We start from the raw sequence: 109,661 nt of genomic DNA, 5'->3' as shown, positions 1-109,661 counted from the left end.
TCCTGGTAACCCGTCATCCCGGTGGAGAACACGGCCTCGCCGAAGGTCTCCCCCACGGCCCCGTAGGCACGGCCGCGGAAGACACGGCCGTCCTCCAGGACGAGTACGGCGGGAACCCTGGCAGCTCCCCTGGTGGAGGTCGTCATCGCGCGCCTTCCGTGTCGTTGATCATCTGGTTCAGGGTGTCGACCCACTCGGTGTGCTCGGCCGCGTGCTCGGAGCGGAAGCCGGAGTCGATCAGTTTGTCGCCGAGCGCCCAGGTCACCACCAGCAGGCCGCCCTCGGTGAGGACCTTGCCGGCGATGCCCTTGTCCAGCCGGGCCCCGCGCAGTGCGGCGGTGGGGACGAAGAAGTCGGTCGCTCCGGGGCGTTCGACCTCCAGACCCGCGTCCGTCAGGGTGAGCTCGGCCCGGCTGCGGGTGCCCAGGCCGTGGGCCACGATGCGGTCCAGCCACTGCCCCGCGGTGGTGGAGCCGTGGTAGCGGCCGCTCATGCTCAGTTTCGCCGGGCCGGTCTCCTCCGGCGCGCTGGGCGGTGCGGGAAGGTCGCTCTGGAGCGTGCCGCGCCACTTCCAGCCCTCGCGCATCAGCCAGTAGACGAGCGCGATGAAGAGCAGGAGTCCGACGAGCCAGCCGATGCGGGCCGGCCAGTCGGTGACCTCGGCCGACCTCTTGGCCTCGGCCAGCAGGATTACAGGTGTCACGTGAGCTTCCCGTCGACGAGCGTGGCCTTGCCCCGCAGCCACGTGTGCGTCACACGGCCCGGCAGCTCGCGACCCTCGTACGGGGTGTTGCGGCTGCGCGAGGCGAAGCCCGCGGGGTCCACCTGGCCACGGTATTCCGTGTCGACGAGGGTGAGGTTGGCGGGCTCACCAGCCGAGACGGGACGGCCGTGCCCGGTGGCCTGTCCGATCTGCGCGGGCTTGAAGGACATGCGGTCGGCTACGCCGGCCCAGTCCAGCAGGCCCGTGTCGACCATGGTCTCCTGGACCACTGACAACGCGGTCTCCAGGCCCACCATGCCCATGGCGGCCGCGGCCCACTCGCAGTCCTTGTCCTCGTGCGGGTGCGGGGCGTGGTCGGTGGCGACGATGTCGATCGTGCCGTCGGCCAGGGCCGCGCGCAGGGCATGCACATCGCGCTCGGTGCGCAGCGGCGGGTTGACCTTGTAGACGGGGTTGTACGTCCGCACCAGCTCGTCGGTGAGGAGCAGGTGGTGCGGGGTGACCTCGGCGGTGACGTCGATCCCGCGGGACTTGGCCCAGCGGACGATCTCGACGCTGCCGGCGGTCGACAGGTGGCAGATGTGGACGCGGGAGCCGACGTGCTCGGCGAGCAGCACGTCCCGGGCGATGATCGACTCCTCGGCGACGGCCGGCCAGCCGCCCAGGCCCAGCTCGGCCGAGACGACACCCTCGTTCATCTGGGCGCCCTCGGTGAGGCGCGGCTCCTGGGCGTGCTGGGCGACGACACCGCCGAACGCCTTCACGTACTCCAGCGCGCGGCGCATGATCACCGCGTCGTCCACGCACTTGCCGTCGTCGGAGAAGACGGTGACCCCGGCGGCCGACTCGTGCATGGCGCCCAGCTCGGCGAGCTTCCTGCCCTCCAGGCCGACGGTGACGGCGCCGATGGGCTGCACGTCGCAGTAGCCGTGCTCCTGGCCGAGCCGGTAGACCTGCTCGACGACACCGGCGGTGTCGGCGACCGGGAAGGTGTTGGCCATGGCGAAGACGGCCGTGTAGCCGCCGGTGGCCGCCGCGCGGGTGCCGGTGAGGACCGTCTCGGAGTCCTCGCGGCCGGGCTCGCGCAGATGGGTGTGCAGGTCGACCAGGCCCGGCAGCAGCACCTTGCCGGCGGCCTCGACGACCTCGGCACCCTCGGCGGACAGGCCGGTTCCCACCTCGGCGATGGTCTCGCCGTCGATCAGCACGTCCTGCGCCTCGCCGCCGAGCACCTTCGCACCACGGATCAGGATCTTGCTCATGGGTCTTACTTCTCCTCGGAGCCGGTGGGGCGGGTGTGGGTGACGGCGGGCTCGTTGCCGCCGAGCAGCAGGTACAGGACGGCCATCCGGATGGAGACACCGTTGGCGACCTGCTCCACGGCGGTGCAGCGGTCGGAGTCGGCGACCTCGGCGGTGATCTCCATGCCGCGGACCATCGGGCCGGGGTGCATCACGATGGCGTGCTCGGGCAGCCTGGCCATGCGGTCGCCGTCGAGGCCGTAGCGGCGGGAGTACTCGCGCTCGGTCGGGAAGAAGGCGGCGTTCATCCGCTCGCGCTGGACGCGGAGCATCATCACCGCGTCGCACTTGGGGAGGGTGCCGTCGAGGTCGTACGCCACCTCGCACGGCCACGTCTCGACGCCGACCGGCACCAGGGTGGGCGGGGCGACCAGGGTGACCTCGGCGCCCAGGGTGTGCAGCAGGTCCACGTTGGAGCGGGCGACCCGGCTGTGCAGGACGTCGCCGACGATGGTGATCCGCCTGCCGGCCAGGTCCTGGCCGAGCCCGGCGTCCCGGCCGATCAGGCGGCGGCGCATGGTGAAGGCGTCCAGCAGGGCCTGGGTGGGGTGCTGGTGGGTGCCGTCGCCGGCGTTGATGACGGCCGCGTCGATCCAGCCGGAGTTGGCGAGGCGGTAGGGGGCTCCTGAGGCACCGTGCCGGATGACGACGGCGTCGACGCCCATGGCCTCCAGGGTCTGCGCGGTGTCCTTCAGGGACTCGCCCTTGGAGACGCTGGAGCCCTTGGCGGAGAAGTTGATGACGTCGGCGGACAGGCGCTTCTCGGCGGCCTCGAAGGAGATCCGCGTACGGGTGGAGTCCTCGAAGAAGAGGTTGACGATCGTGCGGCCGCGCAGGGTCGGCAGCTTCTTGATCGGCCGGTCGGCGACCCGGGCCATCTCCTCGGCGGTGTCGAGGATCAGGACGGCGTCGTCGCGGGTGAGGTCGGCGGCCGAGATGAGATGACGCTGCATCTGTCAGGCTCCGTTAGCAGTTCATTCAGGAGATTTGGGGCAAATCGGCGCATGTGCGGGCATGTGTGAGCAGCCCGGCGCCCGAGTTGCTACTGGCCGGCCTTCACACCGAGCAGCACGGTGTCGCGACCGTCCTCCTCGGCGAGCTGGACCTTGACCGTCTCCCGCAGCGACGTGGGGAGGTTCTTGCCGACGTAGTCGGCGCGGATCGGGAGTTCGCGGTGGCCGCGGTCGACCAGGACCGCGAGCTGGACCGCGCGGGGGCGCCCGATGTCGTTCAGGGCGTCGAGGGCGGCGCGGATGGTGCGGCCGGAGAAGAGCACGTCGTCGACGAGGACGACCAGCTTGCCGTCGATGCCGTCACCGGGGATCTCGGTGCGGGCCAGCGCTCGCGGCGGATGCATGCGCAGGTCGTCGCGGTACATGGTGATGTCGAGCGAGCCGACCGGCACCTTGCGGTCGGTGATCTGCTCCAGCTTGACGGCGAGCCGCTGGGCGAGGAAGACGCCCCGGGTGGGGATGCCGAGGAGCACCACGTCGTCGGCACCCTTGGCGCGCTCGACGATCTCGTGGGCGATACGGGTCAAGACCCGCGCGATGTCCGGGCCTTCGAGAACGGGCCTTGCGTCGGACGCTTGCGCGTGAGCAGAAGAGTCGTGCTTGTCCATACGAAACGGACCCCCTTCTCCGCCTCACGGGACGGATCTTAAAGGACGTCGGATTTGCGCCATCCACGGTATCAGGTCATGGAGAGGGCTCCGATCACCCCCTTGGCCTAATCGGCTGCCACTACCACGGAAGAGTCGGGGTGGACCATTCGGCTTGACGCGCAAGAGTCACGCTGCGTAACCTCACAGTGAGTTACCAGCCGCGCGGCGGGAACACCCTCCGGCCGCGTCGACACAGTGTCCGGGGAGCTATATGTCCAGCGAATACGCCAAACAGCTCGGGGCCAAACTCCGGGCCATCCGCACCCAGCAGGGCCTTTCCCTCCACGGTGTCGAGGAGAAGTCCCAGGGGCGCTGGAAGGCCGTGGTGGTCGGTTCCTATGAGCGTGGCGACCGTGCGGTGACCGTCCAGCGGCTCGCCGAGCTGGCCGATTTCTATGGCGTTCCCGTGCAGGAGCTCCTGCCGGGCACCACGCCGGGCGGCGCGGCCGAGCCGCCGCCGAAGCTGGTCCTCGACCTGGAGCGGCTGGCCACCGTCCCGGCCGAGAAGGCGGGCCCGCTGCAGCGCTACGCGGCGACGATCCAGTCCCAGCGCGGCGACTACAACGGCAAGGTGCTCTCCATCCGCCAGGACGACCTGCGCACCCTCGCCGTCATCTACGACCAGTCGCCCTCGGTCCTGACCGAGCAGCTGATCAGCTGGGGCGTCCTGGACGCCGACGCGCGCCGCGCGGTGGCCACGCACGAAGACGCGTGACCGCCTCCAGCGCCTGAGCAGAAACGTGCCGCCGGGGTGGCCGGACCTTCATGGTCCCGGCCACCCCGGCGGCGTTTTCGCGACCGTTCCGGCGCCGTCCGGGCCCTGGGCGGCGTGACATGCCGAAGGGGCGCGGGGAACTGCGCGGCCGGCCACGGATGACCCGCGGCCGTCGTGTCGCAGTTGCCCGGCGCCCCTCTTGCGGCTGTTCCCGGCTAGTCCCGGCGGAGCGAAGGCTTGAGCTCCTTCAGCCGGCCCAGCAGACCGTTCACGAACGAGGGCGACTCGTCCGTGGAGAACTCCTTGGCCAGCTGCACCATCTCGTCCAGGACGACGGCGTCCGGGGTCTCGTCGACCCAGATCAGCTCGTACGCGCCCAGCCGCAGGATGTTGCGGTCCACGACCGGCATGCGGTCGAGCGTCCAGCCGACCGCGTACTGGGCGATCAGCTCGTCGATCCGCTTCGCGTATTGCGCGTAGCCCTCGACCAGCTGCATCGTGTACTCGCTGACCGGCGGCTGCCGGGTGTCGGACCGGGAGAGCCGGATCCAGTCAGCGAGGACCGTCAGGACGTCGGCGCCGCGCTGGTCGCCCTCGAAGAGGATCTGGAAGGCGCGCTTGCGGGCCGTGTTGCGGGCAGCCACGGTTAGCTGTTCACCCGGCCGAGGTAGTCGCTCGTACGGGTGTCGACCTTGATCTTCTCACCGGTGGTGATGAAGAGCGGGACCTGGATCTGGTGGCCGGTCTCCAGGGTGGCGGGCTTGGTGCCACCGGTGGAGCGGTCGCCCTGGACGCCCGGCTCCGTCTCGGAGATGACCAGCTCGACGGCGGCGGGCAGCTCGACGAAGAGCACCTCGCCCTCGTGCTGGGCCACGACGGCGGTGAAGCCCTCGATCAGGAAGTTGGCGGCGTCACCGACGGCCTTCGGGTCGATGTGCAGCTGGTCGTACGTCTCCATGTCCATGAAGACGAAGTACTCGCCGTCCTTGTACGAGTACTGCATGTCGCGCTTGTCGACGGTGGCCGTCTCGACCTTGACGCCGGCGTTGAAGGTCTTGTCGACCACCTTGCCGGACAGCACGTTCTTCAGCTTGGTGCGCACGAAGGCCGGGCCCTTGCCGGGCTTGACGTGCTGGAACTCGACGACGGACCAGAGCTGGCCGCCTTCGAGCTTGAGCACCATGCCGTTCTTGAGGTCGTTCGTGGAAGCCACGGTTGCGGAATCTCCTGGACTGACGTACGACCCCGGGGTCACGCGCTACAGCGCGAGCAGCTCCTTGGTCGTGATGGTGAGTAGCTCGGGTCCGCCGTCCGCCTCGGGGCGTACGACGAGCGTGTCATCGATCCGGACACCGCCCCGGCCCGGGAGGTGGACCCCCGGTTCGACGGTGACCGGCACGCAAGCGTCCAGTTTACCCATGGCCGCGGGCGCCAACTGCGGGTCCTCGTCGATTTCGAGTCCGACGCCGTGTCCGGTCAGCGGTGGCAGCGCCTCCGCATAGCCGGCCGAGTCCAGGACCTGGCGTGCCGCGCGGTCCACGTCACGGTAACCGGCGCCGGGTGCCAGCGACTCGCGTCCGGCGCGCTGAGCGGCGAAGACGACGTCGTACAGCTCGATCTGCCAGTCGGCGGGCGAGGTGCCGATCACGAAGGTACGGCCGATCTCGCAGCGGTAGCCGCGGTAGGTCGCACCCAGGCACACGGTGAGGAAGTCACCCTCCTCCACGCGCCGGTCGGTGGGTCGGTGGCCGCGGCGGCCGGAATTCGGCCCGGTGGCGACCGAGGTGGGGAAGGCGGGGCCGTCGGCGCCGTGGTCGACCAGGCGGCGCTCCAGCTCCAGCGCGAGGTGCCGTTCGGTGCGGCCGACGAGGATGGACTCCAGCAGCTCGCCGAGGGCCTGGTCGGCGATCTCGGCGCCGATGCGGAGGCAGGAGATCTCCTCCTCGTCCTTGACCACCCTGAGCTGCTCGACGGCTCCGCCGAGGTCGGTGAGGCGGAGAGCCGGCGCGACCGAGGCCAGGGCTCTGTGCCGGGCCACGGTGAGGTGGTGTTCCTCCACCGCCAGCGAATCGGCGCTCTGGGCCCCGGCGAGGTCGGCCGCCGCCACGGCGGCGTCGCCGCCGGTGGGCAGGACGTGCAGGCGCAGGTTCTCGTCCGGCCGGCCGTCGTAGGGACGGTCGTCCGGGGGGCCGGCGCACACGAGGAGGTCCTCGCGTCTGCCGAGCAGCAGGGCGGAGCCCTGCGGGGCTGCGGCGGCGAGGTAGCGCACGTTGGCCGGGCGGGTGACGAGCGCTGCCGCGGTGCCGGCCGCGGTCACATGGTCTCTCAGCCGGGATCGGCGGGTCGCGTACACCTCTGACATGAGATGAGCGTAGGAGGTTTGCGTCGGTTGTGCCGATTTGTGGGGGCCGAGTGGGGCTGCGGGGCAGGTGGGGAGTGGTGCGGGCGTTCGCCGGGTGCGGGTCCGTCGTGGCTTGTCGCGCTCACGCGGCGGAGCCGCATACCGACACGGCCCCGCGCCCCTACCGACACTGCCCCGCGCCCCCTCTCAGGGGACCGCTCGCTCCCCGATCACCAGCTCGGTGGGCTTGCTATGGCCCTCGCCAGCACCTCGTCCAGGACCCTCGCCGTGCCCGGGATGTCGAGCTGGGAGTTGTCGATGATCGGGAGACCCGAGCCGTACCAGCCGGCCATGCGGCCGTGGATGCGGGCGACCTCCTCGTCGGTGAGGCGGCGGTTGCCGGTGCGCTCGGCGTTGCGCTCCAGGACGATGTCCAGGCCCGGCAGGAGGACGACCGGGAGCAGCCCGGGACCTACGTGCCGCTTCCAGCCGCCCAGGCCGACGACCGGGCGGTCCGGGAAGACGGCGTCGTCGAGGATGCAGGAGATGCCGTTGGCGAGGAAGTTGCGGGCGGCGAAACCACAGGTGCGGCGGGCCAGGCGGTACTGCGCCTCGGAGTTGTCGTTCCAGCCCGCCTGGGGGTCGGCGAAGCCCGAGCGGACCCATTCGCGCACGTCGTCCAGGCTGATGTGAGCGGTCGGCACGCGGCGGTGGTCGGCCCAGTACTTGGCGACGCTGGTCTTGCCGGCGCCGGCCGGGCCGATCAGCAGGACGGCCATCGTGGTGCCCGTGGAGTCGGGGACCGCGGCGGGGGCCGGGGGCGCCGTGGGCACACCGACGGGGCCGCCGGGCGGCAACGGGACATGACCGGTGGTGTCGGGGACCGGCGGTACGGCGGCCTGCGGGGCCGGGGGGTGTGCGGCCGGCGGCTGGGGGGCCGGAGGCTGCGGGGGCGTCGGCGGGACCGCGCCGGCCGGGGCCGGCAAGCCCGGAGGCGGTGGCACGGGGCCGGATCCCTGGGAGGCCGCCGGGTGGGGGCCCGGCTGGTGTGCGGCCGGCGACCAGCCGGCGTGCGGCCCGTGCCCCGGCTGGTGGGGCGGCGGCAGCGGAGATCCCACTGCGTGCTGCATCCGTTGCCACTCCGTCTCGTACAGGCTGTTGGCGCTGGCAGCGGGCTTGCACCCCGCTCCCTACCGAACGGTACCGTCCCCCGCCGTCGTTTGGTGAACGGCCGGGGGCGGCCCGAAGTGCCCGCTCCGCCAGGGGAATCGGACGGAAGGAACAGCGGGGGAGGTACCGGGCCGCTCCCCCGCCGGCGGCCTACTGGCCGACTTCTCCGTAGGCCGCGAGCAGGACGGCGGGGTCCGGGCCCTCCAGGACGGTCGGCTTGGCCAGGCCGTCCAGAACGATGAAGCGCAGCAGGTCACCGCGGGACTTCTTGTCGACCTTCATCGTCTCCAGCAGCCTGGGCCACTGGTCGTAGCGGTAGTGCAGCGGCAGGCCCACCGCTTCGAGGACCGTACGGTGCCGGTCCGCCGTCGCGTCGTCCAGCCGGCCCGCCAGGCGGCCCAGTTCGGCGGCGAAGTGCATGCCGACCGCGACCGCGGCGCCGTGCCGCCACTGGTAGCGCTCGTTCTTCTCGATGGCGTGGCCCAGCGTGTGGCCGTAGTTGAGGATCTCCCGCAGACCCGATTCCTTCAGGTCGCTCGACACGACCTCGGCCTTCACCCTGATCGAACGCTCGATCAGCTCGGCCGTGTGCGGGCCGGCCGGGGTCCGGGCGGCCTCCGGGTCGGACTCGATCAGGTCCAGGATCACCGGGTCGGCGATGAAACCGGCCTTGATGACCTCCGCGAGCCCGGAGACGTAGTCGTTGACCGGCAGGGAGTCCAGCGCGGCCAGGTCGCACAGCACACCGGCCGGCGGGTGGAAGGCACCGACCAGGTTCTTGCCCTCGGCGGTGTTGATGCCGGTCTTGCCGCCGACCGCCGCGTCCACCATGGCGAGGACGGTCGTCGGGACGGCGATCCAGCGGACACCACGCAGCCAGGTCGCCGCCACGAACCCGGCCAGGTCCGTCGTCGCGCCGCCGCCCACACCCACGATCACGTCGGTGCGGGTGAAGTTCGACTGGCCCAGCGCCTTCCAGCAGTACGCGGCGACCTCGGCGGTCTTGGCCTCCTCCGCGTTCGGCACCTGGATGGCGATCGCCTCGTAGCCCTGACCGGCGAGGTCCGCGCGGAGCGCGTCACCGGTCTCGGCCAGCGCCTCCGGGTGGATCACCGCGACCCGCTTGGCCTTCGGTCCGACCAACCCGGCCAGCTCCCCGAGGAGCTGACGGCCGACCAGCACCTCGTAGGGGTCCGTGCCCGCGGTGCCGGCGACCTGGATCCGGGTGACTGACTCGCTCATGCTTCCTTCAACTCCAGTGCGTCGAGCGCCGCTTGGGTGACCTCTTCGGGGGTGCGGCCGTCCGTCGGTACGACGGCGGTGGCGACCTCCTCGTACAGATGCCGCCGGGCCTCCATCAGCTCCCGCCACTGCTTGCGCGGGTTGACCGCGAGCAGCGGCCGGGCCACGTTCAGGCCCGTCCGTCTGACGGCCTCCTCCACGTCCATCGAGAGGTAGACCACGCGGTGCCCGGCGAGCAGCGCGCGCGTGTCGGGGTCCAGGACGGCGCCGCCGCCGAGCGCGAGGACGCCCTCGTGCCCGGCGAGCGCGGCGTGCACCGCCCGCTTCTCGATCGCCCGGAAGACGGGCTCGCCCTCGTCCACGAAGATCTCGGCGATGGTGCGGCCCTCGGCGGCCACGATGTCCTCGTCGGTGTCCCGGTAACCGAGGCCGAGGCGCTCGGCCAGCAGCCGGCCGACGGTGGACTTGCCGACACCCATCGGCCCGACGAGTACGACCGCAGGCACGGCGCTCACCGGATCTGCAGGTTGTCGAGGTAGGACCGCACGTTGCGGCGGGTCTCGGGGACGGAGTCGCCGCCGAACTTCTCGGCGACCGCGTCCGCGAGCACGAGCGCGACCATGGCCTCGGCGACGATGCCCGCGGCGGGCACCGCGGAGACGTCGGAGCGCTGGTGGTGCGCCTGGGTGGCCTCGCCGGTGGTGACGTCCACCGTCTGCAGGGCGCGCGGCACGGTCGCGATCGGCTTCATCGCGGCCCGCACCCGCAGCAGCTCTCCGGTGCTCAGACCGCCCTCGGTGCCGCCGGCGCGGCCGGAGACGCGCCGGATGCCCTCGGGCGTGTTGACGATCTCGTCGTGGGCCTTGGAGCCGGGCACCCGGGCCAGCTCGAAGCCGTCACCGATCTCGACGCCCTTGATCGCCTGGATGCCCATCAGGGCGCCGGCGAGACGGGCGTCCAGCTTGCGGTCCCAGTGGACGTGCGAGCCGAGCCCGACCGGGACGCCGTACGCCAGCACCTCGACCACACCGCCGAGGGTGTCACCGTCCTTGTGGGCCTGGTCGATCTCCGCGACCATCGCCTTCGAGGCGTCCGCGTCCAGGCAGCGCAGCGGGTCGGCGTCCAGCTTCTCGACGTCGGCCGGGGTGGGGTACACGCCCTGCGGCGCCTTCACGGAGCACAGCTCGACGACGTGCGAGACGATCTCGATGCCGGCCGTCTCCTTCAGGTACGACCGGGCCACCGCGCCGAGCGCCACCCGGGCGGCGGTCTCGCGGGCCGAGGCGCGCTCCAGGATCGGACGGGCCTCGTCGAAGCCGTACTTCTGCATGCCGGCCAGGTCGGCGTGGCCGGGGCGCGGCCGGGTCAGCGGGGCGTTGCGGGCCAGGCCGTCCAGGATCTCGCGGTCGACCGGGTCGGCCGCCATGACCTGCTCCCACTTGGGCCACTCGGTGTTGCCCACCATGATCGCGACCGGGGAGCCCAGGGTCAGGCCGTGCCGGACGCCGCCCAGGAAGGTCACCTCGTCCCGCTCGAACTTCATCCGCGCACCGCGGCCATAGCCGAGCCGCCGCCGCGCCAGGTGGTCCGCCACCATCTCCGTGGTGATCGGCACGCCGGCGGGAAGGCCCTCCAGCGTCGCGACAAGTGCCGGACCGTGGGACTCCCCCGCGGTCAGCCAACGCAGCCTGCTCAACGGTGCTCCTCAGTGTTCGCGCCCGGTACTGCCCTGGGTACGCGCGTGCTCGCGTACGGCGACGGCGCGACCGGGTGCGCGACCCCGGTCCGCCACCTCCGATCCTCCCACGTCCGGGGGCGGGAACCGGCCGCCGGTCCAGCAGGCGGACGCGTGCGCGGGCGTCAGCGGGCCGCGAGCGCCTGCTCGCCAGCGTGCCGCATGGCCTCCAGCGGGCCCGGGACGCGCCCGGTCATCTGCTCGAACTGGAGTACTGCCTGGTGGACCAGCAGGTCGAGGCCGCTGACGACGGCGCCGCCGAACATGGACCAGCGGGCCGCCAGCTCGGTGGGCCAGGGGTCGTAGAGCACGTCGAAGAGGGTGGTGGGGCGCTCGGGTACGGCGGCGGCGAGGGCGTCGGTGGTGCCGGCGGGCGTGGTGGCGACGACCAGCGGGGCGCGCAGCGCCTGCGCGGCGTCCGCCCAGTCCGCCGTGCGCACCTCGACGTCGAGCCGTTCGCCCCACCGGCGCATCTCGGCGGCGCGGGCTTCGCTGCGGACGTAGGCGACGACCTCGCCGGTGCAGATCCGGGCCAGGGCGGCGAGCGCGGAGGAGGCGGTGGCACCGGCGCCGAGGATCGCGGCGGAGTCGACCTGCTCGATGCCGTGCTCGCGCAGGGCGGCCACCATGCCCGGGATGTCGGTGTTGTCGCCGAGCCTGCGGCCGTCCTCGGTGAAGACGACCGTGTTGACGGCGTCGACCGAGGCGGCGGTGTCACTGATCTCGTCGAGCAGCGGGATGACCGCCCGCTTCAGCGGCATGGTCAGCGACAGCCCGGCCCACTCGGGCCCGAGCCGGTCCAGGAAGCCGGGCAGCGCGGCCTCGTCGACGTCGAAGCTGTCGTACGACCAGCCGGTGAGCCCGGCCGCCTCGTACGCGGCCCGGTGCAGCACCGGGGAGAGGGAGTGGGCGATCGGCGAACCGAGCACGGCCGCCTGGCGGGTGTGAACTACCTTCGATGCCATGGAAACCTGCCCTTGAGTTCCAGCTTACATATCCACCCTTCGGCCTCTCCCGACCTGCCGATCAGGGAGCACCAGGAAAACACTCATCAGGTGAGTGGTGCGCTCCACAGGAGCTCGTCCAGCTTGCGGATGATCAGCAGGTGACGGGCTGGCAAGCCCACTGGGATGGCCGGAACATCGCCGCAACGGTGCCCACGGTCGTCAATGTCCGCAGGACAGCCACACTTACCGCTTGGACACGGCACCTGACCCGAATCGCATAACCGAACGGCCAGAATAACCCGCCAAAGAGGCTAACTGGCCGTCACGGAATTCAAAGACTAAGACTTGTCAGGCCTGCTGACGCAGCTACCCGCCAATACCTTTCCCTTGTTACCGATGCACGCTTCCACTCGGATAGCTCCGCGAGGCACAAGGGAGTCCTCCATTTCGCTGGTGTGAGCTCCCTTAGTATTCCAGAGAGTGAACCAGAGCTTACCTTGGTAATAAACCCTGCCAACCGCGGCGTGACCATCCGCCTTTTCGTCCCACACCGTCACGTACTGGCTGGACGAATCGAAGCCGACGCTAGCACCCCCTTCCGATGAGTAGATGACGCCGCTAGCACTTGCCGGGCCTGCCGTGAAACCAACGACAGCGGCACCCATAGCTGCTATGAACCCGAGACGGGTCAATTTCATACTATTTCCCCCTACGCCTGTGAGTCACATTGACCATGATCAACTCGTCATACTAGAGACGCTCTCACACAGCTGTCAAATGGCACCTGGTGAGCAGTCACAACTTCTGCGAGGGACTACGACTGCACGGTCACGTCAGCTCTTTGCCCGGGCGGCGTTCCATTCCTTGACCAGCTTCTCGTGTTCAGCAAGTGTCTTCGTGAACTTGCTGGTCTTGCCATCCATGGAGATGAAGTAGTACCAACCGTCGTGGGTCGGGTCGAGCGCGCCCTGGAGTGCTTCCTCGCCAGGGTTTCCGATTGGGCCAGGTGGCAGCCCCTTGGAGAAGTAGGTGTTGTAGGGGTTGTTGTACCTGCGCAGTTCGGCAATACCCAGATCAATCTTGCTCTGGTTCTTCACGTAGTTGTACGTGGAGTCGAACTCCAGCCGCCCGTAGGTCTGCGGGTTGTCAGGCTCAAGGCGGTTGTAGACGACCTCCGCCATCTTGCGGAAATCGTCGTGGCTCGTACCCTCGGCCTGCACAAGGCTCGCCACGGTGAGCAACTGCCATGGGCCGTCGAGGCCGAGCACCTTGGCCTTGTTCTCCAAGCCAAGCTCTTTGTACTTAGCGGTGGCCTGAGACACCATCTCCTTGAGCACGGCCTCGGGTTTCTGACCCTTGGTGACCGCGTAACTGGAGGGGTAGAGAAAGCCTTCCAGCGGATCCTTCAAGTTCGGGCGATTCAGCGCCCAGGCTGGCAACCCGAGGGACTTGTAAACCTTCTTCGCAACACTCGCCGTGGTACCCGCCGCCACCTTGAGGCGCTTGTCGATGAGGCTGTAGACCGCCGTGTTCCGAAGCCCCTCAGCGATGATCAGGTTACTGCGACTCTTCGGGCTGAGCATAAGTTCCACCGCGCTCGCGGCTGACATGTGCTTCTCGAGCGTGTAGACACCGTCCTGAAGGGATTTACCCTCAGGATTCGCTTGCATTGCGGACACAAACGCAGCCGCACTCTCGACGACCCCCGCCTCCTGCAGCTTCTGACCGATGTCCCAGCCACCTGCACCCTTGGGGATCTCGACCGTAACCTGCTCGCCGGTGCCGTTGCCCGCGTAGTCCGGAGCCGGGGCGAAACGATTTTGGTAGAACCTGTAGCCGAAGTAACCGACCCCGCCGAGGCCGCCGCCGAAGACCAGGCAGACCACCAGACAGGCACAGCCAGTGCGCCGCTTCTGGCCTTTTTTGACAGGTTTCTTCCCTTTGCCGCGCCGTTCGCGGCGGCTCTGGAGCTCGTGCTCCTCGCCGTCGTCGTCATCACCGCCGCCGCCGGTGAAGAAGGGGTGCTCCTCCTCGGCGGGCGCGGCCTCCGGCTCCACGCCGGGTTCCGGCTCGGGCTGCCTGCGGCCGGGCGGCTGCGGCGGCGGGTAGGCGTCCTCGGTTCCGTAGAAGTCGGGCTGCTCACCACCGTAGGCGACGGGCTGCTGTCCGTACGGGTCGCCGGGGTCGGCGGCGTACGGTACCTGGCCGAGGGTGCCGGTCGCGTCCCAGCCGCCCTGCTGCGGGTAGGACTGCTGGCCCGTGAACTGCTGATGCCCCTGTTCGCCGTAGAACTGGTACTGCTCGTTGCCGTACCCGGACTCCTGTCCCTGACGCCAGTCGCCGTAGTGCGGCTCCTGCGGATGGTGCTGCGGCTGGCCGCCGTAGGCAGACTGCTGACCCGCGTGGGTCTGCTGCCCTTCCCATCCGCCGTCCCCGTACAACGGGTCCTGCGGATGCCACGGTTCGGAGCCTGGGCCCCGGCCATACTCAGTCATCGATCCCCTAGAGCCGCGAGGCCGACCGGTCACGCGACCGGTGGGCCCCGCTTCCGTTCCGCCTCTTGTTGTGCGTCGGCTGTTCGAACACCGGCGCATCGCGCGGAACGTTACCGTATCGCGATCAGATGACCACTTCGACGCCCTCGCCGGGTGCTTTACCTGACACCCGTTCGGATTCCAGGGCCTGCTGCAGGATGATGACGGCGGCGGCCTGGTCGATGACCGAGCGGCCCTTCTTCGACTTCACACCCGAGGCGCGGAGCCCCTGACTGGCCGTCACGGTCGTCATCCGCTCGTCCACCAGGCGCACCGGCACCGGCTTGATGCCCTTGGCCAGCTCCTGGGCGAAGGCGCGGACCTTGACCGCGGCCGGGCCCTCGCCCCCCTTGAGGGAGCGAGGGAGTCCGACGACGACCTCGATCGGTTCGTACTCCTCCACCAGTTGCCGCAAGCGGCGGTGGGCTGCCGGGATGTCCCGGCCGGGGACGGTTTCCACCGGGGTGGCGAGGATCCCGTCGGGGTCGCACGACGCGACCCCGATCCGGGCGTCCCCGACGTCGATCGCTAGCCGCCGCCCTCTGCGCATTTCCGACCGTTTCCTTACTGGACCGTTACTTGGCGGTCTCGGTGACGAGCCGCTCGACGGCCTCGACGGCCTCGCCGACGGCGGCCGGGTTCTGGCCGCCGCCCTGAGCGACGTCCGGCTTGCCGCCACCGCCGCCGCCGAGGGTCTTGGCGGCGGCGCGGACCAGGTCACCGGCCTTGAGGCCGCGCTCGCGGGCCGCCTCGTTGGTGGCGATGACCGTGAGCGGCTTGCCGTTGTTGACCGTGAACAGGGCGACCACGGCGGCCCGGCCGCCCTGGATGCGGCCGCGCACGTCGAGGACCAGCTTGCGCAGGTCGTCCGGGGTGGTGCCGTCCGGGACCTGACCGGTGACCAAGGCCACACCGCGCACGTCCTTGGCCGACTCGGCGAGGCCTCCGGCGGCCTGCAGCACCTTCTCGGCGCGGAACTTCTCGATCTCCTTCTCGGCGTCCTTCAGCTTGCCGAGCATGGCGGAGACCTTCTCCGGCAGCTCCTCCGGGCGGCCCTTGATCAGTTCCTGGAGCTGGGCCACGACCGTGTGCTCGCGGGCGAGGAAGTGGTAGGCGTCCACGCCGACGAGGGCCTCGATACGGCGGACACCCGAGCCGATGGAGGACTCACCGAGCAGCTTCACCAGGCCCAGCTGGGCGGTGTTGTGCACGTGCGTGCCGCCGCACAGCTCCTTGGAGAAGTCGCCGATGGTCACCACGCGGACCCGCTCGCCGTACTTCTCGCCGAACTCGGCGATGGCTCCCTGCTTCTTGGCCTCGTCGATGCCCATGACCTCGGCGTGCACGTCGAGGTCGCGGGCGAGGACCTCGTTGATCTTCTGTTCGACGTCGGTCATCACGGCCGTCGGGACGGCGGACGGGGAACCGAAGTCGAAACGGAAGCGACCGGGCTGGTTCTCGGAACCGGCCTGGGCGGCCGTCGGGCCGAGGGCGTCGCGCAGGGCCTGGTGGGTCAGGTGCGTGGCCGAGTGGGCGCGGGCGATGGCGTGGCGGCGACGGGAGTCGATCGACGCGTGGGCCTTGGCACCGACGGTCACCTCGCCGACCTGGACCACGCCCTTGTGGACGTAGACGCCCGGGACCGGCTTCTGGCAGTCGCGGACCTCGATGACGGCACCGGTGTCGACCTTGATCCGGCCGGTGTCACCGATCTGGCCGCCGCCCTCGGCGTAGAACGGGGTGCGGTCGAGGACGATCTCGACCTCGTCGCCCTCGGTGGCGGCCGGCGAGGAGGCGCCGTCGACGAGGATGCCGACGATCGTCGACTCGCCCTCGGTGTCGGAGTAGCCGATGAAGTCCGTCTCGCCGACCTTGTCGGCGATCTCACGGTAGGCACCGGCGCCGGCGTGGCCGGTCTTCTTGGCCTGGGCGTCGGCCTTGGCCCGCTCCCGCTGCTCCTTCATCAGGCGGCGGAAGCCGTCCTCGTCCACGGAGAGGCCCTGCTCGGCGGCCATCTCCAGGGTGAGGTCGATCGGGAAGCCCCAGGTGTCGTGGAGCAGGAAGGCCTTGTCGCCGGACAGGACCGTGCCGCCGGACTGCTTGGTCTCGGTGACGGCGGTGTCGAGGATGTTGGTGCCGGCCTTCAGCGTCTTGAGGAAGGCGTTCTCCTCGGCGAGGGCGACCTTCTCGATGCGCTCGCGGTCGGTGATCAGCTCGGGGTACTGCTGGCCCATCATGCCGATCACGGTGTCGATCAGGTCCTTGACGACCGGACCGGTGGCGCCGAGCAGGCGCATGTTGCGGATGGCGCGGCGCATGATGCGGCGCAGGACGTAGCCGCGGCCCTCGTTGCCGGGGGTGACGCCGTCGCCGATGAGCATCACGGACGTGCGCATGTGGTCGGTGACCACGCGGAGGGACACGTCCGAGTCGTGGGCGTCGCCGTAGCGGACGCCGGTCAGCTCGGTGGCCTTGTTGATGACGGCCATGGAGGTGTCGATCTCGTACATGTTCTGCACGCCCTGCAGAATCATGGCGAGACGCTCCAGGCCGAGGCCCGTGTCGATGTTCTTGCTGGGCAGTTCGCCGAGGATCTCGAAGTTGTCCTTGCCGATGCCCTCGCCCCGCTCGTACTGCATGAAGACGAGGTTCCAGATCTCCACGTACCGCTCGTCGTTGACGGCGGGGCCGCCCTCGACGCCGAACTCGGGGCCGCGGTCGTAGTTGATCTCGGAGCAGGGGCCGCACGGGCCGGGGACGCCCATGGACCAGTAGTTGTCCTTCATGCCGAGGCGCTGGATGCGCTCCTTCGGCACACCGACGACCTCGTGCCAGATGCGCTCGGCCTCGTCGTCGTCCTTGTAGACGGTGATCCACAGGCGCTCCGGCTCCAGGCCGTAACCACCCTTGTCCTGGGGCGTGGTGAGCAGCTCCCAGGCGTACTTGATGGCGCCTTCCTTGAAGTAGTCGCCGAAGGAGAAGTTGCCGCACATCTGGAAGAACGTGCCGTGCCGCGTGGTCTTGCCGACCTCTTCGATGTCGGGCGTGCGCACGCACTTCTGCACGCTGGTGGCGCGCTGGAACGGCGGCTTGACCTCACCCAGGAAGTAGGGCTTGAAGGGCACCATGCCGGCGGGGACGAGGAGCAGAGTCGGGTCGTCCGCGATGAGCGACGCCGAAGGGACGACGGTGTGCCCGCGCTCCTCGTAGAAGCTCAGCCAGCGGCGGCGAATCTCGGCCGACTCCATCAGTGGTCCTCATTCCGGTTGTACGAATGCTTCGCTTGCGAAGAAAACAACGTTTCGATGTGCTTCGGTGTGCCGCTGTCGCTGCGGTCGGCCTCGATGGCGGCATAGCGCCGGGGAGCGGGGAGTTCGGGGTTCTCGTGGATCCCCAGAGCGTCCTCCAGCTCGGCCTCCCGCTGGGCCATGTTGTCGCGGACGTCGAGCGCGAAGCCCACCGCGCGGTCCTTGAGCCGCTGACCGGTCTGAAGGGCCTTGTTCGCCGCGGTCGCGGCGAGGCTCTCCGGGGTCAGCTGCCTCAGCTTGCGGTTGACCTTGGTGGTGGCCCACACGCCGGCGGCGACACCGGTGCTGAACCAGAACGTACGGCGGAACATCGCTCGGTCTCAGTCCTTACTTCCGCTTGCGGCGTGCGGCGGGGACCGTGCGGCCCACGATCACGGTACGCCGGGGCGCCTTCACGGGCACGTCCTCCTTGCGGCCGCCCAGCGCCCGGCGGACGCCGTAGCCGAAGGCCGCGACCTTGACCAGCGGGCCGCCGAAGGTGGAGGCGACGGTGGTCGACAGCGCGGAGGCGTTCGACGTGACCTCCTGGACGTCGGAGGCGATCGCGTCGACGCGGTCGATCTGGGTCTGCGCGGAACGCACCGCCTGGGAGGCGTCGGCGAGCAGCGGGACGGCCTGGTCGGTCACGTCCGCCACGAGCTTGGTCGTCGCCTTGAGCGTCTGGGCCAGCCTCGCGAGGGCCACCGCGAGGAAGGAGACCAGGATCGCCCAGAAGACGGCCACCAGGATCCCGGCCACCTCTCCACCGGACACTGTGCGCACCCGCTCCCTGAAACGTGCCTCACCATCGAAAAGTCGTGTCCGAGCCTATCGCGCCGGGGCCGTGGCTCCGTACCGGATTACCGGGCCGGGGAGACGGAGTTGCGGAAGCGATTGTACGCAATGAACACACTTCAGTACGCTCCGTGTCCTATGCGAGGTCCTCAGCGCCCAGATCCCTTCGCCGACGGCGATCCGCCCCTGGAACTGACCACGTTCGTCGGGCGCTCGGCCGAACTCGCCGAGCTGACCTGCGCCCTCGGCCGGGCCCGGCTGGTGACCGTCACCGGGATCGGCGGGATCGGCAAGTCCCGGCTGGCCGCGCGGGTCGCCGCCGGCTGGGAGCCGGGGTCCGGGCGGGTGGAACTGGCGCCGGTGCGCGATCCGCAGTTCGTGGAGTACGCGGTCGCGGAGGCGCTGGGGCTGACCGACCACACCGTCCGCTCCCCCCGCGAGACGCTGCTGCAGCATCTCGCCGGCCGTCCGGTCCTGTTGGTGCTGGACGGCTTCGAGCATCTGGTGGAGGCCTGTGCCGAGCTGACGGCCGAACTGCTGCGGAGGCTGCCGCGGCTGCGGGTGCTGGCCGTGGGCCGGCGGCCGCTGGGGCTGGCCGGCGAGCGGCTGTTCCCGCTGGCGCCGCTCGGCGAGGACGAGGCGGTGGAGCTGTTCACCGACCGGGCCCGGGAGCAGGGGCTGGAGGTCTCCAGTGGCCCCGAGGTGCGCGAGCTGTGCCGGCGCCTGGAGGGGATTCCGCTGGCGCTGGAGCTGGCGGCCGGACGGCTGCGGGCGCTGTCCCCCGCACAGCTGCTGCAGCGGCTGGACGACCGGTTCCGGCTGCTGACCGCGGGCGGCCGGGACGGTGCCGTGCGCGCGGTCCCGGGCGGTCCCCCGGCCCGGCACCAGACGCTGCGCACGGCGATCGGCTGGAGCCATGAGCTGTGCACGCCGGCCGAGCGGCTGCTGTGGGCGCGGCTGTCGGTGTTCGCCCAGACCTTCGACCTGGAGGCGGCCGAGTACGTGTGCAGCGGGGCCGGGCTGCCCGCCGAGGACGTCCTCGACGTGCTGTCGGAGTTACTGGCCCAGTCGGTCGTCACCCGCGAGGAGACGCCGGCCGGCCCCCGCTACCGGATGCTGGACACCGTGCGGGCCTACGGCGCCGACTGGCTGGAGGGGACCGGGGAGGCGGGGCGGCTGCGCCGGCGGCACCGGGACTGGTACCTGGGCCTGGCGACCTGGTGCGAGCTGGACTGGTTCTCGCCCCGGCAGGGCGAGGTCGCCGCGCGGGTCGAGGCGGAGCTGCCCAACCTGCGGGCGGCCCTGGAGTGCTGTCTGACGGAGCCGGAGGAGGCTCATCTCGGGCAGTACCTCGCCGGGTCCCTGTGGTTCTGCTGGGTCGGCTGCGGGCGGCTCGCGGAGGGCCGCCGCTGGCTGGCGCGCTGTGTGGAGCTGGAGTCGGGGTACGAGCAGTCGCGGCTGAAGGCGCTGTGGGTGCTGGGCTATGTGGCGGTCCTTCAGGGCGACGCCGTGCCGGCCCTGCAGGCGCTGCAGGAGTGCCGGGAGCAGGCCGAGCGGGCCGCGGATCCGGTGGCGCTGGCGTACGCGGAGCACCGCACCGGCTGTCTGGCCCTGGTCACCGATGACATGGCCCGTGCAGAAACGCTGCTGCGGTCGGCGCTGCACCGCTATCAGGAGATCGGCGAGCTCAACAGCAACGTGCTGATGGGCCAGGTCGAACTGGCGATGGCGCGGGCCTTCCAGGGGGACCTGCCGGATGCGGTGCGGCTGTGCGAGGACGTGCGTCGGGTGTGCGAGGACCACGGGGAGCGCTGGGCACGCTCGTACGCGCTGTACGTGCTGGCGTACGCGGCCTGGCAGGACGGAGCCCAGGGCAGGGCGCGGGAGCTGCTCACGGACTGCCTGCGCAACGCCCACGCCTTCCACGATCTGCTCGGCTCGGTGCTGTGCCTGGAGCTGCTGGCACTGGTGACCGCGACCGAGGGCGAGCCGGCCGAGGCGGCGCTGCTCCAGGGCGCCGCGGGCCGGATCTGGCCGTCGGTGGGACTGCCGCTGTTCGGCTCGGCGTACTACAACGCCCCGCACGAGCGCTGCGAGGCGATGGCCCGGCAGGCCCTGGGGGACGCGCGGTACGAGGAGTGCGTGCGGGAGGGGGCCGGGCTGGACCGTGCGGCGGCCGTGGCCCGCGCGCTGCAGCAGGGCGGGGTACGACCGCTCGGCGCACTGCCCGCTCCACGCGGGCCGGCGCCACGGGGCGGCCCCGGCGACGGCGGAGAAGGCGGTGATCCGACCTCCGGGTCCGCGCGAGACGGTGCCCCGGGGCGGCCGGGGAGCCGGCCCGCGCGCGGATGACGCGCGGCGCGGCACGGCCGTGAGCAGGCCGAGGGAACCGCGGGACCGCGCAAGTGCCGGCCACGGCGGTCGGGGACGCGTCCCGAGAAGGGCGCGGGACCGTACCGCGAAAACGCCGGCCGCGACGGTCGAGGACGCGCCCCAAAGGGGGCACGGGACCGAACCGCGAAAACGCCGGCCGCAGCGGTCGAGGACGCGTCCCAAAAGAGGCGCCGGACCGAACCGCGAAAACGCCGGCCGCGACGGTCGAGGACGCGCCCCAAAGGGGGCACGGGACCGAACCGCGAAAACGCCGGCCGCAGCGGTCGGGGACGCGTCCCAAAAGAGGCGCCGGACCGAACCGCGAAAACGCCGGCCGCGACGGTCGAGGACGCGTCCCGAGAAGGGCGCAGGGCCGTACCGCCGGGCGGCTCCGCCGTGGGGCCCGACCCGGCCCACCGGCCGGGAAACGCGAAACCCGCCGCCTCGCCCGCCCGGCAGCGCCAGGCGGGGAGACGGCGGGCCGAAGGCCTACGCCGTGACCGGGGTCAGCGGGCGTAGTACTCGACGACGAGCTGCTCGTCGCAGATCACCGGGATCTCCTTGCGGTTCGGCTCGCGGTCCAGGCGGAACGCCAGGGCCTTGAGGTTCACCTGGAGGTAGCGCGGGGTCTCGCCCTCGGGGGCGAAGCCACCCTCACGGGCGATCGTGAAGAGCGTCTTCTCCTTGGAGCGGTCGCGGACCTGCACGACGTCGTCCGGGCGGACACGGAAGGACGGCTTGTCGACCTTCTGGCCGTTGACCTGGATGTGGCCGTGGACGACCATCTGACGGGCCTGGTAGATGGTGCGGGCGATGCCCGAACGCAGGACCAGGGCGTCGAGACGGCGCTCGAGCTCCACGATCAGGGCCTCACCGGTCTTGCCCTGGACCTTGGACGCGCGCTCGTAGGCGCGGACCAGCTGGCGCTCGGAGATGTCGTACTGCGCGCGCAGACGCTGCTTCTCCAGCAGACGGACCTTGTAGTCCGAGTTCTGCTTGCGGCCGCGGCCGTGCTCACCCGGCGGGTAGGGGCGGGCCTCGAAGTACTTGACGGCCTTCGGGGTCAGCGCGATGCCGAGGGCACGCGACTTCTTGACCTTGGGGCGGGACTGGTTCGCCACTGTCTCAATCTCTTTCGTAGTGTTCGGCTCGTCAGGGTTAGGGAGGTCGCATCCGCAGCCGGGAAAACCCGCCGGGCCCCGAGGGGACCTGCCGGGCAGCCGCTTCCCTGGTCTGGGCACATACGTGCAGCACGCGAGTGGCCCACCGACCGGTCCCGGAGCTCCGGGTGGTGGTGGGCTGCCCGCGACACCGTTCGACGGTGCGCGACGCTCCTGGAGTCCATCCGCGGAGGATGGCGCTCCGGCTGGCTGTCCCGCTCTGACGGCACGGGACTCAGCACTCCGGGGGATTCTACAGGGCGCTCAGGACCGCCTGCGACCGAGGTGCTTCCTGGTCCACTCCACCGCGTCCGCGTAGCGTGCCTCGGCACCGTGCCGGCCCGGGGTGTAGTACTCGCGGTCCTTGAGGGCGTCCGGGGCGTACTGCTGCTGGGCGATGCCCTCGGGCAGGTCGTGCGGGTAGACGTATCCCTGGGCGTGGCCGAGCTTGGCGGCGCCCTTGTAGTGCCCGTCGCGCAGGTGCGGCGGGACCGGTCCGGCCAGGCCCTTGCGTACGTCCTCCATGGCGGCGCCGATCGCGGTGGTGGCCGAGTTGGACTTGGGGGCGAGCGCGAGGGCGATGGTGGCGTGGCTGAGGGTGAGGGCGGCCTCGGGGAAGCCGATCATCGCGACGGCCTGGGCCGCGGCGACCGCGATGGGCAGGGCGTTGGGATCGGCCAGGCCGATGTCCTCGCTGGCGGAGATCATCAGGCGGCGGGCGATGAACCGGGGGTCCTCACCCGCCTCGATCATGCGGGCCAGGTAGTGCAGGGCCGCGTCGACGTCGGAGCCCCGGATGGACTTGATGAGGGCGCTGGCGACGTCGTAGTGCTGGTCGCCGTCGCGGTCGTACTTCACCGCGGCACGGTCGACGGTCTGCTCCAGCGTTTCGAGACCGATCGCGCTCTCGCCCTTGTCCAGGGCCGCTCCGGCGGCGGCCTCCAGGGCGGTCAGGGCCCGCCGGGCGTCTCCGCCGGCGATGCGCAGCAGGTGCTCCTCGGTGTCCTCGGGGAGGGTGACGGCGTCCTTCAGGCCGCGTTCGTCGGTCAGGGCCCGCTTGAGGAGACCCCGGATGTCGTCGTCGGTGAGGGGTTCGAGGGTGAGCAGCAGGGAGCGGGAGAGCAGCGGGGAGATCACCGAGAAGTACGGGTTCTCCGTCGTCGCCGCGATCAGGGTCACCCAGCGGTTCTCGACCGCCGGGAGCAGGGAGTCCTGCTGGGCCTTGCTGAAGCGGTGGATCTCGTCCAGGAAGAGGACGGTCTCCTTGCCGAAGCCGCCGGTGGCGCGCCGGGCGCCGTCGATGACCGCGCGGACCTCCTTGACGCCGGCGGTGATCGCGGACAGCTCCACGAACCGCTTGTCGGTCGCCTTGGAGACCACGTACGCGAGGGTGGTCTTGCCGGTACCGGGCGGGCCCCACAGGATCACGGAGGAGGGTCCGGCGGGCCCGCCGGAGCCCTCGCCGACCAGCCGGCGCAGCGGGGAGCCGGACTTCAGCAGGTGCTGCTGGCCCACGACCTCGTCGAGGGTACGCGGGCGCATCCGCACCGCCAGGGGGCTCGCTGCCGGGTCCTTCTCCTGGCGTTCTTCCGCTGCGGCGGTGAACAGGTCGGGTTCCACGCTGAAACCCTAGAACACGGCACTGACAACGCCGCGGCTCCGGGTCAGGCCCACAGCTGGCTGCCCCAGCGGGTCAGGACCAGCATGGCGATGATTCCGCAGTGGGTGAGCGGGACGACCCAGGCGAACTCGGCGAGGAACCGCTTCAGCCAGCCCGGCGCGGGCAGGAAGCCGTTGCGGACGTTGAACGAGGTCACGTACCAGAACATGGTGATCGTGGCGACCCAGGCCAGCGAGCACCACAGGCACAGGGCGTTGATCCGGTACAGGGACTGGAACTGCAGCCAGGTGACGAAAGCGACACCGAAGAGCGTGCCGAAGTTGAAGGTCAGCCAGTACCAGCGCGGGAAGCGGGCGCGGGCCAGCAGGCTCATGCCGACGCAGATCACGATGCCGTAGCAGACCAGGCCCAGCCAGGGGTTCGGGAAACCGAAGGCCGCCGCCTGCTTGCTCTCCATGACGCTGCCGCAGGACACGATCGGGTTGACGCTGCACCCGGGCGTGAACGTCTTCCCGGCGATCTTCGCCTCAAGGATCTTGTTCTTGTCCAGCGTGATGACCCAGGCGGCCAGCAGTCCGGCCGCGCCGGTGATCACCAGCAGCAGGGCGAAGGCCCGGCCGCTGCCCACCACGCGCGGGCCGTCGGCGGCACGCTCGGGACCGGACTCCGTGGAGACGTCGTTGACTGTCGTCTTGCTCATCACGCCGATTCCGTCATGTGAGAGTTGGACCATCTTCGGGCACGGCTCATTGTGCCGCACCCGTGTCTCTGTCCACCGTTCGAAGGACATAAGGAGGTACGCACGGTGGTCACGGATCGTTCGGTTCCAGCCGATGCTCGGGGGCATGACAGCACACGCGAACGAACTCGCGGTCGACGTCCGGGGGCTGCGCAAGCGGTACGGGGGCGTCAGCGCGGTGGACGGTCTCGATCTCGGCATCCGGCGCGGTGAGGTGTTCGGCCTGCTCGGACCCAACGGCGCGGGCAAGAGCACGACGGTCGAGATCCTTCAGGGCAACCGGTCACGGGACGGGGGCGAGGTGTCGGTCCTCGGGGCGGACCCGGCGACGGGCACGCGTGCGTGGCGGTCCCGTGTGGGAATCGTCTGGCAGGACGAATCGGCGCCCGTGGAGTTGACGGTGGGCGAGACGGTACGGCACTTCGCCCGCTACTACCCGCAGCCGCGCGACCCGCGGGAGGTCATCCGGCTGGTCGGCCTCGAAGCGAAGGCGGACAGCCGGGTCAAGGCCCTCTCCGGCGGCCAGCGGCGCCGCCTCGACGTGGCGCTCGGTGTGATCGGCGATCCGGAACTGCTGCTCCTCGACGAGCCGACCACCGGCTTCGACCCGGCCGCCCGGCGCCAGTTCTGGGACCTGATCCGGCTGCTCGCCGACGACGGCACGACGATCCTGCTCACCACGCACTACCTGGAAGAGGCCGAGGCCCTCGCGGACCGGCTCGCGGTCGTCGCCCGGGGCCGGGTCGTCGCCGAGGGCACACCCGCCGAACTGCGCCGCCGGTACGGCGGTGAGGCCACCGTCACCTGGACGGAACCCGACGGCTCCCCGCGCGCGGAGCACACCGCCGCACCGACCCGGACCGTCGCCGCGCTCATGCACCGCTTCGACGGCGAGATACCCGCACTGACCGTGACCCGCCCCACCCTGGAGGACGTCTACCTCCGGCTGACCGGACAGGAGGCCGTGCGATGACCACGACCGCCGTACGTGCCACCGCCCGCGAGTCCGCCGGGATCATGCCCGGTGCCTGGCGGATCGGCCTGCTGCGCGGCGCGCTGGAGATCAAGCAGTTCTTCCGGCTGCGCGAGCAGGTGGTGTTCACCTTCTCCTTCCCGGTGGTCTTCCTGTTCCTGTTCGCGTCGATCTTCCGCGACCGCGTCGGGCACACCGGGGTCACCGCCTCCCAGCTGTACGTACCCGCGATGATGGCCTCCGGGATCATGTCGACGAGCTTTCAGTCGCTCGGCATCTCCATCGCGGTCGAGCGGGACGAGAAGGTGCTGCGGCGGCTGCGCGGCACGCCGATGCCGCCCGCCGCCTACTTCCTGGGCAAGATCTGGCTGGTTCTGTTCACGGCCGTCCTGGAGACCGCGATCCTGCTGGCCGTCGGCACCGCGTTCTACGGCGTCCACCTGCCGTCGGACGCCGGACGCTGGCTGGACTTCGGCTGGATCTTCGTGCTCGGGCTGACCGGTTGCGCGCTGCTCGGCATCGCCATCAGCTCGGTGCCCAGGTCGGCCAAGAGCGCCAGCTCGGTCGTGGTCCTGCCCTTCCTGGTGATCCAGTTCATCTCCGGGGTCTACATCTCCGTCGACACCATCCCCGGCTGGATGCTCGACATCGGCGCCCTGTTCCCGCTGAAGTGGCTGTGCCAGGGCCTCAGGGGTGTGTTCCTGCCCGACTCGGCCAAGGTGCTGGAGCAGGCGGGGAGCTGGGAGTTCGGGCGGATCGCGCTGGTGCTGGCCGCCTGGTGCGTCGGAGGATCGGCGCTGTGCTTGCTGACCTTCCGGTGGAAGAACCGGCGCGACGGGTGAGGGGTGACAGGGCCCGCGGGGTCCACGCCTGGGACCGTTCGATGCTGCTCTGGGACGTGTACTTCGCGGTGGCCTGGGTGGCCACGCAGATCATGCTGCTGGGCGCCGAACATCCGGGGTGGCCGGTCCGGGCGGTCGCGGCCGGCCTCATCGTGCCGCTGGTTCCCTGGTACGTGGGGGTGGGGCGTCGGCTGCTCGGGGAGGATCCGCCGGACGAGCGCCGCGCCCGCGCCTACCTGGCCGGGGCGGCGGCCCTGTTCCTGCCGTCCGCCGTGCTGGCCGGCGAGACACGGATCCTGGCCTTCGCGCTGATCCCCCAGTGCTTCATGACCCTGCGCATGCGCGGTGCGTTGACCGCCGTGACGGTGATCAACGTGGTCCCGGTCGCAGGCTGGGCGGTGCTGTGGCGGCCGGGCGCCGAGGACCTGCTCGTCAACACGCTGTCCGCCCTGGTGACCCTGGTGTTCTCGGCGGTCGTCGGGGGCTGGATCATCCGGATCATCGAGCAGAGCCTGGAGCGGGCCGAACTGATCGCCGAACTGGACGCGAGCCGGCACGAGATCTCCCGGCTGTCGGCCGTGCACGGCGCCCTGACCGAACGCGAACGCTTCGCCCGGGAGATCCACGACACCCTCGCCCAGGGCTTCACCAGCCTGCTGATGCTGGTCCAGGCCGTGGACGCGGAACTCGACTCCGACCCGGCGCAGGCCCGCCGCCACCTCGCCCTCATGGACGAGACGGCCCGCCGGAACCTCGCGGAGGCCCGTGCCCTGGTGGCCGGCGGCGCACCCGCCGATCTGGCGGGCGCCAGCCTCCCGGACGCGCTGCACCGGCTGACCGCCCGCCAGGACGCGGCGCTGGAAGTCACCGGCCCGGTGCGGGCGTTGCCCGCGGGCGTGGAGGTGGTGGTCCTGCGCGCCTGCCAGGAGGCCCTGACCAACGCCCGCAGACACGCCGGGAGTTCGTCCCGGGCCGAGGTCCGCCTCGACTACGCCGACGACACGCTGGCCCTCTCCGTCCGGGACGACGGCTGCGGCTTCGACCCGGCCACCGCGCCGAGCGGATACGGTCTGGCAGGGCTGCGCGCCCGTGCCGCCGAGGTGGGCGGCACGGCGGCCGTCCGCAGCGCGCCCGGCGACGGCACGACGGTGACCGTGCGCCTGCCCGTCCCCGCCCTGAGGAGTGAGACCCCGTGATCCGGATCGTCCTGGCCGACGACCACCCCGTCGTGCGGGAGGGACTGCGCGCGATGCTGAGCGCCGAGCCGGACCTGGACGTGGTCGGCGACGCGTCCAGCGGGCCGCAGGCGGAGGCGCTGGCGGCCGGACTGCGGCCGGACATCGTGCTGATGGACCTGCGGATGCCGGGTGGCTCGGGCGTGGACTCGATCGCGCGGATGACCGCGGCCGGGCTGCCGTGCCGGGTGATCGTCCTGACGACGTACGAGACCGACCGGGACATCCTGCGGGCCGTGGAGGCGGGTGCCGCGGGCTATCTGCTGAAGGACCTGCCCCGGCGTGAACTGGCCGACGCGGTACGGGCGGCGGCGCGCGGCGAGACCGTGCTGGCCCCGTCGGTGGCGGCCCGCCTGGTGGACCAGCTGCGGAGCAGACCGGAACGCCCCCGGCTGTCCGCCCGCGAGACGGCCGTGCTCCGCCTGGTGGCCGAGGGCTGCACCAACGCGGAGATCGGACGCAGGCTCTACATCGGCGAGTCGACCGTGAAGACCCACCTGCTGCGGATCTTCGGGAAACTGGGAGTGGACGACCGTACCGCGGCGGTGACCAGCGCGATGCGGTACGGCCTGCTGGAACAGTGAGAGGGCGCCGGGGATCGTCCCCGGCGCCCTCTCGTCGGCCGCGACTAGCCGAGCCGGGACTCCAGCTCCGCCACGATCTCGTGCACGCCGATCGCCGTCTGCTCTCCGGACTCCATGTCCTTGAGCTGGACGACGCCGTCGGCGAGGTCGCGTTCGCCGGCCACGATCGCGTAGCGGGCCCCGCTGCGGTTGGCGTTCTTCATGGCGCCCTTCAGGCCCTTGCCGCCGTACGAGAAGTCCGCCGTGATGCCGACCTTGCGCAGTTCGGTGACCTTCGCGAAGAGCACGCGGCGGGCCTCCTCGCCGAGCGGGACGGCGTAGACCGACGTGGTGGACGGGAGGTCCAGCTGCACGCCCTCCGCCTCCAGGGCGAGGACCGTGCGGTCGACGCCGAGGGCCCAGCCCACCGAGGGCAGCGCGGGGCCGCCGATCATCTCGGACAGGCCGTCGTAGCGGCCGCCGCCGCCCACCGCGGACTGGGAGCCCAGGCCGTCGTGGACGAACTCGAAGGTGGTGCGGGTGTAGTAGTCCAGGCCGCGCACCAGCTTCGGGTCGTCCTCGAAGGACACGCCCGCCGCCGTGATCAGCTCGCGGACCTCCTCGTGGTACGCCTTGCACGCGTCGCACAGGTAGTCGCGCAGCAGCGGGACGCCGGTGAGCTGCTTCTGGACCGACTCGCGCTTGTCGTCGAGGACCCGGAGCGGGTTGATGTCGACGCGCTGCCGCGTGTCCTCGTCCAGGTCGAGGCCGCGCAGGAAGTCCTGCAGCGCGGCCCGGTACACCGGACGGCACTCCTTGTCGCCCAGGCTGTTCAGCAGGATGCGGAAGTCCCTGAGGCCCAGCGAGCGGTACGCCTGGTCGGCGAGGATGATCAGCTCGGCGTCCAGGGCCGGGTCCTCCGTGCCGATCGCCTCGGCGCCCACCTGGGAGAAGTGCCTGTACCGGCCCTTCTGCGGGCGCTCGTAGCGGTACTGCGAGCCCGAGTACCAGACCTTCACCGGGAGGTTGCCCGTCTTGTGCAGGTTGGCCTCCAGCACCGCACGCAGCACGGGCGCGGTCGTCTCGGGACGCAGGGCCAGCCTGTCGCCGCCCTTCGTCTCGAAGACGTACATCTCCTTCGTCACGATGTCGGTGGACTCACCGACGCCGCGCGCGAACAGCTCCACGTTCTCGAAACCGGGCGTCTCGATGTAGCCGTAGCCGGAGCTCCTGAGGGGCGCGGCGATCGCCTCGCGGACGGCCAGGAACCTGGCGCTGTCCGGCGGCAGCAGGTCGTACGTGCCCTTGGGTGCCTTGAAAGTGCTCACGGAAATCTCTCGTCACATTCCTCGTCGTGGAGCCGGGGAGGCTTCCTGGCCGACGGCCACCTGCCGCAGATACGGGTTGGTGGCGCGCTCCTGGCCGATGGTCGTCTGGGGGCCGTGTCCGGACAGCACCACGGTGGAGTCGTCGAGCGGCAGGCACACGCGGGCCAGCGACTCGAACATGTCCTCCATGGATCCGCCCGGCAGGTCGGTGCGTCCGATGGAGCCGGCGAACAGCAGATCCCCGGAGAAGAACACCGACGGGACGTCGGCGGTCTCGGGCATCCGGAAGGTCACCGACCCCTTGGTATGGCCCGGCGCGTGTGCGACGGAGAACTTCAGGCCCGCCAGGTCGAGGGTGGTGCCGTTCGTCAGCTCGCGGACGTCGTCCGGTTCCCCCACGGTCAGCTCGCCCATGAGCGGCATTCCGATGGACCGGCCGAGCGCCTTCTCGGGATCGCTCATCATGTACCGGTCCTCGGGGTGGATCCAGGCCGGTACGTCATGTGCGCCGCAGACGGGGACGACCGAGGCCACGTGGTCGATGTGCCCGTGGGTGAGGACGACGGCGACGGGCTTGAGCCGATGCTTCTTCAGTGCTTCCTCGACGCCTTCGGCGGCCTGGTGGCCGGGGTCGATGATCACGCACTCCTCACCGGCGGCGGGGGCGACGAGATAACAGTTCGTCCCCCAGGCCCCGGCGGGGAACCCGGCAATGAGCACGATCGTCCTTCGTTGTGTCGGTACGGGTGGCTGCTGACTGTGGTCCTGAGCCTACCGGCGCTGCCGTTTCCTCAGCGAACCCATATACGGTACGGGGCTACACGCAGTGGTCGGCTCACGACGACGCACGCGTACCGGTCGACACACGACACGCATGAGGAGAGAACCCGGTGGTCAGCCAGGAGCAGCGGCGGCGTCAGCTCGCCCGGGAGAAGTTCTTGCGGCAGCAGCAGCGGCGCACCAGCGCGCGACGCAAGGCCCGCGTGCGCAACTCCGTGATCGCGTCGGTACTGGGCGTGATCGTGATCGGCAGCGTCGCGTTGTACACGACCGGCGTGCTGAAGGGTGGCGACGACGACAAGAGCAACGCCGCCGACCACGTCACGCCCAGTGCCTCGCCGACCAGCAAGGCCCCGGACCCGTGCGCGAAGCCCGCGGCCGGCTCGGCGAAGAAGCTGAGCTGGAAGAAGGAACCGGCGACCACGATCGACACGTCGGCGAAGTACACGATGAAGCTCGCGACGACGTGCGGTGACATCGACGTCGCGCTGAAGACGGCGGCGGCCCCGCACACGGTGAACTCGTTCAACTTCCTTGCGGGCAAGGGCTACTTCGACCACACCAAGTGCCACCGCCTGACCACCACCGACATCTACGTGCTCCAGTGCGGCGACCCGCAGGGCACCGGGATGGGCGGGCCGGGCTACACGCTCCCGGACGAGAACCTGAAGGACAAGAGCCTGAAGGGCAACACGTACCCGGCGGGCACGGTGGCGATGGCCAACACCGGTCAGAAGCACACCGGCGGCAGCCAGTTCTTCCTGGTCTACAAGGACAGCCCGTTGCCGCCGCAGTACAGCCCGTTCGGGACGGTCTCGGACGCGGGCATGAAGGTGCTGCAGAAGATCGCCGCCGCCGGCGCCCAGGCGGCCGACCCGTCGACGGGCAACACCGCCCCGAACGCGACCGTGGTGATCAACAAGGCGACGGTGACGAAGTCCTGACGGCGAAGACGGTCAACTGTGGAATTTCGGTCGCGCTGGATGCGGACAGGCAACCCGCTGGTCGCCTATGTTGGCCGTGACGAAACTGTGGACGATGCCGGGGGTGCCGAGGCCCCCCGCAGGCATCATGTGGAGGAGGCGCTGTGAGCAGCGACCCGTGGGGCCGCGTCGACGAGACGGGGACCGTGTACGTGCGTACGGCCGACGGCGAGCAGGTCGTCGGATCCTGGGCGGCCGGCTCCCCTGAGGAGGCGCTTGCCTACTTCGAGCGCAAGTACGAGGGCCTGGTTGTCGAGATCGGCCTCCTCGAGAAGCGAGTGCAGACCACCGACCTGTCGGCGAAGGACGCCCAGACCGCCATCGACCATCTGCGCGAGCAGGTGGAGGCACACCACGCGGTGGGCGACCTCGACGCCCTGCGGGGGCGGCTGGACAAGCTCGTGGAGACGGTCGAGGCGCGCCGTGAGGAGCGTAAGGCGCAGCGGGCCCGGCAGTCCGACGAGGCCCGCAAGGCCAAGGAGGACCTGGTCACCGAGGCGGAGCAGCTGGCGCAGTCCGACCAGTGGCGGGCCGCCGGCGAACGGCTGCGGGCGCTGGTGGACACCTGGAAGGGGCTGCCGCGGCTGGACCGCAAGTCCGACGACGACCTGTGGCACCGCTTCTCGCACGCCCGGTCGGCGTTCTCCAAGCGGCGCAAGGCGCACTTCGCGCAGCTGGACGCGCAGCGCGAGGAGGCCCGCCGCACCAAGGAGCGGCTGGTCGCGGAGGCCGAGGGGCTGTCGGATTCGACGGACTGGGGTCCCACGGCGGCCCGCTACCGTGAGCTGATGGCCCAGTGGAAGGCCGCGGGCCGGGCCCAGCGCGAGCACGAGGACGACCTGTGGAACCGCTTCCGCGGCGCTCAGGACGTGTTCTTCGCCGCCCGCAGCTCGGTGTTCGCCGAGCGGGACGCGGAGCAGTCGGAGAACCTCAAGCTGAAGGAGGAGCTCGCCGAGGAGGCCGAGAAGCTGCTGCCGATCGGTGACCTGAAGTCGGCGCGGGCCGCCTTCCGCTCGATCAACGAGCGCTGGGAGGCCATCGGGCACGTCCCGCGGGACGCGCGTCCGAAGGTCGAGGGCCGGATGCACGCGGTCGAGCGGGCGATCCAGGAGGCCGAGGAGGCCGAGTGGCGCCGGACGAACCCGGAGGCACGCGCGCGTGCCGAGGGGCTGACCGGTCAGCTGCAGGCCGCCGTGGACAAGCTCGGGGCGCAGATCGAGCAGGCCCGCGCCCAGGGCAACAACGCCAAGGCCGACAAGCTGCAGCGCGAGCTGGAGGGCCGCCAGGCGCTCCTGGACCAGGCCCTGAAGGGCCTGCAGGAGTTCGGCGGCTGAATCCCCTCCCCCGCATGCGAAAGGGCCCCGTACGCGCGTACGGGGCCCTTTCGCATGCGGGCTCTACGACCGGCTGCGTCCCGAGGTCACGCGGTAGACGTCGTACACGCCTTCCACGCCCCGTACGGCCTTCAGGACGTGGCCGAGGTGCTTGGGGTCGCCCATCTCGAAGGTGAACCGGGAGGTGGCCACCCGGTCTCGGGAGGTCTGGACGGCCGCGGACAGGATGTTGACGTGCTGGTCGGACAGGACGCGGGTGACGTCGGACAGCAGACGGGAGCGGTCCAGCGCCTCGACCTGGATGGCGACCAGGAACACCGAGGACTGGGTGGGCGCCCACTCGACGTCGAGGATGCGCTCCGGCTCGCGGGACAGCGAGTCGACGTTCACGCAGTCGCTGCGGTGAACCGATACGCCGCTGCCGCGCGTGACGAAGCCGATGATCGGGTCGCCCGGTACGGGTGTACAGCAGCGGGCCAGCTTGACCCATACGTCGTCCACACCCTTGACGACGACGCCCGGGTCGGCGCTGGAGCGGCGCTTGCGGCCCCGGCCGCGCGTCGGCGGTACCGACTCGTCGATCTCCTCGGTGGCGGCCTCCTCCCCGCCGAGGGCCTGGACCAGCTTCTGCACGATGTTCTGCGCGGAGACATGGCCTTCGCCGATCGCCGCGTACAGCGCGGAGATGTCCGAGTAGCGCATCTCGTGCGCGAGCGTGACGAGGGAGTCGCCGGTGAGGATCCGCTGGATCGGCAGGTTCTGCTTGCGCATCGCCCGGACGATCGCGTCCTTGCCCTGCTCGATCGCCTCGTCCCGGCGCTCCTTGGAGAACCAGGCCCGGATCTTGTTGCGGGCGCGCGGCGACTTGACGAAGCCGAGCCAGTCGCGCGACGGCCCGGCGCCGGGCGCCTTGGAGGTGAAGACCTCTACCAGGTCCCCGTTGTCCAGGGTGGATTCGAGCGGTACGAGCCTGCCGTTGACCCGCGCTCCTATGGTGCGGTGGCCGACCTCGGTGTGGACGGCGTACGCGAAGTCCACCGGGGTGGCGCCGGCCGGCAGCGCGATGACGTCGCCCTTGGGCGTGAAGACGAAGACCTCGTTGCGGGACAGGTCGAAGCGCAGGGACTCCAGGAACTCGCCGGGGTCCTCGGTCTCCTTCTGCCAGTCGAGCAACTGCCGCAGCCACGCCATGTCGTTGAGGTGGTCGTCCTTGCCCTTGCCGGCCTTCGGTACGTCGGTGCGCACCTTGGAGGCGCCGGCGACGGCCTCCTGCTTGTACTTCCAGTGCGCGGCGATGCCGTACTCGGCGCGGCGGTGCATGTCGAAGGTGCGGATCTGCAGTTCGACCGGCTTGCCGTTGGGGCCGATGACCGTCGTGTGCAGCGACTGGTACATGTTGAACTTGGGCATCGCGATGTAGTCCTTGAACCGGCCGGGGACCGGGTTCCATCGCGCGTGCACGGTGCCGAGGGCGGCGTAGCAGTCGCGGACCGTGTCGACGAGGACACGGATGCCCACCAGGTCGTAGATCTCCGCGAAGTCGCGACCGCGGACGATCATCTTCTGGTAGACGCTGTAGTAGTGCTTCGGGCGGCCGGTGACGGTCGCCTTGATACGGGCGGCGCGCAGGTCGGCCTGGACCTCGTCGGTCACTATGGCCAGGTACTCGTCACGCTTCGGCGCCCTTTCGGCCACCAGCCGTACGATCTCGTCGTACATCTTGGGGTAGAGGATCGCGAACGCGAGGTCCTCCAGCTCCCACTTGATGGTGTTCATGCCCAGGCGGTGGGCGAGCGGCGCGTAGATCTCCAGGGTCTCGCGCGCCTTCTTCTCCTGCTTCTCGCGCTTGAGGTAGCGCATCGTGCGCATGTTGTGCAGGCGGTCGGCGAGCTTGATGACCAGGACGCGCGGGTCCTTGGCCATGGCGACGACCATCTTGCGCACGGTCTCGGCCTGCGCGGCCTCGCCGAACTTGACCTTGTCCAGCTTGGTGACGCCGTCGACGAGCAGGGCGACGGTGTCACCGAAGTCGCGGCGCAGCTGGTCGAGGCCGTACTCGGTGTCCTCGACGGTGTCGTGCAGCAGTCCCGCCATCAGGGTGGCCGGGTCCATACCCAGCTCGGCGAGAATGGTGGTGACGGCGAGGGGGTGTGTGATGTACGGGTCGCCGCTCTTGCGCTTCTGGCCGCGGTGCCAGCGCTCGGCGACCTGGTAGGCCCGCTCGATCTGGCGGAGCGTGGCGTTCTCGGTCTTGGGGTCGTTGCTGCGCACTATCCGCAGCAGGGGCTCCAGGACCGGGTTGTACGGGTTGGCGCGCTGGACGCCGAGGCGGGCCAGGCGGGCGCGGACGCGGTTGGAGGAGCCGGTGCGGGTGGGCGGGGTGGCCGGCTGGCGCACCACGGGCGGCTGCGCCGGGCGCTCGGGTGGAGCGGGCTTGGGACGGGTGGCCTCGGCAGCCTTCTCGACGGGCGCGGCCTGGGCGTGCTCGATCGGCCCGCGGGTGTCGTTCTTCGCGTCGGACGCGTGCGGCGCGGGCTTCGCCGCGGCTGCCGAGGCGGACTCGGGCTTGGCGGCGGTCAGGTGCTGGGCCTCGTCTGGCAAGAGGGCTCCTCGTACGCGATCCGGGTCCCCCGGTCAGGCTCCGGAGACCCCATGGTAGCGATCCTGCGGCTGGTCATCGCCTTCAGGCGGAAGTGAGGACCGTCTACCCGTGCAACAGCTGAGGCTTCCGCCGGATTCCGGGGGGATGGATTCAAGGTGTTCGGCGGGCGTGCGGGGAGTGTCCGGCGGGTGCGGGCGGGAAACACGAAGCGGCCTGCGGCAGAGCCGAGGCCGCTTGTGCGTCAAGCCGCTCAGACCTTGAGCAGCGCCTCCAGCGGGGCCCCGCCCAGCGCCGGCTCCAGCCGGGTCCGGCCGCCGAGGAAGCCCAGCTCCATCAGCACCGCCAGGCCGGAGACCTCGGCGCCGGCACGCTGGATGAGGTGGATCGCGGCCTCGGCCGTACCACCCGTGGCCAGCACGTCGTCCACGATCAGGACGCGGTCACCGGGGGCCAGGTCCTCCGCGTGCACCTCGATCTCCGCCGAGCCGTACTCCAGGTCGTACGCCTGGCGCAGCGTCGCCCCGGGCAGCTTGCCCGCCTTGCGGACCGGGATGAAGCCGAGGCCCGCGCGGACGGCGACCGGTGCACCGAGGATGAAGCCCCGGGCCTCCAGGCCGACGACCTTGGTCGCGCCGGTGTGCGCCGCGATCCCGGCCAGCGTGTCGGTGAGGGCGGTGAACGCGGCCGGGTCCGCGAGCAGCGGGGTGATGTCCTTGAACATCACGCCCGGCTCGGGGTAGTCGGCGACGTCACGGATCCGGCTGAGCAACAGCCCCGTGAGGTCTTCGATCTCGGTCATCGGCGCTTCCCGGAGGGTCGGCCGCGGCCCCGGCCACGGGACGCGGGCTGGTTGCGGGGGCCCACGACGGCGGGGGCGGTGTCGTCGGAGTCGCCGTCCTCCGCGCGGTCCGCGGCGAGGTTCTCCTCGACGGCGGCCTGGGCGCGCTTGGCCAGGACCCGCTTGGTGAGGGCCTTCATGGCCGGCTCGCGCTCCTTGAGGTCGGCGACGAGCGGCGTGGCGATGAAGATCGACGAGTAGGCACCGGCCGCGAGGCCGACGAACAGCGACAGCGAGATGTCGTTCAGCGTGCCGGCACCGAGGAAGCCGCCGCCGATGAACAGCAGGCCCGCCACCGGCAGCAGGGCGACCACGGTGGTGTTGATGGAGCGGACCAGCGTGCCGTTGATCGACTGGTTGGCGATGTCGCTGTAGGTGAAGCGGGTCTGCTTGGTGATGTCCTTCGTCTGCTCCTTGAGGCTGTCGAAGACGACGACCGTGTCGTAGAGCGAGTAACCGAGGATCGTCAGCAGACCGATGACCGTACCGGGCGTGACCTCGAAGCCGACCAGGGCGTAGATGCCGGTCGTGATGGTGATGTCGTGGATCAGCGCGACCAGGGCCGCGACGGCCATGCGCCACTCGAAGGCGATGGCGAGGTAGATCACGACGAGGACCATGAAGATGCCCAGGCCCTCCCAGGCCTTGTTGGCGATCTGCTCACCCCAGCTCGGCCCGACCAGGTCGGCGGCGAGCTTCTCGGGGTTGAGGTTCAGGTCCTTGGCCAGCTCCTGCTTGATCCTGTCGGACTCGCCGGTGTCGATGCCGGCGATCTGGATCCGCAGGCTGCCGTTGCCGAGCTTCTGCACGATCGCCTCATGGCCGGAGGCGTCCTTGGCGTAGGTCTCCGCCTGGGCCACCGAGGTGCTCATCTTGGTCGGCGTGGTGAAGACCGCGCCGCCCTTGAACTCGATGCCCATGTTCAGCCCGCGCACCGCCAGGCCGAGGATGGCCGTGATGGTGATCAGGATGGAGACGCCGTACCAGATCTTGCGCTTGCCGACGAAGTCGTACGAGATCTCGCCGCGGTGCAGTCGAGCGCCGAGGTTGCCGAGTTTCGACATCGCTCAGGCCTCCTTCGGGTCGACAGAGCCGGCGGCAGGACCGGCGGGACGGCGGGTGCGGCGCAGTGGCGGCTTGGCACCCAGGCTCTTCGGGTCGAGGCCGGACCACTTGTGGCCGTTCGCGAAGAACTTACGGCGGGCGAGGAGCGTCATCAGCGGCTTGGTGAAGAAGAAGACGACGACGACGTCGAGCACGGTGGTCAGGCCGAGCGTGAACGCGAAGCCCTGGACCTTGCCGACGGTCACGATGAACAGGACGGCGGCGGCGAGGAACGACACGAAGTCGGAGACCAGGATGGTGCGCCGGGCGCGCGGCCAGGCCCGCTCGACGGCGGGTCGCAGCGAGCGGCCCTCGCGGATCTCGTCCCGGATGCGTTCGAAGTACACGATGAACGAGTCCGCGGTGATACCGATGGCGACGATGGCGCCGCAGACGGCCGGCAGGTTCAGCGCGAAGTGGATGGCCGGGCCGAGCAGCGACATGATCACGTACGTGAGGATCGCGGAGACCAGCAGCGAGGCCATCGCGACGACCGACAGACCGCGGTAGTAGACCACCAGGTAGATCACGACCAGGGCGAGGCCGATCGCGCCGGCGAGCAGACCGGCGTGCAGCTGCTCACCGCCGAGCGCGGCGGTGACGGTGGTGACGGACTGCTCCTGGAAGGAGAGCGGCAGGGCGCCGTACGACAGCATGTTGGCGAGGCTCTGGGCCTCCTGCTGCGTGAAGCTGCCGGAGATCTCCGCCTGGCCGCCGGTGATCGCGTTCTGCACGAACGGGCTGGAGACGACCTCGCCGTCGAGGACGATGCCGAACTCGTTCTGCGGGGACTGGTTCTTCGCCAGCTGCCCGGTGATGTCCGCGAACTTCTTGGAACCGCTGGAGGTGAAGGTCATCTGAACCTGCCAGCCGGCGGCGCCCTGGGTGTCGAAGACGGCCTGCGCCTTCTTCACCTCGGTGCCGTCGACGGCGGCCGGGCCGAGCACGTACTTGTACCAGACCTTCTTGATCTGACCGCAGGCGATCGCGGGGTCGCCGGGCTTGGCGGCGCCGCCCACCTTGGCCCGCTGGGCGGGGTCCGTGCAGTCCAGGGCGGCGTACTGGGCCTGGAGCTTGGCGGCGGCGGCGTTGCCGGCGGCGGACCCGGACGGCGTGGCCGACGGCTTGGAGGTACCGCTGGGGGTCGCGCTCGGCGAGGGAGTGGAGCCGGCCTTCAGCGCGTCGGTGACGGCGCGGCCCTGGGAGGTCGCCGAGGCCGTCGGGGACGGGGACCCCGAGGAGGACGAGGACGCCCTCTCCTTGGAGGAGGAAGAGGCGGAGGGGCTCGTGCTCGGGTTCGGCGAGGAGCTGCCGCTGGAGGAGGCGCTCGGCGACGGGCTCTTCGAGGCGGGGACGCTGGGCCCGCTGGCCAGGACCGGGCGGAAGTACAGCTTGGCGGTGGTGCCGACCTGCTGCTGGGCTTCCTTGGAGTTGGTGCCCTTGGGGATGTTGACGATGATGTTGTCGTTCCCCTGGGTCTGCACCTCCGACTCGGAGACGCCGAGGCCGTTGACCCGGCGGTTCATGATGTCGACCGCGGTGTCCATGTTGGCCTTGTTGATCGCGGACCCCTGGTCGGCCTTCGCCTTGAGCGTGATGCTCGTACCACCGGCGAGGTCGATGCCGAGACGCGGAGTGGTGTTCTTGGAAAGGAACATGCCTCCGGTGAGCGCCACGATGGCGATCAGGATGAGGGCCAGCGAGCGCCCTGGCTTGCTCTGGGCACTCGCGCTCCGGCCCCTCTTAGGTGCTGCCACCTTCTCGTACTCCCTCTCGGGCCGCCCCGTGCCCGGTCGGGCGCGGTCGGCCATGACATGGTGTCGGGCTGTTCCGTGCGGGAAACAGACGCCCGGTGGTGCGCGGGGCGTGATTATGCCGCGTAGCGCACCACCGGGACGTGACTACTTCGCGTCGGAGTCGCCGTCGGTCTTCTTCGGCTCGTCCTCCGCCTTGGCCTCGGCGGCCTCGGCCGCGTCGGTGTCGTCCTCGGCAGCGTCCTTCTTACCGAGGTCGACGGCCTTGTCGTCGGAGGCGGCGGCAGCGGGCGAGTCGGACTCGTCGGTCTCGGTGAGGGAGGACGCGTCGTCCGGGACGATGTCGGCGTCGGACTTCAGGTCGTGCTCGATGCCGTGCACGATGCGGTTGTACTCGTCGTCGGTGAGGACGGCGCCGATCGCGTTCTTGGCGAAGAGGAGATCGACACCGGGACCGGCGTCGAGGAGGACGGTGTCCTCGTTGACCTCCTTGACCGTCGCGTACATCCCCCCGATCGTGCGGACACCGGAGCCGGGCTGCATCTCGTTCCGCATGTTGGCGGCCTGCTGCTGCTTCTTCTTGGCCGAACGTGTCATCAGGAACATGGCCGCGATGAGCACGATGAAGGGGAGAAGGGTAAAGGCATTCACGGGACGGAATTTCCTTCGCGCGACCGCGACGGAGAGCGGCCTGTTGACGGGGGTGTGGTCGGCGCCGCCCGCAAGGGCGGCATCGGCGGAGTCTAAGCGAGTCCGCGTGCATGGAACAACGCTCAGCATGGCACCTGGGTTCCTGCTGGTGCCAATGCCTTCGCCGTCCCGCTTCCATCATGGCGCGGTCAGGTCCCGAACAGGTCCTGTTGTCCGTTCCCCCCGGTCGCCGGGCGGGGCGGGGTCAGACCGAGGTGCGCCCAGGCGGCCGGCGTGGCGACCCGGCCGCGGGGCGTGCGGGCCAGCAGTCCCTCCCGGACGAGGAAGGGTTCGGCGACCTCCTCGACTGTCTCCCGCTCCTCCCCCACCGCGACCGCAAGCGTGGACAGGCCGACCGGGCCGCCGCCGAAGAGCTTCAGCAGCGCCTGGAGGACGGCGCGGTCGAGGCGGTCGAGGCCGCGCGCGTCGACCTCGTAGACGGCGAGGGCCGCCGCGGCGATCTCGCGGGTGATCAGGCCGTCGGCCTTGACCTGGGCGTAGTCGCGGACGCGGCGCAGCAGGCGGTTGGCGATGCGGGGCGTGCCACGGGAGCGGCCGGCGATCTCCGCGGCACCGTCGGGCTCGATCTCGACGTCCAGCAGGTTCGCCGAGCGGTGCACGACCCGCTCCAGTTCGTGCGGCTCGTAGAACTCCATGTGCGCGGTGAAGCCGAAGCGGTCGCGCAGCGGGGGCGGCAGCAGGCCCGCGCGCGTGGTCGCGCCGACCAGGGTGAACGGCGGCAGCTCCAGCGGGATCGCGGTGGCACCGGGGCCCTTGCCGACGATGACGTCGACGCGGAAGTCCTCCATCGCCATGTACAGCATCTCCTCGGCGGGCCGGGACATGCGGTGGATCTCGTCGAGGAAGAGGACCTCGCCCTCCTGCAGGGAGGAGAGGATCGCTGCGAGGTCGCCGGCGTGCTGGATGGCGGGGCCGGAGGTGATGCGGATGGGCGCGCCCATCTCGGCCGCGATGATCATCGACAGCGTCGTCTTGCCCAGGCCGGGGGCGCCGGAGAGCAGCACGTGGTCGGCGGTGGCGCCTCGCGCGCGTGCGGCCCGCAGGACGAGGTCGAGCTGTTCGCGGACCTTCTCCTGGCCGATGAACTCACCGAGGTCCTTCGGGCGCAGGGCGGCCTCGACGGCCTGGTCCTCCCGGTCGGCGGACGCACCGACGAGCCGCTCGGGGGCGGGGGTGTCGGTCGTGTCGTCCCAGTTCATGGAAGTGTGCCTCGATCGTCGTGGGGTCAGCGGGCGCGGTTCAGGGTCTGCAGGGCGGCCTTCAGCAGCACGCCGACCTGGGGCGTGCCGCCGGCCGCCTCCGCCTGGGGTGCCACCGCGGCGACGGCCTCGTCGGCCTCGCGGGTGGCGTAGCCGAGGCCGATCAGGGCCGCGTGCAGCTGGTCGCGCCAGCCCTGGGTGACCGGGGCGCCGATCGCGGGGGCGCCGACGGGTTCGCCGAGCCGGTCCTTCAGTTCGAGGAGCAGCTTCTGGGCGCCCTTCTTGCCGATGCCGGGCACGGCGGTGAGGGCCTTCTCGTCACCGGTGGCGACGGCGCGGCGAAGCGCGTCCGGGGTGTGCACGGCGAGCATGGCCTGGGCCAGGCGCGGGCCGACGCCGCTCGCGGTCTGGAGCAGCTCGAAGACCTGGCGCTCGTCGTCGTCGGCGAAGCCGTACAGGGTCAGGGAGTCCTCGCGGACGACCAGGGAGGTGTGGAGCTTGGCGGGCTGGCCCATGCGGAGCGTGGACAGCGTGTTCGGCGTGCACTGGACGGCCATGCCGACGCCGCCGACCTCGACGACCGCGGCGTCGGGGGCGAGCGCGGCGACCGTGCCGCTGACGAAGGCGATCATGCCGTACGGCCTTTCGTTGCGTTGACGGTGTGGCGGGCGACCGCCTGCTGGAGCCGGTTCTGGGCGGGGGCGCGCCAGATGTGGCAGATGGCGAGCGCGAGGGCGTCGGCGGCGTCGGCCGGCTTGGGGGGCGCCGACAGCCGGAGCAGCCGGGTCACCATGGCGCCGACCTGCGCCTTCTCGGCGCGGCCGCTGCCGGTGACGGCGGCCTTGACCTCGCTGGGCGTGTGCAGGGCGACGGGGATGCCGCGCCGGGCGGCGCACAGCATGGCGACGGCGCTGGCCTGGGCGGTGCCCATCACCGTCCGCACGTTGTGCTGGCTGAAGACGCGCTCGACGGCGACGAACTCGGGCCGGTGCTCGTCCAGCCACTGCTCAAGGCCCTGCTCGACGGCGAGGAGGCGGTGACTGAGGTCGGCGTCCACGGGGGTGCGGACGACACCGACGCCGAGCATGGTGAGCGGCCGGCCCGCGACCCCTTCGACGACGCCCACACCGCACCGGGTCAGCCCGGGATCCACCCCCAGTACGCGCACCGCGCCCCCTCCCTCCGCCGGCTCGACCAGCCGACTCGCTCAGCTGTTTGTGCAGGCTATCGGTTGCCACTGACAACGCCGCGCACCGGCGCCCGGCACGGCGACGGGCCGACGGGTTGTCCCGTCGGCCCGTGAGATCTGCGCAGCGGCGGCGTCAGGCGTCGACCTTCTCCATGATCTCGTCGCTCACGTCGAAGTTGGCGAAGACGTTCTGGACGTCGTCGCTGTCCTCAAGCGCGTCGATCAGCTTGAAGATCTTCTTGGCGCCCTCCTCGTCCAGTTCGACCTGGACGGACGGCACGAAGCTGGAATCGGCGGAGTCGTAGTCGATGCCGGCCGCCTGGAGGGCGGTGCGGACCGCGACCAGGTCGGTGGCCTCGCTGATGACCTCGAAGGTCTCGCCGAGGTCGTTGACCTCCTCGGCGCCCGCGTCCAGGACGGCACCGAGGACGTCGTCCTCGGTCAGCTCGCCCTTGGGGACGATGACGACGCCCTTGCGGCTGAACATGTACGACACGGAGCCCGGGTCGGCCATGTTGCCGCCGTTGCGGGTCATGGCGACGCGGACGTCCGAGGCGGCGCGGTTGCGGTTGTCGGTGAGGCACTCGATGAGCACCGCGACACCGTTCGGGCCGTAACCCTCGTACATGATCGTCTCGTAGTCGGCGCCACCGGCCTCGAGACCACCGCCGCGCTTGATGGCCGAGTCGATGTTCTTGTTCGGGACCGACTGCTTCTTGGCCTTCTGGACAGCGTCGTAGAGCGTCGGGTTGCCTTCGAGGTCGACACCGCCCATGCGCGCGGCGACCTCGATGTTCTTGATCAGCTTCGCGAAGAGCTTGCCGCGCTTGGCGTCGATCACGGCCTTCTTGTGCTTCGTCGTAGCCCATTTAGAGTGGCCGGACATCTGCCTGTCTCCTTCGCGTAACCCATCTCTGCAACGAACTCCAGAGATCCTACAAGGACTCCGGTGTCCGGTTGGCGCGCACCATGTCCACGAACAGGGAGTGCACGCGGTGGTCCCCGGTCAGTTCCGGGTGGAACGACGTGGCGAGCACGTTGCCCTGGCGGACGGCGACGATGTGGCCGTCGTGCTCGGCGAGCACCTCGGCCCCGGCGCCCACGGACTCCACCCAGGGGGCGCGGATGAAGACGCCCTCCACAGGATCTCCCGGGATGCCCCGCACGTCGACCGCGGCCTCGAAGGACTCGTTCTGCCGGCCGAAGGCGTTGCGCCGCACGATCATGTCGATGCCACCGATGGTCTCCTGGCCCGAGCGCGGGTCGAGGATCTTGTCGGCGAGCATGATCATGCCGGCGCAGGTGCCGTAGACCGGCATGCCCGCACGCACGCGCGCGCGGAGGGGCTCCATCACCCCGAACAGGATGGCCAGCTTGGAGATGGTGGTGGACTCGCCGCCGGGCAGCACGAGGCCGTCGACCTCGGCGAGTTCCTCGGGGCGCCGCACCGGCCTGGCCACGGCGTCGGCCGCGGCCAGGGCGATGAGGTGCTCCCGTACGTCGCCCTGGAGAGCCAGGACGCCTATGACAGGAGTGTTCATGGGGTTCCGTACCTGAGGTCCGTGAGGTCCGTACCGGTGGGCTTACCAGCCACGGTTGGCGTAGCGCTCGGTCTCGGGGAGGGTGTCGCAGTTGATGCCGACCATGGCCTCGCCGAGGTTGCGGGACGCGTCCGCGATGATCTTCGGGTCGTCGTAGAAGGTGGTGGCCTTCACGATGGCGGCGGCGCGCTTGGCCGGGTCGCCGGACTTGAAGATGCCGGAGCCGACGAACACGCCCTCGGCGCCGAGCTGGCGCATCAGGGCCGCGTCGGCCGGGGTGGCCACGCCGCCGGCGGAGAACAGCACCACGGGGAGCTTGCCGAGCTCGGCGACCTCCTTGACCAGCTCGTACGGGGCGCGCAGCTCCTTGGCGGCGGCGTACAGCTCGTGGTTGTCGAAGCCGCGCAGCTTGGCGATCTCGTTCTTGATCTGGCGCAGGTGACGGACGGCCTCGACGACGTTGCCGGTGCCGGCCTCGCCCTTGGAGCGGATCATCGCGGCACCCTCGGCGATGCGGCGCAGGGCCTCGCCCAGGTTGGTGGCGCCACAGACGAACGGGGTGGTGAAGGCCCACTTGTCGGAGTGGTTGACCTCGTCGGCCGGGGTGAGGACCTCGGACTCGTCGATGTAGTCGACGCCGAGGGACTGCAGCACCTGGGCCTCGACGAAGTGGCCGATGCGGGACTTGGCCATCACCGGGATGGAGACGGCGTCGATGATGCCCTCGATCATGTCCGGGTCGGACATGCGGGCCACGCCGCCGTCCTTGCGGATGTCGGCCGGGACCCGCTCCAGCGCCATGACGGCGACGGCGCCCGCGTCCTCGGCGATCTTCGCCTGCTCCGGCGTGACGACGTCCATGATCACGCCGCCCTTGAGCTGCTCGGCCATGCCGCGCTTCACGCGGGCGGTGCCGGTCTCGGGAGCCTGGTTCTCGGTGGTGGACACGGGTGACCTCACTGGTGGGAAAGAGGATTTGTGCACCGACGAGGAAACGCGAGTGGACCAGGCCACAGCAAGGGCCAATGGCAAGCCGGTGGATCCTTTTCGCCCGGCGCGGGTTCTCCCGGCGTTCAGGAAGCCCGCTCCACCAGGGCCGCGGGGGGCTCGTCGTCCATCTCGAAGGCCAGCGGGAACGGGGCATGGCCGGCCAGCCGGAACCAGCGCACCTTGCGGTGCTCACGGAGCCTGCGCGCTGCTCCCACGGCATCGTTGTGGAAGCGGCGTGCCATCGGGACCCGGCGGACGGCCTCGGCCAGCTCACGGGCCGCCTCCTCGCCGCCCGGGGCCTCCCGTACGGCCTCCACCTGGGCCGGGTCCTCGAAGACCGCGCGCAGCGCCTGGGTCAGCTCGCTCTCGGCGACCTCCCGCTGCTCCTCCTCGGCCTGCCGTGCCGCGTGGGCGGCCTCGTACAGCACGATCGAGGCGGCCGGGTCCAGCACCCCCGAGGTGGCGAGCTCCTGTGCGACGGAGGCCCGGCGCAGCAGCTGTGCGTCGAGCGCGGCCCGCGCGGCGTCCATCCGCACATGCAGCCGGTCCAGCCGCCCGGCCGTCCAGCTCAGGTACACGCCGATCGCGACGAGTACGACGAGGATCCAGATGAGGGTTGCGGTCACGGCGGAAGGCTATCGGCTGCCGGGACGCGTCCCGGCGGCGGTCACGGGCCGTCCCGGACCGCCCGCGGCCTCAGTCTCGGGCCAGCCCGAACCGCGCCCGCAGGCCCGTCGTCCGCTCGTCCGCCGCGACCGCCGCCGCGCCGGCCGTCACCGTCTCGTAGACGGACAGGATGTCCGCGCCGACCGTCGACCAGTCGAACCGCCGCACGTGCGTGCTTCCGCGCTCGCGCAGCTCGGCCCGCCGCGCCGGGTCCTCCAGCAGGCGTACGGCCGCCTCGGCGAGCGCGTCGGCGTCCTCGTTGGCGAAGACCGCGCCGGCCTCGCCCTGGTCCAGGACCTGCACGAAGGCGTCCAGGTCGGAGGCGAGCACCGGCGCGCCCGCCGACATCGCCTCGACCAGGATGATGCCGAAGCTCTCGCCGCCGGTGTTGGGCGCGACGTAGAGGTCGACGCTGCGCAGGAGGCGGGCCTTGTCCTCGTCGCTGATCATGCCGAGGAACTCGACGCGCGAGCGGAGCTCCCGGGGCAGCTCCTCGACGGCGGCCTCCTCGTCCCCGCGCCCCGCGACCAGCAGGCGGGTCTGCGGGCGGGCGGCGAGGATCTTCGGCAGGGCCTGCATCAGAACCGGCAGGCCCTTGCGGGGCTCGTCGATCCGGCCGATGAACCCGAGGGTGTCCCCCTGCCACTCGGGCCTGGGCTCGGCCTTGGCGAAGAAGTCGACGTCGACGCCGTTGGGGATGACCACGGCGTCCCCGCCGAGGTGCTCGACCAGGGTGCGGCGGGCGTACTCGCTGACCGCGATCCGCGCGCTGATCTTCTCCAGGGCGGCCTGCAGGATCGCGTACGCGGCGATCATCGCCCGGGAGCGCGGGTTGGAGGTGTGGAAGGTGGCCACGATGGGCCCGGAGGCGGCCCAGCAGGTGAGCAGGCCCAGCGAGGGCGAGGTCGGCTCGTGGATGTGGACCACGTCGAAGGCGCCCTCGTGCAGCCAGCGCCGCACCCGTGCCGCCGACAGGAAGCCGAAGTTCAGGCGGGCGACCGAGCCGTTGTAGGGCACCGGGACCGCCCGGCCGGCCGAGACGACGTACGCCGGCAGCGGGGTGTCGTCGTCGGCCGGGGCGAGCACGGAGACGTCGTGGCCGAGGCGGAGGAAGTACTCGGCGAGGTCGCGGATGTGGAACTGGACGCCCCCGGGCACGTCCCAGGAGTACGGGCAGACGATCCCGATTCTCACGAGGGTCCCTTCGCGGGGTCGAGGTCGGCGAGCCACAGCCGTTGGAGCATGTGCCAGTCCTCCGGATGGTCGGCGATGCCGCCGGCGAAGGCGTCGGCCAGCGCCTGTGTCATGACAGACGTCTTCTCGGCCCGGGTACCTGACCCGGGGACCTCGATCGGGGAATGGACCTGGCCCTGCATGATCGGCGAGTCGTCGTACCACAGCGTGACCGGGAGCAGCAGCGCGCCGGTCTGCTGGGCGAGCAGCGCCGGGCCCGCGGGCATCCGGGTGGTCTCGCCGAAGAAGTCGACCTCGACGCCGGAGGCGGACAGATCCCGGTCGGCGACGAGGCAGACCAGGCCGCCGTCGCGCAGCCGACGGGCGAGGGTGCCGAAGGCGGAGCCGCCGCTGTGCGGCAGGACCTCCATGCCGAGTCCCTCGCGGTAGGCGACGAAGCGGTCGTACAGCGTCTCGGGCTTCAGCCGCTCGGCGACGGTCGTGAACGGCGTTTCCAGCTTGGTGGTGACCCAGGCGCCGGCCAGGTCGTAGTTGGCCATGTGCGGCAGGGCCAGGATCACGCCGTTGCCGGCGGCCAGCCCGTCGGTCAGGAAATGTATGTCCTTCGGGTCGAAGCCCGCACGCACGCGCTCCCGGCTCCAGGCCGGGAGCCGGAAGGACTCCATCCAGTAGCGCAGGTACGAGCGCATGCCCGCGCGGGACAGCTCGCGCAGGCGCTCCGGGCCCGCGCCGGGCACCACGCGCGCGTAGTTCGACTCCAGGCGCTGTACGCCCTTGCCGCGCTGCTTCCAGGCGAGGTCGGCGATGCTCCGCCCGAGGCGGACCGCGACCGGTTCCGGGAGCTTCTTGACCGTGCTCCAGCCGGCGCCGTACAGCGCGTCGCTGAGGCGTTCGGCGGCGCTCACTGCGCGGCCTCGCTGGGGCTCTGCCGGGTCGCCGCCTCGGCCTCGGCCGACTCGCGGCGGACGGTGACGACGCGCTGGATGAGCGTGACGAGGCTGCCGACGGCGACGATCCACAGGGCGATCGGCAGCAGCCACTGGATGCCCGGGACGCCGAACTTGTGCAGGCCCGCGAAACCGGCCGCGACCAGCGAGATCACCAGCCGCTCGGCGCGTTCGACGAGGCCGTTGACGGCGACCGGCAGCCCGATGGACTCGCCGCGCGCCTTGGTGTACGACACCACCTGGCCGCTGGCCAGGCAGAAGATCGAGACCGCGCACAGGACGTTGTCGTTCCCGTGGCCCGCGTACCAGAGGGCGAAGCCGCCGAAGATGGCGCCGTCGGCGACCCGGTCGAGGGTGGAGTCCAGGAAGGCGCCCCAGCGGCTGGAGCGGCCCAGCTGACGGGCCATGTTGCCGTCGACCAGGTCGGAGAAGACGAACAGGGTGATCACGACCGTGCCCCAGAAGAACTCACCCCGGGGGTAGAAGACCAGCGCTCCCGCGACCACACCGGCCGTGCCGATGAGCGTGACCGTGTCGGGGCTCACGCCCCGGCGGATGAGAAACGCGGCGAACGGCGTGAGGACACGCGTGAAGAATGCACGCGCGTACTTGTTCAGCATGGCCTTCCCGACGGTCGGTGTCGCCGCGGCCCTGGTGGCCTCCGGCTGGCCCATCGTAGCCACGCGCACGCGTGCGTGACGGGCGGGCACCCGCACCCCGTGGAGCGAACCGGTGCTCGCCGCCGCGCGCGGGCGCGCGTGACGTGATCGGCGTCCGCCGCCGTCGTTCGTATGGACGCAGCGTGACGGGAGTGGAAAGCTCGAATAACCGCGGGCGACGCCGGAGCCGCCAGAGCACGCGGGTCCCGCGTGTCCGCGCCCACAGTGACCTCACCGTGCACGGGAGGCAGGATCATGGGCGACAAAGCACAGACTCACCACCCCGGGGCCGCCGGCAGGGCTCTGGAGGCCGACCAGCCCGCGTCCGTACGGAACGTGGTACTGGTCGGCCACTCCGGTTCGGGCAAGACGACGCTGGTGGAGGCCCTCGCGCTGAGTGCGGGGGCGCTGAACCGGGCGGGCCGCGTCGAGGACGGCGCCACCGTCTCGGACTACGACGACATCGAGCACCGGCAGCAGCGCTCCGTACAGCTCTCCCTGGTGCCGGTCGAATGGGACGGCATCAAGATCAACCTCCTCGACACCCCCGGATACGCGGACTTCGTCGGGGAGCTCAGGGCCGGTCTGCGCGCCGCGGACGCGGCCCTGTTCGTCGTCTCGGCCGCGGACGGCGTGGACGGCTCGACCCGGATCGTCTGGGAGGAGTGCGCGGCCGTCGGCATGCCGCGCGCGATCGTGATCACCCACCTGGAGGCCGCGCGCGCGGACTTCGAGGAGATGACGCGGATCTGCGCGGAGGCCTTCGGCGGCGACGACCCCGACGCCGTACTCCCGCTGTACCTGCCGCTGCGCGGCCCCGAGGGTCCCGACGGACACGCGCCCGTGACCGGGCTGACCGGGCTGCTGTCGCGGAAGCTGTTCGACTACTCGACCGGGGAGCGCAAGGAGTCCGAGCCCGGCGAGGACCAGCTGCCGGACATCGAGGAGGCCCGCAACCGGCTCATCGAGGGGATCATCGCCGAGAGCGAGGACGAGACCCTGATGGACCGCTATCTCGGCGGCGAGCAGGTCGACGTCAGGACGCTGATCCAGGACCTGGAGCGGGCCGTCGCACGGGGCGCGTTCTTCCCCGTACTGGCCGCCGCCCCGGCCACCGAGGGGGCCAAACAGGGGCTCGGCACGGTGGAGCTGCTGGAGCTGGTCACCGGCGGGTTCCCGACCCCGTTCGAGCACCCGCTGCCCGACGTCACGACCGTCGACGGCAAGCCGCGCGAGCTGAAGCCGTGCGACACCGGCGGCCCGCTGGTCGCCGAGGTCGTCAAGACCGCGTCCGACCCCTACGTGGGCCGCGTCTCCCTGGTCCGCGTGTTCTCCGGCACCCTGCGCCCCGACCAGACGGTGCACGTCTCGGGGCACGGCCTGGCCGACCGTGGGCACGAGGACCACGACGTCGACGAGAAGGTCGGCGCCCTGTCCATGCCGTTCGGCAAGCAGCAGCGCCCGGTGACGCACGCGGTCGCCGGCGACCTGGTGTGCGTGGCCAAGCTCGGGCGGGCCGAGACCGGGGACACGCTCTCCGCGAAGGACGACCCGCTGCTGATGGAGCCCTGGCGGATGCCCGACCCGCTGCTCCCGCTCGCCATCCAGGCGCACAGCAAGGCCGACGAGGACAAGCTCTCGCAGGGCCTGTCCCGGCTGGTGGCCGAGGACCCGACGATGCGGCTGGAGCAGAACCAGGACACCCACCAGGTGGTCCTGTGGTGTCTGGGCGAGGCGCACGCGGACGTCGCCCTGGAACGGCTGCGCAGCCGCTACGGCGTCCAGGTCGACGTCGTCCCGCACCGGGTCTCGCTGCGGGAGACGTTCGCGAACAGGGCCGCCGGGCGCGGCCGGCATGTGAAGCAGTCCGGCGGGCACGGGCAGTACGCCATCTGTGAGATCGAGGTGGAGCCGCTGCCGGGCGGCTCCGGCATCGAGTTCGTGGACAAGGTGGTCGGCGGCGCCGTACCGCGCCAGTTCATCCCGTCCGTGGAGAAGGGCGTGCGGGCCCAGGCCGCCAAGGGGGTCGCCGCCGGCTATCCGCTCGTGGACGTACGGGTCACGCTGGTCGACGGCAAGGCGCACTCGGTGGACTCCTCCGACGCCGCCTTCCAGACGGCGGGCGCGCTGGCGCTGCGCGAGGCCGCGGCGGACGCGCGGATCCATCTGCTGGAGCCGGTCGCCGAGGTGTCCGTGCTCGTCGGCGACGACTACGTGGGCGCCGTGATGAGCGACCTGTCCAGCCGGCGCGGCCGGGTGCTCGGCACCGAACAGGTGGGCTCGGGCCGGACCGTGATCCGGGCCGAGGTGCCCGAGTTCGAGATCGGCCGGTACGCCGTCGACCTGCGTTCGCTGTCGCACGGCACGGCCCGCTTCGACCGCTCCTACGCCCGGCACGAGCCGATGCCGGCGCAGATCGCCGAGCGGGTCCGTGAACAGGCCGGTGACAACGCCTAGCTGACGGGGGGTCATCGGGCGCACAACCCGGCGCACGGGCGGGCGGCTTCGGCCGTCCGCCCGCGGGCTGTCGGTGGCGGCGGATACGCTGATCACCACGAGGGCCTGTTCAACAGGTGTGCGGACCGGAGAAGTCGGGAAGGCCGCAGAAGCAAGGCCGGCGGCGATGGGGGCGGGAATGTCGTTGGGAACGGAGTGGGACGGGCCCCAGGTGCCCGTCTCGGGCGACGAGGGGCAGGCGGCGACCTCCGCGCTGGCTTCCGCGGCGTACCGGGACAGCCCGATCGAGGAGATCAAGAAGGCCGACAACGAATGGCATCAGTCGGCCGTCACGGCCGGCAAGATCGCGCTGCTGAGGCCCAATCTGGGGGAGGCGTTCTCGCGGGCCGTGGTCGCCCGCATGCTCGCTCCCGGCCGCAAGCCGCTCATCCAGTCCTTCGGCTCCGAGCCGCAGTTCGTGGTCGAGCACTGCCTCGCGGCGAACAACATCCGCCGGGAGCGCGACAACCGGCTGACCGCGGTGACGGTCCTGTGCGGCGTGCTCTTCCTGCCCGGGCTGATCACCTGGCTGCTCGTCTTCCAGCTGCGCACGCTCGTCGCCAAGCGTGACGACAGGCGGGCCGGGACGCTCGCCACCGTGCTGCTCCTCGGTGTCGGCGTGCTCGCCGCGCTGTTCCTGCTCAAGATGCCGTTCAGTGGCTTCTGGGCGTGGTACGCCCGGGCGTGCGTCGTGCTGCCCGTGCTCGGCTGGCTCTGGGCCAAGCAGATCTGCGAGCGCACGGCCAGGGATCTACGGGCCCGCTGGGGCGGCCTGCTCTCGGGCACCAGCGTCGGCGCCAAGGTCCCCGAGGCCGTGCCGCGCGGCCCCAACCAGACGGCGGCCGAGGAGCTGCGCCAGTCGCTGGCCCGGCTCACCGCCGAACAGCAGTCGAACTCGGTCTTCTACGCCGGCCCCAAGGGCATACTCGGCATGGGCACCCGCTGGGGTTCCTGGCAGCTCGCCGAGGACCTGGTCCCCGCCGACCCGACCCGGGAGATCCACCCGTTCCGCAGCTGGGACGTGATACGCGCGATCCACGACCAGCTCGCCCTGCTGGAGCGCGGCCCGCTGAACACCGGCGGCTTCCCCAAGCCGTCGATACGGCACTGGATCGTCACGCCGATCGGCGAGAAGGCCGGAGAGGTGGCCCGGCCCGAGGGCACCGACGTCGAGGCCTTCCAGGTCAAGCCGCACGCCATACAGGAGATCTGCAACAAGCAGCAGTTCGGCAGCGGCGACCGGCACTACCTGGGCGTGCAGTGGACGCTGTGGGACGGTCAGCTGGTCCTCACCATGCTGATCACGGTGACGGTGCTGCACGAGACACTGCGCATCGAGGTCACCGGGCATGCGCTGGGGCCGGTGAACCCGCTGTTCACCGCCAAGCCGGAGCCGCCGAGCAAGGAGGTCGCCAAGTCCCTCAAGCCCTGGGAGACCCGCAAGGTCATGCTGCCGCTGGTGACCACGGACGAGGTGGTGCGGCTCGCCGCGCGCGCCCCGCTGACCTGGTATCCGCCGCTGCTCAACTGGCTCGGCGGCTCGCTGGGTCTGCCCGAGCCGTTCGGTCTGCGGCACGCCTGGGCCGACCAGCCGTGGCGCCACCGCTTCATGGCCGACGACGCGCTGCGCGCGGCCACCCCGGTGCTGCGGGTGGTGCACTCGGCGGCGATCAGGGTGCTGAGGGAGAACGGCGTGGACACGGACAAGTTCGGTATGCGTTCGGGCATCCTCAGCGGGTTGGTGCAGGACCCGACGCCCCGGAAGGCCGACCTGTACGACGCGTGAGCGGTGCCCTCGGCAGAGGGCACCTGTCGCCTACGCCGACCACGCCTCCGCCAGCATCTTCCTGGTGTCGGCCAGCAGCTGGGGCAGCACCTTGGTGTGACCGACGACCGGCATGAAGTTCGTGTCGCCGCCCCAGCGCGGGACGATGTGCTGGTGGAGGTGGGCGGCGATGCCGGCGCCGGCGACCGTGCCCTGGTTCATGCCGATGTTGAAGCCGTGCGCGCCGGACGCGTTGCGCAGGGCGGCCATCGCCTGCTTGGTCAACTCGGCCAGCTCGGCGGTCTCCGGCCCGGTCAGCTCGGTGTAGTCGGCTACGTGCCGGTACGGCACGGTCATCAGATGACCGCCGTTGTACGGGTAGAGGTTGAGGACGGCGTACACGTGCTCGCCGCGCCGGACGATCAGTCCGTCCTCGTCGGACTTGGCCGGGATCGAGCAGAAGGGACAGCCGTCGTCGGCCCCCGGACCGCTCGGCTTGTTCTCGCCCTGGATGTACGCCATCCGGTGGGGCGTCCACAGGCGCTGGAACGCGTCCTGCGTCCCCACTCCGATCTGCTGCTCCGGCTCACTCGTCATGCTGTGCAGCATATGGCGTCGCCGCTGACGACGGGAAAGGCCCCCGGAAAGACGATCCCGGGGGCCTTGTGGAGCGGGTGGGTCAGACCTGGACCCGGTCCTCCACGACCTTCGCGATCTTCGCGATGGCCTCGTCGAACGGGATGCCGTTCTCCTGGGATCCGTCGCGGTAGCGGAAGGAGACCGAGCCGTTCGACATGTCCTCGTCGCCCGCGATGACCATGAAGGGCACCTTCTGCTTCTGGGCGTTGCGGATCTTCTTCTGCATACGGTCGGAGGAGGAGTCGACCTCGACGCGCAGGCCCTTCTTCCGGGCCGCCGCCGCGAACTTCTCCAGGTACTCCACGTGCCCGTCGCCGATCGGGATGCCGAGCGCCTGGACCGGGGCCAGCCAGGCCGGGAACGCGCCCGCGTAGTGCTCCAGCAGGACGGCGAAGAAACGCTCGATGGAGCCGAAGAGGGCGCGGTGGATCATCACCGGGCGCTGCTTGGAGCCGTCGGGGCCGGTGTACTCCAGGTTGAACCGCTCGGGCAGGTTGAAGTCGAGCTGGATGGTCGACATCTGCCAGGTGCGGCCGATCGCGTCCTTGGTCTGGACGGAGATCTTCGGGCCGTAGAAGGCGGCGCCGCCCGGGTCGGGCACGAGGGGCAGGCCCTGCTTCTCGGCGACCTGGCGCAGCGTCTCGGTCGCCTCCTCCCAGACCTCGTCGGAGCCGACGAACTTCTCCGGGTCCTTGGTGGACAGCTCCAGGTAGAAGTCGGTCAGGCCGTAGTCGCGCAGCAGCCCGAGGACGAAGGTGAGCGTCTTGTCCAGTTCCTCGGACATCTGCTCACGGGTGCAGTAGATGTGCGCGTCGTCCTGCGTGAAGCCCCGGGCGCGGGTCAGGCCGTGCACGACGCCCGACTTCTCGTACCGGTACACGGTCCCGAACTCGAAGAGACGCAGGGGCAGTTCGCGGTAGGAGCGGCCGCGCGCGTCGAAGATCAGGTTGTGCATCGGGCAGTTCATGGGCTTGAGGTAGTAGTCCACGCCCTCGTCGAGCTGCATGGGCGGGTACATGCCCTCGGCGTACCAGTCCAGGTGCCCGGACGTCTCGAAGAGCTTCCCCTTCGTGGCGTGCGGGGTGTAGACGAACTCGTAGCCCTCTTCCTCGTGCCGGCGGCGCGAGTAGTCCTCCATCACGCGGCGGACGATGCCGCCCTTGGGGTGGAAGACGGCGAGGCCGGAGCCGATCTGCTCCGGGATGGAGAAGAGGTCCAGCTCGGTACCGAGCTTGCGGTGGTCGCGCTTCTCGGCCTCGGCGAGGAAGTCCAGGTACCCCTTCAGCTCGTCCTTGGACGGCCAGGCGGTGCCGTAGATGCGCTGCAGCATCGGGTTCTTCTCGCTGCCGCGCCAGTAGGCGGCCGCGTTGCGCATCAGCTTGAACGCCGGGATGAGCCGGGTCGAGGGCAGGTGGGGACCGCGGCAGAGGTCCTTCCAGCACAGCTCGCCGGTCTTGGCGTCCAGGTTGTCGTAGATCGTCAGCTCGCCGGCGCCGACCTCGACGTCCGCGCCGTCGTCGTGCGACGCCGAGCCCTTGAGGCCGATCAGCTCCAGCTTGTACGGCTCGGAAGCCAGCTCCTCACGGGCCGCCTCGTCGGTGACGACGCGCCGGGAGAAGCGCTGACCGCGCTTCTGGATCTCCTGCATCTTCTTCTCGACGGCCTTGAGATCCTCGGGCGTGAACGGCTTCTCGACGTCGAAGTCGTAGTAGAAGCCGTCCTTGACGGGCGGGCCGATGCCCAGCTTGGCCTCGGGGAACAGCTCCTGCACGGCCTGCGCCATGACGTGCGCGGTGGAATGGCGCAGGATGTTCAGGCCGTCCTCGGACGAGATCTCGACGCCCTCGACCTCGTCACCGTCGGCAAGTTCGTACGCGAGGTCCTTCAGCTCGCCGGCCACACGCGCGGCGATGATCGAGCGCTCGCCCGCGAAGAGGTCGGCGGCCGTAGTGCCCGTCGTCACCACGCGTTCTTCCCGCTCGGAATCGCGTTGGATGATCACACGGACGTCTGACACCGGTCTCTCCTGACTGAAGGTGGGGTGCGGCGCCATACCAGGAGCGCGCGCACAGGCGATCGTACCGACCCGACGGCACCGACCGCGAAACGGTCACCCTCAGTCCCCCTCCCCTTACTCCTTCAGTCCCCCTCCCCGTAGGACTCCCCGCACGCCTCCTCGAAGAAGTCGAGGTTCTCCTGCAGGGCTTTCATCAGCCGGTCCCGCTCGGCCTCGTCCACCTGCACGGGGACGACCCCGGAGGCGCCGGTGAGCCGGCGGAAACCGCCGCGGCGCTCCAGCCGGCCGTGCACGCGCACCGGGAGTCCGACGAGGTGGGCGTGGCCGGCGATGCGGTAGTCCTCCTCGTCCAGGGTGACGCGGACGTGCGGCACCTCGGCGCCCGCGAGGACGCGCAGCCGTACGGTGCCCTCGCCGCCGGGCCCGGAGCGGCGCATGCGGACGACGGCGCCGGTGACACGGACCGGGACGGAGGGTTCCTCACACACATAGCGGGCGGCGGCCTCGCGCAGGGCGGGCAGGTCGCCGGGCGAGAACTCGACGGGTTCGGCCGAGGCCGCGCAGCCCTCGGGGACGCCGGCGCCGGGCGCCCAGGCGACGGCGATGCGGGCGCCCTCGGTGCCCCGGACGAGTGTGGCCAGCGCCTCGGTCAGCTCACGGCTGGCCCCGGCCTCGACCGCGCCGTCGAAGGCGTCCATGCCTCCGGTGGCCCGCTGGTAGTCGATGGCCTCGCGGACCGCGTACAGGGCCTGGTGGAGGCGGACGGCGAGGGGGCGGCCGGTGGGCACGGGCACGAACGCGGTGAGGTGGCGGCCCTCGGTGGCGGGGCCGACGAGGACGTCCTCCAGGAGTGCGGTGGCGGCGCGGCGGTGGCGGGCGCCGTAGTAGCCGGCACGCGCGCGTGTGGCGAGCGCGGCGGCGAGCAGCATCTGCCGGGCGGCGGCGCGCAGTTGCTCGTCCGCCGTCCAGGGGGCGGCGCCGACGGGTCCGCTCGGCGTGTCCCGCCACCAGCGGATCTCGTCGCTGGGCACGGCGAGCGAGATCAGCACCTCGCGGGCGGCGGGGGTGTCGCTGCGGGCGAGGGCGTCGAGGGCCTCGCCGAGCAGGTCGTCGCTGTCGGGGAAGGCCCGGCTCTCCGGCACCAGCAGGCTGGTCCCGCCGCCGCCCGGGCCGGGCGGGGTCCAGCGGCCGTACCGGCCCGCCGCTCCCCCGCGCCGCTGCCAGCCGTGCCGGTGCAGCAGGGCGCCGAGCACGGCGGGGTCGACCTGTGCGGGGTCGGGGGGCCGGTGCCAGGCGAGGTCGTCGGGATGCGGCCGGACCTGGCGCGGCAGCTCCTCGTACGGACGGCTCCTCATGGCCTGCCTCCCGTCCCGACGCGCGTCATGATCTCGCAGAGCGCCCGGTCGTCGAAGATGCGCGAGGTCGGGATCCGCACGGTGGTCCGGTGCCGGCCGGTGATGGCGTGACCGGCGAGGTTGACCCAGTAACAGCAGTGCCTGAGGTCGAGCCGGTCGTGGCTGGCGCGCAGCCAGTCGTCCTGCGAGCGCGGGACGAGCATGACGACCAGGATCTTGTGCACCGAGACGGGTGTGCGGGCGAGCTTGCGCAGGTGGTCGTTGTCGAGGGTGAAGGAGAAGTAGCGCCCCGGGGGGTTCGGTGCGACCTGGTACGTGGCCTTCAGCTGGACCTTGATGGTGACCTCGTCGTCGACGGTGTGTCCGGGCGCGCTGTGGCTGACGTGCCAGTCGATGCCGTTGTCCGGGAAGGGCTGGGACAGCGAGCAGCCGGCCGCGGCGGCGACCGCGTGCAGATAGCCGACCTGCAGTGTCTCCATGCAGGCGGTGGTGGCGAGCGTGCCGCGAAGGGGGCCCGTGCGCTCGGGCAGCAGCCCGCCCCGCTCAGGCTGCGCAATGGCCATGACCAACAGCCTTCCAAGCCAAGTGTTTCCCCGCTGTGGGCCGCTGAACAGCAAAGACCCGTACTCCTGTTGTCTCCTTGCGGCGTACGGCGCAAACGGCCCGGGTATCACCAAACGGGCAGAAGACGGATCGTCACCTGTCCTGGGTGAACGAGGAGTTGGGTTGGGATGACGTACTGGTACGAGGGGCCGCTGGCCGCCTTCGACACGGAGACGACGGGCGTGGACGTCGAGACCGACCGGATCGTGTCGGCCGCCGTCGTCGTCCAGGACGCGCCGGGGACCCGGCCCCGGATTTCCCGCTGGCTGGTGAATCCGGGAGTGCCGGTGCCCGAGCAGGCGACGGCGGTACACGGGCTGACGGAGGAGCACCTGCAGCGCAACGGCCGCTGGCCGGCCCCGGTGATGTACGAGATAGCCGAGCAGCTGGCGGAGCACGCGGCGATGGGCCGCCCGCTGGTGGTGATGAACGCGCCGTTCGATCTGACGCTGCTGGACCGGGAGTTGCGCCGGCACCGCGCGTCCTCGCTGGACCGCTGGTTCGAGGCGACCCCGCTGCGGGTGCTGGACCCGCGGGTGCTGGACAAGCACCTGGACCGCTACCGCAAGGGCCGTCGCACGCTGACCGACCTGTGCGCGCACTACGGCGTGACGCTGCAGGACGCGCACGACGCGGCGGCGGACGCGCTGGCCGCCCTGGACGTCGTACGGGCCCTGGGCCGCCGTTTCGCGACCCGGCTGGAGCGTCTCTCCCCCGCCGAACTGCACACGCTCCAGGCCAACTGGCACGCGGCCCAGGCGCGTGGCCTTCAGGCGTGGTTCGCGCGCAGCGGCTCGGACGAGATCGTCAGCACGGACTGGCCGCTGCGGCCGGAGCTGCCGGCGGCGGCATGAGACCGCTCAACACGCAGAAGGCCGGTCCGCTGCTGCGGACCGGCCTTTCCCGGTGGGCGATACTGGGTTCGAACCAGTGACCTCTTCGGTGTGAACGAAGCGCTCTCCCACTGAGCTAATCGCCCGGGAACGCACTGAACAATACAGGTCCCGGCGCCCTTCGTTCAAACCGCTCGCAGATGGCGCAGGAGTCCGCGCCGCCCGGCCCGCATCATCAGGCGGTGGTTGAGGCGGAAGAGCGGGCGTCCAGGCACGGCCAGCCGCCTGAGCAGGGGCTTGGTCACCTCCACGACCTGGTCGTACCGGGCGAGGGTCCCCGGCCCGGCCGCCGTGACGGTCCAGCGGGCCCAGCCCTCGATGTCTCCGGACACGGTGACCTCCAGCACGCCGGCGTCGGGGGCGCGGCGGGTCTGCCGTGCGGTGAAGGTCATGTCGTAGGGCAGCAGGGAGCGGATGGTGATCACACCCGTGTCGGCGTCCAGCCGGGTCACCGCGCGGACCTGCGGCCACCAGAGCGGATAGTCCTCGGGCCGCTCCAGCACCGCGTACACGGCGGCCGGCGGGGCGGGCAGCGGCCACAGGCTGCGGAAGCGGTAGTGGGTCCAGTCCATGGCGGGAGTCTGCCCGTACCCGTGCGGTGCATGGATCTGAGTACGCGTACTCATGTGCCGCGCCGTGGCGTGGGCAAGACTCGGGGGCGAGCGCCGCCGCCCGTGCGACGGCGCTCCCCTTCACCCGCACCGGGCCCCGGCCAGGGCACCCGGTCGCCGGCCTTCTGGAACCCCTTTTTGTCGATGACGAGCGCCATGGGGTTGGCACCGACCAGAATTCCGAGCCGCTTTCCGTCGACCTCGCCGACCGTCGTCACGCCGTCCCGGAAGTGATCCAGGGTCAGATTGCCTGTCTGCACATGGGACTTGAGGTCGAGGGGAATTCCTCGCTTGTCGTACTTCCGGAGAAAGGTGACGGCATTTTGGAAAACGTCCGGGGGATTACCGCCGGGGGCCTGGGCCTGGAACTTCTGTCAGAAGTCTGGTTGATCTTCTTGGCCCGCTCCTCGGCGCCCCGCCACGGGTAACGGATCGTCACACCCGGCCGTCGCGGCGAGCCCGAGCGCGGCCGCGGAGGCCCCGGCCGCCTTCAGGATCGTGCGCCTCTCGAAATTCCCGCTGGTTCCATGATCGCGCCCTGCCCGCAACATCGCTTCCACCGTCGTGAATCGCTGCGAGTAAGCGCTTGCTGGAACCGCCTGCCGAGCTGAGCCCTTCCGCCCGGTCGGCCTCTGTACACAGGGCCCCTGGAGGCGCGCCAGCCACGACGCCGGGTGTCGAGGGCGAACGGCAGGGCCGGCGTCGTGAGCGGTCGGTCCTGCCGAGGTCGTGAGCGGTCGGTCCTGCCGACGCCGCAGGGCCGAGCGACCTCTCCCCGGCACCACGAGCCATCGCGCCTGTCAGCACCCTCCAGACGACCGACGCCCCGACGCCGTGAGCCATCGATCGCGTCGGTACCCGCGACCTGAGCGGGCTTGCCGGCACCTTGGCCCGTCGGCCGTGTCGGCACCACTCAAGCAAGCCGCTCCACTCCGGCCCGAGCAGCGCCCTCCGGCCGAGCGGCGTCCGGCGCCGGGAGGGTCCGCCAGGCGGCGCCAGGCGATTCGCCCGCGTCGCGTCAGGAAGCCGGGTGCCGGGTGCCGTGGGACGGAGCGCCAGGAGGGCGCTCCCTGCAGGGCGCTCCGCATCGGTATGACCCGCAGGCTCGGACGCCGGGCGGCCCTTGCCTGCGCCCGCGCTGGGCCCCCGCCCAGGCGACCACAGCCCCCGGCCCGCACCGCCACCATCCCCCGCCTCGCAGCCGTCGGTCACAGCGCCGCCTTCCCCCGCGGCCCGCACCGCCGCCTCCGCCCGGGCGCCACACTCCCGCCAGCACCGGCGTCCGCCCAGGCGCAGCCCATCCGGCGCCACCTGGGCGCACGTCTCCACCCTCCCCCACGCCCCGGCCATGCGCCCGCGCGGGCACCCGCGCCCCGCCTGCCCCGCGGGCACGAAAACGCCGACGGCCCACCTGCTGTCGTGCAGGTGGGCCGTCGGTCCGGGTGGGCGATACTGGGTTCGAACCAGTGACCTCTTCGGTGTGAACGAAGCGCTCTCCCACTGAGCTAATCGCCCGGGCGCAGGAAGAACATTACCCCATGTCAGGGGGTGCCTCCGACCAGGGCCCGGGGCGGCGGAGCCGGAGTCACTGATCCTTGATCTTCCAGGGCACAGCCAGGCCGAACTTCCACAGGTAGACCGCCGCCAGCGCGCCCACGATCACCAGCCCGACCGCCGTCAACGTGATGTTGCGGCGCCGCACCCTGGGGTCGAGGGCTCGCTGGGCGGCCTCGGTGACCTTGCGTTTGGTCCAGCGGAGCACGAGCTGCGCCCAGACGAACTCGGTCGCCCAGATCGCCATGCCTCCGAAGATCACCACCCAGCCGGGTCCCGGCAGCGGCAGCATGACGATGCCCGCGGCCACGACCGCGAGGCCGACCACGAAGACGCCGACCTGCCAGCTCAGATGCAGCAGCCGGCGGGCCTTGATGAATTCCGGCGCCCGGGAGCCGAGCCCGCCACCGTCCTCGCGTCCCGCCTCCTGCCCGGCCCCCCGCCGGTCCGCGTTCGCGCTGTCCGCTGCCACGGCGACCTCGCCCGGCTCGTCACTCCCCGTATTCATACAGACAAACCCTACCGGAGTGAATCCAGTCACCGGAATGGACGTAGGTCTCGTACGAGTTCTCGGCCGGAAGAGTTACGTAAAGACACGCAAAACCCTCAGAGGGGTTTACAACGGCATCGTAGGTGGCATGTCGATTTCGCCGACGTGCGAATCCCCGAGCGCACACTGAGCGAAAGGCCCTGGCGCTTATGAACACCACGGTCAGCTGCGAGCTGCACCTGCGCCTCGTTGTGTCGAGCGAGTCCTCCCTGCCTGTCCCCGCAGGCCTGCGGTACGACACGGCCGACCCCTACGCCGTGCACGCCACCTTCCACACCGGAGCCGAGGAGACCGTCGAGTGGGTGTTCGCCCGCGACCTCCTCGCTGAGGGGCTCCACCGGCCCACCGGCACCGGCGACGTCCGTGTCTGGCCGTCGCGCAGCCATGGTCAGGGCGTCGTGTGTATCGCCCTCAGCTCCCCGGAGGGGGAAGCCTTGCTGGAGGCCCCGGCGCGGGCCCTGGAGTCCTTCCTGAAGCGAACCGACGCCGCCGTGCCGCCCGGCACGGAACACCGGCACTTCGATCTGGATCAGGAGCTCTCGCACATCCTGGCGGAGAGCTAGGTCGCGCCCCACGAAAGCAGCCCGGCGCCGTCCACTCGGGGAGACGGCTCGGGCCAAGACAACCGCATACGGCACAGGCCGGCGCCGTCACCGTGAGCGAGTCGCGGGACGGCGTCGGCCTGTGCCCGCCTGCCGCGCCGCGGGAACCGTGGGGGGCACGGCGGCGTTCTACCGGCAAGCGAGCCGGGCGGTGGACGGTGCGGCGAACGGGGTTGTCGCTACCATCGGCCAGCATCGGCGGGCGTCCGCCCGACCCCCAGGCCAGGGAGCGAAACGTGCTGATCACCCACGACACCCGGTGCGCCCTCGACACCGTGGTCGATCTGGTGAACACCGCGCCGGAGGACGACGCGGCGGCGGACGGACTGCCCGATGTCCCGGCTCTCGCGGATTTCGTACGAAACCACGAGATCAGCGATGTCGGTGTGCTGTCGGAGTTCGACCTCTCGGCGGTGCGCAGGGTCCGGGGGCGCTTCGCGGCGATCTTCGCCGCTCCTGACGCGCGCGCGGCCGCAGGGCTGATCAACGAACTGGTCGCCGCCGCGGGCACCACCCCGCGCCTGACCGACCACGACGGTTACGACTGGCATGTGCACTACTTCGCACCCGGCGCCTCCGTGGCCGACCACCTCGCCGCCGACTGCGGGATGGCACTCGCCTTCTTCGTGGTGGCCGGCGAGCAGGAGCGGCTGCGGCGCTGCGAGGCACCGGACTGCCGGCGCGCCTTCGTCGACCTCTCCCGCAACCGCTCACGCCGCTACTGCGACAGCCGCACCTGCGGGAACCGGCTGCATGTGGCCGCCTACCGGGCCAGGCGCAAGGAAGCGACCGGCTGAGGCACCGCAGGCGCGCCCACCGCTCGAAGAGCCCGGTCCGGGCGTCCGTCCCGGGGGCGACGTCGGTCCCGGCGGGTGGCGCCGGGACGGACGTGTACGGCTCACAGCAACAGCAGGTCGTGCAGCGCAGCCATGAGGAGCAGACACCCGATCACCGCAAGGAAGATCATCAGCGGTGGCTGGGATAGGGCGAAGAGGCACCCGCGCGGCTCGTCCTTCGGCGGCGCGGCCTCGCTCTCTGTATCCAGCATCTCGTGGCCGATAATGGCGCAGGAGGAACCTCCTGCGCGATCAACCCACCAGCGATATGCGGGAGTTGCCGCATTCCGCGCCATCTCGTCCGACTTGATTCGGCTTGTGAACGGTTGCGCACGTGCACGCGACGGTCTGTGTCGTTTCAGCCCGAGGGCGCCCGCGGCGCCGTGGCACCCCCGCGGCGGCGTACCGCGCTCATATGCCGTGTTTCTTGAGGATGGCCTCGATGTCGCCGAAGTCGTCGCCGGAGCCGGTGGCGCGCGGCGCGGTGGCGGACCCGGTCGCGGGCCGGGTGCCCGTGCCCAGCGAGGGCGCGGAGGCCGCGGGTGCCACGGCCTCGGCCTGGTCGCCACGGGCCGCTCGGCGCTCGGCGCGGGTGCCGCCGCGCCGGCGTTCGACCGCCCGGGTGCCCGCGAACAGGAGCCAGGCACCACCCAGGACGCCGAACCCGGCCCACGCCGTGGGGCTGAAGGCGGTGTCGGCCAGCCAGCCGACGACCCCCGTCATCACCAGGCCGACCGGCACCAGGGAGTAGGCCGCGATGCGTGTCGCCGCGAGGAAGCGCTTGCGGTAGGCCGTGACCACCGCGATGCCCAGGCCCGCCGCGGACACGGCGGAGCAGACGGTCTCGGCAATCATCCGGTCCTCCTGGCGGCTCGGTCGGGGTGGAAAGCGTGCGGTGCGCGGACCCGGCAGGGCGCACCGCCTCCTCCCCCATCCTGCACCGCCTCGTCCTCGCGATGCCACGCTCCCGCGCGAGATCAGGGACATCTCCGGGTCGCCTCCTCCTGGGGTGCCGGGGAGGTGCCGTGCCTCCCGCGCCCTGGGGTGCCGGTGAGGTGCCGTGCCTCCCGCGCCCTGGGGTGCCGGTGAGGTGCCGTGCCTCCCGCGCACCCCGTGCCCGGCAGCCGTACCGTCCCGATTGGGTCACCCGCGTCCGGCCTGGAAGACTGGTCGGCATGAGCGACTCCTCCCCCGCACGCACCGGCGCCCTGGTCCTCGACGTCTGGTGCGAACTGCAGTGCCCGGACTGCCGTACCGCCCTGGACGACGTCCGCGCCCTGCGCGCCCGCTACGGCGACCGGCTGGAGCTGCGGCTGCGGCACTTCCCCCTGGAGAAGCACAAGCACGCCTTCGCCGCCGCACAGGCCGCCGAGGAGGCGCTGGCGCAGGACAAGGGCTGGCCGTACGTGGAGGCCGTACTGGAGCGGGTCGAGGAGCTGGACCGCCGGGGAGAACCCTTCCTGGTCGAGCTGGCCCGTGAACTCGGTCTGGACGCCGAGGAGTTCGACACCGCGCTGATCGACGGCCGGCACATCCTGATCGTGGACGCCGACCAGGCCGAGGGCAAGGCGATCGGCGTGACCGGCACGCCGACGTACGTCATCGGCGGCGAACGCCTCGACGGCGGCAAGAGCCAGGAAGGGCTGCGCGAGCGCATCGAGGAGATCGCCGACCGGCTGCTGGGCGAGCAGGACGCCTGAGCGCCTGGTCCCGGCCCCTAGAGCAGGGGCTTGGCCAGGGAATGTGCCGTGGTCTCATAGCCGAGCGACTCGTACAGCCGCTCGGCCGGGGTGTTGCCGGCGAAGACGTTGAGGCCGAGGACCGGCCGGCCGGCCTCGATCGCCTGGCGCTCGGCGAGCAGCATGAGCGTACGGCCGTGCCCCCTGCCGCGGTGGGCCGCGGCGGTCTCGACGTCGAACACGAACGCCTTGCCGTCCTCCAGGGACAGCCACAGCGTGCCCACCGGGTCCCCTCGGTGCTCCAGGACGCTGAAGAGCATGCCGTCGGTCGCGAGCCCGTGCGGCAGCAGTCGTTCATGGTCGTGTCGGGCCTTGGCGCGGGCCACGGCCTCGGGGAGACCGCGCTCCATCCACGTGCGCGCGTACCGCTCGCTCTCGTGCTCCTGCCAGGCGTCGAAGTCGGCCCGGCTCATGGGCCGCCCGGTGCTGCCCGGCGGCAGCTCGGGCGGGGTGGTGCCGAGGCGTTTCTCCATGCCACGGTTGCGCGGGGTGTAGCCCAGGGCACCGAAGAGGCGCAGGGCGACGTCCGCCGGCGCGGGGACGCGTGTCTCGATCTGGGTGCAGCCCCAGCCGCGCGCCACCTCCTCGGCGGCGAGTGCGGCGACCGTACCCCGGCCGCGGCGCCGGTCGGGCTCGGCGATCCACAGCTCGATCACGCAGGCCACCGAGTCCCCCAGGGACGGCGAGGTGCCGAGGTGGATCTCGCCCACGGGGCGGCTGTTCACGCACACCTGGTAGCGGCGCGAACAGGTGCCGTCGGCGTGGCGCTGGAGCGGCTCGACCGGCCGCAGGGTCGTGGTCATCACAGGTGTTCTACCCGCAGCCGACGGCCCAGTCAGCCCGTTTTCCCGGACGTCGGTCCCGGCTCAGGGGTCCAGGTCCTGCCCGGACCGCTCGTCGAAGATCTGCATCGCCTTCGCTGTCACCGGGCCCGGGGTACCGGGCAGCTCGCGGTCGTCGACCCGGTGCACGGCCTGGACGTCCCGCAGGGTCGAGGTGAGGAAGACCTCGTCCGCGCGCTCCAGCACGTCCAGCGGGAGGTCGGTCTCCTTGGCGCCCGTCCACTCGACGGCCAGCGCGCGGGTGATCCCGGCGAGGCAGCCGGAGGCGACCGGGGGGGTGTGGATCTCGCCGTCCAGGACGACGAAGACGTTCGACCCGGTGCCCTCGCAGAGCTGTCCGACGGTGTTGCCGAACAGCGCTTCCGAGGCACCGCGTTCGTGGGCGTGGGCGAGGGCCACGACGTTCTCGGCGTACGACGTGGTCTTCAGGCCGGTCAGCGCACCGCGCTCGTTGCGGGTCCACGGGACCGTGACCACGGCGGTGGTGTCCGGCCGGCGGGCGGTCTCGCCGAGGGCGACCATCAGGGTCGGGCCGTGGTCGCCGCGGTCGGAGCCGAGCGGGCCGTGGCCGCCGGTGTAGGTGATCCGCAGCCGGCCGAGCGGCATCGGATTCGCCTCCAGGACGGCCGCGCAGGCCTCCCGGACCTCGTCGTGGTCGGGCTCGGGCAGGCCGAGGCCCCGGGCCGAGCGGGTCAGCCGGTCCAGGTGCCGGGTGAGCGCGAAGGGCCGGCCGTGGGCCGCCTTCACGGTCTCGAAGACGCCGTCGCCGACGGTCAGCCCATGGTCGAAGGCGGAGACGCGGGCCGACTCGAGGTCCCGCAGTGCGCCGTCCAGCCAGATCCTCATGAGTACACCCCTCCACTCGCCTCGTACGCTCCCGACGCTACCGCGAGCAGTCGGGACGCCTTCAGCTCGGTCTCCCGCCACTCCCCCTCCGGGTCGGAGCCCCAGGTGATGCCGGCGCCGGTGCCGAAGCGCAGCACCGCCGCGGCGCCGTCGGGCCGGTCGATCCAGAAGGTGCGGATGCCCACGGCCAGCTCGCCCACGCCCCGGTCGGCGTCGACCCAGCCGATGCCGCCGCAGTACGGCCCGCGCGGCGCGGTCTCCAGGGCCTCGATGATCCGCAGGGCGCTCGACTTCGGCGCGCCGGTCACCGAGCCGGGCGGGAAGGCGGCGGTGAGCAGGTCGGACCAGCCGGCCGTGTCCCGCAGCTCGCCGCGGACGGTGGACACCAGGTGGACCAGGCCCGGGTGCTTCTCCACGGCGCACAGGTCCGGGACGGTCACGCTCCCGGTCCTGCAGACACGCCCGAGGTCGTTGCGGACCAGGTCCACGATCATCACGTTCTCGGCGTAGTCCTTCTCCAGGAGGTCCGCCTCCGTGCGGCCGGTGCCCTTGATGGGGCCCGACTCCACGACACGGCCGTCCCGGCGCAGGAACAGCTCGGGCGAGGCGGTGGCGATCTCCACCCCGTGCTCCGGCAGCCGGATCGTCCCGGCGTACGGCGCGGGGTTGCCGCGGGCCAGCAGGGCGGTCAGGGCGTCCACGTCGGCGTCCGGGGCGACCGGCGCGCTGAGCACCCGGCAGAGGTTGGCCTGGTAGACCTCGCCGGCCGCGATGTGGGCGCGTATCCGGCGGACGGCCGCCGTGTACGCGGCCCGGTCCAGGGAGGAGGCCCAGTCCCCCACCGCCGGCCCCCGCCAGCCGCCCGGCACCGGGGCGGGCACCGGTTCCTCGCGTACGTCCGCGAAGCGGGCGCAGGTCAGCCTGCCCTCGAAGTCCGCGCAGACGGCCCAGAAGCCCGCGGAGTCCAGGGCGGCGGGATCACTGGTGACGTCGAGGAGGCCGGTGGCGACGCGGTCGCCGAAGCGGGCCAGGGCAGGCAGCCGGGAAGGGTGGTGGAGCACGGGGTCGAGTCTAGGACGGGTGTCCGAGAGGTGGCCCCGGGATGACCCCGAGGGGGCCCTGACCACGTCGTCCATGAGAGGCACCGCAGCACGCTGCGCAAACGCGTTTTTGTACTGGCCCGGGAATCCGCTAGAGTTCAACACGTCGCCGGGACGCGGAAGCGGACCGAAACGACAAGCGGACGTAGCTCAGTTGGTAGAGCGCAACCTTGCCAAGGTTGAGGTCGCGAGTTCGAGCCTCGTCGTCCGCTCGAAGGAAGAAGGGGTCATCCCGATCCCCTACACTCCTGGTGGAGTGGCCGAGAGGCGAGGCAACGGCCTGCAAAGCCGTCTACACGGGTTCAAATCCCGTCTCCACCTCCAAGGACGATTAGCTCAGCGGGAGAGCGCTTCCCTGACACGGAAGAGGTCACTGGTTCAATCCCAGTATCGTCCACTGGATCTTCTCGTAAGATCCACGGGTCTTCTCGAAGATCCTCATCCCGCGCGATTAGCTCAGCGGGAGAGCGCTTCCCTGACACGGAAGAGGTCACTGGTTCAATCCCAGTATCGCGCACTGTCTGTGGCCCCTGGGTCACAGCCCGCGGACGATTAGCTCAGCGGGAGAGCGCTTCCCTGACACGGAAGAGGTCACTGGTTCAATCCCAGTATCGTCCACACAGCAAAGAGCCCCCGGCCGCCTCGTGCGACCGGGGGCTTCTTCGTGGGCTCAGCTGGAGAAGAGCATGTGGGCCCAGCTCTTGTGACCGTGGTGGCCATGGTGACCGTGATGCCCGTGGCCGCCGTGGTGACCGCCGTGCGGGGCACCCCAGGCGGGCGCGGGCGGGGCGGGGTAGGCCTGCGGGGCGACCGGCGGGGCCGGCGGGACGGGCTTGGACCACTGGGCCTCCAGCTGGGTCAGCGCCTCCAGCTCGCCGTAGTCCAGGAAGACGCCCCGGCAGCCGCTGCACTGCTCGATCTGGACGCCGCTGCGGTTGTACGTGTTCATCGGGGCGTGGCACTTCGGACAGTGCATGCTCGGCTCAACTCCTCGCCGGTCGGTTCTGCTTCGTGTTTCCCCAGGACAGACTCCGTCCGGCCCAGGTCGGTTGCAGCCTAATCCCTGTCCGCGGACGCCAACTGGGGTGAAATCGGGGCCATTCGGGCACATGCCTCGACGATTGCCCGTTCCACGTCGTCCAGTGGGCGGCCGGCCGCGCGCGCCTTGACCAGGGCGAGGGCGGCCGTCTGCACGGTCAGCGCGCGGGCCGGTACGTCCAGGGCGGGCCAGGGGTCGCCGGACGCGGGTACGGCGGGACCGCCGGAGCGCTGGTACGCACCGAGGAAGCGGGTCCACGCGTCGGGCGGGAGCAGCCCGCAGGCATACCAGGCGGCCGGGCGGGCGAGGTCCCAGGCGGGGGTGCCGGTTCCCAGGTCGTCGACGTCGATCAGCCGCCAGGGGCCGCCCGGGGCCGGGTACCGGACCAGCTGGCCGAGGTGCAGGTCGCCGTGGCAGAGGGCGGGGGTGCCGGGCATGGGGGCCTCGGCGCGGGCCCACGCGGGAAGGGCGGCCCAGGCGGCGAGGACGGGATCGGCCGCGGGGTGGGGCTCGGGGCGCAGGGCCGCCCGGAGCCGGGCGACCGCGCGGGCCGCCTTGGCGGGGCCGCGCATCGGGGGCAGGCCGTCGGGCGGGGTGGTCAGGTGCAGGCGGGCGAGGAGGGTGGCGGTGGCCTCCCAGGGGGCCGCGTCCGGGTCGTCGGGGTCCACGGGGGCGCCGTACGGCCAGAAGGTCACCAGCCGGTCCTGCAGGGGGGCGGGGGCCGGGGTGAGCGGGGGCAGGAGGACGTCCGGGAGGCGGGCGGCCACGGCCAGGCGGAGGGTCAGCTCGGCGGCGTCGGTACCGGGGGCGTGGGCCTTGGCGACGGTGTCGGCGTGCCGGACGACGGTGGCGTCCGGGCGGTCGGCGAGGGGGGTGGCGGGTTCGTCGCAGCCACAGGGGGCCGCGCCGGGGGCCGGGTGGGCGGCGGCTCTGGCCTGTGCGGTGAGAGCGGGGAGGAGGGTCAAGGAGGGCCTCGGTGGTCGGGGTGTGGGGGTGAGCGTACGTCGGGGCGGGGGGCGGGGGCTGCCCCTTGCCGGGTGCGCGGCGCTGGTGCTGGTGGTGCTCGTGCCCGGCAGGGTTGCCCTGGCGCCCGGCGCTCATCCCGACGGGCCGGGTTCGCTTGCCCGCGCCGACGGGGTGGCGCTACGCCCACCCGCGCCGCCCCAGCGGCACGACTGCCCGCAGCCGCGGAGGGGAGAGGGCCCCTGCCGGATGCAGGCCACGGCACGGTGGGAGTGCTTTACGCACCTCGGCCGTCGCCGGCGGCGGGGCTGTGGCCCCGCAGGGGACGCGGGGCGGTGCGCGACCGGCCCATGGCGGAGCCGCGGACGGGCGGCGACGGCACACTGACCGGTGATCGCTGCGGAGCACACGGCATGCCGTGAACGGCGCAATGCCGGCGCAGCTCCCCAGCTGCGCCGGCATTTGTGCCGTCCGCCGCACCCCCGTCCCCACGGGGTTTCATGGATGGATGTCCCCGCCCGGACCGCTCTTCCGGGCCTGGGGCGCCGCTCAGCGCCCCAGCATCGCACCCACGGACGACGCCTGTGTGGCCACCGTCTCCCAGCCGTCGAAGACGAGCAGGAGCAGGGCCGCCAGGGGAAGGGCCATGAGTGTCGCCACCAGCGGGTGGCGACGGCCCGTGCGGCGCGGTGCGAACGCCGGGCGTCGCGGTGCCGTGTGGGCCATGGTCCCTCTCCTGACCGTGTCGGTTGTGGTCGGCAGCGGCGGGCGTCTGACCTCGGGGGACGAGTGCTGCACCCGCCGCTTGACCTCAAATCTAGGCGCGGAGCGGGCGCCGGGCGTCATGCCCTCGTACCGATTGCCGGGCCTCCCGGAGGATGAGCCATGACCTGGGAAGTACTCCCCTGGGTGGAGACGGGGGTCCGCGTCTCGGGGTCTTCCCGGAGGGGTCGTCCGCTGTGTCCGGTCATTTCCGAAGCGTCCATCAGGGCCGGAACGAGTGACTTCGATCACTTCGGCCGGGGAGCGGGGATGCGGTGTGTCCGGGGGGCGCCGCGTCCCGCGGCCGGGCCTCGCGCCGGTCCGGAGTGTCCGTCGGGTGGGGGCGCGGACCGGCACCACCTGCCGCCGGGTGCCCCCAACACCCCTGTACCGGTGATCGGTTGAGGGCGCGGACAGGCCAAAGCCCCCGCGTGTGACGACTTCCTGACCGCGTATCACCTGGTGCCGGCGGCCCGCACAATCCGTCGGTCCCGGAGGGCGCGGCCTCTGCGCGCAGGCGGCCGGGGAAACGTAAGCTGTGCCACGTCACAGGGACCGGGCAGCGGGGATGAACATGGCGATGATGCGCCTGAGGCGCGAGGACCCGCGCGTCGTCGGCTCGTTCAGGCTTCACCGACGGCTCGGCGCGGGCGGGATGGGCGTGGTCTATCTCGGCTCCGACAAGAAGGGGCAGCGGGTCGCCCTGAAGGTGATCCGGCCCGATCTCGCGGAGGACCAGGAGTTCCGGTCGCGGTTCGCCCGCGAGGTCTCGGCGGCCCGGCGGATCAGGGGTGGCTGCACGGCCCGGCTGGTCGCCGCGGACCTGGAGGCGGAGCGGCCCTGGTTCGCCACGCAGTACGTCCCAGGCCCCTCCCTGCACGACAAGGTCGCCGACGAGGGCCCCCTCGTCGCGGCCGACGCGGCGTCGATCGGCGCGGCGCTGTCGGAGGGGCTGGTCGCCGTGCACGAGGCCGGTGTCGTCCACCGGGACCTCAAGCCCTCCAACATCCTGCTGTCCCCCAAGGGGCCGCGGATCATCGACTTCGGCATCGCCTGGGCCACCGGCGCCTCCACGCTCACCCACGTCGGCACGGCGGTCGGCTCCCCCGGCTTCCTCGCGCCCGAACAGGTGCGCGGCGCGGCCGTCACCCCCGCGACGGACGTCTTCTCGCTGGGCGCGACCCTCGCCTACGCCTCCACCGGCGACTCGCCCTTCGGACAGGGCAGTTCCGAGGTGATGCTGTACCGGGTGGTGCACGAGGAGCCGCAGCTGCACGGCGTACCGGACGCGCTCGCCCCGCTGGTCAGGGCCTGTCTGGCGAAGGACCCCGACGAACGGCCCAGCACGCTGCAGCTGTCGCTGCGGCTCAAGGAGATCGCCGCGCGTGAGGCACAGGGTATGGCCGAGGCGCGGCCGCCCGCGCCGCGCGCCGCGGAGGCGGACCGGCCCACCGGGCGGCTCGCCGACACCTACGCCGAGCACCAGCGCACCCAGCGGCGCACGCCCCCGGGCACGCCCGTGCCGCGCGGCGGCGCCCCCTCCCGGAGCGGTGTGCCGACGCGCGGCGGAGCGGCCCCCCGGAGCGGCAGCGGCGCGCGCGGCACCGGCACCGGCACCGGCACGGGTGTCCCGGTGCGGCCGGGCTCCGCGCGCCCGACCCCGCCGCCACGGGGCGGCGGCCGGCGCTCGGGCAGCGGGAACCGTCCGGCCGCGCGCAACGGGTCCGGGCGGCCGGCGCGGCGTACGCCGGGCGGCGGACGGCGACCGGCCAATCCCCGGCTGCTGCGCCAGCGGCTCTTCGTGTTCGTGGTGGTGACCCTGCTCGTGGCGCTCGGCATCGCGGTGGCGCAGGGCTGCCAGGGTCCGGCACGCGGGCTCGGTGACATCGGCGACCAGCGGCCGCACAACGCGCAGCCGAAGTACCGGCCGTCGGACGCCGGCCGGCCGGTGTCCGACCAGCAGGAGTCGACGCTGAGCCGCGACTTCGGCCACTGACGAGGCCGTCGGCAGGGCTCACGCCTCGGAAGGCAGCCGGTGGCAGCGGAGGGCGGGGCCGGCCGGAGGTCAGGGGCGGGGGCGTCCGGTGGCCACCGCGTAGAAGGCGACCGCCGCGGCCGCGCCCACGTTGAGCGAGTCCACGCCGTGGGCCATCGGGATGCGGACCCATTCGTCGGCGGCGACCAGGGCCTGGGTGGACAGTCCGTCCCCCTCGGCGCCGAGCATCAGCGCCACCCGGTCCATCCGGTGCGGGGCGGCCTCGTCGAGGGAGCGGGCCTTGTCGTCCGGGGTGAGCGCGAGCAGCGTGAAGCCGGCTTCACGGACCGAGTCCAGGCCCTTGGGCCAGCTCTCCAGACGGGCGTACGGCACCGAGAACACCGCGCCCATGGAGACCTTGACGCTACGGCGGTACAGCGGGTCGGCGCAGTCGGGCGAGAGCAGGACCGCGTCCATGCCGAGCGCGGCTGCCGAGCGGAAGATCGCGCCGATGTTGGTGTGGTCGTTGACCGACTCCATGACCACGACCCGGCGGGCCGAGCGGAGCAGCTCGGCGGCCGTCGGCAGCGGCTTGCGCTGCATGGAGGCGAGTGCGCCGCGGTGTACGTGGTAGCCGGTGACCTGCTCGGCGAGGTCGGGACTCACCGCGTAGACCGGGGCCGGGAGTTCGTCGATGACATCGCGCATGACGTCGATCCACTTGGCCGAGAGCAGCATGGAGCGCATCTCGTAGCCCGCTTCCTTGGCCCTGCGGATGACCTTCTCGCCCTCGGCGATGAACAGGCCCTCGGCGGGTTCGCGCTTGCGGCGCAGCTCCACGTCGGTCAGGCCCGTGTAGTCACGCAGGCGGGGGTCGTCGGGATCCTCGATGGTGATGAGATCGGCCACAGGGTGATACTGCCTTGTCCTGGGTGTGGTGCCAACGGCTGGGTACGGGTGCGTTACCCCGGGTTACGCGTGATCAAGCGGCAGGCTCGGGGCCGACCTTCACGACCTCGCCGATGACGATGACCGCCGGCGGCTTGACTTCCGCGGCCCGCACGGTCTCCGCGACGGTGGCGAGGGTTGCGTCCACCCGGCGCTGCGCGGCGGTCGTCCCCTCCTGGACCAGTGCGACGGGGGTCCCGGGCGACTTGCCGTGCGCGACGAGCGTCTCGGCGATCTTCCCGATCTTGTCCACGCCCATCAGGATCACGAGGGTGCCGGTGAGCTTGGCCAGCGACGGCCAGTCGACCAGGGAGCGCTCGTCGTCGGGGGCGACATGGCCGCTGACGACGGTGAACTCGTGGGCGACCCCGCGGTGGGTGACCGGGATACCGGCCGCGCCCGGGACCGAGATCGAGCTGGAGATGCCGGGCACCACCGTGCAGGGGATGCCCGCCTCGGCGAGCGCCTGCAGCTCCTCCATGCCGCGGCCGAAGACGTACGGGTCGCCACCCTTGAGCCGGACCACCGACTTGCCCTGCTTGGCGTGCTCGATGAGCGCGTTGTTGATGGCTTCCTGGGCCATGTACCGGCCGTAGGGGATCTTCGCCGCGTCGATCACCTCGACGTGCGGCGGAAGTTCGGCGAGCAGGTCGCGCGGGCCGAGCCGGTCGGCGATGACGACGTCCGCCTCGGCGAGCAGCCGACGGCCGCGGACGGTGATCAGGTCCGGGTCGCCGGGGCCGCCGCCGACCAGGGCGACGCCGGGGGTGCGGGTGCGGTGGTGGGGTGCCACCAGCGTGCCGTCGCGCAGGCCCTCGACGACCGCGTCGCGGATGGCGGCGGTGTGGCGGGGGTCGCGGCCGCGCGCGTCCGTGGTGAGCACGGCGACGGTGACGCCCTCGCTGTGGCCGGTGGCGGGGGTCCAGGCGGTCGCCTGGTCGGCGTCGTCGGAGCGGACGCACCAGACGCGGTGGCGCTCGGCTTCGGCGGAGGCCTGCGCGTTGGCTTCGGGGTCACTGGTGGCGATCAGGGCGTACCAGGCCTCGGCGAGGTCGCCTTCGGCGTACGGCCGCCTCTCCCAGGCGATCTCGCCCGCGTCCGCCATGGCCTCGACGGAGGGGGTGACCTCGGGGGACACGAGGACGATGTCCGCGCCTGCCGCGATGAGTGCGGGGAGGCGGCGCTGGGCGACCTGGCCACCGCCGAGGACGACCACACGGCGGCCGGGGAGGCGGAGGCCTACGGGGTAGGCGGGGGGTTCGGCCATGAGGGACGGCTCCTCTGGGGGCGGCGGTGCGATAGCCCTGACGTGCGGATTTTATGCGGAGTTGGGTTATGGCGGATCAGGTGTCCGGTGGCTGGGCATCGTCGCCGGGTACGACCCCGTGGGTGGTTGTGCCCACCCGTTCCGCCCCGGCAGAACGCGTGCCCACAACCACCCGGGCGTCGCAGGGGTGCCCGGTACTTCCGTACCGGAGCGGCCGCCTACTTCTCCGTGACTCCGGCCGAGTCGAACGTCGCCACCTCGTGCATCGCCCTCGCCGTGCTCTGGACCAGCGGCAGCGCCAGCAGCGCGCCCGTCCCCTCGCCGAGGCGGAGGTCGAGGTCGACCAGGGGGCGCAGGCCCAGCTTGTTGAGGGCGGCCACGTGGCCGGGTTCGGCGCTGCGGTGGCCGGCGATGCAGGCCGCGAGGACCTCGGGGGCGATGGCGCGGGCCACGAGGGCCGCGGCGCCGGCGCTGACGCCGTCCAGGATCACCGGCGTACGCAGCGACGCGCCGCCGAGGAGCAGGCCGACCATGGCCGCGTGCTCGAAGCCGCCGATCGCGGCGAGGACGCCGATGGGGTCGGCCGGGTCGGGCTGGTGGAGGTCCAGGGCGCGGCGGACGACCTCGGTCTTGCGGGCCAGCGTCTCGTCGTTGATGCCGGTGCCACGGCCGGTGACCTCCGCCGGGTCGGCGCCGGTGAAGACGGAGATCAGCGCGGCGGACGCGGTGGTGTTGGCGATGCCCATCTCTCCGGTGAGCAGCGCCTTGTTACCGGCGGCCACCAGGTCGCGGGCGGTCTCGATGCCGACCTCGATGGCCGCCTTGGCCTCCTCGCGGGTCATCGCGGGGCCGGTGGTCATGTCGGACGTACCACCGCGGATCTTGCGGGGCAGCAGGCCCGGGGTGGCCGGGAGGTCGGCGGCGACACCGACGTCCACGACGCACACCTCGGCGCCGACCTGGCCGGCGAAGGCGTTGCAGACCGCTCCCCCGCCCAGGAAGTTGGCCACCATCTGGGCGGTGACCTCCTGCGGCCAGGGGGTGACGCCCTGGGCGTGCACGCCGTGGTCGCCGGCGAAGATCGCGACGGCCGCGGGCTCCGGGATCGGCGGCGGGCACTGCCGGGACAGCCCGGACAGCTGCGCAGAGATGATCTCCAGCATGCCCAGCGCGCCGGCCGGTTTGGTCATGCGCTTCTGGCGCTCCCAGGCCTCACCGAGGGCCTTGGCGTCGAGCGGGCGGATCTGTGCGACGGTCTCGGCAAGCAGGTCGTGGGGTTCCTCTCCGGGCAGGGCGCGGCGGCCGTACGTCTCCTCGTGCACCACCCAGGACAGGGGGCGTCGCTTGGACCAGCCGGCCTGCATCAGCTCCGGCTCGTCCGGGAACTCGTCGACGTACCCGACACACAGGTAGGCGACGACCTCCAGATGCTCGGGCAGGCCGAGCGCGCGGACCATCTCCCGCTCGTCGAAGAAGCTGACCCAGCCGACGCCGAGGCCTTCGGCACGGGCGGCGAGCCAGAGGTTCTCCACCGCGAGCGCCGAGGAGTAGGGCGCCATCTGCGGCTGGGTGTGACGGCCGAGGGTGTGCCGGCCGCCGCGGGTGGGGTCCGCGGTGACGACGATGTTGACCGGGGTCTCGAGGATGGCCTCGATCTTCAGTTCCTTGAACTGCTTGGCCCGGCCCTTGGGCAGCGACTTGGCGTAGGCCTCGCGCTGCCGCATCGCCAGTTCGTGCATCGTCCGCCGGGTGTCGGCGGAGCGGATGACGACGAAGTCCCAGGGCTGCGAGTGGCCCACGGAGGGCGCCGTGTGGGCGGCCTCCAGGACACGCAGCAGCACCTCGTGCGGGATGGGGTCGCTGCGGAAGCCGTTGCGGATGTCGCGGCGCTCGCGCATGACCTTCAGTACGGCCTCGCGCTCGGCGTCGGCGTAGCCGGGCGCGGCGGGGCCGGTGGGACGTGCTTCGGCCACGCTCTCCTCTTCCTGGTCGTCGGGCGTGGTCCGCAGGTCGTCCGCGTGCTGGACGACATCGGGCGCCTGCTCGGCGTCCGGCACCGCCGGTGCGGGCTCGCCTTCGCGTGGCGCCGGAACCGTGACCACCGGCTCCGGCGCGCCCTCCGCGGGCACGACGAGGGGCTGCGGCGGGGTCGGCGCGAGGTGCGGGGTGGTGGGCACCTGGCCCTCGACCGGCACGAACTGCCCGAGCGGCTGCTCCGGGTGCGTCGCGGGCGGGGCGTCGGCCGGGAGCGGCCCGGCCTGCTCGGCCTGGTCGGAGGAGGCCGGTTGCCCGGGGGTCTCCGGGTGCGCGGCGGGGCCGGCCGGCGTGGCGGCGGGCTGCGTCTGCGGGCCGGCGGGGGCGCCGGGGCCGGTTGCGGGGGCCGCGGCCGCGATCTGGTGAACGGCTTCCGGTGCGGCCGGCTCGGGCTGGGCCGGCGGTGCCACGGCGTCCTCGGCCCGCGGGGTGCCCGGCAGGGCCTCGGCGGGGGGCGTCACGGGTTCGGCCAGCTGGGGTCCCTGGGCCGGGTAGGGCAGCGGTTCCGGTGCGGCAGCGCCGTCAACGGCGGCCGGGACCGGTACGGCGCCCTGGGCCGGGGAGACGACGGGGGCCTCGGTCACCGTCGCCTCCGGCGCGGGAGCCGGGGTGCCGGGCTCGGGCACGGCCGCATGGTCGGGGGCCGGTACGGCTCCGCCGGCGGGCGCGGGCTGAGCGGCGGCGGGCGGTGCCTCCACCACGCCGGGCTGCTGCGGCGCCGCGGCGACGGGGGTGTTCGGGTCGGCCTGTGCGGGGGCGACGACCTCGCCCGGGGCCGCAACGGCCTCCGGGGCGGGCTGCGCCGCGTCCGGCGCCTCCGGGGCGGGTACGGCGTTCACGCCCTCGACGGCACCGTCGGCGACCGTGCCGGCCGGCCCGGCGACCGGCACATCCTGCACCTGCGGCACGCTCTCGCCCGCGCCAGGCTGAGCGGGCTCGGACCGAGCGGGCTCGGCGGGCTGGTGGACCCCGGCCGCCTGGAGGCCCTCGGACGGCTGAGGAACCCCGCCCGGCTGCGCACTGTCAGCCGGCTGGGGAACCCCGTCCGGCTGCGCCGCTTCGGACGGCTGGGCGAACCCGGGCTGCTCAGCGACCCCGGACGGCGGTCCGGCCTCGCTCCGCTGAGCCCCTTCGGACGGCTGAGCGGCCCCAGCCTGCTGTACGACCTCGCCCGGCTGTACGACCTCGCCCGGCTGTACGGCTTCGCCCGGCTGGGCGACCTCGGACGGCGGGGCGACCTCGCCCTGCTGTACGGCCTCACCTGGCTGGGCAACCCCGGACGGCTGAGCAACCTCAGAGGGCTGAGCAACCCCGGACGGCGGGGCGACCTCGCCCGGCTGAGCAATCCCAGGCTGAGCGACGTCGCCCGGCTGAGCGACCCCGGACGGCTGTACGGCCTCACCCGGCCGAGTGGCCTCTGACGGCTGGGCGACCCCCGACGGCTGAGCGACCTCAGGCTGCTGGGCGACCCCGGACTGCGGTACGGCCGCGGGCATCTCCGTGGCGGTGCCCGCCGGGACGTCCCCCGGCGTCTGCCCCGGTACCGCCTGGGCCTCGGTCTCCTGGCCGGACACGGCGACCTGCTCGCCCGGATGCGTCGGCGTCTGCCGTGCGGGGACGGCGTGAGCAGCCGCCGCGTCCGCCTCCTCGGCGGGGGCCGGACCGGATGCCGGCGCCCCGGCCGCGGGCCCACCGGCACCGGCGACACCGCCGGGGGCCTCCACACCGCTGTCCACGGCGGCCGTGGCGACGGCGGACTGCGCTTCGGGTGCGCCCTGGCCGTCCTCAGGGGAGACCTGGTGGACGCCCGCCGGCTCCTGCTGCTGTTCCTGAACGGCCTCGGGCGAGGTGTACACGCCGTCGTGGCCGTGCGCGGGCTGCACGCCGTCGTGGCCGTGCACCACCTGCGCGGTGCCCGGTGCCGGTGCGACCGCCTGGTTCGCGAGGCGGGCGACGGCGGCCTGGGCGGCGCCGGACGGATCGGCCTGGGCGGCGTCGGTGGCGACGGCGGCCGGATCAACCGTTTCGGCTGCCGCTGCCGGCATGCCGGCCTGGGCCGCCGCGGGCGCCGCACCCCAGGGGTCCGCGCTCTGCGGGGCCATGTCGTGCAGCGGCTGGGCGTCGAGGTACTCGGGGCCGGCCGCGGGCGGACCCGGCTGCCGTACCGGCGCTCCGGCCGGACCGCGGTCGGCGAGGGAGCGCACGGGGCTGGCGGAGGCGTCGGGGATCGGCGGGCCGAGGTGCAGCGGACGGCGCGACGGCTGCGGCGCGGCCGACGGGTCCTGCGGGGCCGAGAGGATGGGCGACGTCGGCACGGAGACCGGGGCCGGGTTCGGCAGGCGGACGCCGCTGAGGTCGACCGAGCCGCTGTCCCGGCCGGCCGTCTCGTGCGGGCCCGGCTCGTGGACGGCCTCCAGGACCGGTTCCGGAGCGGGTGGCGGTACCTCGTTGCCCCACGCGCCCTGGGCGCCCGGCAGCAGGAGGTCCTCGTCCTCGGCGGGTGCCTCGGAGAGGTAGGTGTACGCACCGTGCGCGGCGACGCCCGGCTGTTCCACCATGCCTGCGCTCTCCGGCTGTCCCTCGGCCGGGACCTGGCCGGTGTCGGTCATGCGTACCCCTCGCCCATCGGTTAGTGCTTCTACGACCAGCTCACCCGGAACGGCGCACCGACCGCCCGTAGTGAAGAACGAGCGTCCGTGCCCAGCGGCACGAACGACCCGCCGGAAAAGGCGACAAAGCCATTCAGTGGCATTGTCCCGGCCGTTCCGCCGTCGCGACAGCATGATCCGCGACAGTCCGCTGTGGACTGCGCCACGTTGCGCGTCCTCCGGTTCCGCAGTACCACACCCACCCCAAACCGGGCGTGCTTTCCGGACATTGGCGAACGAAGTTCCGGACCGCCCGGTGTGGCACAACGATCGGCCAGCCTACCGCGCGCGGTACGACAACCCGATCACGGGGCGCGATCGGGAAGAATGCCGCTGAGCAGGAACGCAACGCTCCGCTCGGTCTCCGTCCAGGCGCGGGTGTCGAGTTCGACGGACTGCAGCAGGGCGCATTCGACGCGGTATCCGTGCTCGGTCAGGTCGCGGCCGACGAGTTCGGCCTCGTCGCGGGTCGCCGCGTGGGTGACGATGCGCTGCGGGCGCCGGTCGGCGGCCGCGGAGACGATGGCCGCTCCCCCGCCGCCGACCCGGACGACGTCCGGCTCGGGCAGGTTCTCCAGGACGTGCGGGGCGATGCCCTGGACCACCTGGAGCTGTACGCCGAACCGGCGCGCGGCCGCCTCGGTCCGGGCGCAGGCGCGCGGGTCCCGGTCGACGGCGATGACGGCCGCCCCGGCGCGCGCGGCCTCGGTGGCGAAGGCGCCGGAGCCGCAGCCGATGTCCCACACGAGGTCGCCGACGCGGGGACCGAGGCGGGCGAGTTGGGCGGCGCGCAGCAGTTCCGTCTCGCCCTCGCCGAGGCGGCCGGCGGTTCCGTCGCCGTAGGTCTCGTCGGGCTGCACCCAGCCGCGCGGTCCGGCGCCCGGGTCGCGCCCGGCGATCCAGCCGCCGCCCTCCCCCGCGCCGGCCGGGCCGCCGATGACGATGACGACGTTGGGGTCGCGCCAGGTGTGGTCGGCGGCGTTGTCGGAGGTGACGACGCTGACCTGCTCGCGCTCGGTGCCCAGTTCCTCACAGATGACGAAGGTCCGGTGGACGCCTTCCAGCAGCAGCCCGAGTTCGGCGGGTCCGGCGCCCGGTGCGGTGAGGACGGCCACCTTGGCGTGGGCACGGCAGACGTTCACGGCCCGGCGCAGGGTGCGCGGGTGGGCGACGACGACCTGGGCGTCGTCCCAGGGCATGCCGGCGCGGGCGAAGGCGGCGGCCACGGAGGAGACGGCGGGGACGACCTCGACCTCCAGGCCGAACTCCGGTGCGCGCAGGGTGCGTACGACGCCGAAGAAGCCGGGGTCACCGTCGGCGAGCACGACCGCGGTGCCGCGGTGGGCGGCGATCCGGCGGGCGGCGAGCGCGACACTGCCCAGGCGGACGCGTTCGGCGGCGGGCGGGACCTCGGGCAGCGCCAGGTGGTGGGCGGCGCCCGCCACCAGCGTGGCGGCGCCGAGGGCGGCGCGTGCCGCGGCCGTCAGCGGCGAGCCGTCCCAGCCGATCACCGTGACCCGGTCGGCCATCGTCGTCTCTCTCCAGGTCTTCGCAGGTCGTCAGGGGGGATGGGGGCCCGTGGGGGCTCCGTGAGGGTACCTGGTGAGACGCGAGGGTCAGTTCCAGTCCGCGTACGACGTGAAACCGGCCGCGTCGTCCGACTGCTCGCCGGCCCCGGCCAGGTCCTCCGGCAGCAGGCTCCAGACGATGACATCGGTGCGGACGTCCGCCCACGTGCCGTCGCCGGACCTGCTGCGCGCTATCCAGGCGTTGCGCAGGACGCCCTCGCTGATGCAGCCGATCTTCTGGGCGACCTGCTGGGAGGCGGTGTTGTCGGCGGTGGTGCGCAGCTCCAGGCGCTCGAACTTCTGGTCGCGGAACAGCCATTGCGCGGTGGCCAGGGCGGCCTCGGAGGCATAGCCCTCACCGCGGGCCCACGGGGCGATGACGTAGGCGATCTCCGCCGAGCGCACCCGCCAGTCGGTGTTGCGCAGATGGACGGTGCCGACCAGCCGCTGGGTGAGGAACTCGTCCACGGCGAACACGATGCCGCGGCCGTCGGCGCGTTCGGCCGCGGCGAGGGTGGTGATCCAGTCCCGGGCGTCGGCCTCGGTGTAGGGCTGGGGGACGGAGGTCCAGGCGGTGACCAGTTCGTCGTTCATCATCTCGGCGAAGGCCTCGATGTCGGACTCCTCGAAGGGGCGCAGGACCAACCGCTCCGTGCTGATGGAGACGTTGGGAAAGGTGCCAGTCATGCGCCGCTCCGTAACTTCGGAAAAACCTTCAGGGCCTGCTGAACTGCCCAGCATGCAGCATGAAACCACTGAACCGCACGACGGGGCCCACCCCGGGTGAGGGAGTGGACCCCGTGCGTCACGAAACGCCGTAAACGTGCCGTCGGCCGCGGTTCAGCCGGTTCAGAAGGACGGGATGACCGAGCCCTGGTACTTGTCCTCGATGAACTTCTTCACCTCGGGCGAGACGAGCAGCTTGGCGAGCTTCTTGACGCGCGGGTCCTTCTCGTCGCCCTTCTTCACGGCGAGGAAGTTGCCGTACGGGTTGTTCTTCGCCGACTCCAGGACGAGCGCGTCCTTGGCGGGCTTGAGGCCCGCGGAGATGGCGTAGTTGCCGTTCACGACGGCGGCGTCCACGTCGTCCAGGGAGCGCGGGGTCTGGGCCGCCTCGACCTCCTTGAACTTGAGGTTCTTGGGGTTCTTGGCGATGTCCTGCGCGGTGGCCTCGTTGCCGGCGCCGGCCTTGAGGGTGATGAGCCCGTTGGCGGCGAGCAGCTTCAGGGCGCGGGCCTCGTTGACGGCGTCGTTCGGAACGGCGACGGTCGCACCGCTCTTCAGGGCGTCGGCCTTCTTGACCTTGTGGGAGTACAGGCCGAGCGGCTCCAGGTGCACCGTGACGACGGGCACGACGTGGGTGCCGTGCTTGCTGTTGAAGTCGTCCAGGTACGGCTGGTTCTGGAAGTAGTTGGCGTCCACCGAACCGTCCTCGGTCGCCGTGTTCGGCGTGATGTAGTCGGTGAACTCCTTGACCTCAAGGTCGAGGCCCGCCTTCTTCGCCAGGTGCTCCTTGACGAAGTTCAGGATCTCGGCGTGCGGGGTCGGGCTCGCGGCGACGACCAGCGGGCCGCTGTAGTCGTGGGAGCCGGAGGAGCTGCCGGAGCCGCAGGCGGTCAGCCCGAAGGTGAGGGCTCCGGCGGCGAGGACGGCGGTGGTGAGCTTGGCGGTGTTACGCACGAAAAGTGCCTTTCCTGAGGGGTGGTGCGACCCCGTGTGGTGACGGGGAGTCTGTGAGGTGCCGCTCGGACGGAGCGGTGCGGCCTACGCGGCCTTGCTGACGTCGGCCGCCGCCGGCTCCTTCGCCTTCAGCAGGCGGAGCCTGGGCGCCGGGCCGGAGCGGCCGCCGCGGCTGTGCAGGGTGCGGGCCGCGAAGTCACCGGCGAACTGGATCAGGGAGATCACGACGGCGAGGACGGCGACGGTGATCCACATCAGCTGGGTCTCGAAGCGCTGGTAGCCGTAGCGGACGGCGAGGTCGCCGAGGCCGCCGCCGCCGACCGTGCCGGCCATGGCGGAGTAGCCGATGAGGGCGATGACCGTGGTGGTGGTGCTGGCGATCAGCGAGGGCAGGGCCTCGGGGACCAGGACCTTGCGGACGATCGTCCAGGAGTTGCCGCCCATGGACTGCACGGCTTCGACGAGACCGTTGTCCACTTCGCGGACGGCCGTCTCGACCAGGCGGGCGAAGAACGGGATGCCGCCGATGGCGAGCGGCACGATCGCGGCGGTCGTACCGATCGTCGTCCCGGTGACCCAGCGCGTGAAGTTCATCAGCGCGACCATCAGGATGATGAACGGCATGGACCGGCCGATGTTCACGATCTGGCCGATCACCTTGTTGGCGAGGACGTTCTGCAGCAGGCCGCCCCTGTCCGTGAGGACGAGCAGGACGCCGAGCGGGAGGCCGACGGCGACGGCGATGAGGGTGGACCACAGCACCATCTGGAACGTCTCGGAACACGCCTGCGACAGCAGCGGCTGCATCTCGGACCAGGTCACTTGGCCCCCTCCTTCACCAGCACGGGCGCCTGGCCCTCGGGTCCGACGACGTCGATCTGCAGGCCCTGCTCGCGCAGGAAGCCGATCGGCACCACGTTGTCCTCGTAGCGGCCGGGCAGTTCGATGCGCATCCGGCCGATCTGCAGGCCGCCGACGGTGTCGATGGCGGCGCCGAGGATCGAGATGTCGACGTTGTAGGTACGCGACAGCTGGGAGATGACCGGCTGGGTGGCGGCCTCGCCGTGGAAGGTGACGTCGAGGACGGTCCGGTCGGCGCCGGTGGCCTCGCCGCCCACGGGGAACAGCGCGGCGGCCAGCTCCGAGCCCGGGGTGGCGAGCAGCTCGCTGACCGTGCCGGACTCCACGATCCGGCCCTTCTCCATGAGGGCGGCGGAGTCGCAGATCGACTTCACGACGTCCATCTCGTGGGTGATGAGCAGGACGGTCAGGCCCAGCTGCCGGTTCAGGTCGCGCAGCAGCTGGAGGATGGAGCGGGTGGTCTCCGGGTCGAGGGCGCTGGTGGCCTCGTCGGAGAGCAGCACCTTGGGGTCGCCGGCGAGCGCGCGGGCGATGCCGACGCGCTGCTTCTGGCCGCCGGAGAGCTGTGCCGGGTGGGCCTTGGCCTTGTCGGCGAGGCCCACCAGGTCGAGCAGTTCGAGCGCCTTGCGCGAGCGTTCCCTGCCGGACGTGCCGAGGATCTCCAGCGGCAGTTCGACGTTGTCCTGCACGGTCCGCGAGGCGAGCAGGTTGAAGTGCTGGAAGACCATGCCGATCCGGCTGCGCGCCCGGCGCAGCTCCTTGCCGGCGCGCGGGCCGCGTCCGGCGAGGGCGGTGAGGTCCTGCCCGGCGACGGTCACGGTGCCGGAGGTGGGGCGCTCCAGCAGGTTGACGCAGCGGATGAGGGAGGACTTGCCGGCGCCGGACTGGCCGATGACGCCGTAGACCTCGCCTTCGCGGACGTGGAGATCGACGCCCTGGAGGGCGGTGACCTCACGGCCGCGGGAGCGGTAGACCTTGGTGAGGCCCGAGGTGGTGATCACAGGATTTCCGTCACTGTCGAGTGCGCGGGCGTGGGTGTGCCCGGGCACGGGTGCATGCGGTTCAGGCATGAGGAGTGGATGTGTGTCTCGTACGGCTGTGGCGCACGGACAGGCCACGGCTCTCGCTTCGGGGCGCGAGGCTCAGCTGATGCGGGGGCCCTCTAGAAGGCGCACATTCGACACATCAGGCGACACATACAACGAGCACCGGGCGTCATGGTCGCCTCGGTCGCAAGGATGCGGCAGCTCGTCGTGGTCATGCGATCAGTAAACCAGACGTACGGTCCTGACCGGCCGCCGCTGTCCGGATGGTGGACAGTGGCGGACAGCCGGTGCCCCGGGTTCAGCGGCGGACCGAGATCTCCACGCCCCCGTCGGTGACCAGTGCCGACAGGGCCGACAGGTCCTTCACCACCAGGTCGGCGTCCAGCTCCTCGGCGCGGTGGGTTGTGGCCAATGCCACGGTGGTCATTCCGGCGGCGCGGCCGGCCTGGAGTCCGGCGGGGGCGTCCTCGAAGACGACGCAGTGGGCCGGGTCGACGCCGAGCTGCCGGGCGGCGAGCAGGTAGGGCTCGGGGTCGGGCTTGCCGCGGGTGATGTCGTCGGCGGCGATCAGCGTCTTGGGCAGGATGCCGACGGCGTCCAGGCGGGCCTCGGCGAGCCGGCGGGTGGCGGAGGTGACGACGGCCCAGCGGTCGGCGGGCAGGGAGTCGAGGAAGTCCCGGGTGCCCGGCAGCAGCCGTACACCTCCGTCGGGCACGTCGTCGACCTCCAGCTGCTCGACCCGGGCGACCGCCTCCGGGACCAGGCGGGCGGGCAGCAGGTCGGCGACTATCTCGGCGGCGGGCCGCCCGTGCAGCGCCACGCGCCCGAACTCCTCGGCGGTGATCCCGTACTCCCCGGCCCAGCGGCCCCAGCAGCGCTCGACGGAGTCGAGGGAGGACACGAGGGTGCCGTCGTTGTCGAACAGGAGGGCGTGCGCATGGATCGTCATGGTCTAGACCCTACGGTGTACGACAGGGTGTACCGCGGGGGCGGCGGCCGGGGTCCGTTTCGGCCGTAATAAGGTCACCGCATGCTCAATGCCCTGACGCTGGTGACCGGCGTCGCCGCGCTGCTTCTCGCCGCCTGGTGCGGCTGGGCCGCCTCTCGCGACCAGCCGACCAAGGACTGGCACTTCATCGGCATGGCCGTGGTGTCGCTGCTGGCCGTGGCGCAGCTGGTGATCGGGATCGTGCAGCTGGCGCGGGGCGAGAAGCCGGAGCAGGGCACGACGATCTTCGTGGCGTATCTGCTGGGCGCGTTCGCGTGCGTTCCGGCGGCGGGGTTCATGTCACTGGCCGAGCGGACCCGCTGGGGCTCGGTGACGGTGGCGGCCGGCGGTGTGGTGCTGGCCGTACTGGAGGTGCGGCTCTATGACATCTGGGGAGGCTGAGGTGACGGCGGTGGAGGAGAAGCCGGCCCGTTTGATCAGCGGGCCGGGCATCCTGCTCGTCTGGTTCTACGGCGTGATGGTCGTCGGCGCGCTGTCGCGGTCGGCGTTCCAGATCGCGACGGAGTTCGACCGGGCGCCGCTGGCCTATGCGTTGTCGGCGGTGGCCGGTCTCGTGTACGCCTTCATCACCTACTCGCTCGTCCGCGGCGGGGAGACGGCCCGCAGGGCGGCGCTGGTGTGCTGCGCCGCCGAGCTGACCGGTGTGCTCCTCGTCGGCACGTGGACCCTGGTCGACCACTCGGCGTTCCCGGACACGACCGTGTGGTCGTACTACGGGGCGGGGTACGTCTTCATTCCGGTGCTGCTGCCGCTCTCCGCGATGTACTGGCTGCGGAAGGCACGGGGCACCGTCACGCCGTAGCCGCGTAGGTGCCCGCCTGCTTCTCCAGGATGATCATCTCTACGCCGTCCGTGCCCCGGGAGCGGCCCACGGTCTCGTAGCCGGACCGGCGGTACAGGCGCAGGTTGCCCTCGCTGCGGTGGCCCGTGAAGAGGCGGAACCTGGTGGCGCCCCGCTCCTCCGCCAGCGCGGCCTCGGCCGCGCGCAGCAGACGTGCGCCTATGCCGTGGCCCTGCAGGCGGGGGTGGACGCAGAGCTTTCCGATGGCGGCGGTGCCGTCGTCGGTGATCTTGCCGCGCACCGAGCCGACCACCTCGTCACCGAGCCGGGCGACGAAGACGCAGTCGGAGGTGACCTCCTGGCGGACGGAGTCCAGGCTCTGGACCAGCGGGTCGATGCGGTAGTTGCCGTACAGCGCCGCCTCGCTCTGGAAGCACAGGTACTGGAGCCTGAAGATCTGCTCCGCGTCCTGTCCGGTCGCCACCGAGATGGTCACGCTCATGCCCATGTGCGCATGCCTCCCGCTCACCTGATCACCTGTCGTCCCCCACTCCTATCCCCGCACTTCGCGGGAAGCAACCTCCGGCGTGAGCAATCGGCGCAGACAACCGAGACATCTGGAGCGTTCCGGTCCAAGACTTCCCTGTGAGATACCCAACTCCCCCGCGATCTCCCGGTATGTCGGGTCCTCCGGGGAGAGCAGGGCCTCGATGAGCCGGGGGCAGCGGCCGGGCAGGCGGTGCACCGCCTCACGCAGCGCGCGGTACCGGGCGGCCGTGAGGGCGTACTGCTCGGGGTCGGTGCGGGTGTCGTCGGCCGGCTCGGTGCCGTACGGACGCTCCCGGCGGCTGGTGCGGCGGCTGCGGCGGGCCTCGGCACGGACGGCCTTGCGCAGCCAGCCCTGCGGATCCGGTGGCGGCCCCTCGGTCTCCAGGCGTTCCAGCAGGCGGAGCCAGACGGCCTGCTCCAGGTCGCCGGGCTCACTCCCGGCGGCATATGCCTCGGCCGAGGCCTCGGCGCTGAGGAGCGGGTGCAGGGCGGCCACCAAGTCGTACGTCATATGCGGAACGACGCGCCGCCCCGGGAGCAGGTTTCCGGGGCGGCGCGCAGACACCCCGAACGGGGTGCGGGTGGGTCCGGTCGTTGACGAGGTCAGCCCGCCAGGAAGTCGGCGCGGGCGAGCAGGCCGGTGTCGGCGTTGTCGGTGAAGACGCCGTCGATGCCGGTCGCGAAGTACGTCCTGAAGGCGCCGAAGGAGTCGCCGTAGGCGTCGGCCGCGCCGCCCTTGCGGTACTCGGCCGGGAGGAACGGGTTCTCGTTGCGCATGGTGTAGGGATGCAGGACCAGGCCCACCCGGTGCGCGTCGGAGACCAGGGTCGTCGGCTTGGCCAGCGTGCCGTCCGCGTTCTTGGGGATGACGAGGTCCAGGGTCGGACCGATGCCCTGCGCGTAGCCGGCGATCTCCCGCAGGCCCTTGGGCGTGATCAGGTCGGCCACCGTGCGCGGGTCGCCCGCTTCGACGAAGTCGTAGGGACGGCTGTCGGCGGTGGAGAGCAGCACGACGAGCGGGTTGTCCACCAGCTGGTTCAGCTTCTGGATGCTGGTGGGCTCGAAGGACTGCAGGATGACGGGCGAGTTCCGGCCGTCCTTGCCGTACTTGCGCAGCAGCTTGGTGACCCGCTCCTCCAAGCCCAGGCCGAGCTTGCGGAAGTAGGTGGGGTGCTTGGTCTCGGGGTAGATCCAGACCTGCTTGCCGCGCTTGCGGGTCTGCTCGTCCTGCCACTTGAGGACCTCTTCGAACGTGGGGATCTCCCAGCGTCCGTCGTAGAGGGTGTTGTGCGGACGGTTGGCCGGGATGCGCTCGACGGCGCGCAGGGTCTTCAGCTCGGCGAGCGTGAAGTCCTCGGTGAACCAGCCGGTGGTGGAGACGCCGTCGACGACCTTGGTGGTCTTGCGGCCGGCGAATTCCGGGTGCGCGGCGACGTCCGTGGTGCCGCCTATCTCCGGCTCGTGCCGGCAGACCAGATGACCGTCCTTGGTGGGCACCAGGTCGCCCGCCTCGACCACGTCGGCCCCCAGGTCCAGGGCCAGTTCGTACGAACCGAAGGTGTGCTCGGGGCGGTAGCCGCTCGCACCGCGGTGGCCGATGATCGTGGGCACCGGCAGGCTCTTCAGCCCCCGGCCCCCGCGCCCGGACGTCCGGGCCCCGGCCGCCTCGGCCGCGCCCGGCAGTCCGAGGACCGCCCCGCTGGCGCCGAACACCGCCGCGCCGAGGATCGCCCGCCGTCCGGTGCCCTGCGTCTTCTCGTTCGCCTGGTCGCTGCCCATCAGCGCCCTCCTGCCGTCCGCTCGTGAGTGCGGGCCGATCGTAGGGGCGTGGACATGACCGAAGGGAGTCCTTGGCCGGAACACGCGGGTGGTGGCGGATGTCCGGTGGGAGGCGGGTGACGAGGGGCCGCCGGAGTGGCGCCGGGGCCCGCGTCACCGGACGGACGGGCGTCCGGCGCGATCTCCGTCACATCGTCACCGGGGCGTTACAGCCCGTCCCCGATGCGTCACCGCAGGTAAACCCACGTCAACTCTTCGTAAGACCTCGGTGAACCGGCCGCACCCGATGTGCGCCCACCCCGGGCCCGCGAGTAATGTCCTCACCTGCACAGACTCATATCGACCCCTCGGCATCGGAGGACCCGTTGTCCCGCTTCGCGCTCATCAAGGCAGTGCTCGGACCGATCATGCGCCTGATGTTCCGCCCACAGGTGGAGGGCGTGGAGCACATTCCGGGGGACGGTCCGGTGATTCTGGCCGGCAACCACCTCACGTTCATCGACTCGATCGTGCTGCCGGTGGTCACCAAGCGGCAGGTGTTCTTCATCGGCAAGGACGAGTACGTCACCGGCAAGGGCGTCAAGGGCCGCCTGATGGCCTGGTTCTTCACCGGTGTCGGCATGATCCCGGTGGACCGGGACGGCGCGAGCGGCGGTGTGGCCGCCCTGATGACCGGGCGGCGGGTCCTGGAGGAGGGGAAGATCTTCGGGATCTACCCCGAGGGCACGCGCTCGCCCGACGGCCGGCTGTACCGGGGCCGTACCGGGATCGCGCGGCTGACGCTGATGACCGGCGCGCCGGTGGTGCCGTTCGCGATGATCGGCACGGACAAGCTGCAGCCGGGCGGCCGGGGCATCCCGCGTCCCGGCCGGGTCACCGTCCGCTTCGGCGAGGCCATGGAGTTCTCGCGGTACGAGGGCATGGACCGGGACCGCTATGTGCTGCGGGCCGTGACCGACTCCGTGATGGCGGAGGTCATGCGGCTGTCCGGGCAGGAGTACGTGGACATGTACGCCACGAAGGCGAAGGCCGCCTAGCCCCGTCGCGCCCGGTCGGCTCGGCGCGGACGTCCCTCCGCCAGATGGAATCTGACGCCGACACAGCGGGCATTCGGCCGTATGCGTTGGTTATACGAGCACACGACATGTCTGATTCAGGCATGTATAAACCTTCTCGGCGTATTCTGCTCCGCACCCCGATCGCCGCCGTCGGCGCGGGAATCCTGGCAGCCTGCACCGAAGGCGGTGACGCGCCCGGCGCCGGCCCGCAACGCGCGAGCGGCGGAGGGAAGTTCGTCCCGGCCGGACCCAGGGGGTACGTCAACCCGTCGGATCCGGAGGTGCTCGCGGCCGAGCGCCGACGCGGATCCGGCGGCCAGGTGCGCACCTTCAGGTTCACCGCCGAGGAGGCGAAGCTGGATCTGGGCGGGCGGTCCGTGCGGACCTGGGCGTACAACGAGGAGGTGCCGGGCCCGCTGGTGCGTGTCACCGCCGGTGACGTGCTCGACCTGACGCTCGCCAACCGGCTGCCCGCCACGACCACGCTGCACTCCCACGGGGTGCGGCTGCGCTGCGACATGGACGGCGTGCCGGACCTGACCCAGCAGGCCATCCGCCCCGGGGACGACTTCCGCTACCGCTTCACCGTCCGGCACCCGGGGACCTATCTGCTGCACTCGCACGTCGGACTGCAGCCCGACCGGGCGCTGTACGCGCCGCTCGTCGTCGACGACCCGAAGGAGTCCCTCTCCTACGACAAGGAGTGGATCGTCGTCCTGGACGACTGGCTCGACGGTGTCGAAGGCTCCACCCCCGAGCAGGTCCTGAGCCAGCTCAGGCCCGGCGGTTCCATGGACATGGGGAACATGGCCATGGGCCCCGGTCACGGCGGCCCGAGCCCCCGCTGGCCCGCAGTCGCGCACCCGTCGCCGTCCGGAAAGTCCACGGGCCCCTCCCGGGTGCTGCACTCGTCCCACAGCCGCATGCTCGACGGGGAGGGCGGCAGCGTCGCCTACCCCCACTACCTGGTCAACGGGCGCCTGCCCGCCCAGCCGTCGGTGTTCCGCTGCCGTCCGGGCGACCGGGTCCGGTTGCGCTTCGTCAACGCCGGTTCAGAGACCGCCTTCCGGGTCGCGCTGGCGGACCACAAGATGACCGTCACCCACACCGACGGCTACCCCGTGGAGCACAAGAAGACCGACGCCCTCCTCATCGGCATGTCGGAACGGTACGACGTGCTGGTCACCGCCCGGGACGGCGTCTTCCCCCTGGTCGCGGTCCCCGAGGGCAAGAAGGGTCAGGCCCTCGCCGTCCTGCGCACCACCAAGGGGAGCGGAAACCTTCCTTCGGTCGACGTCCGCCCGGACGAACTGGACGGGGAGACCGTCCCCGCGCGCCGCCTCGTGCCGCAGGACTCCGTGGCCCTCGACGACCGCGATCCCGACCGCGAGATGCGCATCAGGATCACGGGCAGCATGAGGAGGTACGACTGGGGGTTCGACCACCAGGCCTACTCGGAGCGGCAACGCCATCCCGTCCGCGCCGGTGAACGGGTGCGGCTCACGCTCATCAACGCCACCGACATGTGGCATCCGATGCACCTGCACGGGCACACCTTCGCGCTGGCCGGACTGGACTCCGTCGGCGCGCGCAAGGACACCGCGATCGTGCTGCCGCACCGGAAGCTGGTCATCGACTTCGACGCCGACAACCCCGGACTGTGGATGCTGCACTGTCACAACCAGTACCACTCGGAAAGCGGGATGATGACGGTGCTCGGTTACAAACGGTGATGTCCGGGGCGTTCGGCTGTCGCACTCACCCGGCGCTTTCCAGTCGCTGGCCCTTCAGCAGGAACCACGCCGCCGCCGCCGTCCCCAGCAGGACCACCGCTCCCGCGCCCGAGGCCAGCTGGAGGCCGTGGACGAAGGAGGCACGGGCGGCGTCGAGCATCTGCCCGGCCGCGTGCTGCGGCATGTGCGCCGACGCCTCCACCGCCGCCCCCAGTGACTCGTGCGCCGTGGCAGGGGTGCCCGTGGGGCCGGCGAAGTCGCGGTAGACGCCCGTCACGATGGAGCCCAGGAGGGCGATGCCGAGAGCCGCGCCCAGTTCGTACGCCGTCTCGGAGACCGCCGAGGCGGCGCCTGCCTGGTCCTTGGGCACGCTGGAGAGGATGACGTCCGCGGTGACCGTGAAGGAGAGGCCCGCGCCGATGCCCACGACCAGGAGGGCGGCGCCGAGGACCGGGTAGCCGGTGGACCGGCCGAGCGTCGTGAGCGCGGCCAGGGCCAGGCCGACGGCCGCCAGACCGCCTGAGACCACGGCCCGCACCGAGAAGCGGCGCGCGGCGCGGCCCGCGACCAGACCGGCCGCCACCGCGCCCACGGCGGCGGGCAGTTCGGCCAGGCCCGCCTCGAACGGGCGCCTGCCCTGGACGAGTTGCAGATATTGGGAGAGGAAGAACACCAGGCCGGACATGCCGAGCACGGTCAGCAGGTCGGCGAGGACCGCACCGCTGAAGCCACGGCGCCGGAACAGACGCATGTCCAGCAGCGGGGACGGCATGGTGAGCTGGCGGTGCACGAAGCCGTAGAGCGCGGCGGCGCCCAGCAGGCCGGCGGCGCACGTGGTCCAGGTCAGGCCGTGGGTCGCGGCCTCCTTGACGGCGTACACGAGGGCGATCATGCCGACCAGCGACAGCACGACGCTGCTCAGGTCCCAGGGGCCGGGGTCCGGGTTGCGGGACTCGGGCAGGGTGCGGATGCCGACCAGGACCAGGACCGCCATCACGGGCAGGTTGATCAGGAAGACCGAGCCCCACCAGAAGTGTTCGAGGAGGAAGCCGCCGGTGATCGGGCCGACGGCCGTGCCGGCGGAGGCGGTCGCGCCCCAGACGCCGACGGCGAGGCTGCGTTCGCGTGCGTCGTGGAAGATGTTGCGGATCAGGGCGAGGGTCGCGGGCATCAGGGTCGCGCCCGCGACACCGAGCAGGGCCCGCGCCAGGATCATCAGTTCGGGAGTCGTCGCGTAGGCGTTCAGGACGGACAGCGCGCCGAACGCCGTGGCGCCGCCGAGCAGGATCCGCTTGCGGCCGATGCGGTCGCCGAGGCTGCCCATGGAGACCAGCAGACCGGCGATGACGAAGGAGTAGACGTCACCGATCCACAGCAGCTGGGTGCCGGAGGGGTTGAGGTCTTCGCTGATGTACGGGGTTGCCAGGCCGAGGACGGTGGCGTCGACGGCCACCAGCAGCACGGCCAGGACGAGGACGGAGAGCGCGAGCCAGCGGCCCGGGCGCTTCTCCACCTCCGCCGCGCGAGCCGGCTGCAGGGTGCTGGTCATGATTCCTCTCTTCGCAGAGCACCGCCGAGCAGCAGCTCGGCGATCATGGTCGGGAAGTCGCGGGCGGCCACGCGGCCGTCCAGGGTGGCCCAGGCGCCCGAGGCGATCAGGCCGTACAGCGCCTCGGTGAGCCAGACCGGGGTGAGGTCGATGCGGAACTCGCCGGCCTGTTGTCCGCGCTGGAACAGGGCGCCGATCCGGGCGTCGAGCCGCTGCCAGCCGTCGTGCTGCCGCTCGCCCTCCCACAGCTGGTTCTCGCCGTAGAGGAAGGCGAGCAGCCCGGCGGCCGGCTGGATCTCGCGGAGAAGCCGGCGTACGGCGTCGGCGGCGGCCCCCTCCTCCGGGCGGGCCCGGTCAAGGGCGGCGTCGCACTCGGCGATGCCGAGCGCCTCCAGCGCCCGTACGAGAGCGTCCCGGCCGGCGAAGTGGCGGTGCAGCGTGGCACGGCTGATCCCGGCGGCCTTGGCGACCTCGTCCATCGTGGCGGTGGACTTGCGGGTCAGCAGGGCGGCTGCGCTGCGCAGCACGTGGTCACGGTCGAGGGCCATGAGACAAGGATAGCCCACATGAGACATCAATGTCTCACAATAGGCATGGGTGACTCATTACCGCTGGTCAGAGCGGGTGATCGTCAGTGCCAGGGCAGCTGTCCGCGCCGCTCCCAGTAGGCGCGCGGGTCCTCGGCGAGCGTGGCGAGGCGGGTCAGCTGGTCCGCGTCGAGATCGACGACGGGAGCGTGGAGGTTGGAGGCGAGCTGGGCGACGGTCGCGGCGCCGGAGAGGACGACACCGGCCCAGGGCTGACGCAGGATCCAGGCGAGGGCCACGGCGTCGCAGCCCAGGGACGTCTCCTCGGCGACGGCCCGCAGCGCCTGCGGTGCGTGCGGCGCGGCCAGCCGGCCGTTGGCCATGCCCTCCTTGACGATCACCGTCAGCCCGGCGGCGTGCGCCTCGGCGAGCGCGGGCCCCGCCGAGGTCTCCAGCACGTTGTACGTCGACTGGACGGTACGGAAGAGGGGCTCGCCGTCGACCGTCACGGCGAGCGCGGCGCGGACGGCGTCGGCCTGGGCGGGGCCGCTGGTGGAGAAGCCGATGGTCAGGCCCTGGGCGGCGGCCTCGGCGAGCCGGGCGTGCAGGTCCTTGTCGGTCAGGGCCGGGCTGTCCGGGGTCACCGAGTGGATCTGGTAGAGGTCGAGCCGGTCGCCGAGCAGTGCGTCGGTCTCGGCGCGCTGCCGCTCGTAGGTGGCGAGGCCGTGGTCCTTGACCTCGTGCGTCTCGGCGTCCGCCGACCAGCCCGCCGTGTACGTGTAGCCCCACTTGCTGCCGATGACCACGTCGTTCACCTGGGGACGGGCGTTCAGCCAGTCGGCGAGGAACTCCTCCGAACGGCCGTAGGAACGCGCGACGTCGAAGTAGCGGACGCCCTGGGCGTACGCGGCGTCGAGGAGTTGGTGGCTGCGGGTGCGCAGCGTGTCGACACTGCGGTCGTCCCCGAGGTCGTCGTCGCGGCCGAGGTTGATGTAGCCGGGGCGGCCGACCGCGGCGAGGCCCAGTCCGATGTGGCAGGTGGGGGTTGTCGCTGTCGCCAGGCGGGCGAAGGGCATCGCGGGCTCCGTTCGGTCGGCTCCGGTACGGCTCCCGACCAACGTAACCCGTGATGACCTTCGCCTCAGAGCCGGGTTCGTGCGGTGCGTCGGCGGCTGCGGGTGCGCTGTGGCTTGAGCGGCGCCGCGGCTCAGCTCTTCTTCCTGGCCCGCGCCCACTCGTGCTGGGCCGCCACGTCCGCCTTGACCTCGGTCAGCTGGACCGCGACCGCGCTCGGCGCCGTGCCGCCACGGCCGTTGCGGGAGGCGAGGGCACCCGGGACGTTGAGGACGGACCGCACCTGGGGGGTGAGATGCGCGGAGATCTTCGCGAACTGCTCGTCCGTGAGGTCGTCCAGCTCCTTGCCCTCGGCCTCGGCCACCTTCACGCACTCGCCGGCGACCTCGTGCGCCACGCGGAACGGCACGCCCTGCTTGACCAGCCACTCGGCGATGTCGGTGGCGAGCGAGAAGCCGGCCGGGGCCAGTTCCTCCATGCGCTCGCGGTTGACCGTCAGGGTGGCGATCATGCCCGTGAAGGCGGGAAGCAGCACCTGCAGCTGGTCGCAGGAGTCGAAGACCGGCTCCTTGTCCTCCTGCAGGTCGCGGTTGTACGCGAGGGGCAGGGCCTTCAGGGTCGCGAGGAGACCGGTGAGATTGCCGATGAGCCGGCCGGACTTGCCGCGCGCCAGCTCGGCGATGTCCGGGTTCTTCTTCTGCGGCATGATCGACGAGCCCGTGGAGAACGCGTCGTGCAGGGTCACGAAGGAGAACTCCTTCGTGTTCCAGATGATGATCTCCTCAGCGATCCGGGAGAGGTTCACGCCGATCATCGCGGTGATGAAGGCGAACTCGGCGACGAAGTCACGCGAGGCCGTGCCGTCGATGGAGTTGCCGACGCTGCCGTGTTCGAAGCCGAGGTCCCGCGCGACCGCCTCCGGGTCCAGGCCCAGCGAGGAGCCGGCGAGGGCGCCGGAGCCGTACGGGGAGACCGCCGTGCGGTCGTCCCACTGGCGCAGGCGCTCCGCGTCCCGGGACAGGGGCTGCACATGGGCGAGGACGTGGTGGGCGAAGAGCACCGGCTGGGCGTGCTGCAGGTGGGTGCGGCCAGGCATCGCCACGTCCGGGTGAGCCTCGGCGAGGCCGATCAGGGCGTCCTGGAGGTCGGCGATCAGGCCGCCGATCGTGCGGGCCTGGTCCCTGAGGTACATCCGGAAGAGGGTCGCCACCTGGTCGTTGCGCGAGCGGCCGGCGCGCAGCTTGCCTCCGAGGTCGGGGCCGAGGCGCTCCAGCAGGCCACGCTCCAGGGCGGTGTGCACGTCCTCGTCGGCGACGGTGCCCACGAAGGCGCCGGAGGCCACGTCCGCCTGCAGCTGGTCGAGCCCGGCGATCATGCGGGTCAGCTCGTCCTCGGTGAGGAGTCCCGCCTTGTGCAGCACGCGCGCGTGGGCACGCGAGCCGGCGATGTCGTACGGCGCGAGCCGCCAGTCGAAGTGGACGGACGCGGACAGCTTGGCCAGGGCCTCGGCGGGACCGTCGGCGAAACGGGCGCCCCAGAGCCGTACGTCACCGCTGTTGCTGCTCACTTGCGCTGCTCCTAGAGAGGGGGTGGATGTGCGGACCGTAGGCACCGTACTCACGCGAGGTCCCGCCGGGCGGCGATCTTCGACGACAGGCTGTAGAGGTCGATGAAGCCCTTGGCGGCGGCCTGGTCGAAGGTGTCGCCGGTGTCGTAGGTGGCGAGGTTGAAGTCGTACAGCGACGACTCGGAGCGCCGGCCGGTGACGACCGCTCGGCCGCCGTGCAGGGTCATCCGGATGTCACCGCTGACGTGCCGGCTGGCCTCGTCGATGAAGCCGTCGAGGGCGCGCTTGAGCGGGGAGAACCACTGGCCGTCGTAGACGAGTTCGCCCCAGCGCTGCTCGACCTGCCGCTTGTAGCGGGCGAGTTCGCGCTCGACGGTGACGTTCTCCAGCTCCTGGTGGGCGGTGATCAGGGCGATCGCGCCCGGGGCCTCGTACACCTCGCGGGACTTGATGCCGACGAGCCGGTTCTCGACCATGTCGATCCGGCCGACGCCCTGGGCGCCGGCGCGCTCGTTGAGCTGCTGGATCGCCTGCAGGACGGTGACGGGCCTGCCGTCGATCGCGACCGGGACACCCTCCTGGAAGGTGACGACCACCTCGTCCGCCGCGCGCGGGACGGCGGGGTCGGCGGTGTACTCGTAGATGTCCTCGACGGGGGCGTTCCAGATGTCCTCCAGGAAGCCCGTCTCGACGGCGCGTCCGAAGACGTTCTGGTCGATGGAGTACGGGGACTTCTTGGTGGTGGCGATCGGGAGCTGCCTGGCCTCGCAGAAGGCGATCGCCTTGTCCCGGGTCATGGCGTAGTCGCGGACCGGGGCGATGCACTTCAGGTCGGGGGCGAGGGCGACGATGCCCGCCTCGAAGCGGACCTGGTCGTTGCCCTTGCCGGTGCAGCCGTGGGCGACCGTGGTGGCGCCGTGCTTCTTCGCGGCGGCGACCAGGTGCTTGACGATCGTGGGCCGGGACAGGGCCGAGACCAGCGGGTAGCGGTCCATGTAGAGGGCGTTGGCCTTGATCGCGGGCAGGCAGTACTCGTCGGCGAACTCGTCCCTGGCGTCGGCCACCTCGGCCTCGACGGCACCGCAGGCGAGGGCGCGCTTGCGGATGACGTCCAGGTCCTCGCCGCCCTGACCGACATCCACCGCGACGGCGATGACCTCGGCGCCCGTCTCCTCGGCGATCCAGCCGATGGCGACGGAGGTGTCCAGACCGCCCGAATAGGCGAGTACGACGCGCTCGGTCACGGGTTTCTCCTCACACTGCACTTGCTGTCATGCATGAGTATGCAGAACTCTGCATGATTCGTCAATCAAGGGCGGGGTGATCGATCAGGGGCAGGGGTTGAACGGATGCAACCGCTTTCTCGTATCTCCTGCCGAACGCAGGCGCCGCGTGGTCCGCACATCGATCCGACCCAAGTGAGGCATCCGTATGTCCAGGGCTCTTCCGAAGCACGACAGGCGTCGCGTGGCACTCATCGGCGGTGCCGCCGCCGTGGCGCTGTCCGGCGCGGTGATCGCCGGCTCGGCCCTCGCCAAAACCCCCGCGCGGAGCGACGGCGCCGCGCAGGCCCGCACCCTGGCGAGTCCCGGCACGATCGCCTGCCCGGACGTCGCCTCCCGGCTGCCCGCCGTGCCCGCCTCCGCCCGGGCCGAGGTCGACCGCAACCTCGCCCTCCTCCAGACCCAGATCCAAGAAGCCAACAAGCGCTTGCAAACCAGCGTCGGCCAAGGCGGACCCCACTTCGTCGACAACGCCATCCTCGGACCCCTCAAGGACAAACGCGCCTCCACCATCGACCGCATCGCCATCGCCATCGGCCGCACCACCACCAAACCCACCGGCCTCGCCCCCCTGGCCGCCTGCACGCTCACGCGGTGAGGCGGCAGCCCGCCGTGGCCGCCCCCGGTCGGGCGGCCTCGGCGGGCCCGGACGGCGGCCTCTTCCGGAATTCCTCAGACGGGTGAAGGAGTTGCCCCGATAATCGTTAGACATGGGAAAGACTTATGAACGCATCGACGGCAGGCTCCGGACGTTCATCGAGGAGCAGCCCGTCTTCTTCACCGCGACCGCCCCGCTGGCCGGCGACGGCACGGTCAACCTCTCCCCCAAGGGCCTGCGGGGCTCCTTCGCCGTGATCGACGGACTGACCGTCGCCTACCTGGACTTCGCCGGCTCCAACGCGGAGACCATCGCCCACCTCAGGGAGAACGGCCGCATCACCCTGATGTGGTGCGCCTTCCAGGGCCCCCCGAACATCGTGCGCGTGCACGGCCGGGGCGAGCCGGTCTTCCGCGACGACCCGCGCTTCGGAGAACTGCTCGCCCACTTCCCGGACATCGACCACACCGCGCACGGCCTGCGCGCGGTCATCGTGGTGCACGCCGAACTGGTGCGCGACACCTGCGGATACGCCGTCCCCTACATGGCGTACGAGGAGGACCGCGACCTGCACGGAAAGCGTTTCGCCCGCGAGGACGACGCCTCGCTGGGCGCCTACTTCGAGAAGAAGGAGCACGTCGGGACGAGCCTGGACGGACTACCCGGGCTGCCGTTGCCGCTTCCGCCGTCTACCGTCTGAGCCATGCGCCCCGGTGTCGTACTCGCCCTTGTGTCCGCCTCCTCGCTCGCGCTGCTCGGTGCCCCTGCGCGTGCCGCCTCCGATCCTCTGCCCGCGCGGATGGCGGACACCGGCGGCGGCAGCCAGCTGATCACCGCGCAGGCGGACCGCGCCGACTCCACCTCGGGCACGCTCACCTGGTGGGACCTGAAGGACGGGCAGTGGGTGCAGACCGGTACGGCACCGGCACGGTTCGGCGCGAACGGCCTCGTCGAGGGCGGCTCGCGTACCCAGGGCACGAACACCACGCCGACGGGGCTGTACAGCGTCCCGTTCGGCTTCGGGATCAAGACGGCTCCGAGCGGGACGAGCATCGAGTACCGGGCCGTGAAGGACAGTTCGTGGTGGTGCCAGGACAACGACTCGACGTCGTACAACCGATGGGTGGATCCGTTGCCGGGCGACTGCCGGGAAACGGAGTCCGAGCACCTCGTCTCGTACTCGACGCAGTACACGTACGCGCTCGTGATCGGCTTCAACTACGACAAGCCGGTACGCGGGCGCGGCGCCGGCATCTTCCTGCACGTCAACGGAACGGGGGCCACGGCGGGCTGTGTGTCCGTGCCCCAGGACGCGATGGAGCGGATCCTGCGGTGGGTGGTGCCCGGGAAACAGGTGCATGTCGCCATCGGGACCGTGGACGGGGCCACAGCTCTCACCCGGTACTGACGTGCGGTCCGCCCGCGCGGCGGAGCCGGGATGCCGGCACGGGCTCGCGTCCGCTCAGGCCGGAAGACGGACCGTGAACGTCGTGGAGCCCGGGCTGCTCTCCAGGCCCACCGTCCCACCGTGCGCCTCCGCCACCGCCGCCACGATCGACAGGCCCAGGCCCGCCCCGCCGCCGGGAGCGCCGGCTCGGCGGCGGTGTTCCGCCCGGGTGAAGCGCTCGAAGACATCGGGCTGGACGCCCTCGGGGACGCCGGGGCCGTCGTCGTGGACGGACAGGACGGCCGCGTCGGCGCCGGCCTGCAGCGTCACCGTCACCTTGGTGCCGACGGGTGTGTGCGCCCGCGCGTTGGCCAACAGGTTGGCCACCACCTGGTGGAGGCGGTGGGCGTCGCCCGGGACCGTCACCGGTTCCTCCGGCAGGTCCAGGGTCCAGCGGTGGTCGGGGCCGGTGGCGCGCGCGTCGGTGACCGCGTCCAGGACCAGGTGGGTGAGGTCGACGGGCCGGCGCTCCAGGGGCCGGCCGGCGTCGAGCCGGGCCAGCAGGAGCAGGTCGTCGACCATCTCGCCCATGCGGGCCGACTCGGCCGTGATGCGGTGCAGGGCGCGGGTCACCTCGGGGGGTACCGGGCCCGGATGCAGGAGCGCCAGTTCGGCGTGGCCACGGACCGAGGCGACCGGGGTGCGCAGCTCGTGGCTGGCGTCCGCGGCGAAGCGGCGCAGCCGCTCCTCGCTGGCGTGCCGTTTGGTCAGCGCGTCCTCGACATGGCCGAGCATCCGGTTGAAGGCGCCGGCGACCCGGCCGACCTCACCGTCCGGGTCGGCGTCCGGAGCGCGCGCCGGCAGCGCCACCTCCCCGCTGGCCAGCGGAAGCTCACTGACCCGGGTGGCGGTGGCGGCGACCCGGCTGAGCGGCCGCAGCGACCAGCGCACCCAGAGGGCCCCGGCCACGCCGGTCACCACCAGGGCCAGGCCGAAGACGCTCGCGGCGACCAGTTCCAGCCGGTGGACCGTGGCCTGCACCGGCTCCAGCGGCAGGCCGACGATCAGCACGTCCCCGTCCCGGCCGGCGGAGGCGATGACGCGGTAGTCGTCCAGGGCGGACAGTTCGACGGTGTGGGGCCGGCCGTCGGCCGGCACCCGGGCCAGGCGTTCGCTGTCCCGGGCCGTCAGTCCGACGCCCAGGTCGGCGGACGGGTCACCGCCCCGGATGAGGCCCTTGTTGGTGACCCGGCCGTTCAGCAGGCGCGCCCCGAAGGTGCCGGTCGCCATCCGGCGGGTGTCACCGTGCTCGTCCCCGTCGTGATCGTCCGGCAGCCTGCCGTTGTGTTCCAGGCTCTCGGGAAAGCGGGTGCCGACCTGGGCGAGCTGCTCGTCCAGGCGCTGGGTGAGGAAGCCGTTCAGCTCGACGACGGCGGCCAGGCCCACGGCCGCGCAGCTCACCGCCAGCAGCACCACCAGGCCGGCGGTGAGACGGGCGCGCAGGGTGCGGGGCCACGCCGGCCGGGGCGGGCGGGGCAGCCGGCTCACTTGGTCACCGGCTTCAGGACGTAGCCGGCACCGCGCACGGTGTGGATCATGGGCTCGCGACCCGCGTCGACCTTCTTGCGCAGGTAGGAGATGTACAGCTCCACGACATGGGCGCGGCCCCCGAAGTCGTACGACCACACCCGGTCGAGTATCTGCGCCTTGCTCAGGACCCGGCGCGGGTTGCGCATGAGGAAGCGGAGCAGTTCGAACTCCGTGGGCGAGAGTTCGATCAGTTCGCCGGCCCGGGTGACCTCCCGGGCCTCCTCGTCCATCACCAGGTCGCCCACGGCGAGGCGCGGCCCCTCCTCCAGCTGACGCGCCATGCCCGCCCGGCGCAGCAGGCCGCGCAGCCGGGCGACGACCTCCTCCAGGCTGAAGGGCTTGGTGACGTAGTCGTCGCCGCCCGCCGTGATGCCCGCGATCCGGTCCTCGACCGCGTCCCGGGCCGTGAGGAAGAGCACACAGACGTCGGGCTTCACCCCGTGCAGGCGGCGCAGCACGGCGAAGCCGTCGGTGTCCGGGAGCATCACGTCCAGGACGACGGCGTCGGGCAGCAACTCGCGCGCGGTGGTCAGGGCCGAGACACCGTCGCCGGCCGCGCGCACCTCCCAGCCCTCGTAGCGCAGGGCACCGGTGAGCACCTCCGCGAGGTCGGGGTCGTCGTCGACGACGAGGACGCGCAGCGGGGTGCCGTCGGGGCGGGTGAGGGCCGGGCGGCCGGAACGGGTGGTGTTCATCGCGCCTACCAGCATCACCCAGGTGGCGGAGTGGGACGTACCGCCCACCCTCTGAGTTTTCTGTGAGTGCGCTCACCCGCTTGCTGAACGCGGGCTGGGAATCTCCTCTGAGTCTCCTTTGAAATGCCTGGTCAGGGGGGCTCTCAGAGGTGGTTCAGAGCTTCGCCGCGCACAGTGGCCCGGTACGCCGGACCAGGTACGCCGGACGAAGGGACAGCGACTGATGACCACCGTGGACGCGCGGCACGCGGCCCCGCCCGTGCCCGTGACCGCACGGCGCTCCCCCGCGGGGCCCGTGCTGGCCGTGCTGTGGGCGGGGACGGCGGCCGTGACCGCGCTCTGGTGGGCGGACACCGGATCCGTGGTCGGTACGGCCGGCTGGCTGACCGGCGCCGGGCGGATCGCCGGGCTGCTGTGCGGGTACGCCTGCGCGGTGCTCGTCGGCCTGATGGCGCGGGTGCCGCTGCTGGAGAGGCGGATCGGCTCGGACCGGGTGGCCCGCTGGCACGCGATGGCCGGCCGGTACACGGTCTGCCTGCTCGTCGCGCACACCGTGCTGGTCCTCGCCGGGTACGCGGCGCAGGACCGGGCCTCGTTCTGGCACGAGACGGTGACCGTCGTCCTGGACTACCCGGACATGCTCAAGGCCACCGCCGGCACGGTGATCCTGTGCGCGGTGGGGATCACCTCGGCCCGGGCGGTGCGCCGCCGCACCAGCCACGAGTTCTGGTACCACGTCCACCTGCTGACGTACGCGGCCGTCTTCCTCGCCTTCTTCCACCAGCTGACGCTGGGGAACGAGTTCAACGGCAAGCCGGTCGCGACCGCCCTGTGGTACGCGCTCTACCTGGGCGTCGCGGCCCTGGTGCTGTGGTTCCGGATCCTCGCCCCGGTCCGGCTCAACCGGCGCCACCGGCTGCGGGTGGAGTCGGTGCACCAGGAGGCCCCGGGGGTGTACTCGGTCGTCGTGCGCGGGCGGCACCTCGACGAACTCGGCGCGCGGCCGGGGCAGTTCCTGCGCTGGCGGTTCCTCGGCGCGGGCCTGGGCTGGACGTCGACGCCGTACTCGCTGTCCGCGCCGCCGCGCCCGGACCGCCTGCGCATCACGGTCAAGGCGCTCGGCGGCCACAGCGCGGCCGTCGCGCTGCTGCGGCCCGGCACCCGGGTGTGGGCGGAGGGTCCGTACGGCTCGCTGACCGCCGACCGTGCCGCCGGCCACCGCTGCCTGCTGATCGCGGCCGGTGTCGGGGTCACCCCGCTGCGTGCACTGTTCGAGACGCTGCCCGGCGAGGTCACCCTGCTGTACCGGGCGCGCCGGGTCGAGGACCTGGCGCTGGGCGGCGAGCTGGAGGCGATCGCCCGCTGGCGCGGCGCACAGGTGCTGTACGCGCTGAACGGTCCCGGGGGCGAGCGCCCGCCCCTCACGGCGGAGTCGCTGCGCGCGACCTTCCCCGGGCTGGCCGGCCACGACGTCTACCTGTGCGGGCCGGACGGCTTCGCGCGGGACGTGTACGAGGCGCTCCGGGCGGCCGGGGTGCCGGACCGTCGTATCCACCACGAGTCGTTCGAACTGTGAGGGCCCGAAAGTGCACGCGTTGAAGAAGAGCCGTCCGCTGCGCCGCATCGTGCTGGCCAGTGCCGCGACCGTCTCCGGAATGGTGCTGCTGCTGTCGCTGAAGCCGCACACGGCTCCCACGCTGGCGTCGGCCAGCGCGAAGCCCCCGGCCGCGTCCGGCGGTTCGAGGCCGTCGGCCGGCTCCGGCCAGGGCACCGCCGGGAGCGCCACCGGCGACACCGTCCAGACCCGCTGGGGACCGGTCCAGGTGCGGGTGACGGTGCAGGGCGGCCGGCTCACGGACGTGACGGCGGTGCGGTACCCGCAGGACAACCCGCGCGACCAGGAGATCAACGGGTACGCCCTGCCCCAGCTGCGGCGCGAAGCACTGGCCGCGCAGAGCGCGCGGATCGACGCCGTCTCGGGAGCGACGTACACGAGCGACGGTTACCGCCGGTCACTCCAGTCCGCGCTGGACTCGGCGGGGTTCTGAACACTCAGCGCATGCGACACGTATCTCTGGGCCAAGGGTCAAGTCCCCACGGAGGAACCGTGACCACCACGCTCGCAGGCGGACGTGCCGCCCGCCGCCAGACGATGCGCCGCATCCGCCCGCGCCGCTCACCGGCCGTCCCGCTGCTGCTCGCCGTCTGGGCGGGCGCGGCGGCCGTGCTGTGGCTCTGGTGGCACAACACACCGTCCATCGCCGACGACAACAGCAAGATCCTCAACGCGGGCCGCATCACCGGCCTGCTGGCCGGCTATCTGATGGCCCTGGTCGTGCTCCAGATGGCGCGCGTACCGGCGCTGGAGCGGCGGGTCGGCTCGGACCGGGTGGCCCGCTGGCACGCGATGAGCGGCCGTTACACGCTCTGCCTGATCGTGGCCCATGTGTTCCTGACCATGTGGGGGTACGCGCTCCAGGCGGGCAAGTCGCTCGGCGACATCGTCCAGCAGACCATCGACTCCATCAACCAGCTGCCCGACATGGGCAAGGCCGCCATCGGCACCGGTCTGTTCGTGCTCATCGGCCTGAGCTCGGTCGGCGGGATCCGCCGCCGGCTGCCGTACGACACCTGGTACCACGTCCATCTGCTGACCTACGCCGCGGTGTTCCTGACGTTCTGGCACCAGATCACCACCGGCAACGACTTCGCGGTCGAACCCACCGCCAAGACCTTCTGGTACGGGCTGTACGGCACCGTCACCGCGCTGGTGGTCTGGTACCGCATCCTCACCCCGATCCGGCTGAACCTCCGTCACCGCATGCGGGTGGAGGCGGTCATCGAGGAGACGCCGGGCATCGTGTCGGTGCTGATCGGCGGGCGGAGGCTGCACCGGATGGGCGCGGAGGCGGGGCAGTTCTTCCGCTGGCGGTTCCTCGCTCCCGGGATGCGCTTCAGCTCGCACCCGTACTCGCTGTCGGCGGCCCCCCGCCCGGACATGCTGCGGATCACGGTGAAGGCGATCGGAGACCACAGTGCCCGGCTGCGCGAGCTGACGCCCGGCACCCGGGTGTGGGCGGAGGGCCCGTACGGCGCGATGACCGCGCAGCGCCGCAGCCGGGGCAAGGTGCTGCTGGTCGCGGGCGGGGTGGGCATCACGCCGATGCGGGCCCTGTTCGAGACGCTGCCCGGGGCGGCCGGTGACATCACCCTGCTCTACCGGGCCAACAGCACCCAGGACCTGGCGCTGTGGGACGAGCTGGCGAAGATCGCCGACGAGCGGGGCGCCCGGCTGATGTACGCGGTGAACAGCCCGGAGGGCGAGCGGCCGGACATCTCCGCGGAGAACCTCCAGCGGAAGATCCCGGACATCGACCACCACGACGTGTTCATGTGCGGCCCGGCCGGGTTCGCGCAGTCGGTGTACGAGGCGCTGCGCGGCGCGGGGGTCCCCGCCCGCCGCATCCACCACGAGTCGTTCGAGATGTGAGCAGGAGCTGCGAAGCCATGAGGAAGAGCCACCCGATCCGGCGGGTCGTCCTGGCCACGGCCGCCACCGTGTCCGGTGTCGTCCTGCTGCTGTCGCTGAAGCCGGCGTCCGATCCGGCCTCGGCGTCGGCGGTGGGCGCGGCGGCGCAGCAGTCACCGCAGGGCGGCACCGGGGGTGGCACGCAGGCCTCCACCGGCTCCGGCACGGTGACCGGCGACGCGACGCAGACGCAGTACGGGACCGTGCAGGTACGGCTGACCGTCGCCGGCGGCAAGGTCACCAGGGCGGAGGCCGTGCAGGCGCCCAAGGGCGGCCTCAGCGACCAGAAGACGGCCATGGCGGTACCCAAGCTCAACCAGGAGGCCGTCGCGGCGCAGAGCGCGCGGATCGACTCGGTGTCGGGGGCGACGTACACGAGCACGGGGTACAAGAAGTCGCTGCAGTCGGCGCTGGACAAGGTGAAGCCGTCGTCGGCGTCCACCGGCGGGGCCGCCGGGGCCGCCCAGGCGCGCACGGTCACCGGGAAGGTCACGCAGACCCAGTACGGGCCCGTCCAGGTGCGCGTCACCGTCGCCGGCGGCAAGGTCACCGAGGCGGAGGCCGTACAGGCGCCCAAGGGCGGCCTCAGCGACCAGAAGACGGCCATGGCGGTACCCAAGCTCAACCAGGAGGCCGTCGCGGCCGGGAACGCGGACATCGACGCCGTCTCCGGCGCCACCTACACCAGCACCGGCTACAAGCAGTCGCTGCAGTCCGCGCTGGACCAGGCCGGTGGCTGACACGGTGGCCGGGCCTGCCGAGGCTCCCGCCGCGGTGCGTCACGCGGAGGAGGTCATGGGGACCGTCTTCTCCTTCGACGTCCGCGGCGGGGATGCGCGTGCGGTACGCGAGGCGCTCGCCGAAGCGGTGGCCGGACTGCACCGGGCGGACGCGGTCTTCAGCACCTACCGGGAGGACAGCCAGGTCTCGCGGCTGGCCCGGGGGGAGCTGACCGTGGCGGAGTGCGCGCCGGAGGTGGCGGAGGTGCTGGACCTCGCGGCCGAGGCGGACCGGAGGAGCGACGGCTGGTTCAGCCCGCGCTACCGGGGCGCGCTGGACCCCACCGGCATCGTCAAGGGCTGGGCGGTGGAGCGGGCCGCACGGCTGCTGGCGCAGGTGGCCGGGGTGCGCGGGGTCAGCGTGAACGGGGGCGGGGACGTCCAGATGCTGGGTGCGCCGGAGCCGCACCGGCCGTGGCGGGTCGGCGTGTCCGACCCCCTGCGTCCGGGCGGGCTGGCGGCGGTGATCTCGGCCGCGGGAGCGGACGAACTGTCGGTGGCGACGTCCGGCACGGCCGAGCGGGGCGCGCACATCGTGGACCCGCGGACGGGCCGGCCGGCGGTCACGGACCTGGTGTCGGTGACGGTGGTGGGGCCACGGCTGACCTGGGTGGACTGCTGGGCCACGGCGGCGTTCGCGATGGGTTCGCGGGCGGGGCTGGAGTGGCTGGAGACGCTGCCCGGGGTGGAGGCGCTGCTGATCACGGCCGGTGACGAGGTGCGGTGCACGGGGGGCCTGGCCGCACGACTGGGTTGAAAATGGAATTTCTTCCGGAAACAGCCATCCGATGTGCGCCCTGACACGTATCTCGTGTGCAGCAAGTTTCGGGAGGAACGCAATGGCTATCTTCAGCAGTCTCTTCCCGGCCATGCGCCGGGATCACGGCGATGACTCGTCGGGCCACGACTTCTCGGGCAACGGTCACGACCACGGTGACCACGGCCACGGCGACCACGGTCACGGTCACGGCGACCACGGCCACGGCGACCACGGTCACGGTGGCCACGGTGGCCACGGCGGCCACGGCGGCCACGGCGGCTACTGAACACACAAGGCTGAGCGGGCCCGGGGCCGGAGGACCCGGGCCCGCTTCCCCGATCCTCCGATCCCCGAGGGACGCATCCCATGGCGCATCTCCTGCGGCGTCTGCTGTCGGTCGGGGACACCTCCGACGCCGTCGTCGACGCCGCGCCACCTGTCTCCCCACGGGCGGTGTTCCGGCGGTTCTGGCCTTACACGCGCGGCGGCCGTCGCTGGCTCGTGCCCGTCTTCTTCTTCAGCCTGCTCGGCCCGGTCGTGGACGCCGCCGAGATCTGGCTCTTCAAGATCGTCGTGGACGGTGTGCTCGTCCCCCGCGACCTGCGGCCGCTGCTGTGGATCGCGCCGGCCTACCTGGGGCTCGTCGTCTTCTCCGGGATCCTGGGGTTCGCCGACGACGTGCTGTCCACCTGGGTCGGCGAGCGCTTCCTGCTCTCCCTCCGCTCCGACGTGTTCCGGCACGTGCAGGGGCTTTCGCTCGGCTTCTTCGAACGCCGGCGACTCGGCGACGTGCTGTCCCGCGTCACGGGGGACGTCGACGCGGTGGAGACGTTCCTGCTCTCAGGCGTGGCGGACATCCTCTACTACGTGGTCCAGCTGGGTGTCTTCCTGGGCCTGCTGCTCTACCTGCGGTGGGACCTCACCCTGCTGGCCCTGGCCATCGTGCCGCTGTTCTGGGTCGCCGCCCGGCACTTCTCGCGGCTGATCAAGGCCGCGTCGCGGGAGCGCAGGCGGCGCAGCGGCTCTCTCAGCGCGATCGCCGAGGAGGCGCTCGGCAACGTCGCCCTGGTCCAGGCGTACAACCGGCAGGGGTGGGAGGAGCGCCGGTTCGAGCGGGAGAACGTCGGAAGGTTCCGGGCGGCGATGGCCTCGGCGCGGATCCGCTCCGTCTACGGGCCCCTCGTCGAGATGATCGAGGTGACGGGCGTTCTCGCGGTGCTGGGCCTCGGCACCTGGAAGCTGGCGCAGGGGCACCTGACGCTGGGCGGACTGCTGGTGTTCCTCGCGTTGATCGGCAAGCTCTACGGCCCGGTGCACGGCCTGTCCGGGCTCGGCACCACCTTCTACGCGGCCTCCGCCTCGGCCGAGCGGATCATCGAGTTGCTGGACCAGCGCCCGCAGGTCGTCGACGCCCCGGGCGCCCGGCGGATCGGCCGTGCGCGGGGCGAGGTGGAGTTCGACGGCGTCTGCTTCCGCTACCCCGGTACCTCCTCGTGGGCGCTGTCGGACGTCTCCTTCCGGGTGGCTCCCGGGGAGACCCTGGCGCTGGTCGGGGCGAGCGGCGCCGGCAAGTCCACGGTCGCCAAGCTCCAGTTGCGCTTCTACGACCCGGACCGGGGCGCGGTCCTGCTCGACGGTTCGGACCTGCGGGAGCTGAGCCCGACCGACGTACGGGAGAACATCGCGGTGGTGCTCCAGGAGACGCTCGTCTTCCACGGCACGGTGCGCGAGAACATCGCCTACGGCCGGCCCGGTGCCGGTGAGGCGGACGTCGTCGCGGCGGCCCGTGCCGCGGACGCCCACGAGTTCATCGAGCGGCTCCCGGAGGGCTACGACACGCTGGTCGGCCAGCGCGGCCGGACGCTGTCCGGCGGGCAGTGCCAGCGCCTGGCGATCGCCCGCGCGATGATCAGGGACGCGCCGGTGCTGCTGCTGGACGAGCCGACCACGGGGCTCGACGCCCGCTCCGGGCGGCGGATCATGGAGCCGTTGCGCCGGCTCATGGCCGGGCGGACCACCGTCGTCATCTCACACAACCTGCTGACCGTCCGCGACGCCACGCGGATCGTGGTGCTCGACCACGGCCGGGTGGTGGAGACCGGCGCTCATGCGGATCTGCTCCGCGTGGAGGGGACGTACGCCCGGTTGCACCGGCTCAGCGCGGGCACGGTGCTGTCATGAGCGGCCCGGAGCCCCTCCCGCCGGGCGCGAGGCCGGCGCCGGGGTACGAGGTCCTGGCGCATCTGACGCGCACCGGCTGGCAGGACGTCTACGACGCCTGGAGCGAGGAACGGGCCTGCCGCTGTGTGCTCAAGCTGGTGCGGACGGACCGGCGGGGCGAGGCGCGGCTGGGTGAGCGGATGCTGCGGGAGGGCCGGTGGCTGCGGGAGTTCAGCCATCCGCACCTGGTCCGCGGCTACGACGTCGTCACGTCGCCCGAGCCGGTCGTCGTCCTGGAGACACTGACCGGTGAGACGCTGTCCCACCTCGTGCACCGGTTGCGGCGCCGGCCGGCCGCGGCGGACGTGGCGCTGCTCGGCACGCAGCTGTGTTCCGCGGTCCACTATCTGCACGGCCGGGGCCTGCTGCACCTGGACCTCAAACCGGCCAACGTGGTGGTCGAGCGCGGTCATGCGAAGGTGCTGGACCTGAGCCTCGCGCGGCCGCCCGGGCCGGCGCCCGCCGAGCTGGGCACGTTCGGCTACAGGGCTCCTGAGCAGGCGCGCGGCGGTCCGCTCACGGCCGCCGCCGACGTGTGGGGCATCGGCGTCACGCTGTTCGAGGTGGCGTGCGGCGAGACGCCGTTCCGCCGCGGCGGGACCGGGGCGGGGGCCGAGGCCGGGACGGACGACGGCGTCACCGGCGGCCGGGACGACCCGTACGACCGGCACGACGGCACCGGCGACCCTGACGACCGGGGTCCGCAGACGGAGGGGACCGCCCCGCCCCTCGCCTCCCGGCGGCGTCTGCCGCCCGCGCTCGCCGCCGCCGTCGACGCCTGTCTGCGGCCTGAACCGGCGACCCGGCCCACGGTCGCCGAACTCGCCGCCGCCCTGGCGGCGACGCTGCCCCCGGCGCGCCGTCCGTGAGCCGGACGCGCCGTGTCTCAGGTGTCCTCCGGCTCGACCACATGGCCCTTCTCCAGATGAGCCGTGGCGAGGACGGTGCCGTCCGGAGAGGTCAGCCGGGCGCGTAGGACGGCCGAGAGGTCGCCGGGAGCTCCCACGCCCCAGTCACCGCGGCCGCCGCGCACGGAGAAGTTCCCGACGTTGACCATGCTGCCGTCCGCACGCTCCAGGAGACAGGCGACCGTTCCGGTGTAGGAGCCGCGGCGCCCGGCGAGATCGACGGACATGAAGATCCAGCCGGGGCTTCCGGGGTGGGCGTAGAACTCGCCGACCGGCCGGCCGCTGGCCGCGATCATGTCGCCCATCAGCATGGGCTCGGACACGGTGGCGGGCGCGCTCACCGTGACCTGCTGGACGGCGGTGCCCACCGCCCAGCCGGCGAACCCGACGGCGACCGCGAGCGTGGTGGCGACCGCGGCGAGCCGCATCCGGGCCCGGCGGGCCCGGCCACGGAAGTTCCGGGTCGCCCGGCCGGCCGCGCGCGCGCCTGCGGGGCCCTCCTGCGTGGCCGCCTGCTGGGCCAGCCTGCGCGCCACCCGGGTCTCGAAGCCGGGAGGCGGGTCGCTGTCCGGCAGCAGGCCGATCAGCCGGTCGCCGACCAGGGTCAGTTGCCGGATGTACTCCCGGCAGTCCGCGCACCCGTCCAGATGGGCGACCGCCTCGGCCCGCTCGCTGCCGCACAGCACGCCCAGTGCGAGCTCGGCGCCGATCTCCCGCAGCTTGTCGCAGTTCCAGTCACTGGACATGGTCGCCTCGCTGCGGAGACACGAGGGTGGTGCGCAGCTTCGCCATCGCGGCCCTGACCCGGGTCTTGGCGGTGCCCAGCGGGATCCCCTCCCGCTCGGCGATCTGGTGGGCCGTCAGCCCGTAGATGCCCGCCATCACCAGGGCCCGCGCCTGTTCCCGTGGCAGTCGCGCCACGGCGGCCCGCAGCTGCGAGGAGGCCTCGTCGGCCAGGGCCCACTGCTCGGGGGTCGCGGTGACGGCATCGAGGAGGGCGTCGAGGTCCTCGGACGCCATCGGCTCGGTCCGGCGCGCGCGGACGGCGTCGACGGCCAGGTTGTGCGCGATGGTCGTCAGCCAGGTGGCGACCGAGCCGCGGCGCGAGTCGTAGATCTGGGCATGCCTCCAGGCTCGCTCGAACGTCAGCTGGGCGACGTCCTCGGCGAGTTGCTGATCACGGGTGACCGCCATGGCGACTCCGAAGACCCGGTGCTGGAATCTCCGTACGAAGATGACCGCGAGTTCCGGGTCACCGGTGGCCAGCC

General features: G+C 71.7%; 103 protein-coding genes, 7 tRNA genes and 1 pseudogene (1 of these 111 cut by a window edge). 35 read left to right on the top strand and 76 right to left on the bottom strand.

Annotation, left to right across the window (positions count from 1 at the left end):
• From IE244_RS17265 to pyrR, 5 genes are all read right to left on the bottom strand, one after another.
• On the bottom strand, positions 1 to 146 hold a 146-nt coding region (locus tag IE244_RS17265; protein WP_308436268.1), incomplete at its 3' end, for a carbamoyl-phosphate synthase domain-containing protein.
• Positions 143 to 703 carry a PH-like domain-containing protein gene (locus IE244_RS17260; RefSeq protein WP_031161737.1) on the bottom strand — a complete coding sequence of 187 codons (561 nt, stop codon included), beginning with the start codon at positions 701 to 703 and terminating at the stop codon, positions 143 to 145. The genes IE244_RS17260 and IE244_RS17265, both read right to left, overlap by 4 nt.
• Positions 700 to 1,986, bottom strand: a complete 1,287-nt coding sequence (locus tag IE244_RS17255; protein ID WP_191874391.1) for a dihydroorotase — start codon at positions 1,984 to 1,986, stop codon at positions 700 to 702. The genes IE244_RS17260 and IE244_RS17255 overlap by 4 nt, the downstream gene beginning before the upstream one ends.
• 5 nt (positions 1,987 to 1,991) lie before the next feature.
• On the bottom strand, positions 1,992 to 2,978 hold the full coding sequence (locus tag IE244_RS17250; protein ID WP_031161741.1) for an aspartate carbamoyltransferase catalytic subunit: 987 nt from the start codon (positions 2,976 to 2,978) through the stop codon (positions 1,992 to 1,994).
• Between the two features lie 89 nt (positions 2,979 to 3,067).
• The gene (gene pyrR, locus IE244_RS17245; RefSeq protein WP_031161742.1) at positions 3,068 to 3,646 is read right to left on the bottom strand and encodes a bifunctional pyr operon transcriptional regulator/uracil phosphoribosyltransferase PyrR; all 579 of its coding nucleotides are present in this window, start codon (positions 3,644 to 3,646) and stop codon (positions 3,068 to 3,070) included.
• 253 nt (positions 3,647 to 3,899) lie between these two features.
• Here pyrR and bldD point away from each other — a divergent pair, with 253 nt between their 5' ends.
• Complete coding sequence (gene bldD, locus IE244_RS17240; RefSeq protein WP_020938842.1) at positions 3,900 to 4,403, top strand: transcriptional regulator BldD; 504 nt, start codon at positions 3,900 to 3,902, stop codon at positions 4,401 to 4,403.
• 215 nt (positions 4,404 to 4,618) lie between these two features.
• Here the strand turns inward: bldD and nusB are convergent, their stop codons facing one another.
• The 13 genes from nusB to IE244_RS17175 all read right to left on the bottom strand — a co-directional run bounded on the left by nusB (position 4,619) and on the right by IE244_RS17175 (position 18,442).
• A complete protein-coding gene (gene nusB / locus IE244_RS17235) occupies positions 4,619 to 5,047 on the bottom strand; it encodes a transcription antitermination factor NusB (protein ID WP_031161747.1) in 429 nt (142 codons plus the stop codon).
• 2 nt (positions 5,048 to 5,049) lie between these two features.
• Positions 5,050 to 5,616 (bottom strand): elongation factor P, encoded by a 567-nt coding sequence (gene efp, locus IE244_RS17230; protein ID WP_031161749.1) that lies wholly within the window; start codon positions 5,614 to 5,616, stop codon positions 5,050 to 5,052.
• Positions 5,617 to 5,661: 45 nt separating this feature from the next.
• Positions 5,662 to 6,765 (bottom strand): aminopeptidase P family protein, encoded by a 1,104-nt coding sequence (locus IE244_RS17225; RefSeq protein ID WP_191874390.1) that lies wholly within the window; start codon positions 6,763 to 6,765, stop codon positions 5,662 to 5,664.
• 209 nt (positions 6,766 to 6,974) lie between these two features.
• Positions 6,975 to 7,874: a Pro-rich N-terminal domain-containing protein gene (locus IE244_RS17220; protein ID WP_191874389.1), complete on the bottom strand. Its 900-nt coding sequence runs from the start codon at positions 7,872 to 7,874 to the stop codon at positions 6,975 to 6,977.
• 190 nt (positions 7,875 to 8,064) lie between these two features.
• Entirely contained in the window at positions 8,065 to 9,156 is a 1,092-nt protein-coding gene (gene aroB / locus IE244_RS17215; protein WP_191874388.1) for a 3-dehydroquinate synthase, read from the bottom strand.
• On the bottom strand, positions 9,153 to 9,671 hold the full coding sequence (locus IE244_RS17210) for a shikimate kinase (RefSeq protein ID WP_191874387.1): 519 nt from the start codon (positions 9,669 to 9,671) through the stop codon (positions 9,153 to 9,155). Before IE244_RS17210 ends, aroB begins: the two co-directional genes overlap by 4 nt.
• Entirely contained in the window at positions 9,668 to 10,852 is a 1,185-nt protein-coding gene (gene aroC / locus IE244_RS17205) for a chorismate synthase (protein WP_031161759.1), read from the bottom strand. Before aroC ends, IE244_RS17210 begins: the two co-directional genes overlap by 4 nt.
• A 164-nt stretch (positions 10,853 to 11,016) precedes the next feature.
• Positions 11,017 to 11,856, bottom strand: coding sequence for a shikimate dehydrogenase (locus IE244_RS17200; protein WP_191874386.1), 840 nt, complete (start codon positions 11,854 to 11,856; stop codon positions 11,017 to 11,019).
• An 815-nt stretch (positions 11,857 to 12,671) separates the two neighbouring features.
• A complete protein-coding gene (gene mltG / locus IE244_RS17195; RefSeq protein WP_191874385.1) occupies positions 12,672 to 14,333 on the bottom strand; it encodes an endolytic transglycosylase MltG in 1,662 nt (553 codons plus the stop codon).
• Positions 14,334 to 14,457: 124 nt separating this feature from the next.
• Positions 14,458 to 14,922: a Holliday junction resolvase RuvX gene (ruvX, locus tag IE244_RS17190; protein ID WP_031161763.1), complete on the bottom strand. Its 465-nt coding sequence runs from the start codon at positions 14,920 to 14,922 to the stop codon at positions 14,458 to 14,460.
• A gap of 25 nt (positions 14,923 to 14,947) precedes the next feature.
• The gene (alaS, locus tag IE244_RS17185; protein WP_191874384.1) at positions 14,948 to 17,620 is read right to left on the bottom strand and encodes an alanine--tRNA ligase; all 2,673 of its coding nucleotides are present in this window, start codon (positions 17,618 to 17,620) and stop codon (positions 14,948 to 14,950) included.
• Positions 17,620 to 17,991 carry a hypothetical protein gene (locus IE244_RS17180; RefSeq protein ID WP_191874383.1) on the bottom strand — a complete coding sequence of 124 codons (372 nt, stop codon included), beginning with the start codon at positions 17,989 to 17,991 and terminating at the stop codon, positions 17,620 to 17,622. Before IE244_RS17180 ends, alaS begins: the two co-directional genes overlap by 1 nt.
• Before the next feature lie 16 nt (positions 17,992 to 18,007).
• Positions 18,008 to 18,442: a DUF948 domain-containing protein gene (locus IE244_RS17175; protein ID WP_191874382.1), complete on the bottom strand. Its 435-nt coding sequence runs from the start codon at positions 18,440 to 18,442 to the stop codon at positions 18,008 to 18,010.
• Between the two features lie 150 nt (positions 18,443 to 18,592).
• On the opposite strand from IE244_RS17175, the gene IE244_RS17170 reads away from it, so the two are divergent.
• Positions 18,593 to 20,806: an ATP-binding protein gene (locus IE244_RS17170; RefSeq protein WP_229854158.1), complete on the top strand. Its 2,214-nt coding sequence runs from the start codon at positions 18,593 to 18,595 to the stop codon at positions 20,804 to 20,806.
• Positions 20,807 to 21,333: 527 nt separating this feature from the next.
• Here IE244_RS17170 and rpsD read toward each other — a convergent pair.
• The 3 genes from rpsD to IE244_RS17155 all read right to left on the bottom strand — a co-directional run bounded on the left by rpsD (position 21,334) and on the right by IE244_RS17155 (position 24,308).
• The gene (gene rpsD / locus IE244_RS17165) at positions 21,334 to 21,948 is read right to left on the bottom strand and encodes a 30S ribosomal protein S4 (protein ID WP_031161776.1); all 615 of its coding nucleotides are present in this window, start codon (positions 21,946 to 21,948) and stop codon (positions 21,334 to 21,336) included.
• A gap of 303 nt (positions 21,949 to 22,251) precedes the next feature.
• Entirely contained in the window at positions 22,252 to 23,607 is a 1,356-nt protein-coding gene (locus IE244_RS17160) for a replication-associated recombination protein A (protein WP_191874381.1), read from the bottom strand.
• A 44-nt stretch (positions 23,608 to 23,651) separates the two neighbouring features.
• A complete protein-coding gene (locus IE244_RS17155; RefSeq protein WP_031161784.1) occupies positions 23,652 to 24,308 on the bottom strand; it encodes a vitamin K epoxide reductase family protein in 657 nt (218 codons plus the stop codon).
• A gap of 145 nt (positions 24,309 to 24,453) precedes the next feature.
• On the opposite strand from IE244_RS17155, the gene IE244_RS17150 reads away from it, so the two are divergent.
• Genes IE244_RS17150 through IE244_RS17135 form a run of 4 tightly spaced genes read left to right on the top strand, consistent with a single transcriptional unit; the run spans position 24,454 to position 27,981 of the window.
• Positions 24,454 to 25,320, top strand: a complete 867-nt coding sequence (locus tag IE244_RS17150) for an ABC transporter ATP-binding protein (RefSeq protein ID WP_191874380.1) — start codon at positions 24,454 to 24,456, stop codon at positions 25,318 to 25,320.
• Positions 25,317 to 26,162, top strand: coding sequence for an ABC transporter permease (locus IE244_RS17145; protein ID WP_191874379.1), 846 nt, complete (start codon positions 25,317 to 25,319; stop codon positions 26,160 to 26,162). Before IE244_RS17150 ends, IE244_RS17145 begins: the two co-directional genes overlap by 4 nt.
• Positions 26,163 to 26,203: 41 nt before the next feature.
• Complete coding sequence (locus IE244_RS17140; protein ID WP_191874412.1) at positions 26,204 to 27,358, top strand: sensor histidine kinase; 1,155 nt, start codon at positions 26,204 to 26,206, stop codon at positions 27,356 to 27,358.
• Positions 27,355 to 27,981, top strand: coding sequence for a response regulator (locus tag IE244_RS17135; protein ID WP_191874378.1), 627 nt, complete (start codon positions 27,355 to 27,357; stop codon positions 27,979 to 27,981). Before IE244_RS17140 ends, IE244_RS17135 begins: the two co-directional genes overlap by 4 nt.
• A gap of 44 nt (positions 27,982 to 28,025) precedes the next feature.
• On the opposite strand, the gene hisS is transcribed toward IE244_RS17135, so the two are convergent.
• Positions 28,026 to 29,288 (bottom strand): histidine--tRNA ligase, encoded by a 1,263-nt coding sequence (hisS, locus tag IE244_RS17130; RefSeq protein WP_191874377.1) that lies wholly within the window; start codon positions 29,286 to 29,288, stop codon positions 28,026 to 28,028.
• 12 nt (positions 29,289 to 29,300) lie between these two features.
• Positions 29,301 to 30,008, bottom strand: a complete 708-nt coding sequence (locus tag IE244_RS17125; RefSeq protein WP_191874376.1) for an MBL fold metallo-hydrolase — start codon at positions 30,006 to 30,008, stop codon at positions 29,301 to 29,303.
• A 170-nt stretch (positions 30,009 to 30,178) separates the two neighbouring features.
• Here IE244_RS17125 and IE244_RS17120 point away from each other — a divergent pair, with 170 nt between their 5' ends.
• Together IE244_RS17120 and IE244_RS17115 are read left to right on the top strand one after the other, a co-directional pair.
• A complete protein-coding gene (locus IE244_RS17120) occupies positions 30,179 to 31,012 on the top strand; it encodes a peptidylprolyl isomerase (protein ID WP_191874375.1) in 834 nt (277 codons plus the stop codon).
• Positions 31,013 to 31,155: 143 nt separating this feature from the next.
• Positions 31,156 to 32,385 carry a DUF349 domain-containing protein gene (locus tag IE244_RS17115; RefSeq protein ID WP_191874374.1) on the top strand — a complete coding sequence of 410 codons (1,230 nt, stop codon included), beginning with the start codon at positions 31,156 to 31,158 and terminating at the stop codon, positions 32,383 to 32,385.
• 63 nt (positions 32,386 to 32,448) lie between these two features.
• On the opposite strand, the gene relA is transcribed toward IE244_RS17115, so the two are convergent.
• The 15 genes from relA to pgsA form a co-directional block, all read right to left on the bottom strand.
• Complete coding sequence (relA, locus tag IE244_RS17110) at positions 32,449 to 34,986, bottom strand: GTP pyrophosphokinase (RefSeq protein ID WP_191874373.1); 2,538 nt, start codon at positions 34,984 to 34,986, stop codon at positions 32,449 to 32,451.
• 251 nt (positions 34,987 to 35,237) lie between these two features.
• A complete protein-coding gene (locus IE244_RS17105; RefSeq protein ID WP_191874372.1) occupies positions 35,238 to 35,786 on the bottom strand; it encodes an adenine phosphoribosyltransferase in 549 nt (182 codons plus the stop codon).
• The gene (secF, locus tag IE244_RS17100) at positions 35,783 to 36,889 is read right to left on the bottom strand and encodes a protein translocase subunit SecF (protein ID WP_191874371.1); all 1,107 of its coding nucleotides are present in this window, start codon (positions 36,887 to 36,889) and stop codon (positions 35,783 to 35,785) included. The genes IE244_RS17105 and secF overlap by 4 nt, the downstream gene beginning before the upstream one ends.
• A 3-nt stretch (positions 36,890 to 36,892) precedes the next feature.
• The gene (gene secD, locus IE244_RS17095) at positions 36,893 to 38,686 is read right to left on the bottom strand and encodes a protein translocase subunit SecD (RefSeq protein WP_191874370.1); all 1,794 of its coding nucleotides are present in this window, start codon (positions 38,684 to 38,686) and stop codon (positions 36,893 to 36,895) included.
• A 144-nt stretch (positions 38,687 to 38,830) separates the two neighbouring features.
• Positions 38,831 to 39,334, bottom strand: a complete 504-nt coding sequence (yajC, locus tag IE244_RS17090) for a preprotein translocase subunit YajC (RefSeq protein WP_191874369.1) — start codon at positions 39,332 to 39,334, stop codon at positions 38,831 to 38,833.
• Positions 39,335 to 39,522: 188 nt separating this feature from the next.
• Positions 39,523 to 40,593 (bottom strand): Holliday junction branch migration DNA helicase RuvB, encoded by a 1,071-nt coding sequence (gene ruvB, locus IE244_RS17085; protein WP_191874368.1) that lies wholly within the window; start codon positions 40,591 to 40,593, stop codon positions 39,523 to 39,525.
• A 26-nt stretch (positions 40,594 to 40,619) separates the two neighbouring features.
• On the bottom strand, positions 40,620 to 41,225 hold the full coding sequence (gene ruvA / locus IE244_RS17080; protein ID WP_191874367.1) for a Holliday junction branch migration protein RuvA: 606 nt from the start codon (positions 41,223 to 41,225) through the stop codon (positions 40,620 to 40,622).
• Complete coding sequence (gene ruvC / locus IE244_RS17075; RefSeq protein ID WP_031161820.1) at positions 41,222 to 41,761, bottom strand: crossover junction endodeoxyribonuclease RuvC; 540 nt, start codon at positions 41,759 to 41,761, stop codon at positions 41,222 to 41,224. Before ruvC ends, ruvA begins: the two co-directional genes overlap by 4 nt.
• Positions 41,762 to 41,915: 154 nt before the next feature.
• The gene (locus IE244_RS17070; RefSeq protein ID WP_191874366.1) at positions 41,916 to 42,668 is read right to left on the bottom strand and encodes a YebC/PmpR family DNA-binding transcriptional regulator; all 753 of its coding nucleotides are present in this window, start codon (positions 42,666 to 42,668) and stop codon (positions 41,916 to 41,918) included.
• A 49-nt stretch (positions 42,669 to 42,717) separates the two neighbouring features.
• Positions 42,718 to 43,323, bottom strand: coding sequence for a pyridoxal 5'-phosphate synthase glutaminase subunit PdxT (gene pdxT, locus IE244_RS17065; RefSeq protein ID WP_191874365.1), 606 nt, complete (start codon positions 43,321 to 43,323; stop codon positions 42,718 to 42,720).
• 42 nt (positions 43,324 to 43,365) lie between these two features.
• Positions 43,366 to 44,271, bottom strand: a complete 906-nt coding sequence (gene pdxS / locus IE244_RS17060; protein WP_023552068.1) for a pyridoxal 5'-phosphate synthase lyase subunit PdxS — start codon at positions 44,269 to 44,271, stop codon at positions 43,366 to 43,368.
• A 125-nt stretch (positions 44,272 to 44,396) separates the two neighbouring features.
• A complete protein-coding gene (locus IE244_RS17055; RefSeq protein WP_031161829.1) occupies positions 44,397 to 44,939 on the bottom strand; it encodes a LemA family protein in 543 nt (180 codons plus the stop codon).
• Positions 44,940 to 45,009: 70 nt separating this feature from the next.
• Positions 45,010 to 46,173: a glycosyltransferase family 4 protein gene (locus IE244_RS17050; RefSeq protein ID WP_191874364.1), complete on the bottom strand. Its 1,164-nt coding sequence runs from the start codon at positions 46,171 to 46,173 to the stop codon at positions 45,010 to 45,012.
• Positions 46,170 to 47,078, bottom strand: a complete 909-nt coding sequence (locus IE244_RS17045) for a phosphatidylinositol mannoside acyltransferase (RefSeq protein WP_191874363.1) — start codon at positions 47,076 to 47,078, stop codon at positions 46,170 to 46,172. The genes IE244_RS17050 and IE244_RS17045 overlap by 4 nt, the downstream gene beginning before the upstream one ends.
• A complete protein-coding gene (gene pgsA / locus IE244_RS17040) occupies positions 47,075 to 47,794 on the bottom strand; it encodes a phosphatidylinositol phosphate synthase (RefSeq protein ID WP_191874362.1) in 720 nt (239 codons plus the stop codon). The genes IE244_RS17045 and pgsA overlap by 4 nt, the downstream gene beginning before the upstream one ends.
• Before the next feature lie 240 nt (positions 47,795 to 48,034).
• On the opposite strand from pgsA, the gene IE244_RS17035 reads away from it, so the two are divergent.
• Both IE244_RS17035 and IE244_RS17030 read left to right on the top strand, forming a co-directional pair.
• Positions 48,035 to 50,236, top strand: coding sequence for an elongation factor G-like protein EF-G2 (locus IE244_RS17035; RefSeq protein WP_191874361.1), 2,202 nt, complete (start codon positions 48,035 to 48,037; stop codon positions 50,234 to 50,236).
• A 178-nt stretch (positions 50,237 to 50,414) separates the two neighbouring features.
• Positions 50,415 to 52,061, top strand: a complete 1,647-nt coding sequence (locus tag IE244_RS17030; protein WP_191874360.1) for an AbeC-like domain-containing protein — start codon at positions 50,415 to 50,417, stop codon at positions 52,059 to 52,061.
• A 30-nt stretch (positions 52,062 to 52,091) separates the two neighbouring features.
• Here IE244_RS17030 and IE244_RS17025 read toward each other — a convergent pair whose 3' ends face one another.
• From IE244_RS17025 to IE244_RS17010, 4 genes are all read right to left on the bottom strand, one after another.
• Complete coding sequence (locus IE244_RS17025; RefSeq protein WP_191874359.1) at positions 52,092 to 52,649, bottom strand: HIT family protein; 558 nt, start codon at positions 52,647 to 52,649, stop codon at positions 52,092 to 52,094.
• 70 nt (positions 52,650 to 52,719) lie between these two features.
• Positions 52,720 to 54,696, bottom strand: coding sequence for a threonine--tRNA ligase (thrS, locus tag IE244_RS17020; protein WP_191874358.1), 1,977 nt, complete (start codon positions 54,694 to 54,696; stop codon positions 52,720 to 52,722).
• A 122-nt stretch (positions 54,697 to 54,818) separates the two neighbouring features.
• Positions 54,819 to 56,051, bottom strand: a complete 1,233-nt coding sequence (locus IE244_RS17015) for a hypothetical protein (protein WP_191874357.1) — start codon at positions 56,049 to 56,051, stop codon at positions 54,819 to 54,821.
• The gene (locus IE244_RS17010) at positions 56,048 to 56,614 is read right to left on the bottom strand and encodes a DUF4365 domain-containing protein (RefSeq protein WP_191874356.1); all 567 of its coding nucleotides are present in this window, start codon (positions 56,612 to 56,614) and stop codon (positions 56,048 to 56,050) included. Before IE244_RS17010 ends, IE244_RS17015 begins: the two co-directional genes overlap by 4 nt.
• A gap of 168 nt (positions 56,615 to 56,782) precedes the next feature.
• On the opposite strand from IE244_RS17010, the gene IE244_RS17005 reads away from it, so the two are divergent.
• On the top strand, positions 56,783 to 57,508 hold the full coding sequence (locus IE244_RS17005) for a 3'-5' exonuclease (protein ID WP_191874355.1): 726 nt from the start codon (positions 56,783 to 56,785) through the stop codon (positions 57,506 to 57,508).
• 53 nt (positions 57,509 to 57,561) lie between these two features.
• Here the strand turns inward: IE244_RS17005 and IE244_RS17000 are convergent.
• The 5 genes and pseudogenes from IE244_RS17000 to IE244_RS16980 form a co-directional block, all read right to left on the bottom strand.
• A tRNA-Val gene (locus tag IE244_RS17000) sits at positions 57,562 to 57,633 on the bottom strand.
• 39 nt (positions 57,634 to 57,672) lie between these two features.
• The gene (locus IE244_RS16995) at positions 57,673 to 58,119 is read right to left on the bottom strand and encodes an SRPBCC family protein (RefSeq protein ID WP_031161855.1); all 447 of its coding nucleotides are present in this window, start codon (positions 58,117 to 58,119) and stop codon (positions 57,673 to 57,675) included.
• Positions 58,120 to 58,169: 50 nt separating this feature from the next.
• Positions 58,170 to 58,709 (bottom strand): annotated as a pseudogene (locus tag IE244_RS16990) (extracellular solute-binding protein).
• Between the two features lie 892 nt (positions 58,710 to 59,601).
• A tRNA-Val gene (locus IE244_RS16985) sits at positions 59,602 to 59,673 on the bottom strand.
• Between the two features lie 70 nt (positions 59,674 to 59,743).
• Positions 59,744 to 60,220, bottom strand: a complete 477-nt coding sequence (locus IE244_RS16980) for a TIGR02611 family protein (protein ID WP_191874354.1) — start codon at positions 60,218 to 60,220, stop codon at positions 59,744 to 59,746.
• 191 nt (positions 60,221 to 60,411) lie between these two features.
• Between IE244_RS16980 and IE244_RS16975 the strand changes: the two genes are divergently transcribed.
• Together IE244_RS16975 and IE244_RS16970 are read left to right on the top strand one after the other, a co-directional pair.
• On the top strand, positions 60,412 to 60,825 hold the full coding sequence (locus tag IE244_RS16975; RefSeq protein WP_004002642.1) for an SsgA family sporulation/cell division regulator: 414 nt from the start codon (positions 60,412 to 60,414) through the stop codon (positions 60,823 to 60,825).
• A gap of 275 nt (positions 60,826 to 61,100) precedes the next feature.
• On the top strand, positions 61,101 to 61,661 hold the full coding sequence (locus IE244_RS16970; protein ID WP_191874353.1) for a CGNR zinc finger domain-containing protein: 561 nt from the start codon (positions 61,101 to 61,103) through the stop codon (positions 61,659 to 61,661).
• Positions 61,662 to 61,762: 101 nt separating this feature from the next.
• On the opposite strand, the gene IE244_RS16965 is transcribed toward IE244_RS16970, so the two are convergent.
• Together IE244_RS16965 and IE244_RS16960 are read right to left on the bottom strand one after the other, a co-directional pair.
• Positions 61,763 to 61,912, bottom strand: coding sequence for a hypothetical protein (locus IE244_RS16965; protein ID WP_023552049.1), 150 nt, complete (start codon positions 61,910 to 61,912; stop codon positions 61,763 to 61,765).
• A gap of 199 nt (positions 61,913 to 62,111) precedes the next feature.
• Positions 62,112 to 62,555 carry a hypothetical protein gene (locus IE244_RS16960; RefSeq protein ID WP_191874352.1) on the bottom strand — a complete coding sequence of 148 codons (444 nt, stop codon included), beginning with the start codon at positions 62,553 to 62,555 and terminating at the stop codon, positions 62,112 to 62,114.
• 320 nt (positions 62,556 to 62,875) lie between these two features.
• Between IE244_RS16960 and IE244_RS16955 the strand changes: the two genes are divergently transcribed.
• Positions 62,876 to 63,400, top strand: a complete 525-nt coding sequence (locus IE244_RS16955; protein WP_191874351.1) for a DsbA family protein — start codon at positions 62,876 to 62,878, stop codon at positions 63,398 to 63,400.
• 17 nt (positions 63,401 to 63,417) lie between these two features.
• On the opposite strand, the gene IE244_RS16950 is transcribed toward IE244_RS16955, so the two are convergent.
• From IE244_RS16950 to IE244_RS16940, 3 genes are all read right to left on the bottom strand, one after another.
• Positions 63,418 to 64,242, bottom strand: a complete 825-nt coding sequence (locus IE244_RS16950) for a GNAT family N-acetyltransferase (RefSeq protein ID WP_191874350.1) — start codon at positions 64,240 to 64,242, stop codon at positions 63,418 to 63,420.
• Positions 64,243 to 64,305: 63 nt separating this feature from the next.
• Positions 64,306 to 65,127: an aminotransferase class IV gene (locus tag IE244_RS16945; RefSeq protein WP_191874349.1), complete on the bottom strand. Its 822-nt coding sequence runs from the start codon at positions 65,125 to 65,127 to the stop codon at positions 64,306 to 64,308.
• Positions 65,124 to 66,188: a chorismate-binding protein gene (locus tag IE244_RS16940; RefSeq protein WP_191874348.1), complete on the bottom strand. Its 1,065-nt coding sequence runs from the start codon at positions 66,186 to 66,188 to the stop codon at positions 65,124 to 65,126. Before IE244_RS16940 ends, IE244_RS16945 begins: the two co-directional genes overlap by 4 nt.
• Before the next feature lie 178 nt (positions 66,189 to 66,366).
• Here IE244_RS16940 and IE244_RS16935 point away from each other — a divergent pair.
• The 5 genes from IE244_RS16935 (at position 66,367) to IE244_RS16915 (ending at position 66,845) form a co-directional block, all read left to right on the top strand.
• Positions 66,367 to 66,439, top strand: a tRNA-Gly gene (locus IE244_RS16935).
• 38 nt (positions 66,440 to 66,477) lie between these two features.
• Positions 66,478 to 66,551: transfer RNA gene (locus IE244_RS16930), tRNA-Cys, on the top strand.
• Position 66,552: 1 nt separating this feature from the next.
• Positions 66,553 to 66,624: transfer RNA gene (locus IE244_RS16925), tRNA-Val, on the top strand.
• 48 nt (positions 66,625 to 66,672) lie between these two features.
• Positions 66,673 to 66,744, top strand: a tRNA-Val gene (locus IE244_RS16920).
• Positions 66,745 to 66,773: 29 nt separating this feature from the next.
• Positions 66,774 to 66,845: transfer RNA gene (locus tag IE244_RS16915), tRNA-Val, on the top strand.
• Positions 66,846 to 66,897: 52 nt separating this feature from the next.
• On the opposite strand, the gene IE244_RS16910 is transcribed toward IE244_RS16915, so the two are convergent.
• The 3 genes from IE244_RS16910 to IE244_RS16900 all read right to left on the bottom strand — a co-directional run bounded on the left by IE244_RS16910 (position 66,898) and on the right by IE244_RS16900 (position 68,955).
• Entirely contained in the window at positions 66,898 to 67,203 is a 306-nt protein-coding gene (locus IE244_RS16910) for a TFIIB-type zinc ribbon-containing protein (protein ID WP_031161872.1), read from the bottom strand.
• A gap of 80 nt (positions 67,204 to 67,283) precedes the next feature.
• The gene (locus IE244_RS16905) at positions 67,284 to 68,231 is read right to left on the bottom strand and encodes a phosphotransferase (protein ID WP_191874347.1); all 948 of its coding nucleotides are present in this window, start codon (positions 68,229 to 68,231) and stop codon (positions 67,284 to 67,286) included.
• Between the two features lie 547 nt (positions 68,232 to 68,778).
• Positions 68,779 to 68,955 (bottom strand): hypothetical protein, encoded by a 177-nt coding sequence (locus IE244_RS16900; protein WP_030343942.1) that lies wholly within the window; start codon positions 68,953 to 68,955, stop codon positions 68,779 to 68,781.
• 604 nt (positions 68,956 to 69,559) lie between these two features.
• Here IE244_RS16900 and IE244_RS16895 point away from each other — a divergent pair.
• Entirely contained in the window at positions 69,560 to 70,987 is a 1,428-nt protein-coding gene (locus IE244_RS16895; protein WP_191874346.1) for a serine/threonine-protein kinase, read from the top strand.
• A 69-nt stretch (positions 70,988 to 71,056) separates the two neighbouring features.
• Here IE244_RS16895 and IE244_RS16890 read toward each other — a convergent pair whose 3' ends face one another.
• The 9 genes from IE244_RS16890 to IE244_RS16850 all read right to left on the bottom strand — a co-directional run bounded on the left by IE244_RS16890 (position 71,057) and on the right by IE244_RS16850 (position 83,967).
• Positions 71,057 to 71,875, bottom strand: coding sequence for a TrmH family RNA methyltransferase (locus IE244_RS16890; protein WP_191874345.1), 819 nt, complete (start codon positions 71,873 to 71,875; stop codon positions 71,057 to 71,059).
• 73 nt (positions 71,876 to 71,948) lie between these two features.
• Positions 71,949 to 73,181: a uroporphyrinogen-III C-methyltransferase gene (gene cobA, locus IE244_RS16885; RefSeq protein ID WP_191874344.1), complete on the bottom strand. Its 1,233-nt coding sequence runs from the start codon at positions 73,179 to 73,181 to the stop codon at positions 71,949 to 71,951.
• 218 nt (positions 73,182 to 73,399) lie between these two features.
• Positions 73,400 to 77,824, bottom strand: a complete 4,425-nt coding sequence (gene cobT, locus IE244_RS16880; protein WP_191874343.1) for a nicotinate-nucleotide--dimethylbenzimidazole phosphoribosyltransferase — start codon at positions 77,822 to 77,824, stop codon at positions 73,400 to 73,402.
• Positions 77,825 to 78,168: 344 nt separating this feature from the next.
• Positions 78,169 to 79,392, bottom strand: a complete 1,224-nt coding sequence (gene cbiE / locus IE244_RS16875; RefSeq protein WP_191874342.1) for a precorrin-6y C5,15-methyltransferase (decarboxylating) subunit CbiE — start codon at positions 79,390 to 79,392, stop codon at positions 78,169 to 78,171.
• Between the two features lie 87 nt (positions 79,393 to 79,479).
• Positions 79,480 to 80,118 carry a GNAT family N-acetyltransferase gene (locus IE244_RS16870; protein WP_191874341.1) on the bottom strand — a complete coding sequence of 213 codons (639 nt, stop codon included), beginning with the start codon at positions 80,116 to 80,118 and terminating at the stop codon, positions 79,480 to 79,482.
• A 162-nt stretch (positions 80,119 to 80,280) separates the two neighbouring features.
• Positions 80,281 to 81,111 carry a MetQ/NlpA family ABC transporter substrate-binding protein gene (locus IE244_RS16865; protein WP_191874340.1) on the bottom strand — a complete coding sequence of 277 codons (831 nt, stop codon included), beginning with the start codon at positions 81,109 to 81,111 and terminating at the stop codon, positions 80,281 to 80,283.
• An 84-nt stretch (positions 81,112 to 81,195) separates the two neighbouring features.
• A complete protein-coding gene (locus IE244_RS16860) occupies positions 81,196 to 81,933 on the bottom strand; it encodes a methionine ABC transporter permease (RefSeq protein WP_191874339.1) in 738 nt (245 codons plus the stop codon).
• Positions 81,930 to 82,973, bottom strand: a complete 1,044-nt coding sequence (locus tag IE244_RS16855; protein ID WP_191874338.1) for a methionine ABC transporter ATP-binding protein — start codon at positions 82,971 to 82,973, stop codon at positions 81,930 to 81,932. Before IE244_RS16855 ends, IE244_RS16860 begins: the two co-directional genes overlap by 4 nt.
• Before the next feature lie 343 nt (positions 82,974 to 83,316).
• Entirely contained in the window at positions 83,317 to 83,967 is a 651-nt protein-coding gene (locus IE244_RS16850) for an HAD family hydrolase (RefSeq protein ID WP_191874337.1), read from the bottom strand.
• 81 nt (positions 83,968 to 84,048) lie between these two features.
• Here IE244_RS16850 and IE244_RS16845 point away from each other — a divergent pair, with 81 nt between their 5' ends.
• Both IE244_RS16845 and IE244_RS16840 read left to right on the top strand, forming a co-directional pair.
• Positions 84,049 to 84,408, top strand: coding sequence for a hypothetical protein (locus tag IE244_RS16845; RefSeq protein WP_191874336.1), 360 nt, complete (start codon positions 84,049 to 84,051; stop codon positions 84,406 to 84,408).
• Entirely contained in the window at positions 84,389 to 84,829 is a 441-nt protein-coding gene (locus tag IE244_RS16840) for a hypothetical protein (protein ID WP_191874335.1), read from the top strand. The genes IE244_RS16845 and IE244_RS16840 overlap by 20 nt, the downstream gene beginning before the upstream one ends.
• Here IE244_RS16840 and IE244_RS16835 read toward each other — a convergent pair.
• From IE244_RS16835 to IE244_RS16825, 3 genes are all read right to left on the bottom strand, one after another.
• Positions 84,819 to 85,316: a GNAT family N-acetyltransferase gene (locus IE244_RS16835; protein WP_191874411.1), complete on the bottom strand. Its 498-nt coding sequence runs from the start codon at positions 85,314 to 85,316 to the stop codon at positions 84,819 to 84,821. The two genes, IE244_RS16840 and IE244_RS16835, sit on opposite strands and share 11 nt — an antisense overlap.
• 45 nt (positions 85,317 to 85,361) lie before the next feature.
• The gene (locus IE244_RS16830; protein ID WP_191874334.1) at positions 85,362 to 85,868 is read right to left on the bottom strand and encodes an RNA polymerase sigma factor; all 507 of its coding nucleotides are present in this window, start codon (positions 85,866 to 85,868) and stop codon (positions 85,362 to 85,364) included.
• A gap of 92 nt (positions 85,869 to 85,960) precedes the next feature.
• The gene (locus IE244_RS16825; protein WP_191874333.1) at positions 85,961 to 87,136 is read right to left on the bottom strand and encodes a glycerophosphodiester phosphodiesterase; all 1,176 of its coding nucleotides are present in this window, start codon (positions 87,134 to 87,136) and stop codon (positions 85,961 to 85,963) included.
• Positions 87,137 to 87,501: 365 nt separating this feature from the next.
• Here IE244_RS16825 and IE244_RS16820 point away from each other — a divergent pair, with 365 nt between their 5' ends.
• Both IE244_RS16820 and IE244_RS16815 read left to right on the top strand, forming a co-directional pair.
• Positions 87,502 to 88,173: a lysophospholipid acyltransferase family protein gene (locus IE244_RS16820; RefSeq protein WP_191874332.1), complete on the top strand. Its 672-nt coding sequence runs from the start codon at positions 87,502 to 87,504 to the stop codon at positions 88,171 to 88,173.
• A 122-nt stretch (positions 88,174 to 88,295) separates the two neighbouring features.
• Complete coding sequence (locus IE244_RS16815) at positions 88,296 to 89,927, top strand: multicopper oxidase family protein (protein ID WP_191874331.1); 1,632 nt, start codon at positions 88,296 to 88,298, stop codon at positions 89,925 to 89,927.
• 25 nt (positions 89,928 to 89,952) lie between these two features.
• Here the strand turns inward: IE244_RS16815 and IE244_RS16810 are convergent, their stop codons facing one another.
• The 5 genes from IE244_RS16810 to IE244_RS16790 form a co-directional block, all read right to left on the bottom strand.
• Positions 89,953 to 91,476 carry an MFS transporter gene (locus tag IE244_RS16810; protein ID WP_191874330.1) on the bottom strand — a complete coding sequence of 508 codons (1,524 nt, stop codon included), beginning with the start codon at positions 91,474 to 91,476 and terminating at the stop codon, positions 89,953 to 89,955.
• Positions 91,473 to 92,024, bottom strand: a complete 552-nt coding sequence (locus IE244_RS16805; RefSeq protein WP_191874329.1) for a TetR/AcrR family transcriptional regulator — start codon at positions 92,022 to 92,024, stop codon at positions 91,473 to 91,475. Before IE244_RS16805 ends, IE244_RS16810 begins: the two co-directional genes overlap by 4 nt.
• Positions 92,025 to 92,107: 83 nt before the next feature.
• Positions 92,108 to 93,079 (bottom strand): aldo/keto reductase, encoded by a 972-nt coding sequence (locus tag IE244_RS16800; protein ID WP_191874328.1) that lies wholly within the window; start codon positions 93,077 to 93,079, stop codon positions 92,108 to 92,110.
• Between the two features lie 131 nt (positions 93,080 to 93,210).
• Positions 93,211 to 94,644, bottom strand: a complete 1,434-nt coding sequence (gene argH / locus IE244_RS16795) for an argininosuccinate lyase (RefSeq protein ID WP_191874327.1) — start codon at positions 94,642 to 94,644, stop codon at positions 93,211 to 93,213.
• Between the two features lie 50 nt (positions 94,645 to 94,694).
• Positions 94,695 to 95,888, bottom strand: coding sequence for an argininosuccinate synthase (locus tag IE244_RS16790; protein ID WP_191874326.1), 1,194 nt, complete (start codon positions 95,886 to 95,888; stop codon positions 94,695 to 94,697).
• Positions 95,889 to 96,111: 223 nt separating this feature from the next.
• Here IE244_RS16790 and IE244_RS16785 point away from each other — a divergent pair, with 223 nt between their 5' ends.
• The 3 genes from IE244_RS16785 (at position 96,112) to IE244_RS16775 (ending at position 97,933) form a co-directional block, all read left to right on the top strand.
• Positions 96,112 to 96,525: a hypothetical protein gene (locus tag IE244_RS16785; protein ID WP_229854157.1), complete on the top strand. Its 414-nt coding sequence runs from the start codon at positions 96,112 to 96,114 to the stop codon at positions 96,523 to 96,525.
• Between the two features lie 112 nt (positions 96,526 to 96,637).
• Positions 96,638 to 97,225 (top strand): pyridoxamine 5'-phosphate oxidase family protein, encoded by a 588-nt coding sequence (locus IE244_RS16780; RefSeq protein WP_191874324.1) that lies wholly within the window; start codon positions 96,638 to 96,640, stop codon positions 97,223 to 97,225.
• Between the two features lie 3 nt (positions 97,226 to 97,228).
• Positions 97,229 to 97,933 (top strand): L,D-transpeptidase family protein, encoded by a 705-nt coding sequence (locus IE244_RS16775; protein ID WP_191874323.1) that lies wholly within the window; start codon positions 97,229 to 97,231, stop codon positions 97,931 to 97,933.
• Between the two features lie 54 nt (positions 97,934 to 97,987).
• On the opposite strand, the gene IE244_RS16770 is transcribed toward IE244_RS16775, so the two are convergent.
• A complete protein-coding gene (locus tag IE244_RS16770) occupies positions 97,988 to 99,460 on the bottom strand; it encodes a sensor histidine kinase (protein ID WP_229854156.1) in 1,473 nt (490 codons plus the stop codon).
• On the bottom strand, positions 99,457 to 100,197 hold the full coding sequence (locus IE244_RS16765; protein ID WP_191874409.1) for a response regulator transcription factor: 741 nt from the start codon (positions 100,195 to 100,197) through the stop codon (positions 99,457 to 99,459). Before IE244_RS16765 ends, IE244_RS16770 begins: the two co-directional genes overlap by 4 nt.
• 223 nt (positions 100,198 to 100,420) lie before the next feature.
• Between IE244_RS16765 and IE244_RS16760 the strand changes: the two genes are divergently transcribed.
• The 8 genes from IE244_RS16760 to IE244_RS16725 all read left to right on the top strand — a co-directional run bounded on the left by IE244_RS16760 (position 100,421) and on the right by IE244_RS16725 (position 108,354).
• Positions 100,421 to 101,773 carry a ferredoxin reductase family protein gene (locus tag IE244_RS16760; RefSeq protein WP_191874322.1) on the top strand — a complete coding sequence of 451 codons (1,353 nt, stop codon included), beginning with the start codon at positions 100,421 to 100,423 and terminating at the stop codon, positions 101,771 to 101,773.
• Between the two features lie 10 nt (positions 101,774 to 101,783).
• Complete coding sequence (locus IE244_RS16755) at positions 101,784 to 102,245, top strand: FMN-binding protein (protein WP_191874321.1); 462 nt, start codon at positions 101,784 to 101,786, stop codon at positions 102,243 to 102,245.
• A gap of 59 nt (positions 102,246 to 102,304) precedes the next feature.
• Positions 102,305 to 103,687 (top strand): ferredoxin reductase family protein, encoded by a 1,383-nt coding sequence (locus tag IE244_RS16750; RefSeq protein ID WP_191874320.1) that lies wholly within the window; start codon positions 102,305 to 102,307, stop codon positions 103,685 to 103,687.
• A gap of 17 nt (positions 103,688 to 103,704) precedes the next feature.
• Positions 103,705 to 104,466 carry an FMN-binding protein gene (locus IE244_RS16745; protein WP_191874319.1) on the top strand — a complete coding sequence of 254 codons (762 nt, stop codon included), beginning with the start codon at positions 103,705 to 103,707 and terminating at the stop codon, positions 104,464 to 104,466.
• Positions 104,459 to 105,262, top strand: a complete 804-nt coding sequence (locus IE244_RS16740; RefSeq protein WP_229854155.1) for an FAD:protein FMN transferase — start codon at positions 104,459 to 104,461, stop codon at positions 105,260 to 105,262. Before IE244_RS16745 ends, IE244_RS16740 begins: the two co-directional genes overlap by 8 nt.
• Positions 105,263 to 105,344: 82 nt before the next feature.
• Positions 105,345 to 105,551: a hypothetical protein gene (locus tag IE244_RS16735; protein WP_191874318.1), complete on the top strand. Its 207-nt coding sequence runs from the start codon at positions 105,345 to 105,347 to the stop codon at positions 105,549 to 105,551.
• Between the two features lie 80 nt (positions 105,552 to 105,631).
• Positions 105,632 to 107,446 (top strand): ABC transporter ATP-binding protein, encoded by a 1,815-nt coding sequence (locus IE244_RS16730; RefSeq protein WP_191874317.1) that lies wholly within the window; start codon positions 105,632 to 105,634, stop codon positions 107,444 to 107,446.
• Entirely contained in the window at positions 107,443 to 108,354 is a 912-nt protein-coding gene (locus tag IE244_RS16725; protein WP_191874316.1) for a serine/threonine-protein kinase, read from the top strand. Before IE244_RS16730 ends, IE244_RS16725 begins: the two co-directional genes overlap by 4 nt.
• A gap of 17 nt (positions 108,355 to 108,371) precedes the next feature.
• Here IE244_RS16725 and IE244_RS16720 read toward each other — a convergent pair whose 3' ends face one another.
• Both IE244_RS16720 and IE244_RS16715 read right to left on the bottom strand, forming a co-directional pair.
• Entirely contained in the window at positions 108,372 to 109,139 is a 768-nt protein-coding gene (locus IE244_RS16720; protein ID WP_191874315.1) for a hypothetical protein, read from the bottom strand.
• Positions 109,129 to 109,661, bottom strand: the 3' portion of a protein-coding gene (locus IE244_RS16715) for an RNA polymerase sigma factor (protein WP_191874314.1). Its footprint extends 55 nt past the window's final position; the window shows 533 of its 588 coding nt (coding positions 56-588); the start codon falls outside the window, past its right edge — the gene reads right to left on this strand; the stop codon is at positions 109,129 to 109,131. Before IE244_RS16715 ends, IE244_RS16720 begins: the two co-directional genes overlap by 11 nt.

It is taken from the genome of Streptomyces filipinensis (genome assembly GCF_014649495.1).
Classification (GTDB): Bacteria; Actinomycetota; Actinomycetes; order Streptomycetales; family Streptomycetaceae; genus Streptomyces; species Streptomyces filipinensis.
Note: the sequence above shows the minus strand (reverse complement) of the source record. Positions and strands in the feature narration are given on the sequence as shown.

Coding starts and splice junctions, on each gene's coding strand:
- IE244_RS17255 (WP_191874391.1), bottom strand. CDS start 1,986: ATGAGCAAGATCCTGATCCGTGGTGCGAAGGTGCTCGGCGGCGAGGCG.
- IE244_RS17250 (WP_031161741.1), bottom strand. CDS start 2,978: ATGCAGCGTCATCTCATCTCGGCCGCCGACCTCACCCGCGACGACGCC.
- pyrR (WP_031161742.1), bottom strand. CDS start 3,646: ATGGACAAGCACGACTCTTCTGCTCACGCGCAAGCGTCCGACGCAAGG.
- bldD (WP_020938842.1), top strand. CDS start 3,900: ATGTCCAGCGAATACGCCAAACAGCTCGGGGCCAAACTCCGGGCCATC.
- IE244_RS17225 (WP_191874390.1), bottom strand. CDS start 6,765: ATGTCAGAGGTGTACGCGACCCGCCGATCCCGGCTGAGAGACCATGTG.
- IE244_RS17220 (WP_191874389.1), bottom strand. CDS start 7,874: ATGCAGCACGCAGTGGGATCTCCGCTGCCGCCGCCCCACCAGCCGGGG.
- aroB (WP_191874388.1), bottom strand. CDS start 9,156: ATGAGCGAGTCAGTCACCCGGATCCAGGTCGCCGGCACCGCGGGCACG.
- IE244_RS17200 (WP_191874386.1), bottom strand. CDS start 11,856: ATGGCATCGAAGGTAGTTCACACCCGCCAGGCGGCCGTGCTCGGTTCG.
- mltG (WP_191874385.1), bottom strand. CDS start 14,333: ATGACTGAGTATGGCCGGGGCCCAGGCTCCGAACCGTGGCATCCGCAG.
- ruvX (WP_031161763.1), bottom strand. CDS start 14,922: ATGCGCAGAGGGCGGCGGCTAGCGATCGACGTCGGGGACGCCCGGATC.
- alaS (WP_191874384.1), bottom strand. CDS start 17,620: ATGGAGTCGGCCGAGATTCGCCGCCGCTGGCTGAGCTTCTACGAGGAG.
- IE244_RS17180 (WP_191874383.1), bottom strand. CDS start 17,991: ATGTTCCGCCGTACGTTCTGGTTCAGCACCGGTGTCGCCGCCGGCGTG.
- IE244_RS17170 (WP_229854158.1), top strand. CDS start 18,593: ATGCGAGGTCCTCAGCGCCCAGATCCCTTCGCCGACGGCGATCCGCCC.
- IE244_RS17155 (WP_031161784.1), bottom strand. CDS start 24,308: ATGAGCAAGACGACAGTCAACGACGTCTCCACGGAGTCCGGTCCCGAG.
- IE244_RS17150 (WP_191874380.1), top strand. CDS start 24,454: ATGACAGCACACGCGAACGAACTCGCGGTCGACGTCCGGGGGCTGCGC.
- IE244_RS17145 (WP_191874379.1), top strand. CDS start 25,317: ATGACCACGACCGCCGTACGTGCCACCGCCCGCGAGTCCGCCGGGATC.
- IE244_RS17140 (WP_191874412.1), top strand. CDS start 26,204: ATGCTGCTCTGGGACGTGTACTTCGCGGTGGCCTGGGTGGCCACGCAG.
- IE244_RS17105 (WP_191874372.1), bottom strand. CDS start 35,786: ATGACCGAGATCGAAGACCTCACGGGGCTGTTGCTCAGCCGGATCCGT.
- secF (WP_191874371.1), bottom strand. CDS start 36,889: ATGTCGAAACTCGGCAACCTCGGCGCTCGACTGCACCGCGGCGAGATC.
- ruvB (WP_191874368.1), bottom strand. CDS start 40,593: ATGAACTGGGACGACACGACCGACACCCCCGCCCCCGAGCGGCTCGTC.
- ruvA (WP_191874367.1), bottom strand. CDS start 41,225: ATGATCGCCTTCGTCAGCGGCACGGTCGCCGCGCTCGCCCCCGACGCC.
- IE244_RS17070 (WP_191874366.1), bottom strand. CDS start 42,668: ATGTCCGGCCACTCTAAATGGGCTACGACGAAGCACAAGAAGGCCGTG.
- pdxT (WP_191874365.1), bottom strand. CDS start 43,323: ATGAACACTCCTGTCATAGGCGTCCTGGCTCTCCAGGGCGACGTACGG.
- pgsA (WP_191874362.1), bottom strand. CDS start 47,794: ATGGGCCAGCCGGAGGCCACCAGGGCCGCGGCGACACCGACCGTCGGG.
- IE244_RS17035 (WP_191874361.1), top strand. CDS start 48,035: ATGGGCGACAAAGCACAGACTCACCACCCCGGGGCCGCCGGCAGGGCT.
- IE244_RS17030 (WP_191874360.1), top strand. CDS start 50,415: ATGTCGTTGGGAACGGAGTGGGACGGGCCCCAGGTGCCCGTCTCGGGC.
- IE244_RS17025 (WP_191874359.1), bottom strand. CDS start 52,649: ATGCTGCACAGCATGACGAGTGAGCCGGAGCAGCAGATCGGAGTGGGG.
- IE244_RS17015 (WP_191874357.1), bottom strand. CDS start 56,051: ATGAGGAGCCGTCCGTACGAGGAGCTGCCGCGCCAGGTCCGGCCGCAT.
- IE244_RS17010 (WP_191874356.1), bottom strand. CDS start 56,614: ATGGCCATTGCGCAGCCTGAGCGGGGCGGGCTGCTGCCCGAGCGCACG.
- IE244_RS17005 (WP_191874355.1), top strand. CDS start 56,783: ATGACGTACTGGTACGAGGGGCCGCTGGCCGCCTTCGACACGGAGACG.
- IE244_RS16995 (WP_031161855.1), bottom strand. CDS start 58,119: ATGGACTGGACCCACTACCGCTTCCGCAGCCTGTGGCCGCTGCCCGCC.
- IE244_RS16980 (WP_191874354.1), bottom strand. CDS start 60,220: ATGAATACGGGGAGTGACGAGCCGGGCGAGGTCGCCGTGGCAGCGGAC.
- IE244_RS16975 (WP_004002642.1), top strand. CDS start 60,412: ATGAACACCACGGTCAGCTGCGAGCTGCACCTGCGCCTCGTTGTGTCG.
- IE244_RS16965 (WP_023552049.1), bottom strand. CDS start 61,912: ATGCTGGATACAGAGAGCGAGGCCGCGCCGCCGAAGGACGAGCCGCGC.
- IE244_RS16960 (WP_191874352.1), bottom strand. CDS start 62,555: ATGATTGCCGAGACCGTCTGCTCCGCCGTGTCCGCGGCGGGCCTGGGC.
- IE244_RS16955 (WP_191874351.1), top strand. CDS start 62,876: ATGAGCGACTCCTCCCCCGCACGCACCGGCGCCCTGGTCCTCGACGTC.
- IE244_RS16950 (WP_191874350.1), bottom strand. CDS start 64,242: ATGACCACGACCCTGCGGCCGGTCGAGCCGCTCCAGCGCCACGCCGAC.
- IE244_RS16945 (WP_191874349.1), bottom strand. CDS start 65,127: ATGAGGATCTGGCTGGACGGCGCACTGCGGGACCTCGAGTCGGCCCGC.
- IE244_RS16910 (WP_031161872.1), bottom strand. CDS start 67,203: ATGCACTGTCCGAAGTGCCACGCCCCGATGAACACGTACAACCGCAGC.
- IE244_RS16900 (WP_030343942.1), bottom strand. CDS start 68,955: ATGGCCCACACGGCACCGCGACGCCCGGCGTTCGCACCGCGCCGCACG.
- IE244_RS16895 (WP_191874346.1), top strand. CDS start 69,560: ATGAACATGGCGATGATGCGCCTGAGGCGCGAGGACCCGCGCGTCGTC.
- cobA (WP_191874344.1), bottom strand. CDS start 73,181: ATGGCCGAACCCCCCGCCTACCCCGTAGGCCTCCGCCTCCCCGGCCGC.
- cobT (WP_191874343.1), bottom strand. CDS start 77,824: ATGACCGACACCGGCCAGGTCCCGGCCGAGGGACAGCCGGAGAGCGCA.
- cbiE (WP_191874342.1), bottom strand. CDS start 79,392: ATGGCCGACCGGGTCACGGTGATCGGCTGGGACGGCTCGCCGCTGACG.
- IE244_RS16870 (WP_191874341.1), bottom strand. CDS start 80,118: ATGACTGGCACCTTTCCCAACGTCTCCATCAGCACGGAGCGGTTGGTC.
- IE244_RS16850 (WP_191874337.1), bottom strand. CDS start 83,967: ATGACGATCCATGCGCACGCCCTCCTGTTCGACAACGACGGCACCCTC.
- IE244_RS16845 (WP_191874336.1), top strand. CDS start 84,049: ATGCTCAATGCCCTGACGCTGGTGACCGGCGTCGCCGCGCTGCTTCTC.
- IE244_RS16840 (WP_191874335.1), top strand. CDS start 84,389: ATGACATCTGGGGAGGCTGAGGTGACGGCGGTGGAGGAGAAGCCGGCC.
- IE244_RS16835 (WP_191874411.1), bottom strand. CDS start 85,316: ATGGGCATGAGCGTGACCATCTCGGTGGCGACCGGACAGGACGCGGAG.
- IE244_RS16830 (WP_191874334.1), bottom strand. CDS start 85,868: ATGACGTACGACTTGGTGGCCGCCCTGCACCCGCTCCTCAGCGCCGAG.
- IE244_RS16825 (WP_191874333.1), bottom strand. CDS start 87,136: ATGGGCAGCGACCAGGCGAACGAGAAGACGCAGGGCACCGGACGGCGG.
- IE244_RS16815 (WP_191874331.1), top strand. CDS start 88,296: ATGTATAAACCTTCTCGGCGTATTCTGCTCCGCACCCCGATCGCCGCC.
- IE244_RS16810 (WP_191874330.1), bottom strand. CDS start 91,476: ATGACCAGCACCCTGCAGCCGGCTCGCGCGGCGGAGGTGGAGAAGCGC.
- IE244_RS16805 (WP_191874329.1), bottom strand. CDS start 92,024: ATGGCCCTCGACCGTGACCACGTGCTGCGCAGCGCAGCCGCCCTGCTG.
- IE244_RS16800 (WP_191874328.1), bottom strand. CDS start 93,079: ATGCCCTTCGCCCGCCTGGCGACAGCGACAACCCCCACCTGCCACATC.
- IE244_RS16780 (WP_191874324.1), top strand. CDS start 96,638: ATGGGAAAGACTTATGAACGCATCGACGGCAGGCTCCGGACGTTCATC.
- IE244_RS16775 (WP_191874323.1), top strand. CDS start 97,229: ATGCGCCCCGGTGTCGTACTCGCCCTTGTGTCCGCCTCCTCGCTCGCG.
- IE244_RS16765 (WP_191874409.1), bottom strand. CDS start 100,197: ATGAACACCACCCGTTCCGGCCGCCCGGCCCTCACCCGCCCCGACGGC.
- IE244_RS16760 (WP_191874322.1), top strand. CDS start 100,421: ATGACCACCGTGGACGCGCGGCACGCGGCCCCGCCCGTGCCCGTGACC.
- IE244_RS16745 (WP_191874319.1), top strand. CDS start 103,705: ATGAGGAAGAGCCACCCGATCCGGCGGGTCGTCCTGGCCACGGCCGCC.
- IE244_RS16735 (WP_191874318.1), top strand. CDS start 105,345: ATGGCTATCTTCAGCAGTCTCTTCCCGGCCATGCGCCGGGATCACGGC.
- IE244_RS16730 (WP_191874317.1), top strand. CDS start 105,632: ATGGCGCATCTCCTGCGGCGTCTGCTGTCGGTCGGGGACACCTCCGAC.
- IE244_RS16725 (WP_191874316.1), top strand. CDS start 107,443: ATGAGCGGCCCGGAGCCCCTCCCGCCGGGCGCGAGGCCGGCGCCGGGG.
- IE244_RS16720 (WP_191874315.1), bottom strand. CDS start 109,139: ATGTCCAGTGACTGGAACTGCGACAAGCTGCGGGAGATCGGCGCCGAG.